Here is a 115,343-nt window from a genome sequence, read left to right on the forward strand (position 1 = left end):
CGCGCGGTCACCAGGAAACGCTGGCCCAACGGCGTCGACGAACCCTCCTTCTTCGAGAAGAACCTCCCGTCGCACGCGCCGTCCTGGATCGAGCGGCGCACCGTCCGGCACTCCGACCGCACGGTCACCTATCCGCTGATCGAATCCGAGGCGGGGATGGCCTGGCTCGGCCAGCAGGCGGCCCTGGAAGTGCATGTGCCGCAATGGCGTTTCGATGACGACGAGCGGGGGCCGGCCACCCGGCTGGTGTTCGACCTGGATCCCGGGCCCGGCGCCGGGCTGGCCGAATGCGCGAAGGTCGCGCTGGCGGTGCGCGATATGGTCGAGGGCATCGGCCTGCGCGCGTTCCCGGTGACCAGCGGTAGCAAGGGAATTCATCTCTATGTCCCGCTGGATCGGGAGTTGCGCGGCAGCGGCGCGTCGACCGTGGCCAAGCAGGTCGCGACCAACCTGGAGAAGCTGCATCCCGATCTGGTGACCGCCACCATGTCGAAATCCGTGCGCGGTGGCAAGGTTTTCCTCGACTGGAGCCAGAACAACCCGTCCAAGACCACCATCGCGCCCTATTCACTGCGCGGGCGCGAGCAGCCGAACGCGGCGGCGCCGCGCAGCTGGCGGGAACTGGAGAGCCGGAAGAAGCTGCGGCACCTGCGTTTCGACGAAGTCCTCGCGCGCTGGCAGTCCGACGGCGACCTGCTCGCCGAGCTGGATCCGGCACTGCCGCAACGTAATACCGCCTCGGCGGAGTCGGGCCCCGACGCGCTGGCGAAGTATCGGTCGATGCGCGATCCGGCGCGCACCCCCGAACCCGTGCCGGTCGACCGGCCGGTGCCGGGCGAGGACAGCCGCTTCGTCGTGCAGGAACACCATGCCCGGCGGCTGCATTGGGATGTGCGGCTGGAGCGGGGCGGCGTGCTGGTGTGCTGGGCCGTGCCGAAGGGGCCGCCCACCTCCTCGAAGCAGAACCGACTCGCCGTGCACACCGAGGATCACCCGCTGGAATATCTGGACTTCCACGGCACGATCCCGAAGGGGCAGTACGGCGGGGGCGAGATGACGATCTGGGACTCCGGCACCTACGTCACCGAGAAATGGCGGGACGACGAGGTGATCGTCCGATTCCACGGCGAACGCCTCAACGGGCGCTACGCGCTGATCCAGACCAACGGCAACCAGTGGCTGATGCACCTGATGCGGGAACAGCACGGCGATGCCGCCGAGCCCGAGCCGAACGGTGCGGACACCGCCTCCACGGGGCGGATCATCAGGGTGTCCAGCGGCCCGTCGCCGTTTCCGCGGGGACTCGCGCCGATGCTCGCGACTCCCGGCGACGTCGCGGACCTGCGCACCGACGAGTGGTGCTTCGAGACGAAATGGGACGGCTTCCGGCTGATCGCGGAAATCAACGACGGCACCATGACTTTGCGGAGCCGCAAAGGCAACGTGGTGACCGCGCGGTACCCGGGGATCGGGCCGCTGGCCGACGAACTGGCCGGGCACGAGGTGGTGCTCGACGGTGAGGCGGTGGTGTTCGACGATCACGGTGTCGCCAATCTCGGCCTGTTGCAAGCGGACGCGGCCCGGGCCGTGTTCGTGGCCTTCGACGTGCTGTACCTGGACGGCACTTCGCTTGTCCGGAAACGGTATTCGGATCGGCGCCGGGTGCTGGAGGCGCTCGCCGGCACCGCGCCGTCGCTGCGGGTGCCGCCGCGACTGGACGGCGAGGGCGCGGACGCGGTGCGCTACAGCCAGGACCACGGCATGGAAGGCGTGATCGCCAAACGCAAGGACTCCGTCTATCTGCCCGGTAAGCGCGGGCACTCCTGGGTGAAGCAACGCAACTGGCGAACCCAGGACGTGGTGGTCGGCGGCTGGCGGCGCAGCGCGGCGCGCGAGTTCAAGTCGCTGCTCGTCGGCATCCCGTACGAGGGCAGGCTGATCTATGTCGGCCGGGTCGGCACCGGCTTCAACGACGCCGACCTGCAGGAGCTGGCGGGGCGGTTGGCGAAGCTGGAACGCAAGACGAACCCGTTCGACAACGACCTGACCGCCGAGGAACGTAAGGAAGCGGTGTGGGTGACCCCGAAACTACGCGGCTCGGTGCGATTCATGAACTGGACCGAGACGGGCCGGCTGTGGCACCCGGCCTGGCTCGGTGCGCAGGACTGACGGTGTGACCGTTTTCGCGCTCGTCGTGCCGGTGCGGCGGGTGTTCGCCTCGGTAGGGTGAGTCCGCGGTTGAACTCAGCGCGAGAACGAGGAGTGCACAGTGGACTTCAAGAACCTGGCAGACAAGGCGCTCGACCTGGCCCAGCAGAACGCCGACAAGGTGGAGACCGTCATCGACAAGGCCGGCGATATCGTCGACCAGAAGACCGGCGGCAAGTTCGCGGGCCAGGTGGATTCCGCGCAGGAGGCGGCGAAGCAGGCCCTGCGCAAGGAGGGCTGAAAGCGGCTGCGGGGCGTCCAGTCCGTTCCGTCGCCGATTCGGCGCCGATCCGGTTGGGGCGAAGCATCTTTCGACGGCGGACAGGGCGCGGCGGCGGTCTTGACCGGCGATGACCGTTGCCCGGCGCCGCGCCCGGCCAGTACCGTGGACAACCCGGGGCTCGAGTAAATCGGCGCAGGTCACGGCCGGTGCACGGGTGCGCCCGGGCGAACCCGGGGAGGCCCTGTGCGCGACCACCATGCAGCCGCCGAGCGCGGCGTGTCCGGCCTAGCGCGGCTCGTCGGCCGAATATGTCGGTCCGGCAACGAATTAGGGGTTTCGGCGAAACATCCGGCGAGTACCGGCCGGGGTGTGCGCAGGCAAGGTAGGTTGCCTACCATGGCGACTCCGAGCGGAATCGGTAGTGGGGCAACGTTCGTCGGCGCGGCAACATCCACCGGATCCCGGAGATCGGTCCTGCTCAGATTCGGGTTATCGGTGGCCGCCGCCGTGCTGCTGACCGCGACGCCGCTCAGCCCGTCGGGGACGGCGCACGCCCAGATTCCGCCCCCGGACGCCGATCCCTTCTACGCGGCGCCCGCCGACCTCGCCGCTTATGCCGAGGGCGCGATCGTGGACTCGCGCCAGATCGCGTTGTTCGGTCTGCCGCTACCGGTTTCGACCTGGCAGGTGAAGTACCGCAGCACCGACGCGGGCGGCGCCGCGATCGCGGACGTCGCCACCGTCATGGTGCCGATGCTGCCCTGGTTTGGGCCGGGACCGCGGCCGCTGCTGTCCTACCAGATCGCCGAGGACAGCCTCGGCACCCGGTGCGCGCCGTCCTACGCATTGCGCGGCGGCGGCGATCTCGGTGGCGCGCAAGCCCTGATCGACACCCCGTTCATGGCCGACGCGCTGCGCCGCGGCTGGGCGGTGGTGACCAGTGATCACGAGGGGCCGCAGGCGCGGTTCCTGGACGGGGTCAATGCGGGTCACGGTGTGCTGGACGGTATCCGTGCCGCGCGCGCGTTGCCTGCGGCCGGTCTCGGGCCGCAGACACCGATCACCGCATGGGGCTATTCGGGTGGGGCGTTCGCGACGCTGTGGGCGGCGCAGATGCAGCCGCAGTACGCGCCGGACATCCGATTCGCGGGCATCGCCGCGGGTGGCTTGCCGTCGAACTGGCCCGCCATCGCGAAACATGTGGACGGCACCGGCCAGGCGGGCTTGGCCATGCTCATCCTGCTCGCGGCGATCAAGGACCAGCCGAACGCCGGTGTCGCCGATCTGCTCAACGACCGCGGTCGTGCGATGCTGGCCGCCGACGGCAACGCCTGTGGTCCCGATCTCGTGCTGAAGTACATGGGCGCCCGCGTCGACGACTACGCCGCGGTCCCGGACCTGCTGTCCCATCCCGATTTTCGGGCCGCCACCGCGGGTCAGGAGCTGGGCGAACCGGCCCCGACGGTGCCGCTGTACCTGTACCACAGCACCACCGACGACGTGATCCCCCCGGCGGGCTTCACCGACCTGGTCGGCCGCTACTGCGCACAGGGTGCCGACATCACGTATCTGAATTCGCCGCTCCCCGGCCACAATCCCGCCGCCGCCGGCGAAGCGCTCGGCGCCATGGCCTACCTCGCCGACCGGGTGGCCGGCGCTCCCGTGCCGCCGGGCTGCCACGCGCGCTAGCCGGCTGCCGCGCACCTTTTCGCGTGCCGCGCACGGACTCGCCGGGCGACGCGCCGCTGCTGGCACGAAAAGGTGCGCGTCGCGCCCGCACTGAAAGCGGCTGCTGCGCAAAGCAACACGGCGCACATCGGCCGAGTGGGCCGATGTGCGCCGTGTCGGGTGCGCGTCAGTTCTTGGGGCTGCCGTCGTTCATCCACTTGGTGGTGCCCGGCGGGGCGGTCAGGGTGCCGATCAGGTCGATACCCGCGACGATCAGGGTAGGACCACCGGCGACGATGGTGCCGATGATGCCACCGACCGCGGCGCCCGCCAGGACGCTGGCGATCACCGTCGGGCCCCCGAGGATGCCGGTCAGGCCGACCAGCGCGCCGATCGCGGTGCCGATGAAACCACCGACCGCGGTCGCGATGCCGAATTGCGAGAGAAATGCGTCCTGGGCCCGCTGATTCTCATAGGGCGAGGCGATTTCCGTCGCGGGCACCGGACGCGCTTTCGCCGCGTCCTTGACCACGGTTAGCTCCAGGGTTCGCCCCGCGTCGCTCACCGCGTGCGGTAGCGGGTATTCCAGGCCGTCCTGCCGGAAGGCCAGCGGCATCGTCACCACGGTGTTGCCTGCCTCGTCCTTCACCGCGACCGCATCGCCCGCGACCTCGAACGAGCCGCCGGTGAGCGTGGTGATGATCTTGTCGCCCACCAGGTTCGACGCATAGCCGATGTCGTTGGCCGCCGGTGCGGCCGGTGCTGCGTACGAGGTGCCCGCGCCGACGGCGACCGCCGCGACGAGAGGAATGGCAGCCGCGGTGATCTTGCGGAGAATCATTCGGGTGTTCCCATCTTCATCAGGTTTCAAGCATTGGAGAACGCTGCGCACGCCGAATTTCCTTCCCCCACTGCGGTGCGCAGACACCATGTGATTCAAACAACAGCTACTCCGCAGATAACTGTACCGCCCCGAAGGCGTTTGGCCCCAAAAATAGGGGGTATTCTTCCGGTTTAAAATACGTGGATTATGTTATAGCCGTTGGCTATTCAATTACGGCTCACCGCAAGACGTTGACCGCACGGGCGATGACCAGGGCCGCGAGCACGAGCGAGATCCCCGACTGCGCCATCATCATCGCCTTCGCCCACCGCGTCATCGGCATCACGTCCGTCGGACTGAAGGCCGTGGCGTTCGTGAACGACAGGTACAGGTAGTCCATGAACTGGGGTTCCCATTCCGGGTCTGTCAGTTCGGGGTTCTGCATCTGGACAAACAAGAAGTCCGGCAACGGTTTTCGAGCGTTTGCCCGGGCGCCCGGCCCGCCCCGGTCGAACTCCCAGTAGCCGAGTCCGAACACCACCACATTGGTCAGCCAGATCGCCGCGCCGGAACCGAGCAACCGGGCCGGGTCGTCGCTGAGCGTCCCATCGATCAATCCCATGACCAGGTGATAGGCCGAATATGCGGTGGCCAGCGCGAGCAGTCCGACCAATACCAGCCCGCCCCAGCGCAACCAGTTCTCTTCCCGATCGCGGCGCAGCGGATCGGCCACCGCCAGCACGACCACGAGCAAACCCTCCAGCGCCGGCAGCAACCATCCAGGCGCCGGCAGAAACCGGTCCGGCAACGCGAGCTGCAACCCGATCATGGCCAGCACGGCCACCGACATCGCGACCCGGGACTCCCGGGCGGTCCGGCGCTGCCAAGCCGGTATGGCGTCGTCACTCATTCGGGCCAGTATCACCCGGTGGCGGACCGACTTCCGGGAGGCGGGGCGGGTCCGCCTAGAGCAGCGCTAGGCCGAGGGCGAACGCGCCGCCGCAGACGGCGAACACGACGGCCAGTGCGATGGCGTCGCGTCGTCCCGGCGAGCTGGGATGGGCGGCGAGCTCGCCGGTGCCGCCGCGCGCGGAGATCGCTTCGCCGAGTTCGCCCGCGCGGCGGGTGGATACGGCCATGGCGGCGGTGAGGATATCGATCAGGACGTTTTCGGTGGCCAGATAGAGCGCGCCGTCCTTGGGCCGGAGTTTGCGCGCGGCGCGCAGCACTCGGATCTCGTCCATCAGCAGCGGCAGGCCGCGCAGGGTGAGCGCGACGACCACCGCCCATTCGTCGACGGGCACCCGGAGTTTGCGTAGCGGCGCACCGAGTTTGGCCAGCGCGGGCGCGATATCGCTCATCGGCGTCGTCCAGGCGACGAGGAAGGACGCGGCCACCATGATCAGGCCGAAGATCGTCACCTGGGCGTAGCGCAGCAGGGCCTGACCGCCGACCGGCAGATTGACCAGCGCTCCCGCGACGAGCAGCGCCCAGAACCACCAGGGCAGCCGCGGCAGGGTGCCGAGCGGCAGCCGGGCGACCACGCCGATGAAGATCAGGAAGACGATCAGGATGCCGAGCACCGGCCAGGTCGGCAGGACCATCAACAGCAGGCTGATCAGGAAGGTCGCGATCATCTTGGTGCCCGCCCAGAGCCGGTGCACCGGGCTCTCCACGGGCACCTGACGAAACAAGACGAGGCTCATCCGCACACCTCGGCGCGCGTCGTGGTGTAGTCCATCGTCGTGGTGTAGTCCATCATCGACCTCCGTGCTCGAGGCCCCAGGCCGCGTCGCCCGGTCGCGACGCCGGCCCGGCCGGGTGCGGATCAGGGTGGGGCGCGAGGTTTTTCGGTACCGGTGCGACGTCCGTCGCCGATTCGGTGGCGAGCAGGCGCCCGGACCGCAGGTGCACCGTGCGGTCGCACACCGCGGACATGTCCTCGACATCGTGCGAGATGACGATCAGGGTCAAGCCCGAATCACGCAGCCGCGCAAGCAGTTCCACGATATCGGCGCGGCCTTCGGGATCGAGCCCGGCGAGTGGCTCGTCCAGCACCACCACCTGCGGGTGGCTGGCCACGATGGCCGCGAGTACCACCCGCTTGGCCTGGCCGCCGCTGAGCTCCTCGATCGAGCGGGCGGCCAGCGAGCGATCGAGGCCGACGGCGTCCAGCGCCCGCCCGACCGCGCCCGAGCCGGTGGCCCGCCCGCCCCAGTCCGCGATCTCCGCGCCGACCGTCTGCTTCTGCAATTGCAGCCGGGAATGCTGGAAGGCCAGTTCCACCCGGCCGATCTGCTTGGTGATCGACTTGCCGCCGAGTTCGCAACGGCCGGAACTGGGTTCGATCAAGCCGGCCATGATCCAGGCGAGGGTGGACTTGCCCGACCCGTTGCCGCCGACCACCAGCAGGGCCTCGCCGCGGCGCACGGTGAGGTCGACGGAGTCGAGCGCCGCCGCCTCCCACGGGGTGCCGCGGTTGTACGTGTGTCGTACGCCGCGCAATTCGAGCAGGGTCTCGCCCATCGGCCGGCGCCGGTCGGCGCGGGCCGGCCGGGGCCAGGCGGGCAGGCTGTCGACCGCGCGTCCGTCCGCGAGATGGATCACCCGGTCGGCCGCGTCGGCGTCGGCCTCGTGGTGGGTCACCAGCACCACGGCCATGCCGTGTCGTTTCGGCAGTGCGGCAAGCAGTTCGACGAGTTCGCGGCGCCCGTCGGGATCGATCATCGAGGTGGCCTCGTCGGCGATGAGCAGCGCGGGCCTGCGGGCCAGTGCCGCGGCGACCGCGAGCCGCTGCTGCTGCCCGCCGGACAACGTCGCCGTCTCCTTGGCGCCCATGCCCGCCAAACCGACCTCGCCGAGCAGCGCCTCGACGTCGACCTCGGCCGCGAGTTCCGGTGGCAGGCCCCACACCACGTCATCGGCGACGAGCACGCCGAGCGTCTGGCTCTCCGGCCGTTGCATGACCAGCGCGGTGCCGCCGGGATGCCCGAGGCCCGCCGAGCCCGGTCGCCGCACGGTGCCCGCCGTCGGTGGCAGGCCCGCGAGCAGCCGGGTCAGCGTCGATTTGCCGGAGCCGTTGTGCCCGACCACCGCGACGAACTCGCCGACCGCCACGGTCAGGTCGATATCGCGCAGCGCCGCGCGCTGCGCCTGCGGGTAGTGGAATCCGGCGCCCTGCAAGGTCACCGGCAGTGGTCCGATCGGCCGGTCGTCCGGTGGCGCGTCGAGCCGGTCGTGGCCGGGCAGCCAGGCCAGCCGGTCCAGCACCGAGCCGAGCACGAACCAGGAGAACAGTGTCGTGGTCACGATGCCGAGCGCGGCGCCGCCGCCGACCCACAGCCACCACCAGCGCAGCACCGAATCGGTGATATCCGCGGCGGCGCGGCCGAGCGGTTCCAGTTGCGGTTGGCGCGCCGCGAGATCCTGGATGCCGCGGGAGGCGTTGCGGATGTTGTCGAACACCAGGTTGCGCGTCGCGGTGACCAGCTGCAGGAAGCCGACCGAGAACGCGCCCCAGAGCAGCCCGGCCAGCACCGAGAGGCCGAACACGGTCACGAATCCGCCGCCGCGGCGCTTCTGCACGCCGATGATGCCCGCGATCGTCGAGGTCATCAGCAGGCCGATGGTGGCGAGCAGCCCGGTCGCGACGAAGGTGACCAGGGTGGCCGCGATGGCGGCGGTGAGTAGCGCGCGTAACCGGAACCGGTGCGCGATCATCCCCATCGGCACCGCCGCGACCAGGTTCAGCGCGGCGGCCATCGGGATCACCGACCCGACGGTGACCAACCCGACGGTGGCACCGCCGAGCACCGCGCCGGTGGCCAGCTCGATCGGACGCAACGGCCCGTGTTCGGCCGGTTTGTCAGCTGTCGGCAGTCCACTCACGGCACAAGTCTGCCACCCCGCGCCGACCCGGCTCAGCCTGCGGAGGTGAGGGTGTAGTCCGCCGGGTCGAGCTTGCGGAGGTGACGGCGGTAGCTGGTCTGCGAACCTGGCCAGTTGTTGGTGATCCGGCCCGCGGCGTCGCGATACCAGCTCGAGCAGAAGTTCCACGGGGTCCGGGCCAGCCGCTGCTGCAGCGCGTCGTTGAACCGCTGCTCCTGGTCGGTACGCACCTCGAGCCGCCGCCCGTCGCCGAGCAACGCGACCGCCTGCCGGATATAGCGGGCCTGCGATTCGATCATGTAGATGATCGAGCCGACCCCGAGGTTGGTGTTCGGGCCGTAGACCAGGAACAGGTTGGGGAACTCCGGCACGGCGATGCCGTAGAAGGCGTGCGCCCCCGTAGCCCAGACATCGGACAACTTGCGGCCCGCGCGGCCGTAGATGTCCATGGGCCACAGGAATTCGGTGCCTTTGAAACCGGTGCCGTAGATGATCACGTCCGCCGGGTGCACGGTGCCGTCGGCGGTGCGTACGCCCTCGGGCACCACCGCGGTGATGGCGGTGGTCTCCACCTGCACGTTCGACTGGGTCAGGGCCGGGTAGTAGTCGTTGGAGAACAGGGCGCGCTTGCACCCGATCGGGTAGTCCGGGGTGAGCTCGGCCCGCAGCCGCGGATCGGTCACCTGCTTGTGCAGATGCCGTTCGGCGATGCGTGCCACCAGCCGGGCGATGGCCGGGAATTCCACCAGGCCGAGCGAGACGAATTCCGCGATCGCCCACCAGCCGAACCGCTCGACCAGCAGCGCGCCGGGCAGGCGGGCGAACAGCCGGTGCTGCACCGGCGAGTAGTCGGTGTCGAACTTCGGGATGACCCAGGCCGGTGTGCGCTGGAACAGCGTCAGCTCGGCCACCCGCGGCTGGATCTCGGGGATGAACTGGATGGCGCTGGCGCCGGTGCCGATACAGGCCACCCGCTTGCCGGTCAGGTCGACCGCGTGGTCCCACTGCGCAGAGTGGAACGCCGGGCCCGCGAACGTGTCGAGGCCCGCGATATCCGGCAGGGTCGGCCGGGACAGCTGTCCGACCGCGGGGATCAGCACATCCGCGGTGTGCGCGGTGCCGTCGGCGGTGTGCACCGTCCAGCGGCCGGTGGCGTCGTCGAACTCGGCATGCGTCACATCGGCGCCGAACCGGATGCTGTCGAGCACGCCGTTGCGTGCCGCGACACCGCGCAGGTAGTCGTGGATGGCGAGGCGGCCGGAATAGCGCTGCGGCCAGTCCGGCTTCGGCTCGAAGGAGAACGAGTACAGCGGGGACGGCACATCACAGGCGGCGCCGGGATAGGTGTTCTCGCGCCACACGCCGCCGAGGTCGGCGGCCCGCTCCAGAATGGTGATGTCGGGCAAACCGTTGCGGCGCAACTCGATCGCCATCCCGATTCCGCCGAACCCCGCGCCGATGATCACTACCGACGGCTGCCGCCCTGCTGCCATATGACACTCCTCACGGGAATGTAGTTACTCCCACTCTAAGTCCCCGCCACCCACCCGATCGACAAATTCGGCCACTCTGTCCAATACTGTGGCGCTGTGGAACGGGTGCAGGATCCTGGGATCCGTGACTGGAACTTTCCGCGCGGGATAGCCAGCGTGGCGCTGATGGTCGCCTACGCGGGCGAGCACGGCGTGCCCGCGGGGCGCATGCTCGCCGGGACCGGGCTCACCGAATCGTTGCTGCGCGACCCGGACGCGCAGATCGCCGCGCATGTGGAACTCGCGGTGATCCGGAATCTGGTGCGCGAACTCGCCGCGCGGCCCGCGGTGGGGGTGGAGGTGGGCCGCCGCTATCGGATCACCACTTTCGGCATCTTCGGCTTCGCGTGCGTCAGCAGCCCGACCCTCGGCGAGGCGATCTCGTTCGCGCTGCGGTATCTCGAATTGAGTTTCACCTTCTGCCTGCCGGTCGCCGAATGGCGCGAGGGCGAATTCGTGGCGTGGGTGCACGACGAGCTGATCCCGGCCGACGTGCGCCAGTTCCTGGTGGAGCGCGACGTCACCGCCATGCACCAGGTGATGAGCGATCTTCTCGGTCGGCAGCTGCCCCTGGCCAGGGCCGAATTCCGGTTCCAGGAACCGGCCTACGCGGACCGGATCGAAGAGGTCACGGTGGTGCGGCCGCGTTTCGGGCAACCGCGCAATCTGTTCGCGATCGATCCGGCGGTGCTGGATCAGCCGCTGCCCCAGGCGAACGAGCAGACCTGGGCCATGTGCCTGGCGCAGTGCCGTGATCTGGTGCACCGCAGGCGCGCCCGCACCGGCATCGCCGCCGAGGTGCGAGCACTGCTCGTGCCCGGCGGGTTGGAGGGCTTCACCGCGCCACCCGGAATCGATTCCGTCGCCCGCGATCTCAATATCAGCACACGCACTCTCCGTCGTCACCTGGACGCGGCGGGTACCAGCTATCGCGCACTGCTCGACGAGGTGCGTCGCGCGCTGGCCGAGGAAATGCTCACCACCACACCGCTTTCGGTGAGCGATGTGGCGATCCGGCTCGGTTACGCCGAATCGTCCACCTTCATCTACGCGTTCAAACGCTGGACCGGTGCGACCCCGGCCGCGTATCGCAGGGAACGCGCGCTGCGTCGCTGAGCCGGATCGATCGCCGGGTCAGGACTCTTCGCCGCGGCCGTCCCTGCTGCCCGCGTAAGCGAATTCGCGTACTTTGCCCACGGCTCTGGGCACCAGGTCGACACCGTCGGGGGTGTTGAGCATCGGGTCGTAGAAGTCCGTCCGGTGCTCCTGGGGTTCGGCGAGGCGCAGGGTCAGCTCGGCCAAGCGGGAGGTCGGTGTGCCCAGGCCGCTCGCCGTCAACTCGAACGAGAGGGCGTTGTCGCGCAGGTGTTCCCGCAGTTCGGCCAGCGCGGCCGTGGTGGGTTGAGCAGGGTCGGGTTCGGCGAAAAACCAAGTGGGTGACGAACTTCCGACCCGGTACGGCATCAGGCTGCCGTACCGCGCGTGTACCCAGCCGCGGGCGGGAGTGATGACGAACCGGCCGAGCGCGCCGCGCCCCGTGGTCGCCAACGCGAAATCCCAAGGCCGGTCGTGGCTGTCGAGCACCCGGAAGGCGAAGCCGAGCACGTCGGGCAGTCCGCCCGGCGTGCCGACGCCCTTGGACAGGCGGGCGATGACGGCGCGGTCACCCTCGCCGAACAGGGTGGTGAATTCGCCTTCCGCACGCAGTCGGCCGGACAGCGGCAGGCCGTTCGGATGAAAGACCCTGGCCCGCCGCAACCGGGCGCCGGCGGTGAAGGCGGTACGTACTGCTGACGCGGCAAGATCCGGCATGGGAGTTCCTTCTCCTCGAGGGACACTGCTCTCCCTCGACTGCCCGGACCTGCCGCGGCTAAACGACGTCTGCTCAGCTGGGCGGCACGCCGACCCGGCCGCCCATCGGCACGCTGCGGAAATGGGTTGTCAGCCCGTGTTTTTCGTCGATGATGTGCAGAGCTATCGCCGGGTCCGGCGCGTAGTCCATCACGTGGTCCGGTGGGTCCAGTTCCCACTCGCCGCCGAGCACGGACGCGGTGCTCGGCGCGACGAGCAGCGGGCGGCCCGCGAATGTCGTTGTGGCCGCGGAATGCGCGTGACCGGTGAGCACGGCGATGATGCGATCGTCGCCCGCGACCAGTTCGGCGAGCTTCTCCGGCTCCGCCAGGGCGATCTCGTCGACGATCGGGCTGAACAGGTGTGCGGGCGGATGGTGCAGGGCGACCAGCACCGGTTTGCCCGCCGGCGCCGCCGCGAGCACGTCGCGCAGCCAGGCGTAGGTGTCCTCGGTGAGCAGGCCGCTCGGCTCACCGGGAATGCTCGAATCCAGCAGGGCGACCGTGAGATCCCCGATCCGATGGGTCTGGTTGATCGGTGCGGTCGAGGCGTCGGTGCCGAGCAGCACGCTGCGGAACGTCGCGCGATCGTCGTGGTTGCCCGGGATGGCATACACCGGAATGTCGAGTTCGAAGGCGCGCCTGGCCTGCTCGTACTGTTCGGGTTTGCCGGAATCGGTGACATCGCCGGTCACCAGGATCGCGTCCGGCCTGTGGCGCAGGCCGGTGAGAAAGGCCATCACCCGTTCGACCCGTGCGGCGTTGCGGGCGCCGAGATCGAAATGGGTGTCGCTGACCTGAGCCACCAAGATCATCGGTGTTCGCTTTCTCTGGGGGATCGCTCCGTTGCGTCAGAGTGTGCCCGCCTCCCGTGCGCGACACGGTACAAGGCTAGTTGACCTGCGGCTTAACCGTCGCCATGAGGCTCACCACCAGCGGAAACGTGCGCGGTGGTCTGTGTCGGCGGTCATAGCGGCGTTCCGTTCGACTTGTCGGTGGCCAGGGCCGCCAACCGCTGCAACGAGCGGAGGAAGACCCGGCGGTCGGCCGCGGGCAGCCGGCTCAACCAGTGTTCTTCCTGCTCCTGGATATCGCGCTGGGCGCGGTCGCGCAGCGCGCGTCCGGCGGCGGTGAGCGACACCAGATTCACCCGGCGGTCCGCCGGATCCGGTTCGCGCCGAATGAGTTCGCGCCGCTGCAGTTCGTCGAGCACGCCGATGATCCGGGTCTTGTCCGCGCCGATCGCCTTGGCCAGCGCGGCCTGCGTATAGACGGGTTCGCGGCCGAGGCCGAGCAGGACGGCGTAGGCCCACATCGACAGCTCATGGCGTTGCAGGACAGGCAGTTCCGCCGCCATCAGCGCGCGGCCGAGCGGCGCGATCATCGCGGCGAGGTCGGGTCGGCGTGCTTCGGACATGGGTAGAAAGTACTGCTTGCGTGATAATAAGCTTACACATACGATATGCACGAGCTTATTAATTGGGCACTGTGAGGAGAACCGAGATGTCCATCGATCCGGATACCCGTACGGAATTGCGCACCCTCGACGCGCTGGTGCAGGAGGTCGACCTCGTTGCGTTCGACGCGCAGGCGGTACGAGCCAGTGTCGCCCTGGTCGAGCAGGTGACCGGCGCCGATCTCCGGAAGCCGACACCGTGCGCCGACTGGACCCTGCACGGCCTGCTGACGCACATGATCGCCCAGCACCACGGCTTCGCCGCGGCGATGCGCGGTGACAGCGACCCGGTTGTGTGGAAGACCCGCGCACTCGGTGCCGACCCGGTGGCGAGCTATCAGGCCGCCGCGACGGACGTCCTCGCCGCGTTCGCCGAACCGGACGTGCTGGACCGCAAGATTCTGCTCACCGAATTCAGCGCCGAGTTCCAGTTCTCCGGCGCGCAGGCGGTGAGCTTCCACTTCATCGACTACGTCGTCCATTCCTGGGACGTGGCAAAGACTTTGGGGCTGCCCGTGCAGTTCGACGCGGACCTGCTCGACGCCGCCTACTCTGTCGCCGCGGCCGTCCCCGGCGGCGAGATCCGCCTGGCTCCCGGCGCGGCCTTCGGCCCAGAGGTCCCGTGGTCCACCACGGACCGCCTCGACCGGATCGTCGCGATGCTCGGGCGCTCCCCGCAGTGGCCGCGCGACTGACCCGCGACGGCAGGGGCTAAAGGGTGGCGAGCAGGCGGGTGGCCTCGTCGGGTGTCGCCTCGACCGGGAGCCAGAACTCGGCGTCCGGTGTCGCCTCGAGCGCGAGTTCCGGTGGCGTACGCCAGGATGCGGTCAGTCCGAGCCGCCAGGAATGCAGATAGGTGCGCTCGTGGGTACCCGATCTGTCGAAGAGGGGATCGCCGACGATGGGGTGGCCGATCCAGGCCAGTTGCACCCTGATCTGGTGCCGGCGTCCGGTGATCGGGCGCAGCGCGAGCACCGTGCGCTCCGCCCGCCGCAGCACCGTGGTGAACTGCGTGGTGGACGGGTACGACTTGGTGTCGAGCAGGTCGGCGTCGTCGATGAACCAGCGGTCGCCGACGCGCTGGATGCACTCGCGCGGGGCCGCGATCCGCACCCGGTTCTTGCGCCCGACACTGAGCGGTAGCTCCAGCGTCCCGGTCTCGGGCAGCCCGGCCGACTCGACGATGGCCAGATACGCCTTGTCCGCGGTCTGCTTGTTGAACTGCCTGGTCAACTGGCCGTGCGCGCCGAGTTCCTTGGCGAACAAGATCAGGCCGGAGGTCACCTTGTCGATCCGGTGCACCGGGTAGAGCGTTTCACCCGCCGCGGCCGCCAGTTCGACGAGATCGGTGTCGTGCCGCTCGCCGGTGACCGAGATGCCGGCGGGCTTGTGCAGCGCCAGAATCGCGTCGTCCTCCGCGACGAGGCAGCGGGTGCGCAGCTCGGACCAGTCCATTTCCACCGGGATGAGGATACGGACGGCCGGTCGCCGGACCGTTGCGCGCCCGGCTCAGCTCTTCTTCTCGTTGCGCCGCAGCACATGTGGGCGCAGCCGGTTGAATCCGCGCACCCGCACGCTGCGCAGGTTCTTGACGATGAACTCCGGCTCGCCGTCGAGCGCGTTGGCGGCCTCGTCATCGATCATCACCGTGCCCGGCCGCGCGACACCGGTGAGCCGGGACGCGATGTTCACGACCGACCCGTACAGGTCGCCGAACCGTTGCAGCACCGGCCCGTACGCCACCGCGACCCGCAGCTCGGGGGTGCCGCCCACCATCATGGTCGACTCCTGGATGGCCAGCGCGATGCGGGCCGCGTCGGCGGCGTTGGTGGCGGCGAACATCACCTCGTCGCCGACGTTCTTCACCACCCAGCCGCCGTTCTCGGTGATCGCGGCGGTGGTGGTGGACTCGAACGACTCCAGCAGCAGTGACAGCTCGTCGGGGTGCAGATGTCTGGTCAGCCGGGTGTAACCGACCATGTCCGCGAAGCCCACGGCCAGATCACGCACGGTCTCGCCGGCCGAGGTGCCGGGGTCGAGCGAACGCGACAGCGCCGCGGCGAGGTGGCGACGCCAGGCGTAGCTGTTGAGCTGTTCGAGCGTGGCGATGGTGCCTTCGGTCGCGGCGCGGACGGTGTCGATGGGGTCCGCGTTCGGGTCGGCGGCGGCGATGCGCGCGCCGATCTCGGCGAGCACCAGATCGACCTGCCATTCCGCCAATCGGGCCATGCCCTGGCCGAGGGTGCGCGCGGTCGCCGCCTGCTGCCGCGCGTCGGCCGAGGACAGCACGTCGAGGGTGCGGAAGTTCTCCACCGCCGCGATATCGGCGTCGGTGTAGTCGACGGCGTCGTCGTCCAGTCCGGCCGGGAAGCCCAGCGCGGTCCACAGCCGTTTGGTCAGCGTCGTGGTGCTGTCCGACTGCTCGGCGACCTGGGTGCGGGTGTACTGCCGCGGGCCGTCGAGCAGATACGCCTCGACAACCGCCTGCACCAGCTCGGACTTCTCGGTGGGCACCATGTCCGTACCTTACGACGGTCCCGGCCCCGCCCGGTGTACACACCGTCGCAATTGGGTGACCTCACAGCGGCCGGGCCGTGGCGTCGGTCAGCGCCGTGGTGGCACGTAGCAGATCGTCAGCTGGAACCGCTGGTTCGTCACGGCGTCTTCACGTTCCCCGCAGAGACCGGAATCGGCGACACCCTGATGGATCGCGGTGACCCTGCCGATCTCGTTGCCGGGCACTGCGCAGTCCACCTTGTGATACGGGCCGTTGCCGGTGAAGTCGTAGCAGGTGCCCTCCCGCCAATCGAAGACGAAGCAATAGGTCGGCGACACATTGCCATTGCGGTCACCGGTGGAGAACTCCACGTCGGCGGCCGGATCGCTGCATTCGCCGTAGGTCTTCTCCACCAGCCGGTAATTGGCTTCCAGCGAACCGCAGTCGACGGGTGTGCCGGAGCGATCCGAATAGTTGATGCAGTCGCCGACTTCCAGTGACTCGACCGAATCCGGCACGGCCGCCGCGATTCCCGAGCCGACGAGGCAAGTGATCGAAAGGGCGCCGAGCGCCACCGTGGCCGGTGCGGCGAAATTCCGCATGCCGAGGTCCTCCCCATGATGCACACAACCGGTTGTGCGACAACCGATGTCGCGCCGGACGCGGCGCAACCGCAGCACATTACCCAAGCGTGATGCTCAGCACGAATCGCCTGCGCCGGCAGGGCAGTGGCGCTCTTGCGCCGTCCGCTATCGCTGGGCCGGGGTGGCCTTGATGTGGGCCAGGAAAGTGTCGAGGGCGGACCACATCTGGGGGTTCAGTTGGGTGTGCGTGCCGGTGCCCGTAACCGTGCGGAAGTCGGCTCCGTTGGCGGCGAGCTGCGCGACGAGCGTCCCGTGCAACGGGGACGGGACCGTGGTGTCGGTGAGGTTGATCAGTAGCAGGATCGGGGCGTCGTAACCGGAGGTCGGCACCGTCAGGTAGGAGTCATAGGCGGCACGAAGGGGGCTGTCGGACAACGACTTCGAGAGCAGTTGGCCGATGCCCAGACCGTCCACCCTGGCTTCGATCTCCGGTTTGCACATGGTGCCGATCTCGTCGATCACGGTGCGCCCCAGCGGACTGAGGAACTGATTCACGTCGACATCTGGCCGAGCGGCGCGTAGTCCGGCCAGGATGCTGGAGAAGAAGCCGAGCGTTTCGCTGGTGCCGGGCAGCGTCGGAATGCCCGGCCCCGCAATGGGAAGCACCTTCTCGACATCGGATTCCGGGTCCACCGCGACGGTCCCGCGGAAGTCGAGTTCGGGCGCGTAGGTCGATTGCAGGTGGCCGGTGCCGAGGGCGGCCTGCCCACCCTGCGAGAGGCCGAGCACGGACCAGGTCTCGGACAGTTCCGGCCGGGCCGAGCGGGCGGCGCGCAACAGGTCGAGGGTGGCGGTGGCCTCGGTGCGCAGCTCGAGATACGGGTGCGGGCCGGTGTCGAACAGGCCGAGACCGAGATAGTCGGGCGCCACGACGGCGAAGCCCTGGTCGACGAGATGCTGCATGATCCCGTCCTCTTCCTCGTGCCAGTGCGAGGCGGGCGCGGTGCTGGGATCGGATTCGCCGCCGCACCCCTGACCGAGTCCGGTGGTGCCGTGGTCGAACGCGACGATCGGCCAGCCGCCCGCGGGTGGGGTGCCCGGCGGGACGAACAGCGCACCGCTGGCCGGCTTCGGGGTGCCGTCGGAGCCGGTCATCCAATAGCTGATCGCGGACCCATCGGCCATCCCGTGCCAGCCGTCGGCTTGCGGGGTCACCTGAATCAGCATCCCCGGAGTTTCCGCGGCCGCGGGAGTGGCTTGCAGGGCGAGTGCGGTGCAGGCCGTCGCTGTGGCAACGGCGACGGAACTTTTCCAACCACGAACAACGCGCATCGAGAACCCTCTCCACCTTGTTGGACGATCGTCCAGTTGAAGATCAGATTAGGCCGGTTGTGTATCAACCACATCGTGTGATGGCGAACTGTAAGCAAACCCACGCTACCTGTGCGGCTGTGCCGAGCGGACTCGAACGCGCCGGAGTGTGCGGTATCGCGCCGGGCCACGGGGTTGTCCGATGGCACGTAGGTGCCGGGCAAACGCCACAGCGGGGGACCGATGCGCCCGGTCTCTTGTGCACTGAATCGTGCCCACGGTGGGCGCGTGCGAGCGCGGCGTTTGTCTGTGTGGTCGCGTCAGGTCTGCTGCTGAATGCGCCCGGCCACCACTCGGGCTTGCCGCTGATGCTCTGTCGCCGGACGGCCGAGTGCGGTCGCGAGGTTCGCAAGGTAGTGCGCGACGGGTTCCAGGGTGACCATTCCGCTACCCGCGCCCGCGAGTTCGGTTGCGGCGGGTAGTAATTGGTCGTAGCAGCGGAGCATCGTCGTCTCCTTGCCGAGAGCGAGTGCCGCCCGCGCAGTGAGGCAGATGCGGAGTTCGTACAGCAGGTCGTGCGGTGCGTCCGGCGTCGCCAGCAGCGCGGTGGCCGCTTCGTCGCGAAGTCCGCTGTCCAGCAGGGCGATCGGGCGAATCCACGGTTCGTATGGTCCGTACTGCTCGGTGGCGTCCGGGTCGATCGGCAGTCCGTGGCGCAGCCGCAGGCAGCAGAGTGCGAGGGGGAGCAGGCCCCGTTCGACTCCGGGCATGCCACTGCCGCCGAGGCTTTCGGCCGCCGCGCGGTAAGCAGCCTCGGCCTGGGCCGGACTACCGGTGAGGGCGGTACGCAGAGCCGCGAACCACTCCGTGAACACGCCGACCATCGGTAGTTCGTATTCGTTCGCCAACCGATCCGCCGCGGCCGCGTGGTCCGCGGCGGCTCGGAGATCGGCTGTGGCACAGCTCGATTGGAGGGCGATGAGGTGGCCGAGAACTTCGAAGGAGATCAGCCGGTGTGCGCCGCCGAGCGCCACGAGTTCGTCGCCGATCCGGCCCCGTTCCGGGCTGAGGCCGGCGCGCTGGAAGGTGTGCATGAACCGGCCGTTGAGGGCGAAGGCCAGCAGCGCGGGATCGTCGAGTTCCCGGGCGATCCGCTCCGCCGCCGCGGCCGCGCGTACGCCCCGGTCATCGGTGGTGCCACGGAGTTCCAGCGCCAGCGTGGTACACAACCGGGCCCGCAACTCGCGACGCTCGGCGGGCAGCCCCGTGAGCGCGCGCTCGGCGGCGGCCACGATGTGCCCGGCGAGTTCGGGATCATCGTTGGTCGTCCACACGGCGGGAATGTCGAACGCGCTCAGGATCTCTGCGGTCAGGGCGGGGTCGCCCCGCTGTTCGGCACGGGTGATGGCGAGGCGGCGGAACGTCCGCGCCTCATCCAGCGCACCGGTGACCGCCAGCACCCGCGCGAGTCCCGTCGTCGCGGCCAGCTGGGCGGACAGATCGGGGGTAGGCGATCGGTCGAAGGCCGCCAGGGCCGCCCGCCATAGCCGCACTGCCTCCGCCAGTGCGAAGCCTTGTTCGGCCGCGCGGGCGGCGGCGCTGGCGTACGCGGCGGCGCTCGCGGCGGTCGCCCGGCTCTGTGCTCGGATGAAATGGTGCGCCAAGACGGAAACGGCTGTGGTGTCGGTCTTTTCGAGCAAGCTGCCGATCTCGCCGTGCCAACGGGCTCGGCGTGCGCCGCTGATCTCGTGGTAGACGGTGTCGCGGACCAGTTCGTGGGTGAAGCGCAGCGCGCCGTCCGGCAGTTCGGTGAGCAGCCCGACGGTTATGGCCTGGTCCAGCGCGTCGAGCGCGGACTCCGCGTCCCCGAACACTTCGAAGAGGATCTCGCGATCGATGTCCGCGCCGAGCACGGCGGCCTGCTGCACCACGGTCTGCGTGGCCGGCGGCAGTGCGGCCATCCGATGCCGGATGACCGCACGGACGCCCGCGGGTACCGCGTCGAAGGAGGTGGTCCCTTCGTCGCGCAGCAGTCGCGCCAGCTCGCGGACGAAGAACGGATTGCCATTGCTGCGCCGGTGAATTCGAGAGCTGTAGCTGTCCGCGACCTCTGGTCCGGCTATCTCGCGCACCAGCGCGACGGTGTCGGCCTCGGACAGCCCGCCCAGGTAGATCCGTACGGGCTCGGTGGGGGCCACCTTCCCGAGCAGGGCGGTGAGTTCGGTGCCGATCTCCGTGCTGCGGTAGGTCGCCAGGACGAGTACCGGGCCCGCTGTTCGGCTGGTGGTCAGCGCGGCCAGCAGATCGAGGGTCTCGGCACCGGCATTGTGCAGGTCGTCGAAGACCACGAGCACGGGCGCGCGGCGCGCCACGACCGCTAGCTCTGCGGCGGCGGCCCGGTGGAACAGGAACCGGGCCTCGGCCGGATCGGCACCCGCGAAGGCCGGGCGCGATCGATCGGTCTCCGATTCCATTGGCGCGGGGTCGGTTTCGTCGGCGCTCGCTGCGAGATCCGGATCAGACCGGCGGTCCGCCAGCGCCGCACGAATCCTCGTCCACGCCCAGCCCGGTGGGACACCCGTGTCCGCCGGGTTCTCGCCGAGCGCGACACGCCAACCGTCCTCGGCAAGCATGGACGAAATCGCTTCGGCAAGAGCGCTTTTACCGGCACCGGCTTCGCCGGAGAGCAGCACGAGGCGGAAGAGTCCCTGGCGTTGCACCGTTTCCGCGGCCTGGCGCAGCGCGTCCAGCTCTGTCGCTCGCCCAAGGAAACCGGTTCCGGGCGAGGGCATTCGAACCGCTGCCGGAACGGGCCGCAACTGTGGGGCGTGCGCGAGAATATCCGCTTCCAGCTGTTGCAGGCCGGGGCCCGGGTCCGCACCGAGTTCGGTACGCAAGAGCCCGCGGACGCGGCGCAGCGCGGCCAGTGCATCGCTCTGCCTGCCCGACCGGTACAGCGCGAGGGCGAGCAGCTGCCAGCCGTGTTCCCGCAGCGGATGTGCGGCGAGCAGTGCATGCAGGCCGGGCACCGCCTCGGCGGGCCGAGCGAGGTCGATCAGCGCGGCCGCACGGTGCTCGGCGGCGAGCTGCCGCAGGCCGTCCAGGCGATCGATTTCCGCACGCGCCCAACCCTGTTCGGCGAATTCGGCGTAGGCGGGGCCGTGCCACAGGGCGAGCGCGTCGTCGAGGGTCGTCAGCGCGTCGGCGCTGTCGCCGGTGGCCAGCAGTTCGGCGGCTCGGCCGACCGCGGTGCCGAAATCGTCCGCGTCCACCCTGTCGGCGCGAAGTGCGTAGCCGGGTGCGGCGGTGACCAGCACCGTCGCCAGGCTGCGCGGTGCCCGGTCCGGTTCGAGGAGCCGCCGCAGTTCGGCCACGAACGTCTGCAGCGCACCCACCGCGGCTTGCGGCGGGTGCTCCCACAGGTCATCGATCAGCTGATCCGTGGTGACCATGCGTCCGTGCGCGACGAGCAGCCGGGCGAGCACGGCCCGATGCCGCGGGCCCTTCAGCGGCAAGGGTTCACCCGCCCGCTCGGCGCCGATGGGGCCGAGCACGCGGAAGCTCAGCCGCGGCACGCGACCGGTCCGGCTTGCTCGGCGACGGCCGCGCTCAGTCGCTGCTGATTCGGTGCTGAGCGCGGGCGAAAAGACTGTCCGGCGTCACCAGCGACCATCGGAAGGACACCTCATGACATCGGAGATTACCGGATTCGACTACCGCCGCCTCGCCGTCGGCGACGGGGTCGAACTCAATGTCGCGGTGGGTGGTGCAGGCCGCCCGATCGTGCTGCTGCACGGCTTCCCGCAGACCCACCTGATGTGGCGGCACGTCGCGGCCGACCTGGCGGCCGATCACACCGTCATCTGCCCTGACCTGCGCGGCTACGGCGACAGCGACAAGCCGGCCGAGACCGGCGGCAGCGTGTACGCGAAGCGCACCATGGCCGCGGACGTCGTCGCGGTGGCCCGGGCGCTCGGCCACGAACGCTTCGCGGTGGCGGGGCACGACCGCGGCGCGTTCGTCGCCCTCCGGGCCGGTCTGGACCACCCCGCGGCCGTCACCCACCTGGCCTCGCTCGACGTGCTGCCGCTGCTCGACACCTGGGATGTCATGCACGGGGTGACGGCCGCGGTCGGATTCCACCTCTTTCTGATGGCGCAGCCGCCGGGTCTGCCCGAGGCGATGATCGCCGCCACGGCCGACGACTTCTTCGGGTACTTCCTCGATGCGTGGACACGGGATCCGGCGGCCATCCCGCCGGAGATCCGCGAGGTCTACCTGCGTTCGTGCGCGGCCGCGGTGACCAGCATCGTCGCCGATTATCGGGCTTCGGCCGGCATCGACCTCGAACACGATCGCGCCGATCGTGCCGCGGGCAACCTCCTTCGCATGCCGGTGGCTGTCCTGCAACAGGATTGGGGGGCCGCACTCGGCTTCGACGCCGAAGCGCTGTGGCGCGCTTGGGCTCCCGACCTGCAGCACACCACCGTGAGCTGTGGTCACTTCATGGCCGAAGAGTCGCCGGCCACCGTCACCGCGGCCCTGCGCGCGTTGCTGACCCGCTGAGCCCGCGGCGAGGTCCGCGCGCTGGGCGCGGACCTCGCCGGGCCTAGAGGAAATCGAACAGCGGCGGGAAAACCAGCACCACGACCCAGGCCCAGATGAGGTACACCGCAAGGTATCTCGTCTGCCAGCGCTCCAGCCGCGCGAACGTCTGCTTGCGCCGCAGGAACCCGAACAACAGCCAGGCCGACCAGGCGAGGTTGGTCAGCAGGATGACGTTCTCGCCGAGCGCCGCGATCTTGTTGGGGGTGGAACCGTATTCGGTGATGCGGCCGGTGATGGCGGCGAGCACCAGCACATCGATGATCAAGGCACTGACCACCAACGCCAGTTGCAGCTTGTCGAACAGTCCCGGCGCGGCTTCGGGATCCCGGGCGGAGATGGCGTAGAGCAGCAACCCGAGCACGACGACCAACAGCAGGTCGAACAGGATCAGCACGTCGCGATCCACATCGATCCCGGTGCTGCTCAACCCGATTCCGATCAGCAGCGCCAGCAGCGCGACCGTGAACAGCGGCGTGAACACCCGGGTGAGCACCGGTGCCATGTTCTCGACCACGCTCTGTTTCGCCTCCACCAGCCAGGCCGCGACGACGACCGCGGCGACGGCGCCGCACGGCATCAGCCACATCGAGACGAAGTCCTCGGCATCGACACCGATGGCGTTGAAGGTGCCGACGGTGAAAGCGGTCAGCACGCCACCGCCCAACGCGATGAGCACGAAGTAGACGAACCATTCGCCGGTGAACCGGATGAAATCCATTCGCCTGCGGTCGGATCGCCACTCGCCGCCCATATACGCGACACCGGTCACCAGCCACAGCGCCAGCGGCAGGTGAATGGCGGTGAGTACCAACGATTGTGACGAACTGTCCAGCGGGTAGGCGTTCGCGCCGACCGCGCCGATGACGAACACCAGCGCCAGTACCGCGATGAGGCGCGGATCGAGCCGGCGCCGGATCGCGAAATACGCTGCGAGCGGCGCGAGTCCGAACAGTGCGATATTCCTGGCGTAGAGTTCCGGGTGCTCGTCGAAACCCGCGCCGAACAGCGACGGCACCTTGATGGCGACGGCGGCGGCCGCCGCGCAACCCACCATGGTGAGCAGCGTCGTCTGGTCACCCGTCGTGGCCGGGGAGTCCGAATCTGGCGTCAGCACAAGTTGTTTCCACAATCGCCCCGAGTGCTCGCGGGCGAATTCTCGGGACAGCTCGTCCTGGCTGCCCATCCGTTTCACCGCGACGAGGAACCCCTCGTCCGGCTTCAGGCCGAGACCGGTCAGCTCGGTGATGGTGCTGCGCAGATGATCTTCCAGCTCGTCGGTGTCGGTCGTGGCCACCGCCCGCCTGCGCCGCATGTAGCCGCGCCACTGCGCGATCTGCGCTTCGAGTTCGCTGTCCTCGCTCATGGTTACGCCTCAGCCGGACGTGCGGTCATCGGTCCCTGCGTCAATTGCCAGATCCCGTCGAGGGCCTCGACCACCGCGGCCCACTGCCGCCGATGCTGGACCAGTTCCCGGCGTCCCTGCTCGGTGATGCGGTAGTACTTCCGCCGGCGGCCGCCCTCGGGTGTGTCCCAGAACGATTCGATGTGCTCGATCCGTTCCAGCCGGTGCAGCAGCGGGTACAGCAACCCGTCGCTCCACTCCAGTTCCCCGCCGGACAGCTCGCTGATCTGCTTCAGGATCGCGTACCCGTAGCTCTCCTGCCGCGCCAAGATGCCCAGTACCAGCGGCGTCGCCGAGGCCGCCACCAAATCCTTGGGTATGTGCACGCCACCCACCTCCTAACCCTAGATCTGCTAGGGATAGTAGCTCTAGGTATGAGGCCGCGCCAGGACTTGTCCCGGCGCGGCGTCGACGGTGGGGTCAGGAGTGGTAGCGGAGGATGGGTTGGCCGGTGCCGGTGGTGATCAGTTGCGGCAGGCTGGTGGTGATGTAGAAGGTCCAGCCGCGGGAGCAGGACTCGAAGCATTCGGATTCGCCGGTCAGGCCCTCGTGGGTGAAGTTCAGCGTGGTGCCGCCCGGGGTGGGGACCAGGTCGAAGACGACGTGGGTGTCGGTCCACTCGTGCTGGTCGTCGACGAAGGTGAGGCACGAATCCACGACGTGCCAGACCATCCGCCGGCCGGGCACCACCTCGGTGATCCGGAATCGGCTGAAGCGGATGCCCTTCTTCTCCTTGACGGTTTCTCCCGCGTACGCGAAGTCGTCGTTGAAGATGAACTCGTCGTGCAGTGCGGCGGTGTCGCCGATGATGTTCGCGTTCCACCAGCCGCGCACGTCGGTGATGGCGGCGAAGACCTCGTCCGACGTCCGGTCGACGGACATGGTGGCGGTCATGTGCTCGGTGTTCGACATTGTCTTACCTCTCTCATCGGGTGGTTTCGTCCCACCGACGAAGGAGGTCGCGCCGGATCGACATCGGCGCGAAAAAAAGTTCCGAATTCTTTTGCGGCAGTCTCAGAGCGTCCGCAGTCGGTCGGCCAGGTAACGGCGTTCCGCGCTGGTCGGTGCCAGTTTCAGGGCCGCTTCGTAGGCGGTGGCGGCCTCGGCCGCGCGGCCGTCCCGGCGCAGCAGATCGGCTCTGGCCGCGGGCAGCAGGTAGTAGCCGTCCAGTCGGCCGGAGGCGTCGATCTCGTCGATGAGGGCGAGCCCGGCCGGGATGCCGTCCGCCATCGCCACCGCCACCGCGCGATTGAGTTCGACCACCGGTGACGGCGCCAGCTGGGCCAGTTCGCCATAGAGCGCCGCGATCTGCGGCCAATCGGTGGCCGCCGCGTCGGGTGCGGTCGCGTGACAGGCCGCGATCGCCGCCTGCACCTGATACGGCCCCGGTCGCCGCGCGGCCAGGGCTTCGTCCAGTGTCCGCACCCCCTCGGCGATCAGCGCGTGATCCCACCCGGACCGGTCCTGGTGTTCGAGCGTGACCAGCATGCCGTCGTCGGTGCGCTGCGCGCGCCGCGCCTCGAGCAGCAGCATCAGGGCGAGCAGGCCGCGCGCCTCCGGTTCGGTGGGCAGCAACCGGACCAGGACCCGGGTGAGATAGATGCCCTCCGCGGTCAGTCCGCGGTGCCCGTCCGCGTCGTCGTAGCCCTCGTTGAAGATCAGATAGAGCACCGCGAGGACGGCGGCGAGCCGCTGCGGGAGCACCTCCGCGGGCGGAACCCGGTACGGGATACCGGCTTCGACGATCTTGCGTTTGGCCCGCACCAGGCGCTGCGCCATCGTGGTCTCGGCGGTGAGAAAGGCCTTCGCGATCTCCGCGGTGGTCAGGCCGGTCAGCGTGCGCAGGGTGAGGGCGACCCTGGCCGGAAACGGCAGCGCCGGATGGCAACAGGTGAAGATCAAGCGCAACCGCTCGTCGGGCACCGCTTCCGGGTGCGGTTCGAGCGGATCCCTGGCCAGCACCGCGAGCTCGCGCACCTTGGTGGCCGTCGCGGTGGTGCGCCGGAGCCGGTCCGTCGCGCGATTGCGCGCCGTCGTGGTGAGCCAGGCCCCCGGGCGGTTCGGGATCCCGTCCCGCGCCCAGCTGGTCAACGCCGCGGCGAACGCGTCCTGCGCGCAGTCCTCCGCGAGATCCCAGTCCCCGGTCCCGCCGATGAGCGTGGCCACCACCTGGCCCCACTCGTCGCGGTATGCCGCGGCGACCGCGGCCCGAACCTCTTGGGGCGCAGTCATTCCCACACGGGACGGACCTCGATGCAGCCCCGGCTCGCATACGGGTGCAGCGCCGCGAGTTCGATGGCTTCGTCCAGATCCGCGCATTCGATGATGTCGATGCCGCCGATGAAATCCTTCGTCTCGGCGAACGGGCCGTCGGATACCAGCGTTTCGCCTTCGCGCACCCGCACGGTCGTCGCAGTCGCCACCGGTCGCAGCCGCGCGCCGCCCAGGCTGCGACCGCGCCGCGCGACCTCCGCGGAGAACGCCTGATGCGCCGGATCCGCCGCGATCTCCGCCATGCTCGGCGCGGAGCTCTCGTCGTCGCAGATCAGCAACACATATTTCATGCCCTCAATATGCCCGACCAGCCCCGGTTCCAGCGCCGGAAGACGCGGATCAGTCCTCGATGGTGATCGACAGGTGCGGCTTGGCGGTGTCGCCCGGCGCGGCGACCCGATCCCAGACCGCGTCGATCAGCGGGGCCAGCAGGAGCTCGCCGAGTTGGCGCACGAGGATCGCGATCACCTGAGTGGATTCGCGCCGCCGGGTGGAGGCGAGTCCGGCCTCGCGCAGCGAAACCACTTCGGAGCGAACGAGTTCCACCAGCCGCTCCAGGAACTGCGACTGCGCGGGCTCCGGTTCGAGGAGGGCGCGGCGCAGGTAGTTCACCACGGCCGGGTTCTCCCGCAGCATCTCCCGCACCGCCTCGTCGCGCGCGGACGCCACCTCGGCGGGCGTGCCGCTGCCCGGAATCGAGTGCACGGCCTGATAGAAGTACTCACCGACCAGCTGGTCCACCGCGTCGCGCAGCCCCGCCTTGGTCTTGAAATGGTGCTGGACCAGGCCGAGGGTGACACCGGCCTCGGCGGCGATGGCACGCAGCGAGACCCGGGATTCGCCGTACTGAGCGAACAGATCCATGGCCGCGTTGCGGATGCGCGCCTTGGCGGTCAGGTCATCGTTGGTTGCCCGTGGGTTCAGCATCAGCTCTCGGTTCGTCGACTGTCCGCAGATCTTACGTCGGGTAATGGCCCCGGCCGCCCGCTCCGCCACGCGGCGGTGAGTGTCGTGTGAAGTCGGTCACTGACATAGATATGTGTACAACCGACATGGTTACGATACATTTGTATCGTGCCGGAAACGGCTGTCGCGATGACGCAATTCCCTCGATCGGAAAGTAGAGAGAACAACGATGTCCGCACTCTTCCCCGACTACCGCCCCACCTGGGAAACCGATCAGCATCGTGAACTGCGCAAGCACGCCGCCGAGTTCTTCCGCAAAGAGATCGTGCCGAACCGTGAGCGCTGGACCGAGCAGCACATGGTCGACCGCGAGTTCTGGAACCAGGCCGGTGCGGCCGGCCTGCTCGGCCTGGACCTGCCGGAGGAATTCGGCGGCGCAGGCGGCGACTTCGGCCTGCAGGCCGTGGTGCAGGAAGAGTTGGTCTACGCGCACGACAACGGCTTCGGCTTCTCGGTGCACTCGCCGATCGTGTCGCACTACATCTACACCTACGGCAACGAAGAACAGCGCCGGCGGTGGCTGCCCGGCATCATCAGTGGCGAGTTGGTGCTGGCCATCGCCATGACCGAGCCCGGCACCGGATCGGACCTGCAATCGGTGCGCACCACCGCGATTCGCGAGGGCGATCACTACGTCATCAACGGCTCGAAGACCTTCATCTCCAACGGCACCCACTGCGACCTGCTGGTGATCATCGCCAAGACCGATCCGTCGCAGGGCGCGGCCGGAGTCTCGCTCATCGTCGCCGAAACCAAGGACCTGCCCGGCTTCGAACGGGGGCGGGTGCTGGCGAAAATGGGGCAGCACGCCCAGGACACGCGCGAGCTGTTCTTCTCCGATATGCGCGTGCCCGTCGCCAATCTCCTTGGCGCGCAAGAGGGCCTGGGCTTCTACCAGCTGATGGAGCAGCTCGCCCGGGAGCGGCTGATCATCGCCAGCCTGTGCTCCGCGCTGGCCGAAGCCGCGGTGCTCGAGGCGTTGCGCTACTCGAAGGAGCGCGAGGCCTTCGGGCGGCCCATCGGCAAGTTCCAGCACAACGCGTTCACCCTCGCCGAGTGCAAGACCGAGGCGCTGGCCATCAAAACCCTTGTCGACCATGCGATTCAGCAGTACATCGATGGGAAGAACGATCCGGCCACCGCATCGATGGCCAAGCTGTTCGCGGCCGAGACCTGCGACAAGGTGGTGGACCGCTGCCTGCAGCTGTTCGGCGGCTACGGCTACATGATGGAGTACCCGATCGCCGCCATGTACACGGGTTCTCGGGTGAACCGCATCTACGGCGGCACCAGCGAAATCATGAAGGAAATCATCTCGCGGTCGCTGTGACGCGCCCCGGCTCCGCATCAGACACCGCCCGGCTCCGCATCAGAAATCGAAGGGATCTCGGCATGACCACCGAGGCATATGTTTTCGAGGCCATCCGCACTCCGCGCGGCAAGGGTAAGCGCACCGGTTCGCTGCACGAGGTCAAGCCGATCTCCCTGGTGGTCGGCCTGATCGAGGAGCTGCGCGTGCGGTTCCCCGACCTCGACGAGAATCGGATCTCCGACGTGGTGCTCGGCTGCGTCACGCCGGTCGGTGATCAGGGCATGGATATCGCCCGCACGGCGGTGAATCTGGCCGGGCTGCCCGACACGGTCGGTGGCGTGCAGATCAACCGGTTCTGCGGTTCGGGACTCTCGGCGGTCGGGATGGCTGCCGCCAGTGTGCGTTCCGGGTTCGAAGAGCTCGTCATCGCGGGTGGCGTGGAGTCCATGTCCCGGGTCGACATGGGCAGCGATCGCGGGGCGATGGCCTACGACGCGGCCACCGCCTACGACAACTACTTCGTCCCGCAGGGTGTGGCGTGTGATCTGCTCGCCACCATCGAGGGGTACTCGCGCGGGGAGGTGGACGAGTTCGCGGTGCGCTCGCAGCAGCGCGCGGCGGCGGCGTGGGACGGCGGGTACTTCGCCAAATCGGTGGTGCCGGTGCGTGATCAGAACGGCGTCACGATTCTGGATCGGGACGAGCACGTGCGCAGGGACACCACCGTCGCCGATTTGGCCAAGCTGGCGCCCGCGTTCGCGGGCATCGGCGAGTTCGGCGGCTTCGATGCCGTTGCCGCGCAGAAGTATCCGTTCGTGGAGCAGGTCGACCATGTGCACACCGGCGGCAACAGCTCCGGCATCGTGGACGGCGCCGCGCTCGTCCTCGTCGGCAGCAAGGCCGCCGGTGCGGCGAGCGGCCTGGTGCCGCGGGCGCGCATCGTCTCCTACGTGACCAGCGGCGCCGACCCGGTGCTCATGTTCGAAGGCCCGATTCCGGCGGTGGACAAGGCTCTCGCGCTCGCGGGGCTGACCGTCGATCAGATCGATGTGTTCGAGATGAACGAGGCATTCGCCGCCGTCGCGCTGAAGGTGCAGCGGCACTTCGGGATCCCCGACGACAAATACAACGTGAACGGCGGTGCCATCGCCATGGGCCACCCGCTCGGCGCGACCGGGGCCATCCTGGTCGGCACCGTGCTCGACGAGCTCGAGCGCAGCAACGGCCGCTACGGCCTGATCACACTCTGCGTCGCCGGCGGCATGGGTGTCGCCGCCATCATCGAGAGGGTCTGAACCCATGTCCGAGAACACCATTCGCTGGGACCGGGACGCGGACGGCATCGTCACGCTGACCCTGGACGCGCCGGACCAGCAGGCCAACACCATCACCGACGCCTTCCGGTCGTCGCTCACCGCGGCACTGGACCGGATCGCTGCGGAATCCGGCGACATCAGCGGTGTCGTCCTCACCTCGGCCAAGAAGACCTTCTTCGCGGGCATGGACCTGAATGTCCTGCTGGAACAGCTCGTTCCGGCCGAGCCCGCCGAGATACTGGCGGTCACCACCGAATTCAAGAGTCAGCTGCGCCGCCTGGAGACGATCGGCAAGCCGGTGGTGGCGGCGATCAACGGGGCGGCCCTCGGCGGCGGCCTCGAACTGGCGCTGGCCACCCACCATCGCATCGCGGCGGATGTGCGTGGCAACCAGATCGGCTTGCCCGAGGTGCTGCTCGGTGTGCTGCCCGGCGCGGGCGGCATCGGTCGCGCGGTGCGGTTGATCGGTATCCAGAACGCGCTCATGCAGGTGCTGCTCACCGGCGCGCGGATGACCCCGGCCAAAGCGCTGAAGGTCGGGCTGGTCGACGAAATCGTCGGCAGCGTAGAAGAATTGGTGCCTGCCGCCAAGGCGTGGATCAAAGCCAACCCGGACAAGAACGCCCAGCCCTGGGATGTGCAGGGCTACAAGCTTCCCGGCGGCTCCCCGGCCACGCCGGCGTTCGCCGCCAATCTGCCCGCGTTCCCGGCGAATCTGCGCAAACAGCTCAAGGGCAACAATCACATGCCCGCGCCGCGCGCCATCATGGCCGCCGCGCTGGAGGGCGCACAGGTCGACTTCGACACCGCGCAAAAGATCGAATCGCGCTACTTCGTGTCCCTGGTAAAAAGCCAGGTGGCCCGGAACATGATCCAGGCGTTCTTCTTCGACCTGCAGCAGGTCGAGCGCGGCGCGGCCCGGCCCGCCGGCATCGAGCAGCAACCGATCAAGAAGGTCGGCGTTCTCGGCGCGGGCATGATGGGCGCCGGCATCGCCTACGTCACCGCCAAGGCCGGCATCGAGGTAGTGCTGAAAGACATTTCGCTCGAAGCGGCCGAGAAGGGCAAGACCTATTCGGCGAACCTCGAAGCCAAGGCGCTGGCCAAAGGCCGTACCACCGAAGAGAAGTCGAAGGCCCTGCTGGACCGCATCACCCCGACCGCCGACGCCGCCGATTTCGCCGGCGTGGACTTCGTCGTCGAGGCGGTCTTCGAGAACCCTGAGCTGAAGCACAAGGTGTTCCAGGAGATCGAGGGCATCGTCGAGCCCGGCGCGGTCCTCGGCTCCAACACTTCGTCGCTGCCGATCACCGGACTGGCCGAGGGAGTGCAGCGCCCCGTTGACTTCATCGGCATCCATTTCTTCTCACCGGTCGAATCCATGCAGCCGATCGAGATCATCAAGGGCGAAAAGACTTCCGACGCCACCCTGGCCCGCGCGATCGACTACACCCTGGCGATCAAGAAGTATCCGATCGTCGTCAACGACGGCCGCGGCTTCTTCACCACCCGCGTGTTCTCCCTGTGGCTGCTCGAGGCAATGACCATGCTCTCCGAGGGCATCGACCCCGCCATCATCGAACAGGCCGGTTTCCAAGCCGGATACCCGGCCGCCCCCTTGCAGGTCGCCGACGAGCTGTCTTTCGGCACCATCCGCAAGATCATGGACGAATCCATCGCCGCCGCCGAAGCCGAAGGTCTCGCCCTCGCCGAATCCATCCCCACCGCCCGCGAGGTCATCGTCACCCTCATGGACCGCTTCGACCGCAACGGAAAGCTCGCCGGCGCAGGCTTCTACGACTACACCGACGGCAAACGCACCAGCCTCTGGAACACCCTGCGCACCGAATTCCACACCACCCGCGAACTCTCGGTCCCTTTCGAAGACCTTCAAGACCGCCTGATGTTCATCCAAGCCCTCGAAACCCAAAAATGCTTCGATGAGGGCGTCATCGCCGCCGACCCCGACGCCAACATCGGCTCCATCTTCGGCATCGGGTTCCCCGCCTGGACCGGCGGGGTGCGCCAGTTCGTCCAGGGGTATCCAGGTGGACGTTCTGAATTCCTAGCTCGCACAGAGGAATTGGCTGAACGCTACGGTGCGCGGTTCCGTGCACCAGAAAGCCTGCGCGCCGAATAGAGGTCCCGCGCTCACCCGCGCCGGAAGACGGTGCTGCGGTGCCACGCAAAGTACGGTTCCGACCCGACTTTGTGTGCACCGCAGGCCGACCCGGTCAGCGCTGCCAGGCGGTCACGAACCGCGGGTGTGGTCGCCGCATCGCTGATGATCAGTCGACCGCTGTCATCGACAGAAACCCATCCGTCCTCATACAGAGCGTCACAACCGAAGGTGCACGCGAGCATCGCCACGTTCGACAGGTCACGGCGTTCGTCGGGCGTGCAATGCTGTCGTTTCTTGATGTGCGCAGCAACCAGCAGTCCCGTCGGGAACTCGTGTCCGCAGAGTGCGCAGACACCGGTCTCGCCGGAACCGCACAGGATTCGACGCAGTCGTGCCTGCTCGCGCCGTATCTTGACGCGAGCATGGCCGTCGGTCTCGCCCACCGGTTCTTCGGCCACGAGCGCGGCCCCCGACCGGGAGAGGTCGGTCGCGAGTTGCTCGGCGTCGGCCGGAGCGTAATCCGGGACAGTGATGCGCAAGAGCACCCGTTTGCGGTTGTTGCCCTCCTTTTTCGAAGCCGATGTGAGCCCGACCCGTCCTTGCGCCCGGGTGAGTTCGAGCCGCAATCGGGCAATATCGGAGACGTTCGCCATCACGATCGGACTGCTGATCAGCTGACGTTCAGTAGCTTCAAGTCTGGTCGCGTTCGCCGACACGACTTCCGCCCCCGATATCACTGCTTCCAGCTCACGCAACCGCCCGAGCAACAGTTCGAACAGCGGCACGTAGTCGCTGTTGCGCGGCAAGGCGCTACCGACGACCCGACCCCCGGCACTCTCGATGATCAGCGAGAACGCATCCCCGTCGGCCACAACGGAGAACTCGGCATTGAGCTGCTTGCCGTCAGCCCCCTCAGCACGACGACGGACCGCCCGTCCGATGGTTACGGAATCTTCGATGACGCTGCTGGAGGCGTCGACTGCTTCCATACCGCGGACTGTAGACCGTCGCACCGACACCGCCAGGCCCGTCCGCGATGCAAGTGCCCAGCCACGTCCCGATGGGACAATATCTCCCAATCTTGGGGTCATGGATTCGGTGCCCGCCTCTGGCATGGTGGTCGGCATGCGAAATGTATGGAGATCATTTGCAGCCTCCGCCGCGGCGTTGGTTGTGGTCGGGGTGGTGGCGGGCAACGCGAATGCCGAAGGCATGTTCATCGGCGAGTATCAGACTCACGGGGAGTGCGTGCGCGAGGGGGAGAAGTGGCAAGCGTGGTACGGCAGCTCCGACACCCGGCCGGACTGCGTCTATGGTCAGCAGGGGAGTGGCTGGCAACTGTGGATCCGCTCGATCTGACGGGTACGACTCGCCTGCGAATGACGGTCCAGGCAACATGATTCGGCCGAGCTACCGGCGACGGTAACCGCGGGGGTGGGGGAGCCATCAGGCGAAAGGAGCGCATGGCGTGTCGGCGATGCTGACACGCCATGTCTGCTATGCGGCGAGGCAAGCTCTTCGCTGTGCCCTCGACAGGGCCTGTCGAACATGAGAACGGGGACGACCTGCGGTCTCCGGGTGGACGGCTGGTGATCGAAGCGAGCTACCAGCTGTGACTGTTTGTGCTTCTTGTTCTGCTGGTCCGGCGGTACGACTTGACCGCTGACGCACCCGGCATCGCGCACGCCCACCAGACCCAGACTTACGACGGCTCGCGCACAAGTTCACCGCGGCGTGGTGCACGCTGCTGGTCACCGATCCCTCACTTGGGGTATCTGCGCCCCACACGCCTATTAGCAATGCATTCTGGGTCATGCGGTGTCACTGAGGTGCTTTGTAGGCTCCGGATCGTTCCTATTCGGCTTCAGGAGAAGAGAACTCAATGCGCAAGTCTCGTTTGTCAGTATGTGGCTCAATACTCGGTGCGTTGTTCAGTGCTACCGTTTTGATGGGCGTTGGCGCTGCGGGCGCGGACCCGATTCCGCTCGAAACGCCCGCGGCGGTGCCGGAAGCCGACGTCATCGTCGGTGGCCCCTGCCTTCCGACCGGTGAATCGGTACTGCCCTGCCTGATCAACAGCTTGTCGTCGGGAGTTGTGCGACCCTGAACCCCGCGGACCGAAACGCCCACCGTCGCGCGACGGGCCGCCCGAGGTGGAGTCGATGTAGAGCAGATGCGGGAGCTCGTGCCACACGACGCCTGGCCGGCAGCTGCTGACCAGGCGTCACGTGGCCCGCGAATCCCTTGGGGCTGAGCAGCTTTCCCGGCCGAGAGGACCCTATTCGTGGGTGACATCGATGGCGAGGAATTCGAGACCTTCCAGCAGGCTCACTACCGGCAGTTGCGGATATTCAAACTGAGTACGCTATACGCCGACGAGGTGGCTCGGCTGGTGTCCATCGGTCCACCGCCGCCGATGGCGGCCGGCGGTGCCATCGGCCGCATCCTCTATTACGAGTACCACCGGCCGACCCGCGACGAAGTCGAGGCCACCGTGGCGATGATGCAGGCCGAAAACGTGATCAGCGAACAGAAAGCCGACATTGAGCGCGCCGCTCTCGATGCTGCCCCCAGTGGCGTCGTCGTGGCGCGGCTCGAGTTCCTCGCCGACCCTGACCGGCCGCGGTGAACCCGCGAAGCAGGCTTCGACGCGAACGTTCCGACCTCTGCGAGGATCTGCGACGCGCTGCGGCGTGGCAGGGGCAACTACCCCGTCGACCGCGAGATCAAAGAAGCGATGCTGGCCGTTGCCCTCGATAGATCCCCACCTGGGCGAGGCCGCGTTTCCCATGTTCGCTGTGCCCTCGGCAGGATTCGAACCTGCGACACCCGCTTTAGGAGAGCGGTGCTCTATCCCCTGAGCTACGAGGGCTGGCCGGGATGGCTCCCGGACGTTCGGGAGTCTACCGGGTGGGGGTGGGAGACGCCGCATCCGCCGGTGGACAGGACGAGGGGGAACTGGGGGCGGCGTTGTGCGAGTGGGGTGTGCCACCAGTTCCTCCTGATCATGAAGGTTTGACGCCGACGGCGATGATGTAGTCGGTCCAGGGGCCCCAGAGGGTTAGGGCGGGGCGGCTGAAGGCTAGGCGGAGGGCGGGGTTGACGCGGCGCATGTCGGGGTCGCGGAGGCGTTTGGTGAGGTAGTCGGCGAGGGGGGCATAGACGTGGCGGCGGATGGAGTAGGTGACTACGTCGGTGAAGCCTGCGGTTTGTAAGGCTTGGTGGTAGCGGTGGATGTCGAAGACGTTGGCCAACGGTGGGCGGTCGCCGAGGTTCGGGAAAGCGGTGCGGGGGACGATGTCGGCGGTGACGAGTTTGCCGCCGGGGCGTAGGACGCGGTGCGCTTCGCGGAAGAACTTGGGGTAGGACGGGAAGTGGAAGGCCGATTCCAGGGCGGTCACTTTGGTGCAGGACTCGTTGTCGCGGGGGAGATCGATCGCGGAGCCGTATTCGTATCGAATGCGTTGGGCCAGGCCGAGTTCGGCGGCGCGTCTGGTCGCGATCTCGATTTGTTCGACGGCGATGTTCATGCCGATGATCTGTTTCGGCGCGAATTCCTGCGCCCACAGGAAGTCCTGGTCGCCGTAGCCGAAGCCGATATCGAGCTGGATGTCGTCGGGGCCGAGTTCGGCTTCGCGGCCGACCAGGCGCGCCAGGTCGCGGCTCGCCTCGTCGAGGGTGGCCGGATTGTCGCGCCAGTAGCCGAGATTGATGAACAGGGAGTCCTCGCCGAACAGGTTCTGCGGGCCGACCACGTCGTATACCCGGCCCACGCGCTGGCCCGACGGCAGCAGCGGCACCTTCGCCCATTCGTAGCATTCGCGGGCCCACCGCAACGATCGGGTGCCGATGTCCTCGACGGGGATATCGGCGGTGGTCAGCGTCATGGAACCTCCCGACGTGCGGCCGGCGGCACCGGCCGATCTCGATAGCAACAGTCTGAGACAGTTGCTACACGGGCGTCAAGGGCGGACTGTGCGGTTCGAGAAGATCAGCCCAACCAGCGCAGCGCGCGGTCGAAGGCCGAGTCGAGATTCTGCGCGAACTCCGCTTCGGTGAAGACGGGCTCGCTCAACTCGGGCGGGATGCCCGCCCCGTCGAAGGTCCGCCCGTCCGAGGTCAGGAATTCTTCGTTGGGCAGGCCGAACCACCAGTCCGCGAATCTGGCGCCGGGCAGCTTGCGCTGCATGACGTCGGAGAAGACGCCCTGTGTCGGCTCGCCGATTCGCGTTGTGCGCGAGGGGCGTTCCAGCATCGCCTGGGTGAAGGTCTCGCCTGCGCTGGTGGTGGAGCCGCCGGTGAGTACGGCGATGGGGCCGGCGAAGGCGCTGCGCGCGGGCTCGACACGCAGCGGCTGCGGGTCGGTGCTGTGCGTCTTCTTGGCATAGGCGAAATACGGGCGATCGGTGAGGCGAGCGGCCAGCTGCAGGCCTAAACTGTCTGAGCCACCGCCGTTGATGCGGAGGTCGAGAACCAGTCCGCGTAGTCGGCCCAGCCGTTCCGGCGTGAAGATGGCGTCGAGGGCGCGGCCGAGTTCGGCACTGTCGGCGGCGAAGGTGCGTTCGGGCGTGAACCCGCTGAAGGCGGAAATTCGCAGGTAGCCGTGGTCTTGTCCGGGTATGTCGGCGTAACTGATGCGACCGTTGGCGTATTCGGTCAGCTGGTGGCCGGCGAGATCGCGCCGCTGGACGAATTCCTTGACCTGCTGGTCGAATGACGGACCGGGCATCGTGGTGCCGGGCCGGGTGGTACCGAAGAATCCGAGGTTACCGGCGGAGACCGCCACGTGTGCGTCGTGCAGCGGCGCGATCATGTCGCGGAAGACGGTGAACAGTTCGGCGTCATCGCCCTGCCGTTCGGCGCGCACCGCGCGATCGCGGAACCGATCCCGGACCTGTTGCCAGTCAACACCTTTCGCGGCGAAGAACGGGTAGTTCTCCTGGAACGTCTGCCAGAACACGTCGAAGGCGGGCGGCTGCTGCGGGTCGTTGCACAGGGTCGGCAGCACAGGCAGGCGGCGCAGCGTGCGGTCGCCGGGTGAACCGTCGATGTGCAAGGAGGCTCGATCGGGTGAGCCTGCCGCGCGCACGGTGAGCACATCGTTGCCTGCGGTGACGAAGGTCGCGGGATCATCCGTGCGGGTGGCTGTCTCGTCTTTCACGCAACTGAGCGAGGTCGTCTGAAAGGTCTCGAGCACGTTGTCGTGGATCGCGAGTGCGGTGCCGTAGTCGGCGACCTGCCAGAAACCGGCGGGAAACTCGGCCGCATCCTCCGGCCCGCATGCCGCGCTGATCGCGCCCGTTGCCACCAGCGCGGCCGTGACAACCGCGGTTCGATTGCGCTGCATGATCATTCGACCACCGTCCGGCATCGGACCGGTCGATCACAACCGTGCAGACAGGCGTCCCCGGGTGTGGCCAGCTCTACCGTGACTCAGAACCCGCCGTCGAACCCGCCCCCGTCGAATCCACCCCCGTCGAACCCGCCTCCATCGAATCCCCCTGTGTCACCACCGTATTCGACCCCGGAGTCATACCCGGCATCCTCGAACCCACCCGGATCGGCGTCGAGCCCACCGCCCGCCGCCAACCCGTCCTGATACCCGTCTCCGTATCCACTCTCGAACCCCTGTGCGCCATAACCGATCCCGGACATCCCGGAGAACAGTGAGGAGAACAGCAAGGCCGACCCCAGGCCCCACGCTCCGCCGATCAACGCGGGCTTCCACCACGGCTCGGAGTACCAGCCCGCAGGGACCGGCCGACCGGCGACGCGACCACCGGGGAAGTAGTTGGGCGTCGCCGCGGACGGATTCGGCGAGGCGGCGATTTCCCGGCCTTCGTGCTCGATGACCCGGTTCTCGCTGACCTTGCCCGCCGTGTCCTGTCCGTCGAGAGTGGGGATGGCGGGGCCGGGATCCATGCCCATCGCGCTGCGCGCGGCCTGGGTGTAGTAGAGCCCTTCCAGTGCGGTCTGCTTGGCCAGCCGGGCTTGGGCCGGCGTGCGGGCCTGATCGAGTTGCGACCCGGCGGCGAGGTGCCGTTCGGAGGCGTCGACCAGGGCTTGTTTGGCGGCGTCGTTGGTGCCGCTCAGGTTGTAGATCTGCCCGCCGAGCCGCTCGTTGACCTGGCGGGCGTCGGCCAGCGCATCGGCGAGTTCGGTCGCCGCGCGCTGGGTGCGCTGCCGGGCCTGTACGAGGATGAGCGCGCCCACCGCCACGATCACCACGACGATCAGGAGCCATAACACGGTGCGCACCTCTTCTGTAGCCGGTCGGCGAATACCGTCCAGTTTACTGGGCGCTTGCTGAGACTCAGCTGAAAGCGGTGGCCGCTAGCGCACCGCCGCGGCCTGTGCCTCGTCGTAGTCGGCGGTGTCGAAAGTCCTTGTCTTCCAGCGGTACAGCACGGTGGCGCCGGGCCAGTTGTTGGTGATGCGGCCCGCCGCGTTGCGATACCAGCTGGAGCAGAAATTCCAGGGCGTATCTTTCAGCCGGCGCTGCAACCAGTCGTCCCAGGCCTGTTCGGTGCTCGCGCGGGCCGCGAGATACCGGCCCGGCCGGTCGGTGAGGTACTGCACCACCTGACGGATGTAGCGGGCCTGCGATTCCAGCATGTAGATGATCGAGCCCGAGCCGACATTGGTGTTCGGGCCGTACATCATGAACAGGTTCGGGAAATGCGGCACGGACAACCCGAGGAAGGCGCGTGCGCCGGCATCGCCCCAGACGTCGGCCAGCTTGCGGCCGCCTACGCCGTAGATGTTCATCGGCGCCAGGAACTCGGTGCCTTTGAAGCCGGTGCCGTAGACGATGACATCGACCTCGTGCTCGACGCCGTCGGCGGTCCGGATACCGGTCGGCGTGATCGCCTCGATCGCGGTGGTCTCCACCGTGACGTTCGGCTCGGCCAGTGCGGGAAAGTATTCGTTGGAGAACAGGCCGCGCTTGCATCCCGCCGCGTAGTCGGGTGTCAGCTTCGCGCGCAGCTCGGGATCGGGGACCTGCCGCTCCCGATGCCGATCGGCCAGCGCGATCACCGGCGTCTTCATGCCCGGGATGTCGGTCAGTGCCAGCGCGAGCACCTCGAACAGCGACCAGATCGCGAACCGTTCGGCGAGCCGGGTCGGCGGCAGATATTTGAAAACCGCCTTGTGCGTGTCGCTGTACTCGGTGTCGAACTTGGGTAGTACCCACGCCGCGGAACGCTGGAACAGCGTGAGGTGCGCGGCCGTGGGCTGGATGCGCGGAATGTATTGGATCGCACTGGCTCCCGTGCCGATGCAGGCGATCCGCTTGCCGGTCAGCTCGACGCTGTGGTCCCATTCCGCCGAATGGAACGCCGGACCCGCGAAGGTGTCGATGCCCGGGATGTTCGGCATGGCGGGCCGGGAGAGCTGGCCGACGGCGGGCACGAAGACGTCGGCGGTGAACTCGGCGCCGTCGGCGGTGCTGATCTGCCACTGCCCGGTCGACTCGTCGAATTCGGCGTCGGTCACCTCGGTGCCGAACCGGATGAACCGGGTCAGTTCGTGTTTGTCCGCGACCGCGCGCATGTACGCGTGGATATCGCGCTGCTCCGAAAAGCGGCGCGGCCAATCGGATTTCGGTGCGAACGACCACGAGTACAGCGGCGACGGCACGTCACACGCGGCGCCCGGGTAGGTGTTCTCCCGCCAGACGCCGCCCAGATCGGCGGCCTTTTCCAGGATCGTGAAGCTGTCCACCCCGGCCCGCCGCAGCTCCAAAGCCAGGCCGAGTCCCGCGAACCCGGCCCCGATGATGATGATGGACGGCGTCTTCATACTCCGAGCGTATGACTCGAATGCCCAGTTCCGAAGACATCCGCGGTCAACGAATCAACATTTTCGGCCAGCCGGCCGCGGTTCAGTTGCCCGCGAGTTGGCGGGCGATGACCAGGCGCTGGATCTGGTTGGTGCCTTCGAAGATCTGCATGACCTTGGCTTCGCGCATGTAGCGCTCGACGGGGAAGTCCTGGGTGTAACCGTAGCCGCCGAAGACCTGGACGGCGTCGGTGGTGACCTTCATGGCGGCGTCGGTGGCGACCAGTTTCGCGACGCTGGCCTGCCGGGAGTAGGGGAGTCCGGCGTCGCGGCGGCGGGCCGCGTCGAGGTAGGTGGCGCGGGCCGAATCGACGGCCGCGGCCATGTCGGCGAGCACGAAGCCCAGGCCCTGGTGGTCGATGATGTGGCGGCCGAAGGCTTCCCGTTCCTTGGCGTAGGCGACGGCTTCGTCGAGTGCGCGCTGCGCCAAACCCGTTGCGACGGCGGCGATGCCGAGCCGCCCCGAATCCAGCGCGCTGAACGCGATCGAAAGTCCTTGTCCCTCTTCGCCGATCAGCCGTTCGGCAGGGAGGAACGCGTCGTCGTAGGCGGCGGTGGTGGTCGGCACGGCGCGCAGGCCCATCTTCTCTTCGGGTTTGCCGAAGCTCAGGCCCTCGGTGTCGCGCGGCACGAGGAAACATGAGATGCCGCGCGAACCCTCGCCGGTCCGCGCGAAGAGCGTGTAGAAATCAGCCTTGCCGCCGTTGGTGATCCAAGCTTTCGCGCCGTTGATCCGGTATCCGCCATCGACTTTCGTGGCCCGGCAGCGCAGCGCGGCCGCGTCGGAGCCCGCGTGCGGCTCGGAAAGGCTGTAGGCGCCGATGGTTTCGCCGGAGAGCATGGTCGAGAGCCAGCGCTGCTGCTGTTCGGCGGTGCCGAAGGTGAACAGGGGGTGGCAGGACAGGCTGTGCACGCTCACCGCCACCGCGACCGCGGCCCAGCGCGCCGCGAGCTCCTCCAGTACCTGCAGATACACCTCGTAGGGCTGGGCGCCGCCACCGAACTCTTCCGGATACGGCAGACTGAGCAGACCGGCCGCGCCGAGCGCGGGAAAGACGCCGTCCGGAAACGTTCCCGTCTTCTCGCACTCGACCACCCGCGGTTCGAGCACCTTGTCGGCGATATCGCGGGTCAGCTCGAGCAGGTCCCGAGCCTCGGACGTCGGCAGCATTCGATCCACTGGCATGCCCCTACGCTAACGCCAGATCGGCCGGAAGGAACTCGATGGTGCGCGGTACTCGTCGCGACAGGCTGTCGGTCGCGCTGCTCGCCCTGCTCGCGCTGGGTCTGCCATTCCTGATCGCCGAGGCGCCCGCCGCGCAGGCCGCGCCGATCGAGCGGACCTTCACCAACGCGGCGGGTACGCGCGACTACTACCTGCATATGCCGCCGGGGGCTACGGCGGGCAAGCCGCTGATGATCTACCTGCACGGCTGCACCGATCCGCAGAGTCAGCTGGCCGACACCGGCTTCTCGCTGACCCGGTTGGCGGACGAGTTCGGTTTCGTACTGGCCTATCCGATCCAGACCGCGGCGGCCAACGAGCGGTACTGCTGGAACTGGTTCGACCCGGCGAACCAGTCACGCGGACAAGGAGAATCGTCGATCATCGCCGATCTCACCAATGCCTTGATCGCGGAGTTCGGGCTGGATCGCGCACGGGTGTACGTCGGCGGGTATTCCGCGGGCGGTGCGATGTCCACGGTGCTGGCGGCCGGCTATCCGGACCTGTACGCGGCGATCGCGCCGATGGCGGGCGGCCCCTACGGCATCGACCTGAAGACGTTCGCCGCCGATCTGAGCGGTACGTCGATCGTCGCGGCGATGGGCGCGCGGGCCCGCCCGGTCCCGGGCTTCTTCCTCCAGGACTTGGCCGATCAGACCAGCCTGTATCCGATCGGACGGGCCAACCTGACGCAGTGGCTCGGCGCCTATGCGCGAGCGGGTGACGCGACTGTGCCCGCGGTGCCGAGTGTGGTCACCGCGTCCACCGATCCGGTGCCGACCACCATCGAGCGCTACGCCGCGGGCGATTGTCTGCTCGCCGAATTCCGCACGCCGATCGGGCCGGATCACATCGGCGGAGGTTTGCTGATGCAGTCGGCGTCAGGTCTCGACCTGCAACGACAGTTGATGGGTTTCCTGCTGGCACACCGGCTCGGCGGTCCGCGGCAGGCGTGCGGCTGAGTGAAATCGCAGGAAAACGGGCGTAGACGACCGGTCGGCCCGCGATGCACGTGCAGATGAGCGCACATTCCGGGGGTGGGTACTGCCGTGCGCCACAAGCGCATTCGTGCAGGTCACAGGCTTTGATGCGGCGCTGTGAAAGGCGGCGCGCCGACCAGGATTGTCTCATTAGGGTGTTGATCGGCCGGTCGCCTGGCGCACTAGCGCCATAGCGACTAGACAGTTATCGGTTCGATAGGGGACGGACCGGCATGTCGGCGGCCACGCAGGGGGTGTCGCCGCCATTCCGGTCCGGTGGGCCCGATGATGCCCTGTGGCCGTGTGGTATTCGCCTGGTCTATTATCTGCGTATGAATGCAGATAACCAGGAACCTCGCCCGCGTCTCGCGGACGATCAGGTGAGCCTGGTTGTCGAGGTCTTCCGAATGCTGGCCGACGCCACCAGGGTTCGCGTGCTGTGGGCCCTCGTCGACCGTGAACTGTCGGTCAACGACCTGGCCGACTACATCGGCAAGCCCGCACCGTCCGTCTCCCAGCATCTGGCCAAACTGCGGATGGCACGCCTGGTCAGCACCCGCCGTGCCGGCACGACCATCTACTACAGCCTGGAAAACGAGCACGTCCGGCAACTGGTGGTGGACGCGGTGCACAACGCCGAGCACGCGGGCCCGGGGATCCCGCCGCATCACCGTGCCGATGTCGTACGTGCGCTGCCGGAGACCGGCACCGAAGCGAAATAAGTTACCGGACAACAGATCTCGGAGCGTGACGCAGTGCATACCGCGAACCGGCACGGACTCGGTGACGAGCACCCCCACCAGCACCACAGCGAATCGCACACGCATACCGCCGCTTTCGAGCACCGGCACGATCACGGCCCGCATACACATGAGCACGCGAGGGGGTTGCGCGGCGTGCTGCGCGAGATCTTCGTGCCGCACAGTCACGATCCCGCCGACAGTGTCGATGACGCCTTGACCGCCAGTGCGGTGGGTATCCGGGCGGTGAAGATCAGCCTCGTGGTGCTCGGCGTGACGGCCGTGGCGCAGGTGCTCGTGGTGGCCGTGTCCGGCTCGGTTGCCTTGGCGGCCGACACGATTCACAACTTCTCCGACGCGTTGACCGCGGTCCCGCTCTGGATCGCCTTCGCGCTCGGGCGCCGCGCCGCCACCCGGCGCTACACCTACGGCTTCGGCCGTGCCGAGGATCTCGCGGGGTTGTTCGTCGTGGCGATGATCGCCCTGTCCGCGCTGATCGCGGGCTACCAAGCGGTGCGCAGGGTGCTCGAGCCGGTGCCGATCGGGCATCTCGGCTGGGTCGCCGCCGCGGGCCTCATCGGCTTCCTCGGCAACGAGACCGTCGCGCTGTATCGCATCCGGGTCGGGCGGCGGATCGGCTCGGCCGCGCTGGTCGCCGACGGCTTGCACGCGCGTACCGACGGCTTCACCTCGCTGGCCGTGCTGCTCGGCGCCGGTGGCGTCGCGCTGGGGTTCCCGCTCGCCGACCCGATCATCGGTCTGCTCATCACGGTCGCCATCCTCGCGGTGCTGCGAACCGCGGCCAGGGACGTGCTGCGCCGGCTGATGGACGCGGTCGAGCCGGGGCTGGTGACCGACGCCGAGCGGGCGCTCGCCGCCGAACCGGCGGTGCAGGGTGTGCGCAGCCTGCGGATGCGCTGGATCGGCCACCGCCTGCACGCCGACGTCGAATTGGACGTTGCCCCGACCATCACTCTCGCCGAGGCGCACCGCGTCGCGCACGAGGCCGAGCACACCCTCACCCATGTCGTGCCCAAGCTCGACACCGCGCTCGTGCACGCCTATCCGGCGCACGTGAGCTGAGCGGTCCGCGGCGTCGCCTCGGCGCGTCCCAGCTGACCTGCCGAAACTGAAGGCAGGTGCTGTCCGATTGGTCTCCCGAGTACATTCCCGATGAGCGCTGCCCTCGGGTGTTTACCGTTGGGTAGCATTCGCGATGTGATGCGGCTCATGGTCGGAATTCGGTGAACCATGCTGACGCGCGTCCGGAACCTCCCGAAGCTGCCTGACCTGCTCCATCGGAGCCGGATTCCGGACGAGCCGGAGTCGGTCGCCACCATCGGCGCGGAGGCGGATCCGGGTGATCTCGGACTTCCTCCCGATTACGCGGAGCGCATCTGGCAACGGATGCAGCTGGTCTACCGCAGCGGCGTGCATCCCGCCATTCAGGTCTGTGTGCGCCGGCACGGCGAGGTCGTGTTCGATCGGGCGCTCGGTCACGCGCACGGCAACGGGCCCGAGGACGCACCGGAAGCGCCCAAGGTGCTCGCGACCCCGGAGACCCCGTTCGTCACCTATTCGGCCTCCAAAGGCGTTACCGCGTTCGTCGTGCATCTGCTCGTGGAACGCGGCCTGATCGATCTGCACGCGCCGGTCAGCGCCTACATTCCCGAATACGGCTGCCACGGTAAGGAATCCATCACCATCGGGCAGGTGCTCGCGCATCGTTCCGGGGTGGCGAACCTGCCCCGGGCGGCGCTGACGGCCGCGGCTGTCGCGGATCGTGAACTGCTGGTACGGAATCTGTGCGCGGTCCGGCCGTCCGTGCCGCCCGGCCGGTTCCAGTCCTATCATGCGCTGTCGGGCGGCTTCATCCTCGGCGAGGTGGTGCACCGCGTCACCGGCACCGATATCCGTACCGTGCTGGCGGCGGAGATCCTGCGCCCGTTGTCCTTCCGCTGGACCAATTACGGTGTGTCGGAGGCGGATTTCCCGCTGCTCGCGAAGAACTACCGAACCGGTCTGACGCCGCTGCCGCCGTTGTCGCTGGCGCTGGAGCGATTGCTGGGCGTGCCCTTCGCCGAGGCGGTCGAGATCGGTAACGACCCCGCCTATCTCGGTATCGTCGCGCCCTCGGCGAATATCGTCAGCACCGCCAACGAGCTCTCACGCTTCTACGAGATCTTCCGGCGCGGCGGCGAACTCGACGGCGTCCGCGTGCTGCGGCCGGAAACGATTGCGGCGGCACTGGTTCCGCAGTCGCGAATCGAACCCGACCTTTCGCTCGGGATGAACTTCGGCTTCGGGTACGGCCCGATGCTCGGCGGCCGGGTGGTGAGCCTGTACGGACCCGACACCCGGCGCGCCTTCGGGCATCTCGGTTTCACCAACAACGCCGCCTGGGCCGACCCGGAACGCGCGCTCTCGTGTGCCGTGCTCACCAGCGGCAAACCGATTCTGTACCCGGAGCTGGTGCGCTGGGTCGGGCTGCTCTACGGCATCACATCGGAGACTCCGAAGGTGGCCGCAACAGACTTGGCTTTCTGAGTGAAAGTCACTGAAGAAAAAGGAGTTCCGATGTTGAGCACTATGCAGGACGAGCCTTTGTCGCTGGCGACGTTGCTGCGCTACGCATCGACGTTTGTCGGCGATTCGACCGTGTCCACCTGGACCGGTACGGGCGTGCGCACCATGACCTATCGTGAACTCGGCGCGGAGGCGGCGCGGCTGGCGAATGCCTTGCGCGGGCTGGGCATCGGCGTCGGCGATCGAGTCGGCACCTTCATGTGGAACAACAACGAGCACATGGTCGCCTACATCGCGGCGCCCGCGATGGGGGCCGTGCTGCACGCGCTCAACATCCGGTTGTTCCCCGATCAGCTCGTCTTCGTGGCCAATCACGCCCAGGATCAGGTGGTGCTCGTCGACGGCACCCTGGTGCCGATGTTCGCCCAGTATCTGCCGAACCTGAAGACGGTGCGCCACGTCATCGTGGTGAACGGCGACGCGTCGACGCTGGCTGCCCCCGACGGCGTGCAGGTGCACTCCTACACCGAACTCCTTGCCGGACAATCGGATACCTACGACTTCCCGGTGATCGACGAACGCTCCGCCGCCGCGATGTGTTACACCTCGGGCACCACCGGCGACCCGAAGGGCGTGGTCTACTCGCATCGTTCCAACTGGCTGCATGCCATGCAGGTGTGCTCGCCGAGCGGCATGGGCTTCTCCGGCAACGACACGGTGCTGGCCATCGTGCCGCTGTTCCACGCCAATGCCTGGGGGATTCCCTACGCGGCGCTGATGTCGGGCGCGAATGTGCTGATGCCCGACCGTTTCCTGCAGCCGGGTCCGCTGCTGGAGATGATGGCCGACCAGCGCCCGACGTTCGCCGCCGCGGTGCCGACCATCTGGGGCGGTGTGCTGGCCGGCCTCGCCGCGCACCCGCAGGACATCACGCATCTGCGCACCGCCGTGGTCGGCGGCTCGGCCGTACCGCCGTCGATGATGCGCGCGTTCGAGGAGAAGCACGGCGTGAAGATCCTGCACGCCTGGGGCATGACCGAGACCTCACCGCTCGGCAGCGTGGCGCACCCGCCGACCGGCGCGACCGGCGAGGAGGCCTGGGAGTATCGCTACACCCAGGGCCGGTTCCCGGCCAGCGTGCAGGCCAGGCTGGTCGGCGACGACGGCACGGTGCTGCCCAACGACGGAGTGGCGCTGGGCGAGTTGGAGGTTCGCGGCCCGTGGATCACCGGCTCGTACTACGCACCGGACGGCGCGGTGATCGACCCGGACAAGTTCGATGACGGCTGGCTGCGCACCGGCGACGTCGGCCGGATCGGCCCGGACGGTTATCTCACCCTGGTCGACCGCTCCAAGGACGTGATCAAGTCGGGCGGTGAATGGATTTCGTCGGTCGATCTGGAGAACGCCGTGATGGGTCACCCCGCCGTCGCCGAGGCGGCGGTGATCGGCGTGCCGGACGAGAAGTGGGACGAACGGCCCCTGGTCGCGATCGTGCTGGCCGAGGGCGCGGAGGTCAAGGCCGACGAACTGCGCGACTTCCTGGCCGGCAAGTTCGCGAAATGGCAACTGCCGGAACGGTGGACGTTCATCGCCGAGGTACCCAAGACCAGCGTCGGCAAGTTCGACAAGAAGCGTCTGCGCGCACAATACGCCGACGGCGACCTGACGGTCACCACCCTGTCCTGAACGCCGCAGCAGCCCGGTGCGGCGAAATCGCCTGCCGCGCCGGGCTGTTGTGCGGACGGATCAGCAGTTACGCAGTTCCGGGCTCTGATTGAGCAGCTGGGCCCTGGTGCCGATGAACGTGCTGTAGGTCTCGCCGCCGACCGCGGCGATCGGGAACGCCGCCACCCGGTGGCAGTTCTGGAAGGCCAGCTTCACCCCGAAGTGCCGTTCCAGCCCGCCGCGGATCGCGTCGGAGGCCATGGCGCGCAGCAGCTGACCACGGGCCACCTCGTCCGGCGGCGGCACCACGTTGTCGGCGTATTCGGCTGTGCCGGAGTGCAGTTCGCCGGCGACCCGGCTGACGACTTCCCAGGCGTAGGGCAGCGAGTTGCGGACACATTCGACAAAATCGGCGTCGTCGACTTCGCCGCGTTCGGCGCGTTCGAGCAGTGCGGTGGGGACATCGAGGGACATAGCGCTCTCCTGGCGAGGATGGATGGCTGATGCGATGCGTCTCGATTCTAATCGAAAGTCGTTGTCAACAATCCTGGATTCGCCGCGAAAGTGCTGCATTCAGTGCGGTTTTCGTTTCGGCGGCCAGGGTGCGGACCAGTTCGCCGGCCGGTAGCTCGGGGGCCAGGGTGTGGGTCTGCCCCGCCCACAGGTTCACCTTGTCCGGGTTGCCCGCCGACCGCGCCGCCGCGCGCAAAGGCGCCGTGGCGTAATGGATCTCCGGGTAGGCCACCGGCGCGGTCGCGGTGTGCTCGGTCATGAACTCGTTGCGCAGGCCACGCGCCCGGCGGCCGGTGAAGGCGCGGGTGAGCATGGTCGGCGTCGACGCCGTCAGCGCGGCGCGGTGCACCGGATTGGTGCCCGCCTCCGGGCAGCGCAGGAACACCGTGCCCAGTTGCACGGCGGCCGCGCCCGCGGCGAGTGCTGCGGCGATGCCCGCGCCGGTGCTCAGGCCGCCGGTGGCCACGATCGGGCGGTCGGTCGCGGCGCGCAGCAGTTGCAGCAGCGCGATCAGGCCGAGCGGATCGGTGGCGTCGTCGGCGACCCGGTCGACGAAGGTGGCTCGGTGCCCGCCCGCCTCCGCGCCCTGCGCGACCAGCACGTCCGCGCCGCGCTCGACGGCGATCACGGCCTCGGCGGGCGAGGTCACGCTGACCCAGACCTCCGAGCCCGCCTCGTGCAGTCGTGCGATCTCCGCGGCGGTGGGGCAGCCGAAGGTGCAGGAGACGGCGGCGACCGGGTCGGCGACGAGCAGGTCGAGTTTGGCGTCCCAGTCATCGGTGTCGTACTTGGCGGTGCCGACCTCGTTGTCGCGGGCGAGCTCGGTGAGATAGTCGGCGAACTCGGCGGCGGGGGTCGCGGGACCGGGCACGAAGAGATTCACGCCGAAGGGGGCGTCGGTGGCGGCTCGGGTGGCGGCGATCCGGGCGGCGGTATCGGCCGCGCTGAGGTAACCGGCGGCCAGGAAGCCGAACCCGCCGGCCCGGGTGACGGCGGCGGTCAGCTCGGGTGTCGAGGGGCCGCCGGCCATCGGAGCGAGCACGATCGGGATGGTCAAGTCATCGATGATCACGGCTTCCAGTGTTGCTTACTGGACGTCCGACCCGTTGTTTACCTGCGTCTTTCGCGCAGAAGGTTGCGGAATGGTCACGCCGGGGTAGAGTTCCCGTCACAACGGATGCCAAACCGTTACATCGCAAGCTTCACCGGATCGTTACCGAACCGGCGGCCCCCGCGACCGGCCCGGCTCCGCTGAACCACTGTTCTTCGGACGCAAGGACGCAGCTGTGTCGCACCACCGGGTAGGCCCCAGTTCCATTACCGTCATGAGCCTCATCGGCGATGATATTTCGGGTCGGCCGACGCGGCATCGCGCCGAGTCGACCGCGGCCGATCGAGTGAAGGTCGCCGCCGGTGTCGCGGTCGCCGCGGGCGCCCTGATCGGCACCGTGAGCCAGGTCGCCCCCGCGGTCGCCAGCCCGCTGCTCCCCGGCGCGCACGACGGTGACGAGGCGGACGCCCCCATCGTGGTGAAGGGCACCGGCATTCTGCCGGTCGCGCAGGTCAAGGCCGCCGCTCCGGCGCCGGAGGCGCCCGCTCCCGAGGTGCCCGTCGCCAGTCAGGTCGCCGCACCCATTGCCGCCGCGCCGTTCGGCCTGCAGAACCTGCCGCCGGAGGTGGCCGGTCCGCTGGCTCAGGCCGAGCAGATCCTCAAGGGTGTGCAGCAGCAGGTCGCGCCCGCCCCGCAGGCCGCGGTCCGTCCGGTCGCCGGCGCGATCAGCTCCGGATTCGGTAGTCGCTGGGGCGAATTCCACTACGGTCTCGACTTCGCCGATAATCTCGGCGCGCCGATCCACTCGGTCAGCAACGGCACCGTGATCGAGGCGGGCCCCGCGTCCGGCTTCGGTCTGTGGGTGCGCGTGCTGCAGGACGACGGCACCACCGCGGTGTACGGCCACGTGAACGAGATGCTCGTGCAGGAGGGCCAGCGGGTCAACGCCGGTGACGTGATTGCCACCGTCGGCAACCGGGGCCAGTCCACCGGACCGCATCTGCACCTGGAGATCTGGGACCGGGGCGGCAGCAAGATCGACCCGATGCCGTATCTCGCGGCCAAGGGTGTGCCGCTGCAGTGGGGACCTTCGGCCCACTGATTCCACTGCCCGGCTTGATATTCCAGCGCTCCCGCCGGCCATTGCCGGACAGGGTTCCCCACGAGACCCAATCGGTCATTAGGCTCGATTCGTGAGCGAGGGAGCGTGGAGTGCAGCACGTCCGGTCACGGCGGCGCCGAGTGTGTGCGAGGTGCGGCCGTGAGTGACTTGGGCGACATCTTCGAGCCGGGATCGCCGCACGGCCGCACCTACGCCGTGCTGGTGCATCATCCGCGGTCGAACCTCGCCGATATCGCGCAGTATCTAGGCGTTTCGGAGGACTCCGCCGCGGCCTCGCTGGACGTGCTGTGCGAGCTGCGCGCCGCCGTGCGGGTGCCCGCGGCCGATGGCGAACCGGTGGTCTGGGATGCCCACGCCCCGGAATCGTTGTCGGAGGCCGAAGCTCGGCGCCGGCAGCAGCAGATCAACCAGATGCACACGGCCGCAGCGCGGCTCAGCGAGACGTTCCGTTCGGTGCGCCGCTCGCCGCGCAGCAACGGCGCGGTGGTGCCGGTGTTCGAACGGCTGGAGATGCTGGCCGATTTCGAGGAGATGCAGACCAGCGCGCGCACCTGCGTCAAGGTCGTCGAGCGCGGGCCCTATCTCAGCGATCTCGACCGTGAGCGACAGTTGTTCCAGCTCAAGCGCAGTCGGCTCGGCGAGGGCATCCGCTACCAAACGCTCTACCAGGACACCATCTATCAGGATCCGGAGCGGCTGCGGCACGCGCTGTCCACCAATGCCAGTGGGGCACAGGCGCGGACGTTGCCCGAGCCGCCGTTCAAACTCATCATCAGCGACGACGAACGCGCTAGCCTGGTGCTGCACGTCGACGAACGTCGCCCGGACCCCATGGGCTTGCGGATCATCGGCTCACCCGCGCTGGACCTGCTGATCAAAACGTTCGATGTGCTGTGGTCGCTGGCCGCCCCGATTTCGGTGAACCCGACGGCGGAGGCCCTCGACGAACGCGATCGCGCGATCCTGACCCTGATGGGTCTCGGTGCGACCGACGACACCATCGCCCGCAGGCTCGGCATGTCGCGGCGTACTGTGGTCCGCCGGACCGCGCGACTGCTGGAGCGGCTCGGCGCGAGTACCCGATTCCAGGCCGGGGTGCAGGCGACCCGGCGGGGTTGGCTGTGAACTAGTTCACCGATCCGGGTACTCCTGCAACAAGACCGGTCGGATACCGATATAACTCCTGGCATCTGGCAAGACAGCGCTTCCAGGGGCGCGCGGACCGCTGCCAGGCGGGCCGTATCAATCCAAGACAGCACGCGTGGACACCGATCAGTCCCTTATATGATTGCTCGGAACCGCGCTGGCCCCGGACGATACGCCCTTGTTATGGGCAGGGCCGGGTCCTAGCTCGACGCGAGAGGTGAATGCACTCGAATGGAAACTGCCCGTCGTTCCGCTCGTGGTAGCCGTCGCCGCAGGTCGGGCAGCCCGCTGTTCGGGCAGTTGCTGACCGCCGCCGTCGAATCCGCGGCCGCCGAGGTCGCCATCCGATTCAATCCGTCGGGTCTGCCCGACGACGACCGTCAGCTCACCTACGGCCAGCTCGACGCCCAGTCGTCGCGGTTGGCCAGGGAACTGATCGAGCGCGGCGTCGGACCGGGCGATGTGGTCGCCATCGGCATCGCCCGCAGCCTGCAATCGGTCGTCGCCGTGTGGGCGATCGCGAAGACGGGCGCGGCGTTCGTGCCGGTGGATCCCGCCTACCCAACCGACCGGATCAACCACATCCTGTCCGACTCCGGGGCCAAGGTGGGGCTCACCACCTCGGCGCATCGCCCGGTGCTCGGCACCGGCGTCTATTGGATCGAGCTGGACGACCCGGTGCAGTCCGCGCGCATCGCGGCCCGCCCCGAGCACCCGATCTCCTACACCGACCGGGTGCGCCCGCTGGACGAGCGGCACCCGGCCTACGTCATCTACACCTCCGGCTCGACCGGACGCCCCAAGGGCGTCGTGGTCACGCACAGCGGCCTGGCCGGTCTGGTGGCCGCCGAGCGCGAGCACTACGACGTCACCGCCGACTCGCGGGTGCTGCACGTGTGCTCGCCGAACTTCGACGTCTCGGTGCTGGAGCTGCTGCTCGCGTTCTCCGCGGGTGCGACGCTGGTGATCGCGCCGCCCTCGGTGTTCGGCGGCTACGAACTCGCGGATCTGCTTCGGCGCGAACGGGTCACGCACATGCTGATCACGCCGGGCGCGCTGGAGTCGGTCGATCCGACCGATCTGGACGACCTGCGCGTCGTCGTGGTGGCCGGCGACAAGTTCGGCCCGGAACTGCTCAACCGCTGGGCGGGCGATCGCGAGTTCTACAACGGCTACGGCCCCACCGAGGCCACGATTCTGGCCACGAGCACCCCGCAGCTGGCCCCGGACGAGCTCATCACCATCGGCACCGCGATCCCGGGAGTCGGTGCGTTCGTCCTGGATTCGCGGCTGCGGCCGGTGCCCGCCGGTGTGGTCGGCGAGCTGTACCTGTCCGGGCCCGCGCTGGCTCAGGGCTACCTCGGCCGCCCGGGCCTCACCGCGGAACGCTTCGTGGCCAGCCCGTTCGGCGCCGATACGGGTAACCCCGGCGCGCGGCTCTACCGCACCGGTGACCTGGTGCGCCGCGCCGAGGACGGCGGGGCCATCGAGTATCTGGGCCGCTCGGACTTCCAGGTCAAGATCCGTGGCTTCCGAATCGAATTGGGCGAGATCGACAACGCGCTCACCGCGCACCCGGACATCGACTACGCGGCGACCCTCGGCAAGACACTGCCCTCCGGCGCGACCGCCCTGGTCTCCTACGTGCTGCCGCGAGCCGGAACCACCGTGGACACCGGGCAACTCGCCGAATTCCTCGGGGAATCCCTGGCCGCGTACATGATTCCGGCCGCCATCATGGTGCTCGACGAGATCCCGCTGACCCCGGTCGGCAAGCTGGACCGTGCGGCGCTGCCCGCACCCGTGTTCGCCGCCAAGGCTTTTCGTGCGCCGTCCACCCCGGTCGAGGAGATCGTCGCCGACGTGTTCGCCGCCCTGCTCATGGCCGGCGACGACGGCCGGGTGGGCGCAGACGACGACTTCTTCGAACTCGGTGGCAATTCGCTGCTCGCCGCGCAGGCCGCCGCCCGGATCGGGTCGGCGCTGAACGTGCGGGTGCCGGTGCAGCTGCTGTTCGAGGCGACCACCGTGGCCGCGCTCGCCGAACGGGTGGAGCGGCACGCGGGTTCGGCCGCCGGACAGGCGCTGCACGCCCGCCCGCGCCCGGCGCGGGTGCCGCTGTCCTATGCGCAGCAGCGGATGTGGTTCCTGAACCGGTTCGATCCGGCGAGCGCGGTCAACAACATTCCCGCCGCCGTACGACTTTCGGGCCGGCTCGATCTCGACGCGTTGCGCGCGGCCGTGCGCGACCTCGCGGAACGGCACGAGGTGCTGCGCACGCGGTATCCGGATGTCGACGGCGAGGGCTACCAGCAGGTGCTGCCGGCCGGTGATCCGCAGGCCGTTCCGGAATTCGTGGTCGAGCAGGCCACCGAGGACCGGCTGCCGGAACTGGTCGCCGCCGCGGTGACCGCGGGCTTCGACGTGACCACCGCGCCGCCGGTGCGGGTGCGGGTGCTCGTCCTCGGCGAGACCGAGCACGTGCTGATCTGCGTAGTGCACCACATCGCGGGCGACGGCTTCTCGATGGCCCCGCTGACGCGCGACCTGATGGCCGCCTACCTGGACCGGATTCGCGGCGGTGCGCCGCAGTGGCCCGCACTCGAGGTGCAGTACGCCGACTACGCGCTCTGGCAGCGCGAGATCCTCGGCGCCGAGGACGATCCGGAATCGGTGCTGGCCAAGCAGATCGCCTACTGGCGGACCGAATTGGCCGCGCTGCCCGAGCAGTTGGAGCTGCCCGCCGACCGGCCGCGTCCCGCGGTGGCGTCGAACCACGGCGCCACGCTCGCCTTCGAGATCGACGGCGCGGTGCACACCGCACTGAGCCGCCTTGCGCACAGCCATAATTCGACGCTGTTCATGGTGGTGCACGCGGCGCTGGCGGTGCTGCTGTCGCGCCTGTCCGGCACCAGGGACATCGCCGTCGGCACGCCGGTGGCCGGACGCGGCGAGGCCGCGCTCGACGACCTGATCGGCATGTTCGTCAATACCCTTGTGCTGCGGACGGATATCGATTCCGGCGCGACCTTCGACGAGCTGTTGCGCGAGGTGCGCCGGATCGACGTCGAGGCGTTCGGGCATGCCGACGTGCCGTTCGAGCGGCTGGTGGAACTGCTGGATCCGGCCCGTTCGGCGGCCCGGCATCCGCTGTTCCAGGTGATGCTGACCTTCCAGAACCTGGCGCGCACCGAGCTGGAGCTGCCCGGCCTCTCGGTCTCGGCGGTCGAGCTCGCGATGCCGCTCGCCAAGTTCGATCTGCAACTCGCGCTGGTCGAGCGGATCGACCGGCACGGTGCGCCGGAGGGCATGTCGGCGGCCTTCACCTATGCCACCGATCTGTTCGACGAGGCGACCGTGCAGGACTTCGCCGACCGCTTCGGCCGGATCCTGGCCGCGGTCGCGAGCGACGCCACGGTGACGGTCGGTGATATCGATGTACTCGCCCCGGGCGAGCGCGAACTGGTGCTGCACGAATGGAACAGCCCCGGCGTCGCGGTGCCCGAGGTGACGCTGGTCGATCTCATCGGTGCGCAGGCCCGCAGGCGTGCGGACGCGGGCGCGATCCGCTTCGGCGACACGACGCTGACCTTCGGTGCATTGCAGCGCCGGGCCAACCGGGTCGCGCGGGCCCTGATCGCGCGCGGTGCGGGCCCGGAATCGCTGGTGGCCGTTGCTGTTCCGCGTACCGAGGAGTTGCCGGTCGCGCTGCTCGGCGTGCTCGTCGCCGGCGCGGGTTACCTGCCGATCGATACGACCTATCCGACGCAGCGGCTGGAATTCATGCTCGGCGATGCGGCTCCGGCGTGCATTCTGACCACCAGGAGCGAGCTGGAATCCATTCCCGCGGGCGATATTCCGGTCATCCTGCTGGAGGAGACCGGCGACTACGCCGACGCTCCGGTGCGCGACGGCGAGCGGCTCGCGCCGCTGCGGCCGGACAACCTGGCCTACGTCATCTACACCTCGGGTTCGACGGGCGTGCCGAAGGGCGTCGGTGTCGCGCACCGCAATGTGGTGCAGCTGTTCGCGAACACACAGATGATGTTCGAGTTCGACGAGACCGACGTGTGGACGCTGTTCCATTCGTTCGCGTTCGACTTCTCGGTCTGGGAGCTGTGGTGCGCGCTGGCCAACGGCGGCACCGTGGTCGTGGTCGACTACCTGACCTCCCGGTCGCCGGAACTGTTCCGCGAGTTGCTGATTCGCGAGCAGGTCACCGTGCTCAACCAGACCCCGTCGGCGTTCTACCAGCTCGCCGAGGCCGACCGCGCCGCGCAGCCGGGCGAGCAGGCGAAGTTCGCGCTGCGCTATGTGGTGTTCGGCGGTGAGGCTCTGGATCTGCGCCAATTGCAGCGCTGGTACGAGCGTCACGCGGTGGACGCGCCGTGGCTGGTCAACATGTACGGCATCACCGAGACGACGGTGCACGTGTCGTTCCTGTCGCTGGACGAGCAGATGGCCGACAACGCGGCCAGCGTCATCGGCCGCGCCCTGCCCGGCCTGGACGCGTACGTGCTCGACGAGCGGATGCACCCGGCGCCGGTGGGCGTCGCGGGCGAGATCTATGTCGCGGGCGCGCAGCTGTCCCGCGGTTACCTCGGCCGTCCCGGGCTCGCCGCGAGCCGGTTCGTCGCGAACCCGTTCGGTACGCCGGGATCCCGGATGTACCGCACCGGCGATATCGGCCGCTGGGTCGGCTTCGGCGGCCAGGCGACGCTCGAGTACGCGGGCCGCGGCGACCAGCAGGTGCAGTTGCGCGGCTTCCGGATCGAACTCGGCGAGATCGAGTCGGCGCTGCTGCGCTGCCCCGGCGTGAGCCAGGCGGTGGTGCTGGTGCGCGCGGACGAGCACGCGGGCGATCGGCTCATCGGCTACGTCGTGCCCGATACCGGCGCGCAGCTCGATCCGCTCGAACTGCGCGGCCAGGTGGGCGAATTCCTGACCGGCTACATGGTCCCGGACGCGCTGGTCGTGCTCGACGCGCTGCCGTTGACCCCCAACGGCAAGCTGGACCGGACGGCTTTGCCCGCACCGGAATTCGCGAGCACGGCCGCGTTCCGCGCGCCGAGTTCGCCGGTGGAGCAGGCGGTCGCCGAGGTGTTCGGCGGACTGCTCGGCGCGCAGGAGATCGGCCTGGACGACGACTTCTTCGGTCTCGGCGGCAACTCGCTGCTCGCCACCAGGGTGGTCGCCCGGATCAACGAGGCGCTCGACGCGAATCTCGTGGTGCGGGAACTGTTCGAGTCGCCCACCGTGGCCGCGCTGGCCGCGCGGGTGGTGCCCGGCGCCGCGACGGCCGCGGGCGCCCGCCCGCCGCTGGCGCGGGTGCAACGCGGCGAGCGCGTGCCGCTTTCGCTTGCCCAGCAACGGATGTGGGTGCTCAACCAGTTCGATCCGGACTCGCCCGCCTACAACATTCCGATGGCGATCCGGCTCAGCGGCGTACTCGACGTGCCCGCGCTGCGCAACGCCGTCGCGGATGTGCTGGAGCGGCACGAGGCCCTGCGCACCCGGTACCCCGCGGACCCGTCGGGGGTGGCCTACCAGCAGATCGTCTCGGTCGGTGAAGCGCTGCCCGGCGGCCTCGAGGTGGTCGAGACCACCGACCCGATCGCCCGGATCACCGCGCTGCTGTCCGCCGGATTCGATGTGACCCAGCAGGTTCCGGTGCGCGCGCTGCTGCTCGCGGTCGGGCCGGACGAGCATCTGCTCGCGCTCGTCGTGCACCACATCTCGGCCGACGGCGCCTCGATCGCGCCGCTGGCCCGGGACATGGTGACCGCCTATCTCGCCAGGGTCGGCGGCAATTCGCCGCGCTGGTCGCCGCTGGAGGTGCAGTACGCGGACTTCGCGCTGTGGCAGCGCGCCGTCGTCGGCACCGACGATGATCCGGAATCCATTGCGGCACAGCAGTTGACGTACTGGCGCAGGCAGCTCGACGGGTTGACCGGTGAGCTGACCCTGCCACTGGACCGGCCGCGTCCCGCCGTGCCCTCGATGCGCGGCGCCTCGACCGGCTTCGCGGTCCCGCCCGAGGTGCACGCCGCGCTGGTTCGGATTGCGCGCGAACACAATTCGACGTTGTTCATGGTGGTGCACGCGGCGCTGGCGGTACTGCTCGCCCGCCAGTCGAACAGCACCGATATCGCCATCGGCACGCCGATCGCGGGCCGTGGTGAGCGGGCGCTGGACGAGTTGGTCGGCATGTTCGTCAACACGCTCACGCTGCGCACCGCGGTCGAATCACGCTCGACCTTCGCCGAATTGGTGGATCGGGCGCGCGAGACCGACCTGGCGGCCTTCGCCAACGCCGACATCCCGTTCGAGCGCATCGTCGAGGTGGTCCTGCCCGGGCATGCGACCGTGTACAACCCGCTGTTCGGCGTCGTGCTGTCGTTCCAGAACAACGAGCAGCCGACGCTGGAACTGCCGGGCCTGACCATCGCCGGGCTGGACAGCGGCGAGATCGCGGCGAAGTTCGACCTGCAGGTGAACGTCGATCCGCGGCACCGCCCGGACGGCTCGCCGGACGAGCTGATCACCGCGATCACCTATGCCACAGACCTTTTCGACGAGTCGACGGTGCAGGCGCTGTGCCGCAGGCTGGAGCGGATCCTGACCGCGGTGGTCGCCGACCCGCAGGTACGCGTCGGCGATATCGACCTGCTGGACGAGCAGGAGCGCGAGCGGGTGCGGACGGCGGCGGAGTCGTCGCCGGAGTTCCGGGCCGAAGGCGCGCCCACCACCACCGGTACCGCGCTGACCCAGGCGCTGACCGCGGTGGTGGAGGACGATCCGGACGGTCCCGCGCTGGTCTCCGGCGAGGACGCGGTCTCCTACGAGGAACTCGACGCGCGGTCCTCGCGGCTGGCCCGTGTGCTGGCCGCCCGCGGCTGCGGCCCCGGCGACGGTGTCGCGGTCCGGCTCGACCGCGGCGTGGACGCGGTCGTCGCGACGTGGGCCGTGCTCAAAGCCGGCGCCGCGATTGTTCCGGTGTCCTCGGTCGAGGATCCGATGCCGGCGCAGCTGGTCGTCAAGGTGGGCCTCACCGATGCCCGGGTGCACGAGTCGGGCGAGATCGATTGGCTCGTGCTGAGCGATCGCGCGGTGGCCGCGCAGATCGCGGCCGAATCACCGCGACCGGTGACCTACGCGCACCGCACCAGGGTGCTGCGTGGCACGGACCCGGCCTTCGTCGGGGCGCGCACCGTCGGCTACGACGAGCTGGCCGCGGCGGTGGACCGGTTGCGCACCCGCACCGATCTGACCTTCGAGTCACGGACCTGCCGGCTCGGCGGGCCCGCCGAACTCGCGGTGCTCGAGGCAGTGGCCGCCGGTTCGTCCGGGGCGGCGATCGTGCTCACCCCGGCCGGCGCCGAGCCGACCGAGGCGCTCGCGGACGAGTGGGTCAGCCACCTGCTGACCGACTCCGCGGGCCTCGATACCCTTGACCCGGCGGCCCTGGAAGATCTGCGGGCCGTGCTGGTCGCCGACGGACCGATTCCGGGTGGTGCATGGTCGCAGGTGACCGTGGTCACCCTCGGCGATCTTCTGAATGTCGGGTAGCAGACCGACGGGTATGGGGTGCAAGCCCCAAAAAACATGACTATGGTCACTCAGATCGGGTTGTCCGACGCCGACACCCGATGGTGGTGTGGTTTCACATGTTCGACAGGCAGGATGAGCAGAGTTTCATGGTTCGCGTAGTGGGGGACGTCAAGGAAAAAGAGGCACTCCTGTTGGTGCGAGCATGACGCGCCCAACTCGTGTCCGCCCCGCCAGAACCCGACGACCGCGGGTCATCACGCTGCCCCAGCTGATGGCGACCGCCGCGGAGGCGAACCCCGACGGCATCGCGCTGACCTATGCGGACGCCACAGCGACACTGTCGCAACTGAGCTACGCGGAGCTGGACGAGCGGTCGACCCGGTTGGCCCGGCTGCTCATCGACCGCGGGATCGGGCCGGAGGATCTGGTCGCCATCGGCATCCCCCGCTCGATCGAGTCGGTGACCGCCGTCTGGGCGGTGGCCAAGGCGGGTGCCGGTTTCGTCCCGGTGGACCCGAACTATCCGGCCGACCGGATCGACCACATGGTGAAGGATTCCGGTGCGGTCTTCGGCCTGACCACCCGCGCGGCCGCCGCTCAGCTGCCCGGCCAGGTCGAGTGGCTGGCCATCGACGACGAGTCCTGCCTGCGCTCGCTCGAGCGCTACTCCACCGAGCCGATCACCAACGCCGATCGGCTCGGCCGCCTGCATGCCGAACATCCGGCGTACGTCATCTACACCTCCGGTTCCACCGGCAGACCGAAGGGCGTGGTCGTCACGCAAGCCGGTCTGTCGAGTTTCTGCGATGAGCAGCGTGAGCGGTACCAGGTCGTCAGTGCTTCGCGGACATTGCATTTCGCGTCGCCCTCGTTCGATGCGTCGGTGCTGGAGTTGCTGCTCGCGGTGGGTGGCGCGGCGACGATGGTGATCGCGGCGCCGACGGTGTTCGGTGGCGAAGAATTGGTCTCGCTGCTGCGCCGGACCGGAGTGACGCACGCGTTCATCACGCCTGCCGCGTTGGCGTCGGTGGAACCTGCCGGTCTGGATGAACTGCGGGTCGTGGTCGCGGGTGGCGAGGCTTGCCCGCCGGAGTTGGTGCGGCGCTGGGTGATTCCGGTGGCGAACGGGCGGACCCGCGAGTTCTTCAACGGGTACGGGCCCACCGAGACCACGATCATGACGAATATCAGTGCGCCGTTGGTGCCGGACGAGCTGGTCACCATCGGCGGGCCGATTCGCGCGGTCACCGAATACGTACTGGACGAGCGGCTTTCGCCGGTGCCGGACGGCGTCATCGGCGAGCTGTACATCGCGGGCGCACAGGTGGCGCGCGGCTACCACCAGCGGCCCGCGCTCAGTGCGGCCCGCTTCGTGGCAAACCCCTTCGATCCCAACGGGGCTCGGCTCTACCGCACCGGCGACCTGGTCCGCTGGGTGGCCGACGGCAGGCTGGAGTACGCGGGCCGCAACGACTTCCAGGTGAAGGTGCGTGGCTTCCGGATCGAGCTGGGCGAGATCGACGCCGTGCTCGCCGCGCACGACAGCATCGATTTCGCGGTCACCGTCGGGCATCAGCTGGAGAACGGGACAACGATTCTCGCGTCCTACGTGCTGGCCGCTCCGGGTGCCACGGTGGAGACCGCCGAGCTCGTCGCGCTCGCCGAGCGCAGCCTGCCCGCGCACATGGTGCCGACGGCGATCACGGTGCTCGACGAGATCCCGCTCACCCCGGTCGGCAAGCTGGACCGGCGCGCACTGCCCGCACCGCAGTTGCAGACCAAGGAGTTCCGGGCGCCGAGCGGCCAGTGGGAACAGCTGGTCGCCGACATCTTCGGCGAGCTGCTGGACAGCGATGTGCCGGTCGGCGCCGACGACGACTTCTTCGAGCTCGGTGGCAACTCGCTGATCGCGACGAAGGTCGTGGCCCGCATCGGTGCGCAGATCAGCGCCCGGGTACCGGCCAGGACCGTGTTCGAGGCGCCGACCGTCGCGGCTCTGGCGGCGCGGCTCGCCCCGCTGGCCGGGGCGGGCGGGCGCGCCGCGCTCACGCGCATGTCACGGCCGGAACATATTCCGCTGTCGCTGGCGCAGCAGCGGATGTGGTTCCTGAACCAGTTCGACACGGCTTCGGCGGCCAACAACATTCCGTTCGCGATCCGGCTGACCGGCGCGCTGGATGTGGCGGCGCTGCGCGCCGCGGTCGCGGATCTGGTCGAGCGGCACGAGACGCTGCGCACGGTCTATCCCGCGCTGGACGGCACCGGCCACCAGGTCATTCTGCCTGCGGCGCAGGCGACTCCGGAGCCGGCGGTGATCCAGGTCGCGGCCGCCGAGCTGCCGGGCAGGCTGGCCGGATTCGCCGTGGCCGGTTTCGACGTCGCGGCCGAGGTGCCGCTGCGCATGGCGCTGTTCGAGGTCGGCGCCGACGATTACGTACTCGCCGTGGTGGTGCACCACATCGCGGCCGACGGCACCTCGATGGCGCCGATGGCGCGTGACCTGACCCTCGCCTACTTCGCCCGCAGCGCGGGCAACGCGCCCGAATTGGCCCCGCTGCCGGTGCAATACGCCGATTACGCGCTGTGGCAGCGCGCCATGCTCGGCGACGAGCACGATCCGGCCTCGGTGGCGGCCGAGCAGATCCGCTACTGGCGCAGCGCACTGGCCGGACTGCCCGGCCGCCTCGAATTGCCCACGGACCGGCCGCGTCCCGCGCTGGCCTCCGGGCGGGGCGGCGTGCACATGTTCGAGATCGACGCCCGGATCCGTGCCGGACTGGACGCGATCGCGCAGGACACGGGCGCCTCACTGTTCATGGTGGTGCACGCGGCGTTCGCGGCCCTGCTGGCCCGGCTGTCCGGCACCACCGATATCGCCGTCGGCACCCCCGTCGCGGGCCGCGGCGAAGCCGAATTGGACGGCCTGATCGGCATGTTCGTCAACATGCTGGTGCTGCGCACCGAGATCGATCCGGGCGCGTCGTTCCGCGAGCTGGTCGGCGCCGCCAAAACCGTGGACCTCGCGGCGTTCTCCCACGTCGAGCTGCCGTTCGAGCGGTTGGTCGAGGTGCTCGATCCGGTGCGCTCGCAGGCGCATCATCCGCTGTTCCAGGTGGCGCTGTTCTTCCAGAACATGGACAAGCCCGCGTTGGAACTACCCGGGCTGTCCGCGTCGGCGCTCGAACTGGACGGCGCGGCAGCCAAATTCGATCTGCAACTGACCGTGACCCCGCACGAGGGCGCGGACGCGGGTCTGTCGGCCATGTTCACCTACGCGACCGACCTGTTCGACGAGGCGACCGTCGCGCGCTTCGCGGCCCGGCTGCGCCGACTGCTGCGCGCGGTCACGACCGACCCCGATCGCCCGGTCGGCGACGCCGAACTGCTGTCGCTGGTCGAGCGTGACCGAATTCTGTTCGAGTGGAACGAGACCCGGCAGCGGCTCGCACCGGAACTGCTGCTCGACGGCTACCGGCGCGCGGTCGACGCCCATCCCGATGCGGTCGCGGTGGCCGACGAAGACACCACGCTTACGTATCGGGAGTTCGACGAGCGCGTCAATCAGCTCGCCCGCCTGCTGATCTCGCAGGGTGTGGGGGCGGAGTCGCTGGTCGGCTTGGCGATTCGGCGTTCGGTCGACCTCGTGGTCGGCATGTACGCGATCGTGACGGCCGGCGGGGCGTACGTGCCGCTGGATCCGGATCATCCGGCCGAGCGGATCGCGCACATCCTCGACACCGCCCAACCCGTCTGCGTGGTCACGACTTCCGCCGATGCGGCGGCGCTGCCGGACGGCGTGGCCACGGTGGCCCTCGATACCGCCGACCTCGCGGCATTCCCGGGCAGCCCGGTCGGCGCGGCGGAACTGCTGCGCCCCGTCGCGCCGCTGAATCCGGCGTACGTGATCTTCACCTCCGGTTCCACCGGGCGCCCCAAGGGTGTCGCCGTCTCGCACGCGGCGATCGTCAACCAGCTCGTGTGGATGCTCGCGGAGTACCCGCTGACCAGCGACGACGTCTATTTCCAGAAGACCGCGACGACGTTCGACGTATCGCTGTGGGGCTTCTTCCTGCCGCTGCGGGTGGGCGCGAAGCTGGTCGTCGCGACCCCGGACGGCCATCGCGATCCGGCCTACGTCGCCGAAACCATTGCCGCGCAGGCGGTGACGGTGACCGACTTCGTGCCGTCGATGCTGACGATGTTCGCGGCGCACACCGCGAAGGGCGCGTGCCCGACGCTGGCCCAGATCTTCGTGATCGGCGAGGCACTGCCGCCGGCGACGGTGGATGCGGTGTTCGCGGTCACCGACGCGGACGTGCACAACCTCTACGGGCCGACCGAGGCCGCGGTGTCGGTGACCTACTGGCCGGCCGACGGCTCGGACACCGGTTCGGTGCCGATCGGCTTGCCGCAGTGGAACACCCGGGTCTACGTGCTCGATGCCCGGCTGCGTCCGGTGCCCGAGGGCGTGGCCGGTGAGCTCTACCTGGCCGGTGATCAGCTGGCGCGCGGCTACGTCGGGCGGCCGGATCTGACCGCGGACCGGTTCGTGGCCAACCCGTTCGGCCCGGGACAGCGCATGTACCGCACCGGCGATCTGGTGCTGTGGCGCAAGGCCGCCGGCGCGGAGACCGATGACGAGATGGTGCTCGACTACCTCGGCCGCACCGATTTCCAGGTCAAGTTCCGTGGTCAGCGGATCGAGCTGGGGGAGATCGAAACGGCGTTGTTGGCGCAGCCTTCGGTGAGTCAGGCGGTCGCGCTGGTCAGCCAGTCGGCGCTGGGGGATCAGCTGGTGGCCTACGCGGTGCCCGTGCCGGGCGATCGGATCGATCTGCAGGAGCTGCGGACCGCCGTCGCGGAAACGCTGCCTGCCTATATGGTTCCGGCCGCGGTCGTCGCGCTGGACGAGTTCCCGCTCAACCCATCCGGCAAGCTCGACCGGAAGGCGTTGCCGGAGCCGATGTTCACCGCACAAGAATTCCGTGCGCCCTCGACCGCGCTCGAGGAGATCGTGGCGGGTGTGTTCGGCGAGGTGCTGGGGCTGACGCGGGTCGGTGCCGATGACGATTTCTTCGCCCTCGGCGGCAATTCGCTGATCGCTACCCAGGTCGTCGCGCGGCTCGGCGCCGCGGTGGGCGGCCGGGTGCCGGTGCGCACGCTGTTCGAGGCGCCGACCGTGGCCGGCCTTGCCGCCGTGGCCGATTCGCAGGTGCACGGTCGCCCTGGAGTCGCGCTGGGCAGTATCGAGCGCCCGGACGAACTGCCACTGTCCTTGGCGCAGCGGCGGATGTGGTTCCTCAACCGGTTCGACCAGTCCGATGACGGGTCGGCCGGTTCGGCCGCCTACAACCTGCCGTTCGCGCTGCGGTTGACGGGCGCGCTGGATGTCGAGGCGCTGGGCGCGGCGCTGGGCGACGTGGTGACGCGGCACGAGGTGCTGCGGACGGTGTACCCGGCGACCGACGCCGGCCCGATCCAGGTGGTGCTGCCGCCGAGCAGTGCTGTGCTGGACGTCACGCCGCAGGTGCTGACCGAGGCCGAGGTGGCGACAGCGGTTTACGCGCTCGCCGCACGTCCGTTCGACGTGACCGACGAGGTTCCGGTGCGGGTCGCGCTGTACCGGATCGACGGCACGGCCGATACCTATGTCTTCGCCGTCGTCGTGCATCACATCGCGGCGGACGCGTCTTCGATGGGTCCGCTGGTGCGTGACGTGATGGTCGCCTATGCCGCGCGGACCGCGGGTGAGGCGCCGGGCTGGGCTTCGTTGCCGGTGCAGTACGCGGATTACGCGTTGTGGCAGCGTGCGGTGCTCGGCGCTGAGTCCGATGCGGAATCGATTGCGGCGCAACAGATCGATTTCTGGCGTACGCACTTGGCGGGTCTGCCGGATCGGCTGGAGTTGCCTGCTGATCGGCCGCGTCCGGCGATCGCGTCGATGGCGGGTGCGCGGGTCGATGTGCGGATCGATGCGGCTACTCATGCCGGTTTGGTGGAGTTGGGCCGGGCGCACGGTGCGACGTTGTTCATGGTGGTGCACACCGCGCTCGCGGTGCTGCTGGCCCGCCTGTCCGGCTCCTCGGACGTTGCCATCGGCACGCCGCTGGCCGGTCGCGGTGAACGTGAACTCGATGATCTGATCGGCATGTTCGTCAACACCGTGGTGTTCCGGACCCGCTTCGAATCGGACGAGTCGTTCGTCGAATTGCTCGGCAGGCAGCGCGAATCCGATCTGCAGGCGTTCGCGCACGCGGATATTCCGTTCGAGCGGTTGGTGGAGGTGCTGAATCCGCCGCGTTCGACGGCGCATCATCCGTTGTTCCAGGTGGGCCTGTCGTTCCAGAACATCGCGCGCACCGCGCTGGAGCTGCCCGGCCTCGCCGTCGAGGGGCTGGACGCGGATCTCGCGGTGTCGCAGTTCGATCTGCATCTGATCGTCGGCGACAGCTACGACGAGTCCGGTGTGCCCGCGGGCATGGGTGGCTTCTTCACCTATGCCACCGATCTTTTCGACGCCACCACGGTGCAGGGCTTCGCCGAGCGGCTCACCCGAATCCTGGCCGCCGTGGTCGCGGACGCGACCACCCCGGTCGGCGATATCGAATTGCTCGACGCGGCCGAGCGCGACGAGGTGCTGGCCCGGTGGAACGCCACCGAACAGCAGGTCGACGAGTCGGCCACCTTGGCGTCGTTGCTCGACGCAGCGGTGGCGGCCGACCCGCGAGCTGTCGCGCTGGTGACCGATCTGCCCGACGGCGGCCGCGAGAAGGTCACCTACGGTGAGCTGGACGCGCGGGTGAATCGTCTTGCGCGGTATTTGATCTCGGTCGGTGTGGGTCCGGAGTCGCGGGTTGCGCTGGCGTTGCGTCGTTCGGTGGATCTGATCGTGGCGATGTATGCGGTGGCGAAGTCCGGTGGTGCGTATGTGCCGGTGGATCCGGATCATGCGGCGGAGCGGACGGGCTACATTCTGGAGACTGCGGCTCCGGTGTGTGTGCTGACCAATGCCGAGGCTGAGTTCGCTACGGATGTAGCGCCTTTGGTGCGCATCGATGAGCTGGATCTGGAGGGGTTCGCTGCCACGCCGGTCACCGACGCGGATCGGGTTGTGGCGTTGCGTGCGGAGAATACGGCGTATGTGATTTTCACGTCGGGTTCGACGGGTCGTCCTAAGGGTGTTGCGGTTTCGCATGGGGCGATTGCGAATCAGTTGCAGTGGAAGGTGACCGAGTTCGGTCTGGATGCTGCTGATGCGGTTTTGTTGAAGACGGCTGCGACGTTCGATCTTTCGGTGTGGGAGTTCTGGTCGGCCGCGGTGTGTGGTGGTCGTTTGGTGATCGCTGCTGCGGATGGTCATCAGGATCCGGCGTATCTGAACGAGTTGATGGCCCGGGAGTGGGTCACCACGCTGCACGTGGTCCCCTCGATGCTGGATGCGTTGGCCAACAGCGACTTCCCGACCTCGCTGTGGCGGGTCCTGGCGATCGGCGAGGCGCTGCCCGCTGGATTGGCACAGCGATTCCTGCGCGACTACCCGCGCGTGGAGCTGTTCAACCTGTACGGGCCCACCGAGGCGGCGGTGTCGATCACCAGCCATCGGGTCGGTCGCAACGACCAGACGTCGGTGCCCGTCGGCGGACCGGAGTGGAACAGCCACGTCTTCGTGCTGGATGCGCGGCTGCGGCCGGTGCCGGTAGGCGTGTCCGGTGAGTTGTATCTGGCCGGTGCGCAGTTGGCGCGGGGTTACTTCGGTCGGGCTGATCTGACCGCGGATCGGTTCGTGGCCAACCCCTTCGAGCCGGGCGTGCGGATGTATCGCACCGGCGATCTGGCGGCCTGGACCGCCGCGGGCGAGCTGGAATACCGGGGCCGCACCGACTTCCAGGTGAAGATCCGTGGTTTCCGGATCGAACTCGGTGAGATCGAGACTGCGCTGCTGGCTTTGCCGCAGATCGCCCAGGCCGCGGTCGTCGCGAAGTCCGATCCGCAGACCGGTGATCGCCTGGTGGCCTACCTGGTGCCTGCGGACGGTGACATCGAGGTGGCGGCGGTGAAATCCGCGCTCGGCACCGAACTGCCCTCGTACATGGTGCCTTCGGCGTTCGTTCTGCTCGACGCCCTGCCGCTCAACGCGAACGGCAAGCTCGACCGGAAAGCCTTGCCGGAGCCCGAATTCGAGCCGCAAGCCTTCCGTGCGCCGTCGACGCCGATCGAGGAGATCGTGGCCGCGGTGTACGCCGAGGTGCTCGGTGCCGAGCAGGTCGGCGCGGACGACGATTTCTTCGGTCTCGGCGGTAATTCGCTGCTGGCTACCCAGGTCGCGGCGCGGCTCGGTGCGGCGCTGGACACCCGGGTGCCGGTGCGGATGTTGTTCGAGGCGTCCACCGTCGCCGGACTTGCCGCCAAGGTCGCACAGCACGTGGGCAGCGGCGGCCGCAAGGCGCTGGTGGCCGGCCCACGGCCGGAACAGATTCCGCTGTCGCTGGCGCAGCAGCGCATGTGGTTCCTCAACCAGTTCGACACCGCGTCCTCGGTGTACAACATCCCGGCCGCGATCCGGCTGGCCGGCGACCTCGACGTCGCCGCGCTGGGCGCGGCGGTGACCGATCTGGTCGCCCGGCACGAGATCCTGCGCACCACCTACCCGCAATCCGGACTCGGCCCGGTGCAGTCCATCGCCGCGGTACCGGAGGCCACCGTGGATCTCGCGCCGGTGCGGATCAGCGGGGCAGAGGTCGCCGACGCCGTATACCGCGTCGTCGCCACGGGTTTCGACGTCACCACCGAGGTGCCGTTCCGGGCCCGGCTGTTCCAGGTCGACGACGCCGACTACGTGCTGGTCTTCGTGGCCCACCACATCAGCGCCGACGGCTGGTCGATGGGACCGCTCACCCGGGACCTGATGCTGGCCTACGTCGCCCGCACCGGCGGCGCGGCCCCCACCTGGGCGCCGCTGCCGGTCCAGTACGCGGACTACAGCATCTGGCAGCGCGAGGTGCTCGGCGCCGAGGACGATCCGAAGAGCGTGATCGCGCAGCAGGCCGAGTACTGGCGCGGCGCGCTGGCGGCCCTGCCGGACGAATTGGCACTGCCCGCCGACCGGCCGCGGCCCGCGGTCGCGTCCTATCGCGGGGCGACCCTCGATTTCGAGATCGACGCCGAGTTGCACGCCGCGCTGGATCAGATGGCCCAGCAGCACAATTCGACGCTGTTCATGGTGGTGCACGCGGCGCTCGCGGTGCTGCTGGCCCGGCTGTCCGGCAGCACGGACATCGCGATCGGTACGCCGGTCGCGGGCCGCGGCGAAGCCGAACTCGACGATCTGATCGGCATGTTCGTCAACACGCTGGTGCTGCGCAACGAGATCGCGCCGGGGACGACCTTCGAGGCGTTGCTCGCCGCGGTGCGCGACACCGATGTCGCGGCCTTCGGCCACGCGGACCTGCCCTTCGAGCGGTTGGTCGAATTGCTCGATCCGCTCCGCTCGGCGGCTCGGCACCCGCTGTTCCAGGTCATGCTGGTGTTCCAGAACCTCGCCGAGTCCTCGCTGGAGCTACCCGGACTCACCGTGGCGGGCATCGATCCGCAGGTGACCCCCGCCAAGTTCGATCTGCAACTCACCGTCGCGGAACGCCCTGAGCGGCAGGGCATCTCGGCGGTCCTGACCTATGCGACCGACCTGTTCGACGCGTCGACCGTGCAGAACTTCGCGGATCGTTTCCAGCGCGTGCTGGCCGCGGTCGCCGCCGATGCGGCGGTGGTGGTCGGCGATATCGACGTGCTGGCGGCGGGTGAGCGCGAACTCGTACTGTCGGAGTGGAATTCGCTGGGTGCCTGGGTTCCGGGCGCTACGCTGCCCGACCTCGTCGCCGAGCAGGCGTGGCGTCGCCCCGACGCCGTCGCGATCCGCTGCGGCGCTCGAGCGCTCACGTTCGGGGAGTTGCAGTCCCGGGCCAACCAGGTGGCCAGGGCGCTCATCGCGCAGGGCGCCGGCCCGGAAACGCTGGTGGCCGTGGCCATGTCGCGCACCGAGGAACTGCCGGTGGCGCTGCTCGGTGTGCTCGCGACCGGTGCCGCCTACCTGCCGATCGATGCCGCCTATCCGGCGCAGCGTCTGGAGTTCATGCTCGCCGATGCCGCGCCGGTCTGTGTGCTGACCACGGCGGCCGAGCGGGACGCGGTGCCCACCGGGGAACTGCCGGTGGTATTGCTCGACGAGACAACCACTTTCGCCGACGCACCGATTCTCGAGGCCGAGCGGCTCGCGCCGCTGCACCCGGACAACCTGGCCTACGTCATCTACACCTCCGGTTCGACCGGTGTGCCGAAGGGTGTCGGTGTCGCGCACCGCAACGTCGTCGAACTGTTCGCGAACACGCAGCCGCTCTTCCGGTTCGACGAGAACGACGTGTGGACGCTGTTCCACTCGTTCGCGTTCGACTTCTCGGTCTGGGAGCTGTGGTGCGCGCTGGCGCACGGCGGTTCGGTCGTGGTGGTCGACTATCTGACCTCCCGATCGCCGGAGCAGTTCCGCGAGTTGCTGATTCGCGAGCGGGTGACCGTGCTGAACCAGACCCCGTCGGCCTTCTACCAATTGGTCGAGGCGGACCGGGCCGCCGAACCCGCCGAGCTCGCGCTGCGGTATGTGGTCTTCGGCGGTGAGGCACTGGATCTGCGCAAGCTACAGCGCTGGTACGAACGCTACGGTGCGACAACCCGTTTGGTGAACATGTACGGCATCACCGAGACCACGGTGCACGTGTCGTTCCTGCCGCTCGGCGAGAGCGATGTGCGCGACGCGGCCAGCGTGATCGGCCGGGCCATCCCCGGCCTGGACGCCTACGTGCTCGACCCGCGGCTGCATCCGGCGCCGTTGGAGGTGCCCGGCGAGATCCATGTCGTCGGCGCGCAGCTCTCGCGCGGCTACCTCGGCAGGCCGGGCCTGACCGCGACCCGGTTCGTCGCGAATCCGTTCGGCGCGCCCGGTTCCCGGATGTATCGGACCGGCGATGTCGGCCGGTGGTGCGACTGTGGCGACAAGGCCCAGCTCGAATACGCCGGGCGCAGCGACCAGCAGGTGCAGCTGCGCGGCTTCCGCATCGAACTCGGCGAGATCGAGGCGGCGCTGCTGCGCTGCGACGGTGTGCGCCAGGCCGTCACGGTGGTCCGCTCGGACGCGCACGGGGAGCGACTGATCGGCTATGTGGTCGGCGCTGAGCCAGGGGCAATTGATCCGGTGACCGTGCGTTCCGAGGCGGCCCGGTTCCTGACCGGGTACATGGTGCCGGACGCGATCGTCGTGCTCGACGCGCTGCCGCTCACGCCGAACGGCAAGCTGGACCGAAAGGCGCTGCCCGCACCGGAATTCACCGGCGCCGCCGAGTACCGGGCACCCGAGTCGGCACTGGAGCAGGCGGTGGCGCAGGTGTTCGCCGAACTGCTCGGCGCGCCTGTCGTCGGCCTCGACGACGACTTCTTCACCCTCGGTGGCAACTCGTTGCTCGCCGCACAGGCGGTCGGGCGACTGCGCGAAGCCACCGGCGGCTCGGTGAGCGTGCAGTGGTTCTTCACCGACGCCACGGTGGCCGGGCTGGCCGCGCGGATCGAGGCCGGAGCGGCGGGGGAGATCGACGCCAACGCCGCGTTGAACGTGCTGCTGCCGATCCGCACCGGCGGCACCGAGACACCGCTGTTCTGCCTGCACCCGATGTACGGGCTGGCCTGGACCTACGTCGGGTTCACCCGGTACCTGCCCGCCGCGCAGCCGATCTACGGCGTGCAGTCCCCGGCACTGTCCGAGGACGGCGCGCTGCCGGAGTCGATCACCGCGCTGGCCCGTCGCTACGTGGCCGAGATCAGGGCGGTGCAGCCGGAGGGCCCGTACCGGCTGCTCGGCTGGTCGCTCGGCGGCGTGCTGGCGCACGCCATCGCGACCGAACTGCAGGTCGCGGGCCAGCGGGTCGAGCTGCTGGCCATGATGGACAGCCATCCGAATCCCGATGTCGTCGGCTTCCGGACGGCACTGCGGGGCGCGCTCACCGAACTCGGGTTCGGCGCGGACCTCGTCGCGGCCCAGGGCGATGTCTACGACCTGAGCGATCAGGCGCTGGCCGCGCTGCACGCGATGATCCCGCCGGAGCTGGTGGCCATCACGCCGGAACGGTTGCGCAGTATCTATCGCAGCGCGGTCCGCTCGGCCGAGCTCATCGCCGAGCATCGGCCCGGCGTGTTCCACGGCACACTCCAGTACTTCAGTGCCGCGGTCACCGATCCCACGGATGTGCTTCGCGCCACTGCGGGCGACTGGACCGCATTTGTCTCAGGCGAGGTGGTCGATCGGCCGATCGGAGTGACCCACGCGCTCATGACCTCGCCGGAGGCGCTGGCCGAGATAGGTCCTCAGCTGGCTGTTCTGCTCGGTCGCCGGGCCTGACGATGCCCTGCCGACGCGCGCGACACCATTCTCGCGTCGGCAGGGAATAATCGTTCCGGGCGCTCGTTTCCCGTGGTTCGTCGCTACCCTTTTCCCGGGGTCGCACCGGGCTGTGTTCGGCGTGGGCCGGTTCCTTCGGTAACGATGGGCGGGCACGCGTTCGATGATCATGGGGGCGGGGGCCAGCTAGGCGGAAATGCGGCGACAACAGGCAGGGTGAGGCATCTTCATGGTTCGGTCGGTCGGGCAGCGAAGTGACGAGACCCGTGCAGCGGTGTGCGCATGACCCGCCCGGCACGCGTTCGACCGACCCGGACCAGGCGCCCGCGCGTCACCACCCTGCCGCAGCTGCTGGCGACCGCCGTCGAAGCCAACCCGAGCGGACTCGGCGTCACCTACGCCGACGCCACCGGCGTCCTGGCCGAACTGAGCTACGCCGAGCTCGATGAGCGGTCGACGCGGCTGGCCCGGCTGCTGATCGAGCGCGGCATCGGCCCCGAGGACCTGGTCGCCGTCGGCATTCCCCGCTCGATCGACTCCGTGGTCGCGGTCTGGGCGGTGGCCAAGACCGGCGCCGGCTTCCTCCCGGTGGATCCCAACTATCCGGCCGACCGCGTCGAGCACATGGTCGTCGACTCCGGCGCCGTCTTCGGCCTCACGGTCGCGGGCGTGCGCGCCGAGCTGCCCGACCGGGTCGACTGGCTGCCCATCGATACCGCCGACTGCGCCCGGCGGCTGGAAGAGTTCCCGGCCGATCCGGTGACCTACGTCGACCGGGTGCGCCCGCTGCGCGCCGAACATCCGGCCTACGTCATCTATACCTCCGGATCGACCGGCAAGCCGAAGGGCGTGGTCGTCACCCAGGCCGGTCTGTCGAGCTTCTGCGATGAGCAGCGTGAGCGCTACCAGGTGACGAGTGCCTCGCGGACACTGCATTTCGCGTCGCCCTCGTTCGATGCGTCGGTGCTGGAACTGCTGCTCGCGGTGGGTGGCGCGGCGACGATGGTGATCGCGGCGCCGACCGTGTTCGGCGGCGAGGAGCTGGCCATCCTGCTGCGGCGCACGGGGGTGACACACGCGTTCATCACGCCCGCCGCGCTGGCCTCGGTCGAACCCGCCGGGCTCGACGAACTGCGCGTTGTGGTTGCCGGCGGCGAGGCCTGCCCGCCGGAGCTGGTGCGGCGCTGGGTGATCCCGGTGGCGGGCAGTCGGGCTCGGGAGTTCTTCAACGGGTACGGGCCCACCGAAACCACCATCATGACGAACATCAGCGCGCCGCTGGTGCCGGACGAGCCGATCACCATCGGCGGGCCGATCCGCGCGATCACCGAGTATGTGCTGGACGAGCGGCTGGTGCCGGTGCCCGTCGGCACGGTCGGCGAGCTGTACATCACCGGTGCGCAACTGGCGCGCGGGTACCACGATCGTCCGGGGTTGACGGCGGCTCGATTCGTCGCGAATCCGTTCGATGCCAGCGGCTCCCGGCTGTACCGCACCGGTGACCTGGTGGTCTGGAACGACCGCAACGAGCTGGAATACCGGGGCCGCAACGACTTCCAGGTGAAGATCCGCGGCTTCCGGATCGAACTCGGCGAGATCGATGCGGTGCTCGCCGCGCACGAGACGGTCGACTTCGCGGTCACCGTCGGACACGACCTGGACAGCGGCACCACAATTCTCGTCTCCTACGTGCACGCCGCGCCCGGAAAGGCCGCGGACGCCGCCGATCTGGCCGCGTTCGCCGAACAGAGCCTGCCCGCGCACATGGTGCCGACGGTCGTCATGGTGCTCGACACCATCCCGCTGACCCCGGTCGGCAAGCTGGATCGGGCCGCGCTGCCCGCACCGCGCTTGCAGACCAAGGTCTTCCGCGCACCCGTCGGCCCGTTGGAAGAGCTGGTCTCGGACGTGTTCGCGGAGGTGCTCGGCCCCGGTGCGCCGGTCGGCGCCGACGACGACTTCTTCGAGCTCGGCGGCAATTCGCTGATCGCGACCCAGGTGGCAGCCCGGCTCGGCACGGCGCTGTCGGCCCGGGTGCCCGCCCGGCTGATCTTCGAAACCCCCACGGTGGCAGGCCTGGCCGAGCGGCTGGAGCCGTTGAAGGGCGCCGAGGACCGGCGCGCGCTGGCCCCGATGGAACGACCCGAACACATCCCGCTGTCGCTGGCGCAGCAGCGGATGTGGTTCCTGAACCAGTTCGATCCGGCCTCGGCGGCGAACAACATCCCGTTCGCGATCCGGCTCACCGGTGCGCTGGATATCGGCGCGCTACAGGCCGCGATCACCGATGTGATCGAGCGGCACGAGACGCTGCGCACCGTGTACCCGGCCATCGACGGCACCGGCTACCAGGTGATTCTGCCTGTCGCGGAGGCGGTTCCGGACCTGGCGCCGAAGCCGCTCACCGAACCCGAACTGGCCGACTGGCTGCGCGAGTTCGCCCTGCGTGGTTTCGACGTCGCCACCGAGGTGCCGCTGCGCCTCGCGCTCGCCGAGCTGTCCGCGAGTGAGCACGTGGTCGTGGTGGTGGTGCACCACATCGCTGCCGACGGCGCGTCCGTCGCGCCGTTCCTGCGTGATCTGCTGGGCGCGTTTCTGTCCCGGCGCAACGGCGCGCCGCCCGCGCTGCCGCCGTTGCCGGTGCAGTACGCCGACTACACGCTGTGGCAGCGCGAGGTGCTCGGCGACGAGCACGACCCGGATTCGGTGGCCGCCGCGCAGATCGCCTACTGGCGCAACGCGTTGGCGGGCATCCCGGACCGCATCGATCTGCCCGCGGACCGCCCGCGCCCGGTTGTCGCGTCCGGCGCGGGCGCGGAGTACACCTTCGAGGTGAGCGCCGAGGTGCACCGCGGACTCACCGAACTCGCCCAGCGGGCGGGCGCTTCGGAATTCATGGTGGTGCACACCGCGTTCGCCGCCTTGCTGGCCCGCCTCACCGGAACCGTCGACATCACCATCGGCACACCGGTCGCGGGCCGGGGCGAGCGCGAACTCGACGGGCTCATCGGCATGTTCGTCAACACCCTCGTGCTGCGCACGCCGATCGATCCCGGCGCCTCGTTCACGGACTTGCTCGCGGCCACGAAAGAGACCGACCTGGCGGCGTTCTCGCACGCCGAGCTGCCGTTCGAGCGGTTGGTCGAGGTGCTCGATCCGGTGCGCTCGCAGGCGCATCATCCGCTGTTCCAGGTGGCGCTGTTCTTCCAGAACATGAACAAGGCGCAGGTCGAGCTGCCCGGATTGTCCGCGCAGGCGGTCGAATTCGACGGTGCGGTGGCCAAGTTCGATCTGCAGCTGACCGTGGTGCCCAAGACCGAGTCCGGCTTCTCGGCCCAGTTCACCTATGCCACCGACCTGTTCGACGAAGCGACGATCGCGCAATTCGCGCATCGTCTGGACCGGCTGCTCGCCGCGGTCGTGGCAAAGCCGGAGCGCGCGGTCGGCGATATCGACCTGCTCGATCCCGCCGAGCGCGAGCGCATCCTGTACGGCTGGAACGAGACCAGGCATGCGGTGGCGCCGGAACTGCTGCTCGACGGCTACCGCCGGACCGTCGCGGCGCGCCCGTCCGCCACCGCGCTGGTCTACGAGGGCGCGACGCTCGCCCACCCGTCGCCCGACCACCACCCCCCATCGAGTCGCTACGCGACGCTCACGTATCGCGAATTCGACGAGCGGGTCAACCGCCTGGCCCGGTTGCTGATCGACCGGGGTGTCGGCGCGGAATCGCTGGTGGGGCTCGCGATTCGGCGATCCGTGGACCTCGTCGTCGGCATGTACGCGATCGTGACGGCGGGCGGCGCGTACGTCCCGCTGGATCCGGACCATCCGGCCGAGCGGATCGCGCACATCCTCGAGACGGCGCGGCCCGCCTGCGTGCTGACCACCGCGGCGGATGCGATCCAGGTGCCGGACGGCGTCGAGGTGCTGCGGCTGGACGAGATCGACACCGCGGCCTTCGACGGCAGTCCGGTACGCCCGGACGAACTGCGCCGCGCGGTGCTTCCTCAGCACCCCGCCTACGTCATTTTCACCTCCGGTTCGACAGGACGGCCGAAAGGCGTTGCGGTCTCGCACGCGGCGATCCACAACCAGATCGACTGGATGCTGGCGCAGTACCCACTCGGTCCCGACGACGTGTACCTGCAGAAAACCGCGACCACGTTCGACGTGTCGCTGTGGGGCTTCTTCATGCCGCTGCGGGCCGGTGCGACTCTGGTGGTCGCCACTCACGACGGCCATCGCGATCCCGCCTACGTCGCGGAAACCATTGCCGCGCAACGGGTGACCGTCACCGACTTCGTGCCCTCGATGCTGACCGTCTTCGCCGCGCATGCCGCCGCCGACGCGGGGCCGACACTGCGCGAGGTCTTCGTGATCGGCGAGGCGCTGCCCCCGGAGACCGTCGCCGCCTTCGGCGCGGTGTCCCAGGCGCAACTGCACAATCTCTACGGCCCGACCGAGGCCGCGGTGTCGGTGACCTACTGGCCCGCCGACGGTTCGGACAGCCGCTCGGTGCCGATCGGCCTGCCGCAGTGGAACACCCAGGTCTACGTGCTCGATGCCCGGTTGCGCCCGGTGCCCGCGGGCGTCCCCGGCGAGCTGTACCTCGCGGGTGATCAGCTGGCCCGCGGCTACGTCCGGCGGCCGGACCTGACCGCGGATCGCTTCCTGGCCAACCCGTTCGGTTTCGGCGAGCGCATGTACCGGACCGGCGATCTGGTGGTGTGGCGCGCGGGCAGCGCGGGCCGGTCGCATCGGCTGGAGTACCTCGGCCGCACCGACTTCCAGGTCAAGTTCCGCGGTCAGCGGATCGAGCTGGGCGAGATCGAAACGGCGTTGCTGGCACAGCCTTCGGTGAGTCAGGCGGTCGCGCTGGTCAGCCAGTCGGCGCTGGGGGACCAGTTGGTGGCCTACGTGGTGCCCGCGCCCGGGACGTCGGTGGAACAGCCGGCGCTGCTGGCTGCGGTCGCCGAAACCCTTCCGGCCTATATGGTTCCGGCCGCGATCATAGTCCTCGACGAGTTACCGCTGAACCCGTCCGGCAAGCTCGACCGCAGGGCGCTGCCCGAGCCGGCCTTCGCCGCTCGCGAATTCCGTGCTCCCGCAACGCCGGTCGAAGAGATCGTCGCCGGGGTGTTCGGCGAGGTGCTCGGGTTGAGGCGGGTCGGGGCCGACGACGATTTCTTCGCCCTCGGCGGCAATTCGCTGATCGCCACCCAGGTCGTCGCGCGGCTCGGTGCCGCGGTTGATGCCCGGGTGCCGGTGCGCACGCTGTTCGAGACGCCGACGGTGCAGGCGCTGGCCGCCGCGATCGAGTCACGGACCCACGCCGCGCGCGGCATCGCGCTGGGCAGCATCGCACGGCCGGACGAACTGCCACTGTCCTTGGCGCAGCGGCGGATGTGGTTCCTGAACCGGTTCGACCAGTCCGATGACGGGTCGGCCGGTTCGGCCGCCTACAACCTGCCGTTCGCGCTGCGATTGACCGGGGCGCTGGATGTCGAGGCGCTGGGCGCCGCGCTCGAGGATGTGGTGGGCCGGCACGAGGTGCTGCGCACCGTGTACCCGGAGACCTCCGCCGGTCCGGTGCAGGTGGTGCTGCCCGCGAGCCGGGTGGCCCTCGATGTCGCCGCGCGGCCGGTGACCGCGGCGGCGGTACCCGCCGAGGTGTACGCCCTGGCGTCCACCCCGTTCGACGTCACCGATGAAGTGCCGCTACGGGTCCGGCTGCTCGAGATCACCGACAGCGCCGACGAATCCGATCATGTGCTCGCGGTGGTCGTGCATCACATCGCCGCGGACGCGTCCTCCATGGGTCCGCTGGTGCGTGACGTGATGATTGCCTATGCCGCGCGGACCGCGGGCGAGGCGCCGGGCTGGGCTCCGTTGCCGGTGCAGTACGCGGATTACGCGTTGTGGCAGCGTGCGGTGCTCGGCGATGAGTCCGATGCTGAATCGATTGCGGCGCAACAGATCGACTTCTGGCGTAAGCAGCTGTCCGGGTTGCCGGATCTGCTCGAGTTGCCGATGGACCGATCGCGTCCGGCGATCGCGTCCATGGCCGGTGCGCGGGTCGATGTGCGGATCGATGCGGCTACTCATGCCGGTTTGGTGGAGTTGGGCCGGGCGCACGGGGCGACGTTGTTCATGGTCGTGCACACCGCGCTCGCGGTACTGCTCGCCCGGTTGTCCGGTACGGGAGACATCGCGATCGGCACGCCGGTGGCGGGTCGCGGTGAGCGCGAACTCGATGATCTGATCGGCATGTTCGTCAACACCGTCGTGTTCCGCAGCACCGTGGACGGCGCGGAATCGTTCACGGATCTGCTCGCGCGGCAGCGCGATACCGATCTGCAGGCGTTCGCGCACGCGGATATTCCGTTCGAGCGGTTGGTGGAGGTGCTGAATCCGCCGCGTTCGACGGCGCATCATCCGCTGTTCCAGGTGGGCCTGTCCTTCCAGAACATCGCGCACACCGCACTCGAATTGCCGGGCCTGACGGTGGCCGGGGTCGATGCCGACCTCGACGTGTCGCAATTCGACCTGCATCTGATCGTCGGCGACAGCTACGACGAATCCGGGGTGCCCTCCGGCATCGGCGGCTTCTTCACCTATGCCACCGATCTTTTCGACGCCGCCACGGTGCACGGCTTCGCGGCACGATTGACGCAGGTCCTGGCGGCGGTGGTCGCCGACGCGGGCACACCGGTCGGTGACATCGACATTCTCGTTCCCGGGGAACAGCATTCGGTGCTGTCGGAATGGAACGACACCGCACACCGGATCGATCCGGCCGCCACGCTGCCGTCGTTCCTGCGCCGGTCGGTGCTGGCCGCCGCACCGGAGGCGGTCGCCGTGGTGGCCGACCTGCCCGACGGCTCGCGCCACGAGCTGACCTATGTCGAACTCGACACCCGCGTGAATCGGCTGGCCCGATACCTGATCTCGCGCGGCGTCGGCCCGGAATCCCGGGTGGCGCTGGCATTCCGGCGATCGGTGGACCTGGTCGTCGCGATGTACGCGGTCGCCAAAGCCGGTGGCGCGTATGTACCGGTCGACCCGGACCAAACCACCGAGCGCACGGACTACATCCTGACGACGGCCGCGCCGGTCTGCGTGCTGACCAATGCCGACGCCGATTTCGACACCGCCGCGGCACCGGTCGTGCGACTCGACGACCTGGTGCTGAGTTCGTTCGCCAGCGGACCGCTCGCGGACACCGAGCGGGTCGCGCCGCTGCGGCCCGAGCACACCGCGTACGTGATCTTCACCTCGGGCTCGACCGGCAGGCCGAAGGGCGTCGCGGTGTCGCACGCCGCGATCGCCAACCAATTGCAGTGGAAGATCGCCGAATTCGGCCTGTCCGGGCACGACGCCGTGCTGCTCAAGACGGCCGCGACGTTCGATCTCTCGGTGTGGGAGTTCTGGTCGGCGGTGGTCTGCGCGGGCAAGCTGGTGATCGCCGCGCCCGAGGGACACCGTGACCCGGCCTATCTCAACGACTTGATCATCCGGGAGGCGGTGACGACGCTGCACGTCGTCCCGTCCATGCTGGACGCGCTCCTGGTGCACACCAGCACGGCGGCCTCGGCCCAGGCTTCGCCGCTGACCCGGGTGCTCGCCATCGGTGAGGCCCTGCCCGCCGCGCTGGCGCAACGCTTCCTGGCCGCACAGCCGGAGGTGGCGCTGTACAACCTGTACGGACCGACTGAGGCCGCGGTGTCGATCACCCGGCATCGAGTCACCGAGGCCGACCAGGCCGTCGTGCCCATCGGCACGCCGGAGTGGAACAGCCGGGCCTACGTGCTCGACAGCAGGCTCCGGCCGGTGCCGGTCGGCGTCTCCGGTGAGCTGTACTTGGCCGGTGCGCAATTGGCGCGTGGCTATTTCGGCCGGGTGGATCTGACCGCGGATCGGTTCGTGGCCAACCCGTTCGAGCCCGGTGCGCGGATGTATCGCACCGGCGATCTGGTGGCCTGGACCGGCTCGGGCGAGCTGGAATACCAGGGGCGCACCGACTTCCAGGTGAAGGTCCGTGGCTTCCGGATCGAACTCGGTGAGATCGAGGCCGCGCTGCTGGCCCTGCCCGAGATCGCGCAGGCCGCGGTGGTCGCCAAGGCCGATGCCAAAACCGGTGACCGGCTGGTGGCCTACTTGGTCGCCGCCCAGCCGTCCGCCGCGCCGGCGGCCGCCACCTCCTTCGCCGTCCAAGCCGCGTCTTTCGCCGCGCAGGCCGCCGAGGCGGCCGGTGCGGGGTCCGCGGGTCTCGATGTGGCGCAGGTGAAGTCGGCGCTGGGCGCGGGTTTGCCGTCGTACATGGTGCCGTCGGCGTTCGTGGTGCTCGATCGGTTGCCGCTGAATGTGAACGGCAAGCTGGATCGGAAGGCGTTGCCGGAGCCGGAGTTCGAGGCACAGGTGTTCCGTGCGCCGTCGACCCCGATCGAGGAGATCGTGGCCACGGTGTATGCCGAGGTGCTCGGTGTCGAACGGGTCGGGGCCGACGACGACTTCTTCGCCCTCGGCGGTAACTCGTTGCTGGCGACCCAGGTTGCGGCCCGCATCGGTGCGGCGCTGGATTCCCGGGTGCCGGTGCGCGCGCTGTTCGAGGCCGCCACCGTCGCGGGACTCGCGATCAAGGTGGAGCATCTCGCGGGCGAGCGCACCCGCACGCCGCTCGTCGCGCAGCCACGGCCCGGCCATATTCCACTGTCCTTCGCACAGCAGCGGATGTGGTTCCTCAACCAGTTCGACACCGCCGCGGCCGTTTACAACATTCCGGTGGCCATCCGGCTGTCCGGCGACCTGGATGTCGACGCGTTGCAGCAGGCCGTCACCGACCTGGTCGCCCGGCACGAGATCATGCGCACCGTCTACCCGGAGACGCTGGACGGCCCGCAGCAGCGCATCCTCGCGCCGCACGAGGTGCTGGTCGATCTGGCGCCCGCCCAGATCGGCGAGGAGCGGGTCGCGCACGAAGTGCAGCGCATCGTCGCCGCCGGTTTCGACGTCACCATGGAGGTGCCGTTCCGCGCCAGGCTGTTCCAGCTCGCGGGCAGCGAGTACGTCCTGGTGTTCGTCGCCCATCACATCAGTGCCGACGGCTGGTCCATGGGTCCGTTGACGCGAGATCTGATGCTGGCCTACGCCGCTCGCAGCGGGGGCGAGGCGCCCGCCTGGTCGCCGCTGCCGATCCAGTACGCCGACTACGCGCTCTGGCAGCGCACCGTGCTCGGCGATGACGACGACCCCGATTCCGTCGCGGGCACCCAACTCGCCTACTGGACAACCGAACTCGCCGACCTGCCGGACGAGCTGAACCTGCCGGCCGATCGGCCGCGCCCACCCGCGCAGAGCTTCGCGGGGGGCAAAACCCACTTCGTCGTCGACGCCGACGTGCACGCCGCGCTGGTCGAGCTGGCCAAGCGGCACAACGCCACCCTGTTCATGGTCGTGCACACCGCGCTCGCGGTGTTCCTGGCCCGCCTGTCCGGGACCGAGGACGTCGTGGTCGGCACCCCGATCGCGGGCCGCGGCGAGGCCGAACTCGACGACCTGATCGGCATGTTCGTCAACACCCTGGTGCTGCGCACCCGGGTCGCGCCGCAACTCGGCTTCACCGAACTGCTGGCCGCGAACCGGGAAACCGATCTGCGGGCCTTCGCGAACGCGGACACCCCGTTCGAGCGGCTGGTCGAGGTGCTCGATCCGGAGCGTTCCGCCGGGCGGCACCCGCTGTTCCAGGTGGCGCTGTCCTTCGAGAACCTCGCCGCCACCAGCTTCGAGCTGCCCGGGCTGAGTTTCGCCGCGCTCGATCCGGCCGCGGACACCGCCAAATTCGATCTGCTGCTCACCCTGCGCGAGCAGCGCACCGAGGCCGGCGCGGAGGCCGGGCTCGCCGCCGAATTCACCTACGCCCGTGACCTGTTCGACGAGGCGACGGTCGCCGACTTCGGCCGCCGGTTCCGCCGCATTCTCGCCGCGGTGGCGCAGGAGCCCGGGATCGCGGTCGGTGATCTGGAGATCCTGGACGATTCGGAGCGCGCCGACCTGGTCTCCCGGGTGGGTGCCGAGGCGGTGCCGCCGCGCACCCTGGCCGAGTTGATGGCCTCGGCGGTGACCCGCAACCCCACCGGTCCCGCCATCGTGGTGCACGGACGGGCCTTCAGCTACGTCGAACTCGACGCCGCCTCTTCGCAATTGGCGCGCTCGCTGATCGATCGCGGCGCCGGGCCGGATGTGCTGGTCGCGGTGGCGATCCGGCGTTCGGTCGAATCGGTGCTCGCGCTGTGGGCGGTGGCCAAGACCGGCGCCGCGCTGGTGCCGATCGATCCGACCTATCCGGCCGAGCGCATCGCGCACATGGTCACCGACTCGCAGGCGTATCTCGGCGTGACGCTGACCGCGGAGCTCGGCACGTTGCCCGCGATGGCGGGCGGACGGCCGTGGCTGGTGCTCGACGACCGTGACTTCACCTACGACGTCGCGTCCCGCTCGGACCGGCCGATCAGCTTCAGCGAGCGGCACGGCCCGATCCGCAGCAGCAACGCCGCGTACGTGATCTACACCTCCGGCTCCACCGGCCTGCCCAAGGGCGTGGTGGTGACGCACGCGGGGATGGCCAATTTCAGTGCCGAGCAGGTGGAGCGCTATCAGCTCGACCAGTCCACGCGCGCACTGGCTTTCGCCTCACCGTCGTTCGACGCCTCGATGCTCGAGCTGCTGCTCGCGCTGGGTTCGGCGGGCGCGCTGGTGGTCGCGCCGCGACTCACCTTCGGCGGCGCCGAACTGGCGAGCCTGATCCAGGAGGAGCAGGTCACGCACGCCTTCCTCACCCCGTCGGTGCTCGCCTCGCTGGACCCGGACGCCCTGTCCGGCATGCGGGCGATCGTCGCGGGCGGAGAAGCGGTGCCCGCCGATCTGGTGACCAAGTGGGCGGGCGACGAGCAGCGGAATTTCCACAACGGCTACGGGCCGACCGAGACCACGATCATGACCAACATCAGCGATCCGCTGCGCCCCGGCGAACCGGTCACCATCGGTGGCCCGATCCGCGGCATGCGCTCGCTGGTGCTCGACAGCAGGTTGCGCCCGGTGCCCGAAGGCGTTGCGGGCGAACTGTATCTGGGCGGTATCCAGCTGGCCCGCGGCTACCACGCGCGGCCCGGCCTCACGGCGGCCCGCTTCGTGGCCGACCCGTACGGTGCGCCCGGCGAACGGCTCTACCGCACCGGTGACGTGGTGCGCTGGCGGCGCGGTAGCGCCGCGCCCGAGGTGGAGTACGTGGGCCGCAACGACTTCCAGGTGAAGGTGCGCGGCTTCCGGATCGAACTCGGCGAGATCGACGCCGCGCTGACCGGGCAACCGGGCGTCGAATTCGCGGTCACCGTCGGCCGCGAATCCGGTTCCGGCGCCACGATGCTCGTGTCCTACGTGTTGCCCGCGCCGGGCGCCACCCTCGACATCGCCGCGCTCACCGAGGAATTGGGCGCGATCCTGCCGGAATACATGGTGCCGACCGCGATCGTCGAACTCGACGAGATCCCGTTGACACCGGTCGGCAAGCTGGATCGGCGCGCGCTGCCGGAACCTGCCCTGGCGACCGCGGCCTACCGAGCGCCGCAGACCCACGCGGAATCGGCCGTCGCCGAGGTGATCGGCGAGGTGCTCGGCCTCGACCGGGTCGGGTTGGACGACGACTTCTTCGCGCTCGGCGGCGACAGCATCGTCTCCATCCAGGTCGTGTCGCGCTGCCGCGCCCGTGGCGTGATCTTCACGCCCCGCGCGGTTTTCGAGTCGCGCACGGTCGCGGCGCTGGCCCGGGTCGCGGTGGTCGAGGACGGACCGGGCGACGAATCCGGTGATCTGCCGTTGACACCGCACGCGGCCCGGCTGCTCGACCTCGGCGTCGAGGCGCGTGCCATCGCGCTGGACGTGCCGGACAGCTGCGCCGTCGAGGCCGTGCACGCCGCGGTGGGCAAGGTGCTCGACCAGCATCCGATGCTGTGGGTGCGGCTCGATCGCGCGGGCGAGACCCCGGTGCTGCGCATCCCGCCGGTCGACGAGCGCACCGGCGAGGCGTTCCGCAGGCTGGATCCGCAGCACGGCGAAACATCGCTGCCGATCGACGATGTGGTGCAGGCCGCCGCCGCGGCACTGGATCCCGAGCAGGGACGCAATATCCACTTCGTGCTGACCGGCGGGCCGGAAGGCCGGTCGACGCTGATCGTGGTCGCCAACGGCCTTGTCGTGGACGATATCTCGTGGCGCACCATCGTCGATCAGTTGACCGCCGCGTGGAGCCGGGGCAGGCATGCCGCTCCCGCCGCGCCGGAATCCGGTCTCGGCGTGCTGATCCGGGCGTTGTCGACGCGGGCGCACGATCTGCGCACCGTCGGCGAGCTGGGCTGGTGGGAGCGGGCATTGGGGGCCGTGCCCGCCGATGCCGACACCGATCAGCTGGATCTGCGGACCCGCAGCCGGGTCTCGCTGGCCATCACCGCCGAAGGCGCCGCCGCGGTGGCCGCCGTCGCGGCGGCCTATCACACCATCGTGGACGACGTGCTGCTCACCGCGGTCGCGCTGGCGTTGCAGACCTCGGCGCAGGAGTCCGTCACGCGCGCCGTCGGTGCGTTGATCCGGCTGTCCGCCGATCAGCGGTCCGCGACCAACGCCGACGAGAGCATGGTCGGCGGCTTCACCACCGAGTACCCGCTGCCGTTGCGGCTCACCCGGATCGACACCGCCGAGGCCCTGGTCGGCGGTCCGGCCGCGGGCGCGGCCCTGGCCCAGATCAAGGAATCGCGCCGTGCGGTGCCCTCGCAGGGCGTCGGCTACGGCCTGCTGCGTTACCTCAACGCGGACACCGCGGACGAACTCGGCGAGCTCGGGCGCGGCCGGTTCGCGTTGCGCTACCGGGATCTGCGCCCGGCCCGGGTGCACACCGATATCGCCGCCGACGATCTGCTGCTCGACCTGACCGTCGACGCCACCGATGACGGACTGCTCGCCCGCTTCGACTACGCCACCGCGGCGTTCACCGCCGACGAGGTGAAAACCTTTGCCGAGCATTGGATCCGGGCGCTCGGCGGGCTGGCCGAACACGGTTTGCGCCCGGACACGGGCGGTTTCACGCCGTCGGACTTCGGTCTGGTCCGGCTGAACCAGGCCGGTATCGACCGGCTCGCCGCCGCCTACCCGAACCTCACCGACGTCTGGCCGGTGACGCCGCTGCAGTCGGGCATGCTGTTCCACGCGCTGCTGGCCGAGTCCTCGATCGACGCCTACACCACCCAGTTCGTGCTCGACCTGGGTGGCGCGGTGGACGCCACCCGGATGCATCGCTGCGCACAGGCCGTGCTGGATCGGCACGACAATCTGCGCGTCGCCTTCGCCGAGGACGCGGAGGGCAAACCCCTGCAGATCGTGCAGGATTCGCTCGACGTGCCGTGGCGGCTGATCGATCTCGCGCAGGTGGAGCCGGCGGCCGCGGCGGCCGAGCTGGACCGGATCAAGGCGGCCGACCTCGCGGACCACTTCGATATGCGGACCGCCCCGCTGCTGCGCTTCGCGCTGATCCGCTCCGCGGCCGACAGCTACCACCTGCTGGTCACCAGCCATCACATCCTGATCGACGGCTGGTCGATGCCGCTGCTGATGAAGGACCTGCTGACGCTGTACGCGCTCGGCGGCAACGCTCGGCACCTGCCGAAGGTGCCGTCGTATCGGAACTACCTCGCCTGGCTGGGCGCGCAACCCGCCGACGCGGCCCGCGACGCCTGGCGCGCGGCGCTGGCCGGTGTCACCGAGCCGACGCCACTGGCGCCGGTCGACCCCGGTCGCGAGATCTCCGCGGGCGTCGGCGAAGTCGGCTTCGAGCTGGCTCCGGCGGACACCACCGCGCTCACCCGCCTCGCCTCCGGGCTCGGCGTCACGGTGAACACCGTGGTGCAGGCGGCCTGGGGTCTGCTGATCGGGCGCAGTGTCGACCGCGACGATGTGGTCTTCGGTGCCACTGTGTCCGGCCGGCCGCCGCAGCTCGACGGTGTGGAGAGCATGGTCGGCCTGTTCCTCAACGCGATCCCGGTGCGGGTGCGGCTCGGGGCGACCGACACCCTCGGCGGTCTGCTGCGCCAGCTGCAAGCCGAACAGGCCGGACTGCTCGATCACCACTACCTCGGCCTGAGTGACATCCAGGAAACCGTCGGTGTGGAAGGGCTTTTCGACTCGCTGGTGGTGTTCGAGTCCTTCCCCGTCGATCGGGAGGGACTGGAGAAGGCCAGCGCGATCGACGGTATGAACATCACCGGCGTCGGCGCGGTCAACGGGACGCACTACCCGCTGACCGTCATGGTGGTGCTCGACAGCCAACTGCGGGTGTCGGTGAAGTACCTGCGCGACCTGTTCGACGAGGCGACGGCACAGGCACTGGCGCAACGACTTTCGGCTCTGATCCGCCGCTTCGTGACCAATCCGCAGGCCCGTGTCGCCGATATCGATGTGCTGCTCGACGGGGAACGCGCCGAACTGGCCGCCCGCAACGGCACCGACGTGCCGGACCTGCTGGACGAGGCCACGCTGCTGTCGCTGTTCGACGCGCAGGTGGCGCGAACACCGGACGCGCCCGCGGTGTGCTTCGGCGAGGTCACGCTCAGCTATGCCGATCTCGATCTGCGTTCCCGCGCGCTCGCCGCCGAATTGACCCGCTGGGGCGTCGGCGCGGAATCGCTGGTGGCCGTGGCCATGCGGCGAAGCATCGATCTGGTCGTCACGATCTACGGCGTGCTGCGTTCGGGCGCCGGATACCTGCCGATCGATCCGGACCACCCGACCGAGCGCAACGAGTTCGTGCTCGACGCCGCGGCGCCCGCGTGCGTGCTGACCACCACCGGCGACGCGTTCGACACCGATGCCGCGGTGCCGGTCGTCGCGGTCGACACGCTGTACCTGCCACTGGATGCGGTGTCGCTCGCGGACCCGGAGATCACGCCGGACAACGTCGCCTACGTCATCTACACCTCGGGCTCCACCGGCCGTCCCAAGGGCGTGATGATCACGCATCGCCAGATGGTGAACCAATTCCGGTGGGCGCAGTGGATCTACCCGCACGACGCTTCGGACGTGGTGCTGCACAAGACGCCGATCACCTTCGACATCTCGACGTGGGAGTTGTTCTGGCCCTTGCAGACCGGCGCCGCGATCGTCGTCGCCGAGCCCGACGGGCATCGCGATCCGGCCTATCTGGCCCGGGTGATCGCCGAATACGGCGTCAGTACGGTGCATTTCGTGCCGTCGATGCTGGATGCCTTCCTGGATCCGGCGCTCGCCGCGCAACTTCCGACGTTGCGGCGGGTGTTCGCCGCGGGTGAGGCGCTCACCGGTGAGACCGCGGCGAGCTTCGCCGCCACCATTCCCACCGCTCAGTTGATCAACTGGTACGGGCCCGCGGAAGCCACCGTGGTCACCGACTATCCGGTGCAGGACACCGCCGTCGTCGCCGTTCCGATCGGCACGCCGGTCGCGAACACCCGGGTACACGTGCTCGATCGGCAGCTGTGCCCGGTGCCGCTCGGCGCGGCGGGCGAACTGTACCTCTCGGGCGTGCAGCTGGCCCGCGGCTACCTGGGCGCCCCGGCCCTCACCGCGGAACGGTTCGTCGCGCACGAGGGCGGCACCCGGTTGTATCGCACCGGTGACATCGTGCGCTGGCACGGTGCCGCCCTGGAATACCTGGGCCGCAGCGACTTCCAGGTGAAGCTGCGCGGCCAGCGGATCGAGCTCGGCGAGATCGAGACGGTGCTGCTCGGGCATCCGTCGGTGCGGCACGCCGCGGTCGCGCTGGTCCACGGCAGCACCGGGGACCGGCTCGTCGGCTACCTGGTCGCCGCGCCGGGGGAGGTCGTCGACAACGCCGCGGTGCTGAGCCACGCGCGCGGTGCGCTGCCGTCCTACATGGTGCCGTCGACGTTCGTCGTGCTGGATGCGCTGCCGCTCAACCCGAGCGGCAAATTGGATCGCAAGGCGCTGCCCGTACCCGAATTCGCCGCGCGCCCCTACCGTCCGCCGACGACCCCGCTGGAGCGGACCATCACGGAGGTCTTCGCCGAGGTGGTCGGCGCCGAGCAGGTCGGACTGGACGACGACTTCTTCGACATCGGCGGCAATTCGCTGGTGGCGACCCGTGCGGTCAGCCGATTGCGCACGCTCACCGGGGCCGAGGTCCGGGTGCAGTGGTTCTTCACCGACTCGACCCCGGCGGCGCTGGCCACCCGCATTCTGGCCGCGCTCGCCGGCGACCACGACTACGACCTGGAATCGAACGCCGCGCTCGGCGTGCTGCTCTCGATCCGCACCAGGGTGCCGCACGACACCGCCGCCGCCGAGCCGCTGTTCTGCATCCACCCGATGTACGGATTGTCCTGGTGCTACGCGGGTCTCGCGCGCTACGTGCCCGCCAGCACGCCGATCTTCGGCCTGCAATCGCCGGCGCTGTCCGAGGACGGCTACCTGCCGACCTCGCTGGCCGAGATGGCCACCCGGTATGTCCGGGAGATCCGCGCGGTGCAGCCGGAGGGGCCGTACCGGCTGCTCGGCTGGTCGCTCGGCGGCGTGCTCGCGCATGCCATCGCGACGGAATTGCAGGCCGCGGGCGAGCAGGTCACGGTGCTCGCGATGCTCGACAGCCATCCCGACATCGATGTGACGGACTTCCGCGCGGCGATCCGGGAGGCGCTGGCCGAGCTCGGCATCGGCGCGCACGCGCTGCTGCCCGAGGACGGTGACATCCACGACCTCAGTGAAGAAGCGCTGGCCGCACTGCACGCGACCATTCCGCCGGACATGGCCGTGCTCACGCCGGAGCGGGTACGCCGGATCTACCGCAGCGCCGTGCGTTCGGCCGAGCTCATCGCCGAGCACCGGCCCGCGGTGTTCCGCGGCAGGCTCGACTACTTCAGCGCGGCCGGTCACGAGACCGCGGCGCAGAATTGGTACCCGCTGGTCGAGGGTCGTGTCGAAGATCACCCGATCGGTGTCCCGCACGATCAGATGACCTCGCCGGAAGCCTTGGCGGACATCGGTCCGGCCCTGTCGCGCCTGCTCGAGCCGCGCACCGGGGACACGGCGCGCAGATCGGGTCTGACGTGACGAAATCGAGACTGCTCAGGCATGATGGGCAACGCTGCGGTAACGGTGACCCCTGTCGGCACGACTACATAGGCCGTATGGTCTGGCGCAGGTGTGTCCAGGGCGCTATCGCCGGCGCGTGGGGCATGCAGATGACATTTCGAGACGAAGCGAAGGTGCGAAATTGATACGTCGACAGACTCGGCGCGGCGGCCTACGTGCCGCGGCGGCGATCGCGGCAACGGCGGTCCTTGCGGGCGTGATGACCGGTCTGGGCGTGACCACCGCGTCGGCTGCTGACCCGATCATCGACGGGAAGAGTCTGCTGGCCAACCCGACCGCCCCCGACGGGTCGAAGATCACCAAGGCCGAGTACAAGGACGACCGGAACATCCGGCTCTACGTGTACTCCGCGGCGATGGACCAGAAGGTCATCATCGACGTGCAGCGTCCGGCCGACGCCTCGGTGCCGCGCCCGACGCTGTACCTGCTCAACGGCGCGGGCGGCGGCCAGGACGACGCCTCCTGGCAGGCGAAGACCGACGCGCTGAAGTTCTTGTCGGACAAGAACGTCAACGTCATCCAGCCGATCGGTGGCAAGTGGAGCTACTACACCGACTGGATCAAGGACGACCCGACGCTCGGCCGCAACAAGTGGAAGACCTTCTTCACCGAGGAGCTGCCGCCGCTGGTCGACGGCGCCCTCGGCACCAACGGCGTGAACGCGATCGCGGGTCTGTCCACCTCGGGCACCACCGTGCTCGCGCTGCCGATCGCGAAGCCCGGCCTGTACAAGGCGGCCGCGGCGTACAGCGGTTGCGCGCAGACCAGTGACCCGGTCGGCTCGGAGTTCGTGAAGCTCACGGTCGAGACCTGGGGCGGCGGCGACACCGAGAACATGTGGGGCCCACAGGGTTCGGCCGAATGGGTGGCCAACGATCCCTACGTGCACGCCGAGGGCCTGCGCGGACTGGACCTCTACATCTCCACCGGCAACGGCCTGCCCGGCCAGTACGACACGCTGGACGGCAAGTACGCGCTCCCCGGCGCCTACGGTCTGGCCAACCAGATCATCATCGGCGGCGTGATCGAGGCGGGCACCAACTTCTGCACCAACAACCTCAAGAACAAGCTGGAGTCGCTGGGCATCCCGGCGACCTACAACTTCCGCAACAGCGGCACCCACTCGTGGGGCTACTGGCGTGACGAGTTCCAGCTGTCCTGGCCCGTCCTCGCGCGGGGTCTCGGCATCTGAGGTAGCACCGAATACCGACCGACCGCCCGGTTACACCAGCACGGTGTAACCGGGCGGTCGGCTTTTACGGGTACCACTAACGTAAAAGTTCGGGAACCCGTAAAATTCTGTTCTGTGAGTACAACCTTGGCTGAGTCCGCAAAATCCGCCACCCAGCGCGCCCGGGCGGCCAGCCTGCTGCTGGGCCCGGCGTTCGTGGCCGCGATCGCGTACGTCGACCCCGGCAATGTCGCGTCGAACATCAGCGCGGGCGCGCAGTTCGGGTATCTGCTGGTGTGGGTCATCGTGATGGCCAACGTGATGGCGGGCCTGGTCCAATTCCTTTCGGCCAAGCTGGGTTTGGTGACCGGGCTGTCGCTGCCGGAAGCGGTGCGCGACCGGTCCGGCAAATGGACCCGCCTGGCCTACTGGGGGCAGGCCGAGACCGTCGCGATGGCGACCGACCTGGCCGAGGTGGTCGGGGGCGCGATCGCGCTGAACCTGCTGTTCGACCTGCCGCTGCTGGTCGGCGGCGTGATCACCGGCGTGGTCTCGATGGGTCTGCTGCTCGTGCAGGACAAGCGGGGCCAGCGGCCGTTCGAGCGGGTGATCACCGGCCTGCTCGCCATCATCGCGATCGGCTTCCTGGCCAGCGTGTTCATCTCGCCGCCCTCGGCCGGCGGCACCATCGGCGGACTGGTGCCCCGATTCCAGGGCACCGAGAGCGTGCTGCTCGCCGCGGCCATGATCGGCGCGACGGTCATGCCGCACGCGGTGTACCTGCACTCCGGCCTGGCTCGGGATCGGCACGGCCACCCGGAGCCGGGACCGATGCGGGCCAGGCTGCTGCGCGTCACCAAGGTCGACGTGCTGCTGGCCATGCTGCTCGCGGGCACGGTGAACCTGGCGATGCTGCTGATGGCCGCGAACACGCTGCGCGGTCGCGAGGTCGAGACCCTGCAGGACGCGCACACCGCGGTCGGCGATGTGCTCGGCCCGGTCGCCGCCCTGCTGCTCGCCATCGGCCTGCTCGCCTCCGGTCTGGCCTCCACCTCGGTGGGCGCCTACGCGGGCGCGATGATCATGCAGGGCCTGCTGCGCCGGCATATCCCGCTGATGGTGCGGCGGCTGGTCACCCTGGTCCCGGCCCTGGTGATTCTGGCCATCGGCATCGATCCCACTCGCGCGCTGATCATTTCGCAGGTGGTGCTCTCGTTCGGCATCCCGTTCGCGTTGATCCCGCTGGTGCGCCTGACCAGCGATCGCACCCTGATGGGCGCGGACACCAACCATCGCGTCACCACCGCGCTGGCCTGGCTGATCGCCGGAATCATCTCCGCGCTCAACGTGGCGCTGATCTATCTGACCATCACCGGCGCGTGAAAGCCGTTCAGACCACCCAGTTCTCGATCCAGTACCGCCAGATGAGCGGGGCGTAGCCGGCCAGCGGCGGGACCTTGATATCGGTGCCCGCCAGGGCCGCGGTGGTGTTGCGGCAATCGAACCAGCAGCTGAACTCGCTGTGCTCCAGCACCTCTCGGGGCACCCCGACGCGGGGGAGCAGCCAGCTCGCCCCGGGCACCTGTAAAGCCATGTCCAGTGCGCGTTTCGGCATCACCTCGACCAGGTGCGGCGCGCCCGCCTCGTCGGCGAACAGATTGAGCGCCTCGGCCACGCCCTGCCTGCGCGGGTCGATCAGGTGATAGGTCTGCTCGTTCGGGCCGGGCCGGTGCGCGAGATGATCCAGCGCGCGGGCCACGAAATCGACCGGCACCATGTTGGTTTCGCCGAGCTTGGGCACCAGCACCGGCAGGATGCGCGGCAGCTGCGCGCCCATCCGGAGCAGCCGGAAGAAGTAGTACGGGCCGTCGATCCGATCGATCTCGCCGGTGCGGGAATGGCCGATGACGATCGACGGACGATAGATCCGCCAGGGCAGTGCCGACGTGCGCACGATCCGCTCGGCCTCGAATTTGGCGCGCTGGGCCGGCGTGGTGAACTGCTGTCCCGCGTCGAACATGTCCTCGGTGAACAGGCCGGTCGCGGTACCGGCGATATCCACCGTCGAGACATGATGCAGCAGACCGGCTTTCAAGCTTTCCGCGACGTCGACCAGATGTTTGGTGCCGTCGCCGCGCTCGGCTGTGTCGTAACTGGACGCCAGATGGAAGACATGATCGATCGTGCCGCGGTGGGCGGCCAGCCAGACCGGGTCGATACCCAGACCCGGGGCACCGAGGTCGCCGCGCACCGCCTGCACCCGATCGCCGCCGTCCCATTCCCGGGCACAGCAGGTGAACCGGTCGGCGGACTCGACGCCCGGCCGCACCAGCACATGGATATCGCCCTCGCGTTTCAGCAGCTCGGGGATGAGAAAACGACCGATGAACCCAGTTGCCCCGGTAACCAGGTAGCCCATAGCCGATCAACATAGCTCATCGGCCGCGCCGCGTCTGCAGCCCAGACCCGGTGCGCCGACGGCGGTGCGCGCCTGCTCAGTCCGCGAAGACGGCCTTGCGCTTGGTCAGCATGGCGGTGGCCCCCTCGGCGAAGTCCGGGGACGTCAAAAGTTCGCTCTGCCCGGACTTTTCGGCGGCCAAGGCGGCGTCCAGGGAAGTCAGCGTCGCCTGGTTCAACGCCTGCTTGGTGAGCTCGAGGGCGCGGCGCGGGCCCGCGGCGAGCTTGGCGACCGCGGCCGCCACCTTCGCGTCGAGTTCGGCCTCGGGGACCACCGCGGTGAACAACCCCGCCGCTTTGGCCGCGGCAGCGGGCAGTCGCTCACCGAGCAGTGCCATCTCCGCCGCCAGCGTGCGGCCCGCGGCGGCCGCGATCATCGCGGCCGCGCCGCCGTCGGGCATCAACCCGATGTTGATGAACGCCAGCAGGAGATAGGCATCCTCGCTGGCGTAGATCAGATCGGCGGCCAGCGCGATGCCGACGCCGACCCCCGCGGCCGCCCCCTTCACCCGGACCACCACCGGGATCGGCGCGTCCACGATCGCCTTCACCAGCCGGTTGGCCGCGTCCATCGTCATCTCGGGGGTGATGCCGCGCTGCGCCTCGGCCACCGAGGTGGACAGGTCGGCCCCGGTGCAGAAATCGCTGCCCTCGCCGGTCAGCACGATGACCCGCACGGAACGGTCGGTGGCCGCGGCGGCGATGGTGTCGCCGAGCGCGACCATGGTGTCGTAATCGACCGCGTTCTTGCGCTTCGGCTTGGTGAGGGTCACCCGGAGGACCTTGCCGTCCCGCACCGCCGAGAAACCCGCGGCAGGCCCGGAGGACGCGGTCACAGCCGCGGAATCTGTATTGCTCATGTTCGCTCCTACGCTGCAACTCTGCGGCTATCGTGCCATGAATACTGGTTAACTTTGCGAATTGTGGTTAACTTAGGTTCCATCGTCGGGCGCTGTCAACCAGCGCCGCCGAGCAGAACGGAGAGGTGCATGGTCGCGGACCGCAGCGAGGTCGGCCTCGCTTCCGCGCGCCCTGATGCCGGACCCGTGCGCCGCCGGCCCAAGGATCGCAAGGTGCAGATCATCCGGGCCGCCGCGCGCGCGTTCAGCGACCGCGGGTACTACCCGGTCGGCGTGGACGAGATCGCCGCCGAGGTCGGGATCTCCGGTCCCGCGCTGTACCGGCACTTCACGAACAAATACGCGCTGCTCGTCGCGGCCGCGGAAGAGGGCGCGCGGCACCTGCTCACTGTCGCCCGGGCCGCGGACGATCCGCAACTCGAACCCGCCGCCCGGCTGGACGCGCTGATCAGGGCGATCAGCGAGCACACCATCGAGATCCGCCGCGAGGCCGGGCTGTACCGCTGGGAGCGGCGCTACCTGGAACGCGAGGACCGGATCCGGATCCGCGAGATCTACGACGACCTGAACGCCACCCTGGCCGAACCCATCGAGCAACTGCGTCCGGAAAGTCCGCCCGCCGACGTCGCGATGCTGGCTGCCGCGGTACTCAGTGCGATCGCCAGCATCTCCGCGCATCGCAGCGCGCTGTCCGGCGCCCGGCTGCTGCCGCTGCTGCGCGATATGGCGTGGGCGATCCTGCGCGCCGACCTGCCGCCCGCGCCGCCGGAGCCGGAGCCGGGCCCGGTCACCCGGGGCCTGCCGGTCTCGTCGAAACGCGAACAGCTGCTCACCGAGGCGATCCGGATCTTCGGCCGCCAGGGCTATCACGAGGCGAGCATCGAGGAGATCGGCGCGGCCGTCGGCATCAACGCGTCGAGCGTGTACCGCTACTTCGCCAGCAAGTCCGATCTGCTCGCCGCCGCCTTCTATCGGACCGGCGACCGGGTGGCGCTCGCGATCACCGAGGCGCTGGCCGAGGCGACCAGCCGAGCCGACGCCGTCCGCCGGATCGCCGAACGGCAGGCCAAACTCACCTTCCAGATGCCGGAGATCATGCCGGTCTACTACGCCGAGTTCAGCAATCTGCCCCCGGCCGAACAGCACAAGCTCCGGGCCATCCAACGCCAGAACGTGCTGGAGTGGGCCAATCTGCTCGACGGCGACCCGACCGAGGCGCGGTTCCGGGTGCACGCCGCGATCGGTCAGGTGATCGATGTCGGCCGGTTGATCCGATTCGATTCGCGCCCAACGCAGCTCGCCCGCGTCACCGCGCTGATGGAAGCGGTGCTGCTGGGCCCTGCGGCTTAGGCCCGGTCTAGCTGCGTCTGCCGTGCCGCAGCCGGAAGATGGCTCTGGCCAACCGCAGATGGCGCGGATGACGGTCGAAGGTGGACAGGTCGACTGGCGCCTTGTAGCGCTTGCGGGCGATGGCCAGGGTGTGGCTGAACTCGCGTAGGCCCTGATCGCCGTGGCTGTGGCCCTGCCCGTATTCGCCGACGCCGCCGAACGGGAGCGCGGGAATGCCCGCGTAGGCCGAGGAGGAATTGATGGTGACCACGCCCACCCGGAGCTGCTCGGCGAACTGCTCGATCTCGTGCACGTCCCTGGTGAACACCGAGACCGCGACGTCGGTGCCCACCGCGTTGATGCGCTGGGCCGCGTCGTCCATGCTGGTCACCTTGTTCACGATCAGCACGGGACCGATGCCCTCGCCGGTGATCGCCGTGCTGTCCTCCGGGACCTCGGTGAGCACCACGGGTTCGATGTAGGGCTCGCGAATCGAATCGAGGCCGCCGACCACGGCGCGGCCGCCGCGGGCGAGCGCGTCGCGAATCTGCTTGCGCACCACCTCGACCTGTGACTCCAGGATCATCGGGCCGTAGGACGCGCGCTTGTCCGCCCCCGGGCGGAGCTTGCTCGCCTGGGCGGCAACGAGTTCCAGGAACGGTTCGTACACCGACTCGGCGACGTAGGCGCGCTGGATGCCGGTGGCGTTCTGTCCCGCGTTGGCCATCGCGCCGAAAACCGCTGCCTCCGCGGCATCGTCGAGCTTCGCGTCGACGTGCACGACCATGCTGCCCTTGCCGCTGCGCTCGACCACCACCGGCGTCATCGTCTGGGTGCACAGCGCGATCACCTCGCGCGCGCCGGATTCCGAACCGGCATAGGCGATCTTGTCCACCTTGGCCCGGCACAGCGCGTTGCCGGTCCCGGTGTCGCCGGTAACCACTTGCAGCACCGGCTGATTCGGCGCCAGCCTGGACCAGCTGTCGGCCAGCCAGACGCCGACCCCGGTGGTCAGCTCGTGCGGCTTGAACACCACCGTGTTGCCCGCGGCCATCGCGTAGGCGATCGAACCCATGGGCGTGAACACCGGGTTGTGCCAGGGGCCGAGCACGCCGATCACACCGAGCGGCAGATAGCCCACCGAGGCGCGCTGATTGCGGCTCAGCCAGCTGGACCCGAGCTTGTGCCTGCCGAGCGCGCGGCCGGCGTTGCGCGCCGCCCAGTCCAGGTTCTCGACCGCCAGCATCACCTCGATCGCCGCGTCCGCCTCCGGTTTTCCGGTTTCCTCGGACAGGATCTCGACCAATTCGCCTGCGCGGCGCGCGATATCGTGCTTCCAATCCAGCAGCCAGCGCTTGCGTCCGCTGAATCCCAGTTCGGCCCACCATTTTTCGGCCGAGCGCGCACCTCGTACCGTTCGGTTGATTTCACCCGCGCCCATGATGGCGTAGTTCCCGACGGTTTCGCCGGTGCGCGGATCGTAGGACGTCAGCACGTTCGGTCGGCCCGATCCTCCCGGCTGCGCTGCCACCCGGGGCTGCGCGGACTCGGCCATGATCACCTCTCGCAGTATCGAAATCGGCGAGCGGACCGGTTACCGGCGGCCGCCGCGGACGAGTGAGTGTTCCCCCGAATAGCAGACTATGGTCGCCGGGACGGACCGTAAAGGCTCCTTCGTCGCCACTGCGCTGCCCTCGAGCACGTCCACCAGCGCCGATTCGCCCGACGCCGGACCGAGATCGGTAAATGTGAGTAAGGACACAATTAACTCGGGGTCCAGTTGGGTACTGCGCGGGTGGCCCGGCCGGAACCCCACAGACCGGTAACATCACGCCCAGCGCTACGGATCACCATTCGGGACGTATACGCGCGCGCTCCGGCGACCGAGAATCGCCGCAATTGCCGATAGTGGAGAGTTGATGCCGAGCTTGAACCAAGCAGATCTGCGTGCGAATGAGCCAGCGGTCCGTGTGGCGGATGTCCGGAAGTCGTTCGGCGACGTGCACGCACTGCAGGGCGTCAGCTTCGTCGCCGAGCGGGCCTCGGTGCTCGGCATCCTCGGCCCGAACGGTGCGGGCAAGACGACGATGGTGAAGATCCTGTCCACCCTGTTGCGCCCGGACTCCGGCACCGCGGTGGTCGCCGGGCACGACGTGCTGAAGGACCCGGCCGGGGTGCGGCGCTCGATCATGATGACCGGCCAGTACGCCGCCCTCGACGAGAACCTGTCCGGCCGGGAGAACCTGGAACTGTTCGGCAGGCTGATGGGACTGAGCAAGTCCGTCGCACGCAAGCGGGCCGACACCTTGCTCGAGGAGTTCGATCTGGTCGGCGCGGGCCGGCGGGCGGTGCGCCACTACTCCGGCGGTATGCGCCGCCGGGTGGATATCGCCTGCGGTCTGGTGGTGCGACCCGAAGTGGTGTTCCTCGACGAACCGACCACCGGTCTCGATCCGCGCAGTCGTCAAGGCGTGTGGGATCTGGTCAACGCGCTCAAGGCGCAGGGCATCACGGTGTTGCTCACCACGCAGTACCTCGAGGAAGCCGACGTGCTCAGCGACAACATCATCGTCATCGACAAGGGCACGGTGATCGCCGAGGGCACCGCCGACGAGCTCAAGGAGAAGACCGGCGGCAGCTACTGCGAGGTGGTGCCGCTGGATCCGACCAAACTGCAACTGACCGCGGACGCGCTCGGCGACCTGGTGCCCGCCGCGGTGCTGGCCGACCTCAACGGCAGCGACCGGCTCTCCATCCCGGCGCGCGACGGCGCGGCCACCCTCACCGAGGCGCTGCGCCGGCTGGACAGCGCGGGCATCCCGCTGGCCGATATCGCGCTGCGCAGGCCCTCGCTCGACGATGTCTTCCTGTCCATCACCGGCCACGCGGGCGGCAAGTCGTGAGCACTGCCACCGCTGCGGCGCCCGGCGCCGACGCGGCCATGCTGTTCGCCGACCTCCCCGCGGCCAAGCTGTCCTCGTTCGCCCAGTGGCGCGCGCTGACCGGCCGCATCGTCCGGACCATGGCCACCAAAGGGGAACTGATCGTCGCGGTGGTGACGCCGCTGGTGTTCACCCTCGGCTTCTATCTGCCGCTGCGTTTCGTGATGAAGTTCCACGGCATCGACTACGCGCAGTACGTGATGCCGATCATCGTGTTGCAGACGATGGCGTTCACCATGATGTCGAACGCCCAGCTGTCCGCCTTCGAGGCGCTCACCGGTTTGAGCACCCGCATGCAGACCATGCCGATCGGCATGCTGGTCCCGCTGTCCGCGCGGATCGCGGCCGGACTGGTGCGCTCGGTCACCTCGCTCGCCGCGGCGATCCTGTTCGGCTATCTGATCGGTTTCCGGTTCGTCGCGGGCTTCGGTCAGGCCGTGCTGTTCTGCGCGTTCTCGCTGGCGGTCGGGACCACGCTGGCACTCGGCGCGGACGCGCTCGGCAGCCTGACCAAGAGCCCGGAATCGCTGAGCCAGGCCTTGACCCTGCCCACGTTGATTTTCGGCATGCTGTCCTGCGGTTTCGTCCCGGAAGGGCAGTTCCCCGAATGGATTCGCGGGTTCGTGCGTAATCAGCCGGTCTCCCAGTTCTCCTTCGCCCTGCGCGACATGGCGGCCGACGGGGTGACCTGGCAAGTGTTGTGGGTGCCATTGGTGTGGGTGAGCGGGCTCGCGCTGGTGTTCACCCCCTTGGCGATCTGGGCGAGTGTGAGGCGGTCATGACCAGTTCAGCGGAGGCGACCATGGCGCCGGCCGACCCCGAGCACCTCGCGTGGAACACGCCGTTGCCCGTGGTGACGGCGAAACCCGAGAGCGCGCTGGCCAATTGGGCCACGCACAGCCTGATCCAGTGCAAACGCCTGCTGCTGGTGTGGACACGCGACCCCGCGACCACGATCCAGACTCTGGTGTATCCGGCGCTGACGCTGTGGATGTTCCAGATCGTGCTCGGCCGCTCGATCACCGGCTACACCGGTCAGCCGAGCATCTATGCCCAGGTGTCGTTGCTCACGCTGGTCGCCGCCATGTCCGGCGCGGTCGTGAGTGCGCTGGGTTTCAAGGGCGAGAAGATGACCGGCCTGCTCGGCCGGTTCTGGACCATGCCGATCCACCGGGCCGCCGGGCTCACCGGTCGACTGCTGGCCGAGGCGGTGCGCGTGCTGGTCACGACGCTGTTCGTGATCGTGGTGGGCCTGCTGCTCGGGTTCCGCTTCCTCAACGGGCCGCTCGCGGGTCTCGCGCTGATCGGGATTCCGGTGCTGTTCGGCGTCGCGTTCGCGGTGCTCGTCACCGCGCTGGCGACCATCACCGAGGGGGTGATGCTGGTGAACGTCATCGGCATCATCAACACCCTGCTGATGTTCTTCAACACCGGTTTCGCCCCCGCCTTCGCCTATCCGAGGTGGTTGCAGGCCACGGTGCAGAACCAGCCGATGAGCTGTGCGATCGACGCGATGCGCGGGCTTTCCTACGGCGGACCGGTCGCCGAACCGCTGCTGAAGACGCTGCTGTGGACCCTGGGCGTGATCGTGGTGTGCACCTACCCCGCGATCCGCGGCTACCGCCGGGCCGCCGAGACCGGCGCCTGATCGAAGTCGTAGCCGAGCCAGCGGTTGCGGTGGGTCCAGCCCACGAGGTCGTACCGCCAGTGGAACGGCCAGGTGTGCGCGACGGTGTTGAACAGCACCGCGCCGAGTGCGGTGTAGTCGTCGTGCGCGGACAGCAGCGCGCGCTGTCCGCGCGGGGAGGCGCTGAAGAACGCGTCGAACATCGCGATGGACTGTTCTGTGGTCAACCGGCCGAGGCCGTACAGGCCGCGCATCCGCATCCAATACACCAACCGCGCTCGGCGCGGCCACAATTCGGCCACCGGGTCACGGCCCGCCTGCACCGCGGCGACCGCGGTGTCGACCAGGGCCAGCGAGTCGGCGACGCTGTAGCCGGTGCACGGATGCATCATGCCGCCGCGCGAGCCGAACGGCACCGCGACGGCGGTACCCCGCTTCGGCGGCGGCTGATCCAGTGGGTAGTGCGCGGCTTCGTGCGGCTCGTCGCCGGTGAGCAGGATACCGTGCGCGGCAAGGCGGTTGAGCGTGCGCCTGCGCAGTTCGTGCTGCGGCATGCCGCCGCGCAGGCCGAGGCTGGTCTCCTCGAAGATCACCGTGCCGTCGCCGAGTGGTACCGCGTAGAGGAACGACGGCGGCTCGTCGGGGCCCGCGCCGTTCTCCGGCCGCCAGTCCAGCAGGAGTCCCTCTTGGTCGGCGACCATCGGCGCGGCCGTTTCGGCGGCCACGAAGATGCCGTGCGCGCTGGCCGCTCGGCGTTGCCCGAGGGTGGGCAGGCCACGGGTGTCGAAAACCGTTGCGGCGGTGATCGTCGCGCCCCCGGCCAGTTCGACGCGGTGCGCGTCGACGCTGGTGGCGCGGTCCGCGAGCACGGTGGCGTCGTCGAGGGGGAGGGCGTCGCGCAATCCGGTCTTGGACAGCACGCAGTAGGGGCGGTCGATCCGGAGTTCGGTCGTCGTCCAGACCGTCGGCGTGGGAATCCGGCTGGCGACGGCGCTCGACGGCAGCCACTGCGGTAGCTCGTCGACCCAGCAGGAGAAGGTGGGCGGCCAGAGCCTATCCGGGCGCGGATCGACGGCGGTCACGCGCAGCCCGGCGCGCATCGCCCGATGCGCCAGTGCCCGGCCGGTCGGGCCGAGCCCGACCACACAAACGTCGACATCTCCGACCGCGCTGACACCCATACAGGCATTCAATCCGTTGCGGCCACACCGACGCAACTGCCCCCGCCCGCCGGGGCCCCGGAATTCGGGTCTCGCGGTAAGTCGCCGACGTGAAATAAAGCGGTTCGAAATTGCATTCCGGACCTGCCCCCAGAATTGGTGTCCCAGCAACTCGAGGCGTGAAAGTGGTTGTGCCGCAAGCTAGCCTGGCTCAGGAGCACGGGCGGTGTCGTGCTCTGGAGAAGGGGAATCATGAGAGGCAGCTACGTCCGCTGGCTTGGTGTGCTCGCGGTCACGGTCGGAGCGGTCGCCACAGCGGTAATTCCGGGCCGGGCACAGGCCGAGCCGATGGAATCCTCGATTGTCGCGGTGCAACAGCACGATGCGCGCAAGGCGACTTTGACAATTCATTCCGCGGCAATGGATCGCGATATCCAGGTCGATATGCAGCGTGCGTTCGACACCAGCGTGCCGCGGCCCGTTCTCTATCTGCTGCAGGGTGCGGGCGGCGGTGACGACGGCGTCACCTGGGCGACGGAAACCGATGTGATGGAGTTCCTTTCGCCCAAGAACGTCAACGTGGTCTCGCCGATCGGCGGGCAGTTCAGCTACTACGCGGACTGGGTGACCGACGACAAGCGGCTCGGCAAGCAGAAGTGGAAGACGTTCCTGACCCGGGAACTTCCGCCGATCGCCGACCGGTACTTCGCGAGCAGCGGCCGCAACGCGCTGGCCGGCTTCTCCATGGCGGGCACCACCACGCTCGCGCTCGCCGCGACCACCGGCGACCTCTACGTCAGTGTCGCCGCCTACAGCGGTTGCGCGCAGATCAGCGATCCGGTCGGCCAGCAGTTCGTCCATCTCACGGTCGAGACGTGGGGGTGGGCGACCATGGCGAATATGTATGGGCCGCCCGGCGATCCGCGGTGGGCGGCGAATGATCCGTACGTCCAGGCCGAAGGGTTGCGCGGGAAATCCATCTACATTTCCAGCGGCGGCGGCATTCCCGGTAAATACGACGAGCTGAACGGCAAGTATTCGTTGCCCGGTGTCGACGGTTTCGCGGCGCAACTCATCAAGGGCGGCGCCATCGAGGCGGCGACCAACTATTGCTCGCGCAATATGCAGACCCGCCTGAATGCCCTGGGCATTCCGGCGACCTATGACATCCACCCGGACGGCACCCATTCCTGGGGCTATTGGGAAGAAGCGTTCAAGAACTCCTGGCCGACTCTGGCCGCTCCGTTGGGAATTTGACATGTGGTTTCGCAGACAGGCCGTGCGGATCGCCGGCCTGATGTTCACGGCTGCCTGCACGACCTTGCTCGCCGCGCCGGCCGCGACGGCCGCACCGCTGTTTCCCGCGGTCGGCGGAGCCAACGAGGCGGCCTGCCGGCCGTCGCAGGCCCGGCCGCAGCCGGTGGTGCTGGTGCACGGTTCCGGCACCGACGCGGTGCGCAGTTACGCGCTGCTCGCGCCGCTGCTGCGGTCGGAAGGGTATTGCGTGTACGCGGCGAACATCGGTGCCGCGCCCGCGTTGCGGGACGTGGTGAGCGGCCAAGCCGGTTCCAGCACAACGGGTATCGGGCCGGTCGGGGCCGCGGCCCTCGGCCGCACCATCTACGGCGTCGCCGATATCGACCGGATGGCCAACGAACTCGGCGATGTCGTGCAGGCCGTGCGCGCCGACACCGGCGCGCGTCAGGTCGCGCTGGTCGGCCACTCCACCGGTGGCACCGTGATCCGGCAATATCTGCGCACGCACGGTGCGGAGGCGGTCGAGCAGGTGGTGACCCTCGGCACGCCGTATCGGGGCTCGACCTGGGACGGGCTCCGGAAGAACTACCCCGATCTGGCCTCGATCGGCCTGGGCAACGCGCAGATCGCGGCCCAGGTCTTCGGAGCTCCGGGAACGCAGCAGGTGGTCGGGTCACCTCTGTTGAACCGGTTGAACGCGGGGGGCGAGACCGTGCCCGGTGTGCGGTACACGGCCATCGCCTCCCGCGCCGACTCCGTGATCACCCCGCAGGAGACCGCGCTGCTGGCCGCGCCGGCCGGGGCCGACCGCAATATCTGGCTCCAGGACGGTTGCCCGACCGACCAGGCCGATCACGGTGGGATGCTGGCCGATTCCCGCGCCTCGGCCGCGGTGCTCGGCGCGCTGGCCGACGACGGCCGGGCGCTGCCCTGCTGAGGTGGCGTCCGTGGCCGGTGCGGGAGCGGCCGGCTACTTCGGGGTGACCCAGGTGGTGATGTCCGCGTGCACGACCTCGAGACCGTGCTTGTCGTAGACCGACACCGGGACGGTCAGGTTCTGCCCCTCGGTGATCGTCGCGAAGTCGGGGATCTCCGGCAGCTTCGCCACGGCCCGCAGTCCGGTCTCCGCCTTGGCCAGGTACTGCACGTTCATCGCCTTCGGGATCCAGCGATGCGTCGCGGGCACGGTCGCCTCGCTCAGCATGCCCATCGCGACCTCGGCCAGGTTGCACGCCGCGATGGCGTGGAAGGTGCCGAGATGGTTGTGGATGCCGAACCATTTGGGCGAGGTCACCTCGCACAGTCCGGGCTCGAGCCGCACCACGTTCGGCAGCACCGTGCCGAAGTACGGCACCCGCGCCACCATGCCCAGCGAGAACAGCGTGTGCCCGAGCCGATTGTCCGGCAGCTTCTTCCAGCCGCGGTAGGTCGCGGTCTCTTTCGTCATGCGGACATCTTACTGCGGAGTAAGTTCGCCCCGTCCAGTGTGCCGCAACTCACGCGCAAAATCGCGATACCGAACTTTTCGGACAAGCGACCAGCTTGCTAAGTTGTTGCGTTGCGCAGAGCTGTCACGCAACTGGGGGCCAACACCATTTCTGTTGGTGTGCAGGTGAACTGGAGTTTGAGTATGCGTATTCGTACTGTCGTCGCCGGTGTCGCCACCGCGCTCGGACTCGCCGTGCTGGGTGCGACCACCGCGGGTGAGGCGGCGGCGATCGTGCCGGAGTTCGATCCCGGCGCAGGCATCTACGGGGCCTTGGACCTCAACGGCGCGGAGACCGCCGCACTGCGGAACAGCCCCATTCCCGGCATGCTCGACGGGCTCTGGATGGATCGCGGGCTGATCGACGCGGACCCGGCGTCGCAGCTGTCCGGCGCGCACGCGGGTGAGGATATCGACGCGAACTTCTCCGACGTCGTCGCCGAGGCGGCCGCGCGCGGCGGCACGGTGAGCATCGGCATCGTCGATCCGGTGCGGTTCTATCAGGGCAACATCTACCCGAGTCAGGTCAATCGGAACTTCCTCGTGGTGCAGTTCCTGTAGGGAGACGTGTGCGCCGGCCGGCCTCGATGCGGCGGTGCGTTGCGCACCGCCGTTTTCGCGTTTTACGCCGTTGACCGGGGGTAGTCTGGTCCGAGTGCCCGCGCGGGGGGCCGGATTTGATGTCGCTGAGCGCGTCGGGCATACTGTTCGGGTTGCCTTGCACCGGGCCGTGCCTGTTTCCGAGCGAAACGGGATTGGCCGGGCGAGGCGAGTGAGCACTAAATCGTGTACCTCGCTGGGAAACCGGCGTGGGTACGTCCGGGACATTGTTCCAGGCCTGAGATGAAGTTCGATCCAGGACCGAGGAATGAGCGGAGGGGCGACACGCCCGACCGCGTGGACCGGAGAACCATGACAGATGAACAGCGGCGAGGATCGAGCGTGCGTGCTCGATCGCGGTCTCACGTGAGACGTCTTCGTGTGTTCGGGCTGTGCAAATAGAGGGTGGTACGGAAGCCAGCTTCCGGATCACGAAGGTAAAAGCGGAGAAAAGGACACTTAGCGTGGCGGGACAGAAGATCCGCATCAGGCTCAAGGCCTACGACCACGAGGCGATCGACGCGTCAGCACGCAAGATCGTGGAGACGGTGACCCGTACCGGGGCCCGCGTCGTCGGCCCGGTGCCGTTGCCGACCGAGAAGAACGTGTACTGCGTCATCCGTTCGCCGCACAAGTACAAGGACTCGCGCGAGCACTTCGAGATGCGTACGCACAAGCGGCTGATCGACATCCTCGACCCGACGCCGAAGACGGTCGACGCGCTGATGCGCATCGACCTGCCGGCCAGCGTCGACGTCAACATTCAGTGACGGGGACTCGAGATATGACTGACAACAAGAACAGGCCTGCGGCGGGCATCCTGGGCACCAAGCTCGGCATGACCCAGGTGTTCGACGAGAAGAACCGCGTCGTTCCCGTGACCGTGATCAAGGCCGGACCGAACGTTATTACCCAGATCCGCACCGTGGAGCGCGACGGCTACAGCGCCGTCCAGGTCGCTTTCGGCGCCATCGACCCGCGCAAGGTGAACAAGCCGGTCTCCGGCCAGTTCGCCAAGGCCGGTGTCACCCCGCGCCGCCACGTCGCCGAGATCCGCGTCGCCGACGCGTCCACCTTCGAGGTCGGCCAGGAGATCAACGCCGACGTGTTCGAAGAGGGCACCTACGTCGACGTCACCGGTACCAGCAAGGGCAAGGGCTTCGCCGGCACCATGAAGCGGCACGGCTTCGCCGGTCAGGGCGCCTCGCACGGTGCGCAGGCCGTGCACCGTCGCCCGGGTTCCATCGGTGGTTGCGCCACCCCCGGCCGCGTGTTCAAGGGCATGCGCATGTCGGGTCGGATGGGTAACGACCGTGTCACCACCCAGAACCTCTCGGTTCACAAGGTGGATGTCGAGAACGGCCTGCTGCTGATCAAGGGCGCCGTCCCTGGTCGTCGCGGCAACGTCGTCGTCGTCAAGAGCGCCGTGAAGGGTGGTGCGCACGCATGACCAGCCTCGAGAAGAAGGCCAACCTCACGCTGCCGGTGAAAGAGCCGGGCGGCAAGACCAACGGCACCGTCGACCTCCCCGCGGAGATCTTCGACGTGACCGCCAACATCGCCCTGATGCATCAGGTCGTCACCGCGCAGCTGGCCGCGGCCCGGCAGGGCACGCACTCGACCAAGACGCGTGGCGAGGTGTCCGGTGGTGGCAAGAAGCCGTACCGCCAGAAGGGCACCGGTCGCGCCCGTCAGGGTTCGACCCGCGCACCGCAGTTCACCGGCGGTGGCACCGTGCACGGCCCGCAGCCGCGCGACTACAGCCAGCGCACCCCGAAGAAGATGAAGGCCGCCGCCCTGCGCGGTGCCCTCTCCGATCGGGCGCGCAACGAACGTATCCACGTGGTCACCGAACTGGTCGCCGGGCAGACCCCGTCGACCAAGACCGCCAAGAGCTTCCTGGCCGAGCTGTCGGACCGCAAGAAGTTCCTGGTCGTCGTCGGCCGCGAGGACCTGGCCGCGTGGAAGAGCGTGGCGAACCTGGAGCACGTGCAGCCCATCGCACCGGACCAGCTCAACACCTACGACGTGCTCTACAGCGACGAAGTGGTGTTCAGCGTCGAGGCCTTGAACACCTTTGTGCACGGCCCGGCCGAGGCAGCACAGGAGGAGAGCAAGTGACCACGATCGCCGACCCCCGCGACATCCTGCTGGCGCCGGTCATCTCCGAGAAGTCCTACGGACTGATCGAGGAAGGCACTTACACCTTCCTGGTGCACCCGGACTCCAACAAGACGCAGATCAAGATCGCCGTCGAGAAGGTCTTCGGTGTCAAGGTCACCAGCGTCAACACCGCCAACCGTCAGGGCAAGCGCAAGCGGACCCGCTTCGGTTACGGCAAGCGCAAGGACACCAAGCGCGCGCTCGTGACCATCTCGGCCGACAGCAAGCCCATCGAGATCTTCGGAGGCCCGGTCGCGTAAGCGGACGGGAATCCAGAAAGCAGAGAAGAACTCATGGCAATTCGTAAGTACAAGCCGACAACCCCGGGTCGCCGCGGGTCGTCCGTTTCGGACTTCGCTGAGATCACTCGGTCGACCCCCGAGAAGTCGCTCATCCGTCCGCTGCACAGCAAGGGTGGTCGTAATGCGCACGGTCGCATCACCACTCGGCACCGCGGTGGCGGCCACAAGCGCGCCTACCGTCTGATCGACTTCCGTCGGCTGGACAAGGACGGCATCCCGGCCAAGGTCGCGCACATCGAGTACGACCCCAACCGCACCGCGAACATCGCGCTGCTCCACTACGTGGACGGCGAGAAGCGGTACATCATCGCGCCCAAGGGCGTGGTGCAGGGCACCCCGATCGAGTCCGGCCCCACGGCCGACATCAAGCCGGGCAACAACCTGCCGCTGCGCAACATCCCGACCGGTACCACGATCCACAACGTGGAACTGCGTCCGGGCGGTGGCGCGAAGATGGCCCGTTCGGCCGGATCCAGCATCCAGCTGCTCGGTAAGGAAGGCACCTACGCCACGCTGCGTATGCCCTCCGGCGAAATCCGCCGCGTCGACGTGCGCTGCCGCGCCACCGTCGGCGAGGTCGGCAACGCCGAGCAGTCGAACATCAACTGGGGCAAGGCCGGCCGTATGCGCTGGAAGGGTCGTCGCCCCACGGTCCGTGGTGTCGTCATGAACCCGGTCGACCACCCGCACGGTGGTGGTGAAGGCAAGACCTCCGGTGGTCGCCACCCGGTCTCGCCGTGGGGTCAGCCGGAAGGCCGCACCCGCAAGCCCAACCGCCCGAGCGACAAGCTCATCGTCCGCCGCCGCAAGTCCGGCAAGAACAAGCGCTGAAGGAGGAGGTAAGAAATGCCACGCAGCCTCAAGAAGGGCCCGTTCGTCGACGACCACCTCCTCGCGAAGGTGGACGTGCAGAACGAAAAGGGCACGAAGCAGGTCATCAAGACCTGGTCGCGTCGTTCGACCATCATCCCCGATTTCATCGGCCACACCTTCGCCGTCCACGACGGTCGCAAGCACGTGCCGGTGTTCATCTCGGACAACATGGTCGGGCACAAGCTCGGTGAGTTCGCGCCGACCAGGACGTTCAAGAGCCACGTCAAGGAAGACCGGAAGAGCAAGCGGCGATGACGACTGAGACTCAGAATCCGACTGCCCGCGCGACGGCAAAGCACGTTCGCGTCACCCCGATGAAGGCACGCCGTGTCGTGGACCTGGTCCGCGGCAAGCGCGTCGAGGACGCCCTGGCGATCCTGAAGTTCGCGCCGCAGGCCGCGAGCGAGCCGGTCGCCAAGGTCGTCGCCAGTGCCGCGGCCAACGCCGAGAACAACCTCGGCCTGAACCCGTCGACCCTGGTGATCTCGACTGCCTACGTCGACGAAGGCGCGACCATGAAGCGGTTCCAGCCGCGTGCCCAGGGCCGTGCGTTCCGTATTCGCAAGCGCACCAGCCACATCACCATCGAGGTCGAGAGCATCCCCGCCGCCGGTGGAGCAGCAACTCGTAACCGCCGGAAGGGAGGGGCAAAGTAAATGGGACAGAAAATCAACCCCCATGGCTTCCGCCTCGGTATCACCACCGACTGGAAGTCGCGTTGGTACGCGGACAAGCAGTACGCGGACTACGTGAAGGAAGATGTCGCCATCCGCAAGCTCCTCGCCACCGGCATGGAGCGGGCGGGCATCTCCAAGGTGGAGATCGAGCGGACTCGGGATCGCGTCCGTGTTGATATCCACACCGCTCGTCCGGGCATCGTCATCGGCCGCCGTGGCGCCGAGGCCGATCGCATCCGCGCCGAGCTGGAGAAGCTCACCAAGAAGCAGGTGCAGCTGAACATCCTCGAGGTCAAGAACCCCGAGTCGGATGCGCAGCTGGTTGCTCAGGCCGTGGCCGAGCAGCTGTCGAACCGTGTGGCGTTCCGTCGCGCGATGCGCAAGGCCATCCAGTCGGCCATGCGTTCGCCGAACGTCAAGGGCATCCGCGTGCAGTGCTCGGGCCGCCTCGGTGGCGCCGAAATGTCGCGCTCGGAGTTCTACCGCGAGGGTCGGGTGCCGCTGCACACGCTGCGCGCCGACATCGACTACGGCCTCTACGAGGCCAAGACCACCTTCGGTCGCATCGGCGTGAAGGTCTGGATCTACAAGGGCGACATCGTCGGTGGCAAGCGTGAGCTGGCTGCCGCGAGCGCACCGGCCGGTGGCGATCGCGATCGTCCGCGCCGTGAGCGTCCGTCTCGCCCGCGTCGCTCCGGTTCCGCCGGTACCACGGCGACCAGCACCGAGGCCGGACGCGCCGCCACCGCGGTGGCCGACGCACCGGCAGAGACACAGGAGGGCTGACGCAATGCTGATGCCTCGCAAGGTCAAGCACCGCAAGCAGCATCACCCGAGTCGTTCCGGCATGGCCAAGGGCGGCACCTCGGTGGCGTTCGGCGAGTTCGGCATCCAGGCGCTGGAGCCGGCGTACGTGACCAACCGGCAGATCGAGTCGGCGCGTATCGCGATGACCCGCCACATCAAGCGTGGCGGCAAGATCTGGATCAACATCTACCCGGATCGCCCGCTGACCAAGAAGCCTGCCGAAACCCGCATGGGTTCCGGTAAGGGTTCGCCGGAGTGGTGGATCGCGAACGTCAAGCCCGGTCGCGTGATGTTCGAAATGTCTTACCCCAACGAGGAGATCGCTCGCGAGGCGCTGCGCCGCGCGATGCACAAGCTCCCGATGAAGTGCAGGATCGTGACCAGGGAGGAGCAGTTCTGATGGCTACTGAAACACCGGCCGCAGAGCTCCGCGAGCTCACCGAAGAAGAGTTGGTGCAGAAGCTGCGCGACTCCAAGGAAGAGCTGTTCAACCTGCGCTTCCAGATGGCGACGGGTCAGCTGGACAACAACCGTCGGCTGCGCGTGGTCCGTCACGAGATCGCGCGCATCTACACGGTCATGCGCGAGCGCGAGCTCGGTCTGGCCACCGGACCCGCTGACAAGGGAGACGCGGCATGAGCGAGCAGAAAGTGGAAGAGCGCAACAGCCGCAAGGTTCGTACCGGCTACGTTGTCTCGGACAAGATGAACAAGACGATTGTCGTCGAGCTGGAAGACCGTAACCGGCACCCGCTCTACGGCAAGATCATTCGCACCACCTCCAAGGTGAAGGCGCATGACGAGAACGAGATCGCCGGCATCGGCGACCGCGTCCAGCTGATGGAGACCCGACCGCTGTCGGCCACCAAGCGCTGGCGTCTGGTCGAGGTGCTGGAGAAGGCCAAGTAAGCCTCCTCGATCCGAATGTCGAAGGCCCGCTTCCCGTTTCGGGAGGCGGGCCTTTGTCGTAGCGGCCGTTCGGTGCGTGGTCCGCAAGCCACGTGATTCTCACGTGCTCCACGTGATATCCTGTGGCATGTCCAAAAGGAACCTGACCATCCAGCTGGATGAAGAGGTGATCGCACAGGCAAAGTTGGTCGCTGCCCATAGGGGTACTTCCATCAGCGCGCTGCTTGCGCAGCAGGTGCGCGAGCTCGTCCGGGATGTCGATCGCTACGAGTATGCGAAAACGCTTGCGCTGCAAGCGATGGCGGAGGCGACAGGGCATGGCGGGAAAATCACCTGGAGTCGTGATGAGCTGTATAACCGGGGGGAGCGCAGGCACTCGTGACGGACCTCGGGCGCACCTTCATCGATACCAATATCCTCGTCTACGCGCACGATACAGATGCCGGCCGAAATCATCGGATTGCGCAGACCATCTTGGAGAGCTTGTGGAGCCGCAAAACCGGCGCACTCAGTACTCAGGTACTTCAGGAGTTCTACAACATTGCCACTCGTAGGCTGACGCCGCGGATGAGTCAGGCGAAGGCCCGTGGCATAGTCGCCTTGTACAGCGGATGGTGCGCCATCGACATGGATCCGCTGGTCGTCGTGAGCGCTTCATTCCTTCAGGAGACGCATACCGTGTCCTGGTGGGACGCGTTGATCGTCGAGGCGGCCGTGCAGTCCGGCGCGAAGTACCTGCTGTCGGAAGATCTGCAGGACGGGCGGAAGTTCGCGGACTTGGAAGTGCGCAATCCGTTTGTCGATCTGTCGAAGTAGGTTTGTTCGCCGCGGAGTTCGCACCGACGCGAGTTGTCACCGAATTCGAAATCTGCATGCCGTACGCGGCCTGTGACATGCCGACGTTCTGCGGGATGTTTGTCGTGCCTTGTACTGTCGGATTGTGTTGCGGCAGGTCGGGGCTCAGCGCACCGCCGCCCGCGCAGTCGGTCGATGCGGAGGTGTGACCAGTGGAATCCACGCGGGAAGCAGGACAGCCCAATGACCGGATGTTGCTGCGTAAGCACCTGGTGAAAGCCAAGATCGCCGGAGAGGTCGCGACACCGCGCGAAGGAAACCTGGCGCACTATCGCAGGATGGTCGACAAAGACCCGGCCTACCAATTCGGGCTGGCGCTGAAGGATTGGACGTTCACCGAAACGCTGGCGATGATGGCGCAACTGTGTGGCGTCAACCCGGATCCGCGGCATCGGCACGGACAGGACACCATCGACCCCGAACTCACCCTCGACGCGCTCGACGCGATGGGTGCCCGCATCGGCCGCGCCGCCGAACGCCAGGAAACGGTGCTGCTCGCGACCGGGCATCCGGGACCGCTCATGGGTGTCTATCGCGCGGTCGAGGATGCGTTGCGCGCCAACGGATGTACGGTCCTGACCCCGGCCGCCGGCTGGTCGTATCGGATCGCCACGCCCAACGGCGCGGCCCGTCGCGAAATCGTCTACACGTCGCGGGTGGCCGCGCTCGGCACCAACGGCTACCTGAAACACACGCACGACCCGCAGCCGATGCAGGCGATGCTGCACGAACTCGCCGACGGAGCGGGCTGGCCCGACCTCGTCGTGGCCGACCACGGTTGGGCCGGCGCGGCAGGCGAAGCCGGGATCGACACCGTCGGTTTCGCCGACTCGAACGACCCCGCGCTCTTCGCCGGGCACGCCGAAGGCAAGATCGCCGTCACCGTCCCGTTGGACGACGGTGTTTTCCCCGAGTACTACGAGCCGCTGACCACCTACCTGCTCGATCGCGCGGGGTTGGTCTCCTGAACTCGTCCGGGAGTCATGCGCCCGAGGGCGCCGCGGACGGGCACGCGCGCGAGCGCGGCGTCGATCGGCCGCACCAGGCGGCCGCACTCGTCCGGAGGGGCGAAGATTCGGCACAGCGGGCGAGCGCCGCGACCTCGAGGCGTGAGAACCGGGCTCCGCCGGGCGATCTGGCGCTTGCCCGCATGGCTACTGCTCCGCGACTTCGGTGTTCGGCCGCAGCGTCGTGGGCGTGCGGCCGGGTGCCCGCAGCTCGTTCGCGCGGGTGGCGAAATTCATGGGATAAATCGGTAGCGGAGTGTGCCCGAGGCGTGCCAAGCTCGGTCGGTGCGGGCGTATCGGGTGGTTTTGGCGAGCGCGGCGGTGCGCAATGTTCTCCTGCTCGGATCTCTCGTGCGTATCCCATTCTTCGCGGGCGCCGTGCTGCTCGCGTTGCATGTGGTGCAGACGCTGGACGGATCGTATGCCCAGGCCGGCGCGCTGAGCACGGTTGTCACCGTGTGCATTGCGCTCAGCGGGCCGTGGCGTGGCCGCCTGCTGGACCGGTTCGGGTTGCGGCGCACGATCCTGCCGTCCATCGTGATCGAGGCGGTGTGCTGGTCCATCGCGCCGTTCGTCGACTATGTGCCGCTGCTGATTCTGGCCGCGATCGCCGGATTGTTCAGTGTCCCGATCTTTTCCGTGGTCCGGCAGGCGGTGATCGCCGCGACCACGGAGCAGAACCGGCAGCCCGCGCTCGCGCTGGAAGCGGTATCGGTGGAGGCCGCCTTCATGGTCGGTCCGATCATCGGCGTCGCCGCCGCGGGCATCTGGTCGACGACGGTCGTATTGTTCTGTGCGCAAATGGGTCTCGTGCTCGCGGGTGTGCTGCTGTGGATCATGAATCCGCCGCTGCGCTCGGCCGACCCCGCCGCCGACGCGCCCGCGATACCGCGTCGTAGCTGGTTCCGCGTCGAGTTCGTCGCGCTGTGCGTCGGTGCGAGCGTTGCCATTTCGGTACTCGCCGCGACCGAGCTGACCTTCGTCTCTGCGATGCGCGAGTTCGATGCGCAACAGTGGCTCGGCATCGTCCTGGCCATCTGGGGTTTCGGATCGATCATCGGCGGGCTCATCTACGGCGCTCTGCACCGTGCGATCTCCACCTACCTGCTCCTTTTCGGTCTGGGCGTAGTCACCCTGCCGATGGCCTTCGTCGTCGGCCCGATCTCGCTCGCCATCACCGGCCTCATCGCGGGCGTGTTCTGCGCACCGACCGTCACCGCCTCGCTCGATCAGGTCAGCCGCATCGTCCCCGAGGGCGGCCGCGGCGAAGCCATCGGCTGGCACGGCGCCGCCCTCACCCTCGGCAACGGCATCGGCAGCTCCCTCGCCGGCCTGGCCATCGACGCCGGCGGCTTCTCCGCCGGCTTCGCCGCCGCCGCCCTCCTAGGCACCGCCCTCGGCGCCGGCCTAGCCCTCCTCGTCCGCCTCATGAACCGCCGCCACCCCTCCCCGGCAAAGCCCGCCACGTCCGCAACCCAAGTGGGCGCCTGAATCAGCGCGGCGAGAGGTTTGCCGCAGTGACCGGACCGGCCGTGCGTTGCACGGGCCGGTCCGTCCGCGTTTCCGGGTAGGTCGACCTGGGGGTTTTGGTGGGTTTGGTTTGGGTCTTGCGTTATACGTATACATCTACTTATAGTGAGTCCGACGGTGGGGGTGGGTGCTTGACCGTCTCGGGTTGGACGAAGTGGGGGTCGGGGTGGCTGGTGCGTCGTGGATGGAGCTATGCGCGTATGCGCATCGACGAATGGAGTTGATCATGGTTGATGAATCGCAGCAGGTAGAGGTGGTCGACTTCCGGAAGGAGTCGGCGGAACTGCCTGAGGTCGTGCTGCCGGTCGGTCCCGGTGGGACGCGCAAGCAGCGGTTTCACGGGCGCAAGCTCGGTGAAGCGAAGCAGTTCAGCAAAACCGGTGTGGAGCTGGTTCGGCTCTATATGACCCGGAAGGGCAAGTACGTCGTGCATCGACAGGCGGCCGATTGGACCGACCTGTCGCTGATGAGCGATTGGGTGCAGGAACTCAGGAAGACCAATTGGCGCGGCCTGGATCTCGAACGGTGCGCCTGGAGCGATTACGCGCTCGACATCGTGGACACCGTCGAGGAGCTGCGAGATCTGGTCCCGCCCAGAATCTTCCGCACGCTCGACGCGGTGAACGAACATCCCCCTATCGAGGATCTCGACATCTGAGCCACGGCTCGGATACCGAAAGGAACTGTCCCCCATGTTTGCTCGACTCGGGCGCCTGGTTGTTCACCATCCGTGGAAGGTGATCGGCCTGTGGCTGCTCATCATCGTCGGCGTGGTCGCGGCGGCACCGCAACTGAAGTCCACCACCGACCAATCCGCGTTCCTGCCTTCGCATTACGAATCCATTCAAGCAATGGAAATGCAGCAGAAGGCCTTTCCGCAGAGCGCGGCCCCCGCGGCGATCATCGTGTTCGAGCGAGCCGACGAGGCGCCGCTGAGCGAGGGCGACGCGGCCTCGGTCGCGGCGATCGGCGGAAAGCTCACCGCGGCGAATATCAAGGACGTCACCGGATTACAGGTCGTTCCGCCGTCGGATAACAAGCTCATCCAGATCATCGCGGTGCAGCTGACCAAGGTGACCAGCGCGGGCGACACCACGCAGAGCGACGCGGTCAAAGCGTTGCGCACCGCGCTGCAGGACCAGGTGCGCGGTAGCGACCTGAAGGCGGGCATCACCGGGCAAGCGGCGCAAATGCTCGATCAGACCGAGTCGAGCGAGAAGGGCATGGCGATCATCGGCATCGCCACGATCGCCTTGATCCTGGTGCTGCTGCTGGTCATCTTCCGCAGCCCGGTCATCGCACTGCTGCCGATCATCACCATCGGCGCGGTCTCCAGCCTAGTGAACGGCCTGATCGCCATGGTGGCCAAGGCTTTCGATCTGCAAGTGGACAGCTCGGTCACCGCCATCCTGCTCGTCGTGTTGTACGGCGTCGGCACCGACTACATCTTGTTCCTGATGTTCCGCTACCGGGAACGGCTGCGGGCGGGGGAGGATCCCAAGACCGCGATGGTGAGTGCGGTGACCCGCGTCGGCGAGGCGATCACGTCCGCGGCCGGCGCGGTGATCATCGCCTTCATGGCGCTGACGCTGTCCACCCTCGGCATGTTCCGTGCGCTCGGTCCGGCGCTGGCGATCGCCGTCGCGGTGGCCCTGCTCGCCGGTCTGACGCTGATCCCCGCGGTTGTCTCGCTGTTGGGCACCAAGGTGTTCTGGCCGTCGAAGGCCTGGCAGGCCGAGCCGAAGGGGGCGCGCTTCGCCGCGATCGGTGCGGCGCTCGGGCGGCGGCCCGCCGCGTTCGCGCTGGCCTCCGGTGGTCTGCTCGTCGCGCTCGGCATTCTCGCCGTCGGATTCAACCCGACTTTCGACCTGAGTTCCGGCTCGACCTCGGACGCCTCCGAATCGGTGGTCTACAACAAGGAGTTGCTCAAGGGCATGCCCGCCGGCGCGACGCAGCCTTCCGATGTCCTGCTCCGCTCCGATGGTGCGCTGACGGTCGAGCAGCTCACTACCTTCCGCTCGGCGCTGACCGAGGTGTCCGGCGTCGGACAGGTGGGCGAGCCGCGGTTGTCCCAGGACAAGGCGATCGCCGAGTTCCAGGTAACCCTCACTGCCGCACCGGAATCGGATGCTGCGCTGGAAACGGTCGAGGGCCGGCTGCGTGATGCGGCGCACGCGGCCGCTCCGGCGGGCACGACGGCGGCCGTCGGCGGGCTGACCGCGGTCTTCGTCGACTTCCAGGACGCGATGAATCGGGACTATCTGATCGTGTTCCCGGTGGCCGCGATCCTGATCATGATCGTGCTCGGCCTGCTGCTGCGCAGCCTGGTCGCCCCGTGGTACCTGATGGCCTCGGTGTTCCTCGGCTTCGCCGCGACGCTCGGCGCTGCGGTGCTGGTGTTCCAGCACATCCAAGGGAACTCCGGGCTGATCTTCACGCTGCCGTTGATCATGTATCTGTTCGTGGTCGCGCTCGGCACCGACTACAACATCCTGATGGTCGCCCGGTTGCGGGAGGAAGCGCGCGAAGGCCATGACCCGAAACAGGCTGCGGCACTGAGCCTGCGGCACACCGGCCCGACGGTCGCGGCAGCCGGGGTGATCCTGGCGGGCACGTTCGCCTCGATGATGCTCGCGGGCAACAACGTGCTTTCGCAGATGGGCTTCGCCATCTCGGTCGGCATCGGTATCGCCGCCTTCGTGATGGCGATGTTCTTCACGCCGGCGCTGACGGCGCTGCTCGGGCACCGGGCCTGGTGGCCGGGACACGGGGACGAGCGGCCCGGCGGTGCGGATCCCGCCGTTGAAGGTGGTGAACGGCCGGTCCCGAGGCACGATCCCGCACCCGCGGGCGGTGGCTGGTCCAACGCCGGTGAGCGACGGCAGTAAACCGAAATGACAAGGGCCGCCCTCTGGTTGATCCAGAGGGCGGCCTCAGTCGTTCAGTCGCGAGAGCCCTCAGTCAGTTTTGCGAGCGTGCCGCGGAGCAGGCCGGGGGCCAGCCCGCGATGCTTCACGGACAACCGCTGCCAGACCGTCGCGGCCAGCGGGCGGTCGTATCGGATGATCGTCAACAGTGTGACCTGCTGCTGCTCGACTTCGATCACGAGCTGCCCGGCGAGCATCCAGGAGTGCGCCTCGAGCCGGATCCAGTTGTCCCCGTGTCCCACGATCCGCCAACCGGCGATATGCGCGGACGAGCGCCGCCACGCGAGCCGCATGCCGAGCAGCACCCGCCAGATGAATTGTCCGCCAAGGCCTGCGACGTCTTCGAAGGCCGCATGCGCCCACTGGTCCGGGGA

General features: G+C 68.5%; 79 protein-coding genes, 1 tRNA gene and 1 pseudogene (2 of these 81 cut by a window edge). 47 read left to right on the forward strand and 34 right to left on the reverse strand.

The window, feature by feature from the left end; translation table 11 throughout:
• From NVU01S_RS26050 to NVU01S_RS26060, 3 genes are all read left to right on the forward strand, one after another.
• Positions 1 to 2,169: the 3' portion of an ATP-dependent DNA ligase gene (locus tag NVU01S_RS26050; protein WP_043664599.1), read on the forward strand. Its footprint begins 147 nt before the window's first position; 2,169 of the gene's 2,316 nt are visible here — the last part of the coding sequence; the start codon falls outside the window, past its left edge; its stop codon occupies positions 2,167 to 2,169.
• 100 nt (positions 2,170 to 2,269) lie between these two features.
• Positions 2,270 to 2,449 (forward strand): antitoxin, encoded by a 180-nt coding sequence (locus NVU01S_RS26055; RefSeq protein ID WP_043664597.1) that lies wholly within the window; start codon positions 2,270 to 2,272, stop codon positions 2,447 to 2,449.
• A gap of 477 nt (positions 2,450 to 2,926) precedes the next feature.
• Positions 2,927 to 4,120 carry a lipase family protein gene (locus tag NVU01S_RS26060; protein ID WP_043664594.1) on the forward strand — a complete coding sequence of 398 codons (1,194 nt, stop codon included), beginning with the start codon at positions 2,927 to 2,929 and terminating at the stop codon, positions 4,118 to 4,120.
• A 166-nt stretch (positions 4,121 to 4,286) separates the two neighbouring features.
• Here the strand turns inward: NVU01S_RS26060 and NVU01S_RS26065 are convergent, their stop codons facing one another.
• From NVU01S_RS26065 to NVU01S_RS26085, 5 genes are all read right to left on the reverse strand, one after another.
• Positions 4,287 to 4,940 carry a DUF8020 domain-containing protein gene (locus NVU01S_RS26065; protein ID WP_042257381.1) on the reverse strand — a complete coding sequence of 218 codons (654 nt, stop codon included), beginning with the start codon at positions 4,938 to 4,940 and terminating at the stop codon, positions 4,287 to 4,289.
• A gap of 220 nt (positions 4,941 to 5,160) precedes the next feature.
• A complete protein-coding gene (locus NVU01S_RS26070; RefSeq protein ID WP_043664589.1) occupies positions 5,161 to 5,832 on the reverse strand; it encodes a DUF1345 domain-containing protein in 672 nt (223 codons plus the stop codon).
• Positions 5,833 to 5,887: 55 nt separating this feature from the next.
• Positions 5,888 to 6,628: an energy-coupling factor transporter transmembrane component T family protein gene (locus NVU01S_RS26075; protein WP_043664586.1), complete on the reverse strand. Its 741-nt coding sequence runs from the start codon at positions 6,626 to 6,628 to the stop codon at positions 5,888 to 5,890.
• Positions 6,629 to 6,680: 52 nt separating this feature from the next.
• Complete coding sequence (locus tag NVU01S_RS26080; protein WP_043664584.1) at positions 6,681 to 8,810, reverse strand: ABC transporter ATP-binding protein; 2,130 nt, start codon at positions 8,808 to 8,810, stop codon at positions 6,681 to 6,683.
• 32 nt (positions 8,811 to 8,842) lie between these two features.
• On the reverse strand, positions 8,843 to 10,303 hold the full coding sequence (locus NVU01S_RS26085) for a flavin-containing monooxygenase (protein WP_043664583.1): 1,461 nt from the start codon (positions 10,301 to 10,303) through the stop codon (positions 8,843 to 8,845).
• Between the two features lie 96 nt (positions 10,304 to 10,399).
• Here NVU01S_RS26085 and NVU01S_RS26090 point away from each other — a divergent pair, with 96 nt between their 5' ends.
• Positions 10,400 to 11,458 (forward strand): AraC family transcriptional regulator, encoded by a 1,059-nt coding sequence (locus NVU01S_RS26090; RefSeq protein WP_043664580.1) that lies wholly within the window; start codon positions 10,400 to 10,402, stop codon positions 11,456 to 11,458.
• 18 nt (positions 11,459 to 11,476) lie between these two features.
• Here NVU01S_RS26090 and NVU01S_RS26095 read toward each other — a convergent pair whose 3' ends face one another.
• From NVU01S_RS26095 to NVU01S_RS26105, 3 genes are all read right to left on the reverse strand, one after another.
• Entirely contained in the window at positions 11,477 to 12,154 is a 678-nt protein-coding gene (locus tag NVU01S_RS26095) for a hypothetical protein (RefSeq protein WP_043664577.1), read from the reverse strand.
• A gap of 73 nt (positions 12,155 to 12,227) precedes the next feature.
• Complete coding sequence (locus tag NVU01S_RS26100; RefSeq protein WP_043664575.1) at positions 12,228 to 13,007, reverse strand: metallophosphoesterase; 780 nt, start codon at positions 13,005 to 13,007, stop codon at positions 12,228 to 12,230.
• A gap of 152 nt (positions 13,008 to 13,159) precedes the next feature.
• Positions 13,160 to 13,609, reverse strand: a complete 450-nt coding sequence (locus NVU01S_RS26105; RefSeq protein WP_043664572.1) for a MarR family winged helix-turn-helix transcriptional regulator — start codon at positions 13,607 to 13,609, stop codon at positions 13,160 to 13,162.
• 86 nt (positions 13,610 to 13,695) lie between these two features.
• Here NVU01S_RS26105 and NVU01S_RS26110 point away from each other — a divergent pair, with 86 nt between their 5' ends.
• The gene (locus NVU01S_RS26110) at positions 13,696 to 14,343 is read left to right on the forward strand and encodes a TIGR03086 family metal-binding protein (protein WP_043664569.1); all 648 of its coding nucleotides are present in this window, start codon (positions 13,696 to 13,698) and stop codon (positions 14,341 to 14,343) included.
• Between the two features lie 16 nt (positions 14,344 to 14,359).
• Here the strand turns inward: NVU01S_RS26110 and NVU01S_RS26115 are convergent, their stop codons facing one another.
• The 5 genes from NVU01S_RS26115 to NVU01S_RS26135 form a co-directional block, all read right to left on the reverse strand.
• Entirely contained in the window at positions 14,360 to 15,103 is a 744-nt protein-coding gene (locus NVU01S_RS26115) for an RluA family pseudouridine synthase (RefSeq protein ID WP_043664566.1), read from the reverse strand.
• A 54-nt stretch (positions 15,104 to 15,157) separates the two neighbouring features.
• Positions 15,158 to 16,165: an adenylate/guanylate cyclase domain-containing protein gene (locus NVU01S_RS26120; RefSeq protein WP_082031828.1), complete on the reverse strand. Its 1,008-nt coding sequence runs from the start codon at positions 16,163 to 16,165 to the stop codon at positions 15,158 to 15,160.
• 87 nt (positions 16,166 to 16,252) lie between these two features.
• Positions 16,253 to 16,747, reverse strand: coding sequence for an LppU/SCO3897 family protein (locus NVU01S_RS26125; RefSeq protein WP_043664563.1), 495 nt, complete (start codon positions 16,745 to 16,747; stop codon positions 16,253 to 16,255).
• A gap of 147 nt (positions 16,748 to 16,894) precedes the next feature.
• The gene (locus tag NVU01S_RS26130; RefSeq protein WP_043664560.1) at positions 16,895 to 18,061 is read right to left on the reverse strand and encodes an alpha/beta fold hydrolase; all 1,167 of its coding nucleotides are present in this window, start codon (positions 18,059 to 18,061) and stop codon (positions 16,895 to 16,897) included.
• Between the two features lie 299 nt (positions 18,062 to 18,360).
• On the reverse strand, positions 18,361 to 21,615 hold the full coding sequence (locus NVU01S_RS26135) for an ATP-binding protein (RefSeq protein WP_209444753.1): 3,255 nt from the start codon (positions 21,613 to 21,615) through the stop codon (positions 18,361 to 18,363).
• Between the two features lie 112 nt (positions 21,616 to 21,727).
• Between NVU01S_RS26135 and NVU01S_RS26140 the strand changes: the two genes are divergently transcribed.
• Positions 21,728 to 22,606, forward strand: a complete 879-nt coding sequence (locus NVU01S_RS26140) for an alpha/beta fold hydrolase (RefSeq protein WP_043664558.1) — start codon at positions 21,728 to 21,730, stop codon at positions 22,604 to 22,606.
• Between the two features lie 43 nt (positions 22,607 to 22,649).
• On the opposite strand, the gene NVU01S_RS26145 is transcribed toward NVU01S_RS26140, so the two are convergent.
• From NVU01S_RS26145 to NVU01S_RS26170, 6 genes are all read right to left on the reverse strand, one after another.
• Positions 22,650 to 24,011: a permease prefix domain 1-containing protein gene (locus NVU01S_RS26145; RefSeq protein ID WP_043664555.1), complete on the reverse strand. Its 1,362-nt coding sequence runs from the start codon at positions 24,009 to 24,011 to the stop codon at positions 22,650 to 22,652.
• 2 nt (positions 24,012 to 24,013) lie between these two features.
• Positions 24,014 to 24,376: a PadR family transcriptional regulator gene (locus tag NVU01S_RS26150; protein ID WP_043664761.1), complete on the reverse strand. Its 363-nt coding sequence runs from the start codon at positions 24,374 to 24,376 to the stop codon at positions 24,014 to 24,016.
• A 94-nt stretch (positions 24,377 to 24,470) separates the two neighbouring features.
• The gene (locus NVU01S_RS26155; protein WP_043664552.1) at positions 24,471 to 24,962 is read right to left on the reverse strand and encodes an SRPBCC family protein; all 492 of its coding nucleotides are present in this window, start codon (positions 24,960 to 24,962) and stop codon (positions 24,471 to 24,473) included.
• Positions 24,963 to 25,064: 102 nt separating this feature from the next.
• A complete protein-coding gene (locus NVU01S_RS26160) occupies positions 25,065 to 26,282 on the reverse strand; it encodes an RNA polymerase sigma factor (protein WP_043664549.1) in 1,218 nt (405 codons plus the stop codon).
• Entirely contained in the window at positions 26,279 to 26,614 is a 336-nt protein-coding gene (locus NVU01S_RS26165; protein ID WP_014981606.1) for a YciI family protein, read from the reverse strand. Before NVU01S_RS26165 ends, NVU01S_RS26160 begins: the two co-directional genes overlap by 4 nt.
• A gap of 49 nt (positions 26,615 to 26,663) precedes the next feature.
• On the reverse strand, positions 26,664 to 27,251 hold the full coding sequence (locus tag NVU01S_RS26170) for a TetR/AcrR family transcriptional regulator (protein ID WP_043664545.1): 588 nt from the start codon (positions 27,249 to 27,251) through the stop codon (positions 26,664 to 26,666).
• Between the two features lie 208 nt (positions 27,252 to 27,459).
• On the opposite strand from NVU01S_RS26170, the gene NVU01S_RS26175 reads away from it, so the two are divergent.
• The 3 genes from NVU01S_RS26175 to NVU01S_RS26185 all read left to right on the forward strand — a co-directional run bounded on the left by NVU01S_RS26175 (position 27,460) and on the right by NVU01S_RS26185 (position 32,058).
• The gene (locus tag NVU01S_RS26175; protein WP_043664544.1) at positions 27,460 to 28,620 is read left to right on the forward strand and encodes an acyl-CoA dehydrogenase family protein; all 1,161 of its coding nucleotides are present in this window, start codon (positions 27,460 to 27,462) and stop codon (positions 28,618 to 28,620) included.
• 62 nt (positions 28,621 to 28,682) lie between these two features.
• Positions 28,683 to 29,897: an acetyl-CoA C-acetyltransferase gene (locus tag NVU01S_RS26180; protein WP_043664542.1), complete on the forward strand. Its 1,215-nt coding sequence runs from the start codon at positions 28,683 to 28,685 to the stop codon at positions 29,895 to 29,897.
• 4 nt (positions 29,898 to 29,901) lie between these two features.
• Positions 29,902 to 32,058 carry a 3-hydroxyacyl-CoA dehydrogenase NAD-binding domain-containing protein gene (locus tag NVU01S_RS26185; protein WP_043664540.1) on the forward strand — a complete coding sequence of 719 codons (2,157 nt, stop codon included), beginning with the start codon at positions 29,902 to 29,904 and terminating at the stop codon, positions 32,056 to 32,058.
• Between the two features lie 11 nt (positions 32,059 to 32,069).
• Here NVU01S_RS26185 and NVU01S_RS26190 read toward each other — a convergent pair whose 3' ends face one another.
• Positions 32,070 to 33,029 (reverse strand): HNH endonuclease, encoded by a 960-nt coding sequence (locus tag NVU01S_RS26190; RefSeq protein WP_052280183.1) that lies wholly within the window; start codon positions 33,027 to 33,029, stop codon positions 32,070 to 32,072.
• A gap of 100 nt (positions 33,030 to 33,129) precedes the next feature.
• On the opposite strand from NVU01S_RS26190, the gene NVU01S_RS26195 reads away from it, so the two are divergent.
• Together NVU01S_RS26195 and NVU01S_RS26200 are read left to right on the forward strand one after the other, a co-directional pair.
• Positions 33,130 to 33,399 carry a hypothetical protein gene (locus NVU01S_RS26195; RefSeq protein WP_141691819.1) on the forward strand — a complete coding sequence of 90 codons (270 nt, stop codon included), beginning with the start codon at positions 33,130 to 33,132 and terminating at the stop codon, positions 33,397 to 33,399.
• A 925-nt stretch (positions 33,400 to 34,324) separates the two neighbouring features.
• Positions 34,325 to 34,669, forward strand: coding sequence for a hypothetical protein (locus tag NVU01S_RS26200; protein WP_043664538.1), 345 nt, complete (start codon positions 34,325 to 34,327; stop codon positions 34,667 to 34,669).
• A gap of 170 nt (positions 34,670 to 34,839) precedes the next feature.
• Here the strand turns inward: NVU01S_RS26200 and NVU01S_RS26205 are convergent.
• The 6 genes from NVU01S_RS26205 to NVU01S_RS26230 form a co-directional block, all read right to left on the reverse strand.
• Positions 34,840 to 34,912 (reverse strand) — tRNA-Arg (locus tag NVU01S_RS26205).
• A 133-nt stretch (positions 34,913 to 35,045) separates the two neighbouring features.
• Positions 35,046 to 35,927 (reverse strand): SAM-dependent methyltransferase, encoded by an 882-nt coding sequence (locus NVU01S_RS26210; RefSeq protein ID WP_043664536.1) that lies wholly within the window; start codon positions 35,925 to 35,927, stop codon positions 35,046 to 35,048.
• 104 nt (positions 35,928 to 36,031) lie between these two features.
• Entirely contained in the window at positions 36,032 to 37,387 is a 1,356-nt protein-coding gene (locus tag NVU01S_RS26215; protein ID WP_244467111.1) for a S41 family peptidase, read from the reverse strand.
• Between the two features lie 86 nt (positions 37,388 to 37,473).
• Positions 37,474 to 38,298 carry a hypothetical protein gene (locus NVU01S_RS26220; protein ID WP_043664531.1) on the reverse strand — a complete coding sequence of 275 codons (825 nt, stop codon included), beginning with the start codon at positions 38,296 to 38,298 and terminating at the stop codon, positions 37,474 to 37,476.
• A 75-nt stretch (positions 38,299 to 38,373) separates the two neighbouring features.
• Positions 38,374 to 39,843, reverse strand: a complete 1,470-nt coding sequence (locus tag NVU01S_RS26225; RefSeq protein ID WP_043664528.1) for a flavin-containing monooxygenase — start codon at positions 39,841 to 39,843, stop codon at positions 38,374 to 38,376.
• An 82-nt stretch (positions 39,844 to 39,925) separates the two neighbouring features.
• Positions 39,926 to 41,068: an acyl-CoA dehydrogenase family protein gene (locus NVU01S_RS26230; protein WP_043664525.1), complete on the reverse strand. Its 1,143-nt coding sequence runs from the start codon at positions 41,066 to 41,068 to the stop codon at positions 39,926 to 39,928.
• 38 nt (positions 41,069 to 41,106) lie between these two features.
• Between NVU01S_RS26230 and NVU01S_RS26235 the strand changes: the two genes are divergently transcribed.
• The 5 genes from NVU01S_RS26235 to NVU01S_RS26255 all read left to right on the forward strand — a co-directional run bounded on the left by NVU01S_RS26235 (position 41,107) and on the right by NVU01S_RS26255 (position 47,042).
• Positions 41,107 to 42,069, forward strand: coding sequence for an extracellular catalytic domain type 1 short-chain-length polyhydroxyalkanoate depolymerase (locus NVU01S_RS26235; RefSeq protein WP_052280182.1), 963 nt, complete (start codon positions 41,107 to 41,109; stop codon positions 42,067 to 42,069).
• A 350-nt stretch (positions 42,070 to 42,419) separates the two neighbouring features.
• Positions 42,420 to 42,809 carry an ArsR/SmtB family transcription factor gene (locus tag NVU01S_RS26240; RefSeq protein ID WP_043664753.1) on the forward strand — a complete coding sequence of 130 codons (390 nt, stop codon included), beginning with the start codon at positions 42,420 to 42,422 and terminating at the stop codon, positions 42,807 to 42,809.
• Positions 42,810 to 42,974: 165 nt separating this feature from the next.
• Complete coding sequence (locus NVU01S_RS26245) at positions 42,975 to 43,910, forward strand: cation diffusion facilitator family transporter (protein ID WP_052280192.1); 936 nt, start codon at positions 42,975 to 42,977, stop codon at positions 43,908 to 43,910.
• 168 nt (positions 43,911 to 44,078) lie between these two features.
• Positions 44,079 to 45,374 (forward strand): serine hydrolase domain-containing protein, encoded by a 1,296-nt coding sequence (locus NVU01S_RS26250; RefSeq protein WP_052280181.1) that lies wholly within the window; start codon positions 44,079 to 44,081, stop codon positions 45,372 to 45,374.
• A gap of 30 nt (positions 45,375 to 45,404) precedes the next feature.
• Positions 45,405 to 47,042: a long-chain fatty acid--CoA ligase gene (locus tag NVU01S_RS26255; RefSeq protein ID WP_043664519.1), complete on the forward strand. Its 1,638-nt coding sequence runs from the start codon at positions 45,405 to 45,407 to the stop codon at positions 47,040 to 47,042.
• A gap of 60 nt (positions 47,043 to 47,102) precedes the next feature.
• Here NVU01S_RS26255 and NVU01S_RS26260 read toward each other — a convergent pair whose 3' ends face one another.
• A complete protein-coding gene (locus NVU01S_RS26260) occupies positions 47,103 to 47,495 on the reverse strand; it encodes an SCO5389 family protein (protein WP_014981634.1) in 393 nt (130 codons plus the stop codon).
• Between the two features lie 64 nt (positions 47,496 to 47,559).
• Complete coding sequence (locus tag NVU01S_RS26265) at positions 47,560 to 48,606, reverse strand: nitronate monooxygenase (protein ID WP_082031826.1); 1,047 nt, start codon at positions 48,604 to 48,606, stop codon at positions 47,560 to 47,562.
• Between the two features lie 253 nt (positions 48,607 to 48,859).
• Between NVU01S_RS26265 and NVU01S_RS26270 the strand changes: the two genes are divergently transcribed.
• From NVU01S_RS26270 to NVU01S_RS26300, 7 genes and pseudogenes are all read left to right on the forward strand, one after another.
• Complete coding sequence (locus tag NVU01S_RS26270; RefSeq protein WP_043664517.1) at positions 48,860 to 49,687, forward strand: M23 family metallopeptidase; 828 nt, start codon at positions 48,860 to 48,862, stop codon at positions 49,685 to 49,687.
• A 159-nt stretch (positions 49,688 to 49,846) separates the two neighbouring features.
• Positions 49,847 to 50,833, forward strand: coding sequence for a helix-turn-helix domain-containing protein (locus NVU01S_RS26275; protein ID WP_043664746.1), 987 nt, complete (start codon positions 49,847 to 49,849; stop codon positions 50,831 to 50,833).
• 252 nt (positions 50,834 to 51,085) lie between these two features.
• On the forward strand, positions 51,086 to 58,423 hold the full coding sequence (locus NVU01S_RS26280) for a non-ribosomal peptide synthetase (RefSeq protein WP_043664514.1): 7,338 nt from the start codon (positions 51,086 to 51,088) through the stop codon (positions 58,421 to 58,423).
• Between the two features lie 184 nt (positions 58,424 to 58,607).
• Positions 58,608 to 70,841, forward strand: a pseudogene (locus NVU01S_RS26285) (amino acid adenylation domain-containing protein); the annotation flags it as partial.
• A gap of 276 nt (positions 70,842 to 71,117) precedes the next feature.
• A complete protein-coding gene (locus NVU01S_RS26290) occupies positions 71,118 to 87,989 on the forward strand; it encodes a non-ribosomal peptide synthetase (protein WP_373864214.1) in 16,872 nt (5,623 codons plus the stop codon).
• Between the two features lie 241 nt (positions 87,990 to 88,230).
• The gene (locus NVU01S_RS26295; protein WP_029900750.1) at positions 88,231 to 89,223 is read left to right on the forward strand and encodes an alpha/beta hydrolase; all 993 of its coding nucleotides are present in this window, start codon (positions 88,231 to 88,233) and stop codon (positions 89,221 to 89,223) included.
• 126 nt (positions 89,224 to 89,349) lie between these two features.
• Positions 89,350 to 90,585: an Nramp family divalent metal transporter gene (locus tag NVU01S_RS26300; RefSeq protein WP_043664506.1), complete on the forward strand. Its 1,236-nt coding sequence runs from the start codon at positions 89,350 to 89,352 to the stop codon at positions 90,583 to 90,585.
• A gap of 7 nt (positions 90,586 to 90,592) precedes the next feature.
• Here the strand turns inward: NVU01S_RS26300 and NVU01S_RS26305 are convergent, their stop codons facing one another.
• Together NVU01S_RS26305 and NVU01S_RS26310 are read right to left on the reverse strand one after the other, a co-directional pair.
• Positions 90,593 to 91,621 (reverse strand): SDR family oxidoreductase, encoded by a 1,029-nt coding sequence (locus NVU01S_RS26305; RefSeq protein WP_043664503.1) that lies wholly within the window; start codon positions 91,619 to 91,621, stop codon positions 90,593 to 90,595.
• 76 nt (positions 91,622 to 91,697) lie between these two features.
• The gene (locus NVU01S_RS26310) at positions 91,698 to 92,519 is read right to left on the reverse strand and encodes an enoyl-CoA hydratase-related protein (protein WP_052280180.1); all 822 of its coding nucleotides are present in this window, start codon (positions 92,517 to 92,519) and stop codon (positions 91,698 to 91,700) included.
• Positions 92,520 to 92,648: 129 nt separating this feature from the next.
• On the opposite strand from NVU01S_RS26310, the gene NVU01S_RS26315 reads away from it, so the two are divergent.
• Entirely contained in the window at positions 92,649 to 93,869 is a 1,221-nt protein-coding gene (locus NVU01S_RS26315) for a TetR/AcrR family transcriptional regulator (protein ID WP_043664497.1), read from the forward strand.
• Positions 93,870 to 93,876: 7 nt separating this feature from the next.
• On the opposite strand, the gene NVU01S_RS26320 is transcribed toward NVU01S_RS26315, so the two are convergent.
• Positions 93,877 to 95,403: an aldehyde dehydrogenase family protein gene (locus NVU01S_RS26320; RefSeq protein ID WP_082031833.1), complete on the reverse strand. Its 1,527-nt coding sequence runs from the start codon at positions 95,401 to 95,403 to the stop codon at positions 93,877 to 93,879.
• 364 nt (positions 95,404 to 95,767) lie between these two features.
• Here NVU01S_RS26320 and NVU01S_RS26325 point away from each other — a divergent pair, with 364 nt between their 5' ends.
• The 3 genes from NVU01S_RS26325 to NVU01S_RS26335 are packed head-to-tail and all read left to right on the forward strand — an operon-like array spanning position 95,768 to position 98,438.
• The gene (locus NVU01S_RS26325; RefSeq protein ID WP_042265181.1) at positions 95,768 to 96,751 is read left to right on the forward strand and encodes an ATP-binding cassette domain-containing protein; all 984 of its coding nucleotides are present in this window, start codon (positions 95,768 to 95,770) and stop codon (positions 96,749 to 96,751) included.
• 38 nt (positions 96,752 to 96,789) lie between these two features.
• Positions 96,790 to 97,572 carry an ABC transporter permease gene (locus tag NVU01S_RS26330; protein ID WP_156161421.1) on the forward strand — a complete coding sequence of 261 codons (783 nt, stop codon included), beginning with the start codon at positions 96,790 to 96,792 and terminating at the stop codon, positions 97,570 to 97,572.
• Entirely contained in the window at positions 97,569 to 98,438 is an 870-nt protein-coding gene (locus tag NVU01S_RS26335) for an ABC transporter permease (RefSeq protein ID WP_043664492.1), read from the forward strand. Before NVU01S_RS26330 ends, NVU01S_RS26335 begins: the two co-directional genes overlap by 4 nt.
• On the opposite strand, the gene NVU01S_RS26340 is transcribed toward NVU01S_RS26335, so the two are convergent.
• Positions 98,408 to 99,598 (reverse strand): lycopene cyclase family protein, encoded by a 1,191-nt coding sequence (locus NVU01S_RS26340; RefSeq protein ID WP_043664490.1) that lies wholly within the window; start codon positions 99,596 to 99,598, stop codon positions 98,408 to 98,410. The two genes, NVU01S_RS26335 and NVU01S_RS26340, sit on opposite strands and share 31 nt — an antisense overlap.
• A gap of 231 nt (positions 99,599 to 99,829) precedes the next feature.
• Here NVU01S_RS26340 and NVU01S_RS26345 point away from each other — a divergent pair, with 231 nt between their 5' ends.
• The gene (locus NVU01S_RS26345; protein WP_043664489.1) at positions 99,830 to 100,834 is read left to right on the forward strand and encodes an alpha/beta hydrolase; all 1,005 of its coding nucleotides are present in this window, start codon (positions 99,830 to 99,832) and stop codon (positions 100,832 to 100,834) included.
• A 1-nt stretch (position 100,835) separates the two neighbouring features.
• On the forward strand, positions 100,836 to 101,771 hold the full coding sequence (locus tag NVU01S_RS26350; RefSeq protein WP_043664487.1) for an esterase/lipase family protein: 936 nt from the start codon (positions 100,836 to 100,838) through the stop codon (positions 101,769 to 101,771).
• A gap of 33 nt (positions 101,772 to 101,804) precedes the next feature.
• Here the strand turns inward: NVU01S_RS26350 and NVU01S_RS26355 are convergent, their stop codons facing one another.
• Positions 101,805 to 102,281 carry a hotdog fold domain-containing protein gene (locus tag NVU01S_RS26355; protein WP_014981653.1) on the reverse strand — a complete coding sequence of 159 codons (477 nt, stop codon included), beginning with the start codon at positions 102,279 to 102,281 and terminating at the stop codon, positions 101,805 to 101,807.
• Between the two features lie 183 nt (positions 102,282 to 102,464).
• Here NVU01S_RS26355 and NVU01S_RS26360 point away from each other — a divergent pair, with 183 nt between their 5' ends.
• From NVU01S_RS26360 to NVU01S_RS26450, 18 genes are all read left to right on the forward strand, one after another.
• A complete protein-coding gene (locus tag NVU01S_RS26360; RefSeq protein WP_043664485.1) occupies positions 102,465 to 102,881 on the forward strand; it encodes a hypothetical protein in 417 nt (138 codons plus the stop codon).
• A gap of 503 nt (positions 102,882 to 103,384) precedes the next feature.
• Entirely contained in the window at positions 103,385 to 103,690 is a 306-nt protein-coding gene (gene rpsJ, locus NVU01S_RS26365; RefSeq protein WP_003938093.1) for a 30S ribosomal protein S10, read from the forward strand.
• A 14-nt stretch (positions 103,691 to 103,704) separates the two neighbouring features.
• Positions 103,705 to 104,370 (forward strand): 50S ribosomal protein L3, encoded by a 666-nt coding sequence (gene rplC, locus NVU01S_RS26370; protein ID WP_014981655.1) that lies wholly within the window; start codon positions 103,705 to 103,707, stop codon positions 104,368 to 104,370.
• Positions 104,367 to 105,041 (forward strand): 50S ribosomal protein L4, encoded by a 675-nt coding sequence (gene rplD / locus NVU01S_RS26375; protein ID WP_042265163.1) that lies wholly within the window; start codon positions 104,367 to 104,369, stop codon positions 105,039 to 105,041. Before rplC ends, rplD begins: the two co-directional genes overlap by 4 nt.
• Positions 105,038 to 105,343 (forward strand): 50S ribosomal protein L23, encoded by a 306-nt coding sequence (gene rplW / locus NVU01S_RS26380; protein WP_014981657.1) that lies wholly within the window; start codon positions 105,038 to 105,040, stop codon positions 105,341 to 105,343. The genes rplD and rplW overlap by 4 nt, the downstream gene beginning before the upstream one ends.
• Positions 105,344 to 105,376: 33 nt before the next feature.
• Positions 105,377 to 106,216, forward strand: coding sequence for a 50S ribosomal protein L2 (rplB, locus tag NVU01S_RS26385; RefSeq protein WP_014981658.1), 840 nt, complete (start codon positions 105,377 to 105,379; stop codon positions 106,214 to 106,216).
• Positions 106,217 to 106,231: 15 nt separating this feature from the next.
• Positions 106,232 to 106,513 (forward strand): 30S ribosomal protein S19, encoded by a 282-nt coding sequence (rpsS, locus tag NVU01S_RS26390; protein ID WP_014981659.1) that lies wholly within the window; start codon positions 106,232 to 106,234, stop codon positions 106,511 to 106,513.
• A complete protein-coding gene (gene rplV / locus NVU01S_RS26395; RefSeq protein WP_029892585.1) occupies positions 106,510 to 106,914 on the forward strand; it encodes a 50S ribosomal protein L22 in 405 nt (134 codons plus the stop codon). The genes rpsS and rplV overlap by 4 nt, the downstream gene beginning before the upstream one ends.
• Positions 106,915 to 107,721 (forward strand): 30S ribosomal protein S3, encoded by an 807-nt coding sequence (gene rpsC / locus NVU01S_RS26400; RefSeq protein WP_029892584.1) that lies wholly within the window; start codon positions 106,915 to 106,917, stop codon positions 107,719 to 107,721.
• A gap of 4 nt (positions 107,722 to 107,725) precedes the next feature.
• On the forward strand, positions 107,726 to 108,142 hold the full coding sequence (gene rplP, locus NVU01S_RS26405; protein WP_014981662.1) for a 50S ribosomal protein L16: 417 nt from the start codon (positions 107,726 to 107,728) through the stop codon (positions 108,140 to 108,142).
• Positions 108,142 to 108,381 (forward strand): 50S ribosomal protein L29, encoded by a 240-nt coding sequence (gene rpmC / locus NVU01S_RS26410; RefSeq protein WP_014981663.1) that lies wholly within the window; start codon positions 108,142 to 108,144, stop codon positions 108,379 to 108,381. The genes rplP and rpmC overlap by 1 nt, the downstream gene beginning before the upstream one ends.
• Positions 108,378 to 108,650: a 30S ribosomal protein S17 gene (gene rpsQ, locus NVU01S_RS26415; RefSeq protein ID WP_029892583.1), complete on the forward strand. Its 273-nt coding sequence runs from the start codon at positions 108,378 to 108,380 to the stop codon at positions 108,648 to 108,650. The genes rpmC and rpsQ overlap by 4 nt, the downstream gene beginning before the upstream one ends.
• A 127-nt stretch (positions 108,651 to 108,777) precedes the next feature.
• The gene (locus NVU01S_RS26420; RefSeq protein WP_043664739.1) at positions 108,778 to 109,032 is read left to right on the forward strand and encodes a DUF6364 family protein; all 255 of its coding nucleotides are present in this window, start codon (positions 108,778 to 108,780) and stop codon (positions 109,030 to 109,032) included.
• Positions 109,029 to 109,466, forward strand: coding sequence for a PIN domain-containing protein (locus NVU01S_RS26425; RefSeq protein ID WP_043664480.1), 438 nt, complete (start codon positions 109,029 to 109,031; stop codon positions 109,464 to 109,466). The genes NVU01S_RS26420 and NVU01S_RS26425 overlap by 4 nt, the downstream gene beginning before the upstream one ends.
• A 191-nt stretch (positions 109,467 to 109,657) precedes the next feature.
• On the forward strand, positions 109,658 to 110,473 hold the full coding sequence (locus NVU01S_RS26435; protein ID WP_209444752.1) for a phosphatase: 816 nt from the start codon (positions 109,658 to 109,660) through the stop codon (positions 110,471 to 110,473).
• A 390-nt stretch (positions 110,474 to 110,863) separates the two neighbouring features.
• Positions 110,864 to 112,003, forward strand: a complete 1,140-nt coding sequence (locus NVU01S_RS26440) for an MFS transporter (RefSeq protein WP_244467109.1) — start codon at positions 110,864 to 110,866, stop codon at positions 112,001 to 112,003.
• A 193-nt stretch (positions 112,004 to 112,196) separates the two neighbouring features.
• The gene (locus NVU01S_RS26445) at positions 112,197 to 112,700 is read left to right on the forward strand and encodes an EXLDI protein (protein ID WP_244467114.1); all 504 of its coding nucleotides are present in this window, start codon (positions 112,197 to 112,199) and stop codon (positions 112,698 to 112,700) included.
• A 34-nt stretch (positions 112,701 to 112,734) separates the two neighbouring features.
• Positions 112,735 to 114,930 (forward strand): MMPL family transporter, encoded by a 2,196-nt coding sequence (locus NVU01S_RS26450; RefSeq protein WP_043664475.1) that lies wholly within the window; start codon positions 112,735 to 112,737, stop codon positions 114,928 to 114,930.
• Between the two features lie 53 nt (positions 114,931 to 114,983).
• Here the strand turns inward: NVU01S_RS26450 and NVU01S_RS26455 are convergent, their stop codons facing one another.
• On the reverse strand, positions 114,984 to 115,343 hold the 3' portion of the coding sequence (locus NVU01S_RS26455) for a hypothetical protein (RefSeq protein ID WP_043664474.1). 180 nt of this gene lie beyond the right edge of the window; 360 of the gene's 540 nt are visible here — the last part of the coding sequence; the start codon falls outside the window, past its right edge; its stop codon occupies positions 114,984 to 114,986.

It is taken from the genome of Nocardia vulneris, assembly GCF_001613425.1.
GTDB lineage: Bacteria > Actinomycetota > Actinomycetes > Mycobacteriales > Mycobacteriaceae > Nocardia > Nocardia vulneris.

What these genes read in the sequence shown, in the direction of transcription:
- NVU01S_RS26065 (WP_042257381.1), bottom strand. Translation starts at nt 4,940, where the DNA reads ATGATTCTCCGCAAGATCACCGCGGCTGCCATTCCTCTCGTCGCGGCG.
- NVU01S_RS26070 (WP_043664589.1), bottom strand. Translation starts at nt 5,832, where the DNA reads ATGAGTGACGACGCCATACCGGCTTGGCAGCGCCGGACCGCCCGGGAG.
- NVU01S_RS26075 (WP_043664586.1), bottom strand. Translation starts at nt 6,628, where the DNA reads ATGAGCCTCGTCTTGTTTCGTCAGGTGCCCGTGGAGAGCCCGGTGCAC.
- NVU01S_RS26085 (WP_043664583.1), bottom strand. Translation starts at nt 10,303, where the DNA reads ATGGCAGCAGGGCGGCAGCCGTCGGTAGTGATCATCGGCGCGGGGTTC.
- NVU01S_RS26095 (WP_043664577.1), bottom strand. Translation starts at nt 12,154, where the DNA reads ATGCCGGATCTTGCCGCGTCAGCAGTACGTACCGCCTTCACCGCCGGC.
- NVU01S_RS26100 (WP_043664575.1), bottom strand. Translation starts at nt 13,007, where the DNA reads ATGATCTTGGTGGCTCAGGTCAGCGACACCCATTTCGATCTCGGCGCC.
- NVU01S_RS26105 (WP_043664572.1), bottom strand. Translation starts at nt 13,609, where the DNA reads ATGTCCGAAGCACGCCGACCCGACCTCGCCGCGATGATCGCGCCGCTC.
- NVU01S_RS26110 (WP_043664569.1), top strand. Translation starts at nt 13,696, where the DNA reads ATGTCCATCGATCCGGATACCCGTACGGAATTGCGCACCCTCGACGCG.
- NVU01S_RS26115 (WP_043664566.1), bottom strand. Translation starts at nt 15,103, where the DNA reads ATGGACTGGTCCGAGCTGCGCACCCGCTGCCTCGTCGCGGAGGACGAC.
- NVU01S_RS26120 (WP_082031828.1), bottom strand. Translation starts at nt 16,165, where the DNA reads ATGGTGCCCACCGAGAAGTCCGAGCTGGTGCAGGCGGTTGTCGAGGCG.
- NVU01S_RS26125 (WP_043664563.1), bottom strand. Translation starts at nt 16,747, where the DNA reads ATGCGGAATTTCGCCGCACCGGCCACGGTGGCGCTCGGCGCCCTTTCG.
- NVU01S_RS26130 (WP_043664560.1), bottom strand. Translation starts at nt 18,061, where the DNA reads ATGCGCGTTGTTCGTGGTTGGAAAAGTTCCGTCGCCGTTGCCACAGCG.
- NVU01S_RS26140 (WP_043664558.1), top strand. Translation starts at nt 21,728, where the DNA reads ATGACATCGGAGATTACCGGATTCGACTACCGCCGCCTCGCCGTCGGC.
- NVU01S_RS26145 (WP_043664555.1), bottom strand. Translation starts at nt 24,011, where the DNA reads ATGAGCGAGGACAGCGAACTCGAAGCGCAGATCGCGCAGTGGCGCGGC.
- NVU01S_RS26155 (WP_043664552.1), bottom strand. Translation starts at nt 24,962, where the DNA reads ATGTCGAACACCGAGCACATGACCGCCACCATGTCCGTCGACCGGACG.
- NVU01S_RS26160 (WP_043664549.1), bottom strand. Translation starts at nt 26,282, where the DNA reads ATGACTGCGCCCCAAGAGGTTCGGGCCGCGGTCGCCGCGGCATACCGC.
- NVU01S_RS26165 (WP_014981606.1), bottom strand. Translation starts at nt 26,614, where the DNA reads ATGAAATATGTGTTGCTGATCTGCGACGACGAGAGCTCCGCGCCGAGC.
- NVU01S_RS26170 (WP_043664545.1), bottom strand. Translation starts at nt 27,251, where the DNA reads ATGCTGAACCCACGGGCAACCAACGATGACCTGACCGCCAAGGCGCGC.
- NVU01S_RS26175 (WP_043664544.1), top strand. Translation starts at nt 27,460, where the DNA reads ATGTCCGCACTCTTCCCCGACTACCGCCCCACCTGGGAAACCGATCAG.
- NVU01S_RS26180 (WP_043664542.1), top strand. Translation starts at nt 28,683, where the DNA reads ATGACCACCGAGGCATATGTTTTCGAGGCCATCCGCACTCCGCGCGGC.
- NVU01S_RS26185 (WP_043664540.1), top strand. Translation starts at nt 29,902, where the DNA reads ATGTCCGAGAACACCATTCGCTGGGACCGGGACGCGGACGGCATCGTC.
- NVU01S_RS26190 (WP_052280183.1), bottom strand. Translation starts at nt 33,029, where the DNA reads ATGGAAGCAGTCGACGCCTCCAGCAGCGTCATCGAAGATTCCGTAACC.
- NVU01S_RS26195 (WP_141691819.1), top strand. Translation starts at nt 33,130, where the DNA reads ATGGATTCGGTGCCCGCCTCTGGCATGGTGGTCGGCATGCGAAATGTA.
- NVU01S_RS26210 (WP_043664536.1), bottom strand. Translation starts at nt 35,927, where the DNA reads ATGACGCTGACCACCGCCGATATCCCCGTCGAGGACATCGGCACCCGA.
- NVU01S_RS26215 (WP_244467111.1), bottom strand. Translation starts at nt 37,387, where the DNA reads ATGCAGCGCAATCGAACCGCGGTTGTCACGGCCGCGCTGGTGGCAACG.
- NVU01S_RS26225 (WP_043664528.1), bottom strand. Translation starts at nt 39,843, where the DNA reads ATGAAGACGCCGTCCATCATCATCATCGGGGCCGGGTTCGCGGGACTC.
- NVU01S_RS26230 (WP_043664525.1), bottom strand. Translation starts at nt 41,068, where the DNA reads ATGCCAGTGGATCGAATGCTGCCGACGTCCGAGGCTCGGGACCTGCTC.
- NVU01S_RS26235 (WP_052280182.1), top strand. Translation starts at nt 41,107, where the DNA reads ATGGTGCGCGGTACTCGTCGCGACAGGCTGTCGGTCGCGCTGCTCGCC.
- NVU01S_RS26240 (WP_043664753.1), top strand. Translation starts at nt 42,420, where the DNA reads ATGAATGCAGATAACCAGGAACCTCGCCCGCGTCTCGCGGACGATCAG.
- NVU01S_RS26250 (WP_052280181.1), top strand. Translation starts at nt 44,079, where the DNA reads ATGCTGACGCGCGTCCGGAACCTCCCGAAGCTGCCTGACCTGCTCCAT.
- NVU01S_RS26255 (WP_043664519.1), top strand. Translation starts at nt 45,405, where the DNA reads ATGTTGAGCACTATGCAGGACGAGCCTTTGTCGCTGGCGACGTTGCTG.
- NVU01S_RS26260 (WP_014981634.1), bottom strand. Translation starts at nt 47,495, where the DNA reads ATGTCCCTCGATGTCCCCACCGCACTGCTCGAACGCGCCGAACGCGGC.
- NVU01S_RS26270 (WP_043664517.1), top strand. Translation starts at nt 48,860, where the DNA reads ATGAGCCTCATCGGCGATGATATTTCGGGTCGGCCGACGCGGCATCGC.
- NVU01S_RS26280 (WP_043664514.1), top strand. Translation starts at nt 51,086, where the DNA reads ATGGAAACTGCCCGTCGTTCCGCTCGTGGTAGCCGTCGCCGCAGGTCG.
- NVU01S_RS26295 (WP_029900750.1), top strand. Translation starts at nt 88,231, where the DNA reads ATGACCGGTCTGGGCGTGACCACCGCGTCGGCTGCTGACCCGATCATC.
- NVU01S_RS26305 (WP_043664503.1), bottom strand. Translation starts at nt 91,621, where the DNA reads ATGGGCTACCTGGTTACCGGGGCAACTGGGTTCATCGGTCGTTTTCTC.
- NVU01S_RS26310 (WP_052280180.1), bottom strand. Translation starts at nt 92,519, where the DNA reads ATGAGCAATACAGATTCCGCGGCTGTGACCGCGTCCTCCGGGCCTGCC.
- NVU01S_RS26315 (WP_043664497.1), top strand. Translation starts at nt 92,649, where the DNA reads ATGGTCGCGGACCGCAGCGAGGTCGGCCTCGCTTCCGCGCGCCCTGAT.
- NVU01S_RS26320 (WP_082031833.1), bottom strand. Translation starts at nt 95,403, where the DNA reads ATGGCCGAGTCCGCGCAGCCCCGGGTGGCAGCGCAGCCGGGAGGATCG.
- NVU01S_RS26325 (WP_042265181.1), top strand. Translation starts at nt 95,768, where the DNA reads ATGCCGAGCTTGAACCAAGCAGATCTGCGTGCGAATGAGCCAGCGGTC.
- NVU01S_RS26330 (WP_156161421.1), top strand. Translation starts at nt 96,790, where the DNA reads ATGCTGTTCGCCGACCTCCCCGCGGCCAAGCTGTCCTCGTTCGCCCAG.
- NVU01S_RS26335 (WP_043664492.1), top strand. Translation starts at nt 97,569, where the DNA reads ATGACCAGTTCAGCGGAGGCGACCATGGCGCCGGCCGACCCCGAGCAC.
- NVU01S_RS26340 (WP_043664490.1), bottom strand. Translation starts at nt 99,598, where the DNA reads ATGGGTGTCAGCGCGGTCGGAGATGTCGACGTTTGTGTGGTCGGGCTC.
- NVU01S_RS26345 (WP_043664489.1), top strand. Translation starts at nt 99,830, where the DNA reads ATGAGAGGCAGCTACGTCCGCTGGCTTGGTGTGCTCGCGGTCACGGTC.
- NVU01S_RS26350 (WP_043664487.1), top strand. Translation starts at nt 100,836, where the DNA reads ATGTGGTTTCGCAGACAGGCCGTGCGGATCGCCGGCCTGATGTTCACG.
- NVU01S_RS26355 (WP_014981653.1), bottom strand. Translation starts at nt 102,281, where the DNA reads ATGACGAAAGAGACCGCGACCTACCGCGGCTGGAAGAAGCTGCCGGAC.
- NVU01S_RS26360 (WP_043664485.1), top strand. Translation starts at nt 102,465, where the DNA reads ATGCGTATTCGTACTGTCGTCGCCGGTGTCGCCACCGCGCTCGGACTC.
- rplC (WP_014981655.1), top strand. Translation starts at nt 103,705, where the DNA reads ATGACTGACAACAAGAACAGGCCTGCGGCGGGCATCCTGGGCACCAAG.
- rplD (WP_042265163.1), top strand. Translation starts at nt 104,367, where the DNA reads ATGACCAGCCTCGAGAAGAAGGCCAACCTCACGCTGCCGGTGAAAGAG.
- rplB (WP_014981658.1), top strand. Translation starts at nt 105,377, where the DNA reads ATGGCAATTCGTAAGTACAAGCCGACAACCCCGGGTCGCCGCGGGTCG.
- rpsS (WP_014981659.1), top strand. Translation starts at nt 106,232, where the DNA reads ATGCCACGCAGCCTCAAGAAGGGCCCGTTCGTCGACGACCACCTCCTC.
- rplV (WP_029892585.1), top strand. Translation starts at nt 106,510, where the DNA reads ATGACGACTGAGACTCAGAATCCGACTGCCCGCGCGACGGCAAAGCAC.
- rpsC (WP_029892584.1), top strand. Translation starts at nt 106,915, where the DNA reads ATGGGACAGAAAATCAACCCCCATGGCTTCCGCCTCGGTATCACCACC.
- rplP (WP_014981662.1), top strand. Translation starts at nt 107,726, where the DNA reads ATGCTGATGCCTCGCAAGGTCAAGCACCGCAAGCAGCATCACCCGAGT.
- rpmC (WP_014981663.1), top strand. Translation starts at nt 108,142, where the DNA reads ATGGCTACTGAAACACCGGCCGCAGAGCTCCGCGAGCTCACCGAAGAA.
- rpsQ (WP_029892583.1), top strand. Translation starts at nt 108,378, where the DNA reads ATGAGCGAGCAGAAAGTGGAAGAGCGCAACAGCCGCAAGGTTCGTACC.
- NVU01S_RS26420 (WP_043664739.1), top strand. Translation starts at nt 108,778, where the DNA reads ATGTCCAAAAGGAACCTGACCATCCAGCTGGATGAAGAGGTGATCGCA.
- NVU01S_RS26450 (WP_043664475.1), top strand. Translation starts at nt 112,735, where the DNA reads ATGTTTGCTCGACTCGGGCGCCTGGTTGTTCACCATCCGTGGAAGGTG.